We start from the raw sequence: 113,206 nt of genomic DNA on the forward strand, positions 1-113,206 counted from the left end.
GGCGTCCTGGAAGCGGCCGAGCGCGGTGGAGCTCTTGAGGACGACGCCGTAGACGGTGTGCTTCTTGCGGCGTGCCACGAACATGAAGCAGGAGCCCGCCGACGCCGTCGAGCCGGTCTTGATGCCGTACAGGCCCGGGTAGCCGGAGTTGTCGTCGTTGCGGCCGCTGTTCTTGAGCAGGAGGTTGTGGGTGCGCAGCGGGTACTTGCGGCCCTTCAGGGAGGTGATGTCCTTCCTGACGGTTTTGACGATCTTCGCGAATGTCTTGTTCTTCATCGCGTGCCTGGCCAGCTTGAGCTGGTCGGCGGCGGTCGTCAGGTCGCCCTTGGCGGGCTGGCCGTCGAAGGACGCGTAGTGCGTGCGGGTCATGCCCAGCTTCTTGGCGAGGGCGTTCATCTTGTCCTGCGCGCCGAGGAAGCCGCCGGTGCCGCCGTAGGACTCCGCGAGCGCGTAGGCGGCGTCGCTGCCCGACTCGATGAGCATCGCCTCGAGGAGCTGGCGGGCGGTGAGCACGTCGCCGGGGACGAGGTGGCTGTTGCTCGCGCCCCAGCCGTCGACCCAGTCCTTGTACTTCTGCCTGATCGTGATCTTCCTGCTCAGGTCGCCTCGTTTCAGGACGACCATCGCGAGCGCGACCTTGTTCATGCTTCCGACGGGCATCCGCTTGTTCGGGGCGCGCTTCCACAGGACCTTGCCGGTGGTGGCGTCGAAGAGGATCGCCGACGACGCCGTCACGCCCGCCGGGGCCTTGGGCTTCGCGGCGGCCTGGCCCACCGGGACGAGCGTGATCATGGACGCCGCGAGCGCCGTCGCGGTCAGCTTCTTCAGCACTGGATGTCCCTCTCGTCGGATTCGTCCCGGCCGCCGAGACCTTACCGCGATCTTGAGAATTCCGCTCGGGTGTCGGGCGTCCGGATCGGTACGCGGCGGAGCGTCATGGGTGTAAGACTCTGCGTCATGTCTTGGCTTCGGGATCTGGGCGGGACGGCCGCGGCGGCGCTCGCGCTCCTTGGCGCGTGTGCGGGCTGTGAGGGGGCCGGAGGGTCGAGCGCGGGCGGCGCGGGCGGCCTGCCCCGCGCGGCCGACGGGACCGACGTGGCCGCGTGCTTCGACGGGAACTGCGAGATCCGGGTGCGCGGACGGACCACGATCCCGCTGAACGCACGGTTCGGATTCACCAGGTTCTCCTACGATCCCGGCGACTCCACCTGGAGATATGCCTACCGGACGGGCGGCAGGGGCTCCACCCAGATGCGCGGGATCGGGACGAATATCTCGTGGCTCGGCACGTCGCCGTCGCGGATGCTGCGGCTGCGCGTCATCGCACGCGACGGGGACGCGGCGGTCATCTCGCTCGGGTCATGAACATTCGGACGACAGCCGCTTAACTCCGCGTACCCCGGCGAACCGGGCGGTGGGCGTCGGCGTCCTCTGAGGGCCTGGAGCGGCACGTAAACGCGAGCCGCGCGGCGTACGAGGAGGACGGTGTGCGCAAGAACGGCATGCGTAAGAGCGCGGCGCTGGTGACGGCCGTGGGGATCGCCGTAGGGGCGGTCGTGCAAGGCGCTACGGCCGCGGAGGCCGCAAGGCAGCCCGCCAAGGCCGCGGACTTCAACGGGGACGGCAGGGCCGACATCGTCGCGGGCCGTCCCGACCTGACAGTGAAGGGCCGTAAGAAGGCGGGCGGAATCCTCGTCCTGGACGGCGCGCGCCGGCCCGGCGAAGGGTGGCGGACCCTCACCCGGGACACGCCGGGCGTCCCCGACCGGTCGCGGTCGCGTGAGCGGTTCGGCGTGGAACTCGTCAGCGGGGACTTCGACCGCGACGGGTTCGCCGACCTCGCCGTGGGCACGTCGGGCAAGGTCGTCGTCCTGTACGGCTCCAAGAAGGGCCTCACAGGCAAGCGGTCCAAGGAGATCGCCCCAGGCTTCCCCGCACAGCAGCAGGGCCCCGGAAGCGCGCAAGGCACGTCGGACTCTTTGCGGTTCGGCACGGTGATGTCGTCGGGCGACTACAACGGCGACGGCTACGCCGACCTCGCTGTCCGGAGCGACCGGGGTAAGGCGGGCGTCCTCGTCCTTAGGGGTGGCGCGAAGGGCCTGACGACCAAGCGCGCGGTACGGCTCACAGACGGCCGCAAAGGGTTCGGCACGTTCCTCGCCTCCGCCGACGTGACCGGTGACGGCCGCGCCGACCTCGTCGCGTCACAGCCGCCCGCTGAGGGCTCGGGAGCGCAGCGCTTCACGCTGCTGCCCGGCTCGTCGAGCGGCCCGCGCACCGCGACCGCGACGCGCTGGACGACGCCCGCCGACCGCCCCCTGCGCTTCGCCCTGGGCGACCTCGACGGCGACGGCCGCGCCGACCTCGTCCGCACCGAGGCCCCGGACGCCGACGGCCCCACGGGCTTCGCCACCCAGCTGTCCACCGGCAAGTCCTTCGCCGCGCCCAGGGTCACCGAGACGGGCGGCGACGCCCCGGCCTCAGGGGTCTTCGCGGTAGGCGACCTCACCGGAGACGGCCGTGGTGACGTCCTCGCGGGCCTGTGGGCTTTCGCGTCGTACGTCGCGCTGTACCCCGGCACCGCGCAGGGCGTCGGCCCTCGGCTGCGCGTCTACGGCGGCGAGTCCGAAGCCGTTGCCTACGCCGCGCACGCGTCGCTCGTGAACGTCGCAGGGGACTCCCGCGCCGACGCCCTGTTCACCTCGCGCGACGGCTACGGCGGCGCACGCCTCCACCTCCATACGGCGGGGACATCAAGCGTCCGTGTGCTCCGCTCGGCTTCCGGAACCTCCGACGGTTTCACCCTCCTCAGCCACTGATGTGAAGAACGTCCCTGCTGGGCCGCGTGAGTCGGATGTTCTCGCATTAGTCCAGATGTGATCGTGGCCACATTGTGCCGTCCTGGGGGTAGTGACGCGGCTCACTCCACGAGATAGAACGTGTTCTAGCTCGAAAGGAGTGAGGTGCATCACATGAGTGATGAAGGCATGTACAGAGCGCGAAGGCTCCAGGTTTCCCGGCGTGGATTCATTGCTGGAACCGGTTCTATGTTGGGAGCCGCGACGCTGCTCGGAAAGGCGGTTCCGGCCGCCGCCGCGCCGTTGCCCGCGCCCATCGCGCCGGGCTCGCACGTCCCGGTCCTCGTCATCGGCACCGGATACGGCGGCGCGGTCACCGCGCTGCGGCTCGCGCAGGCGGGCATCGACGTCCACATGCTGGAGATGGGCCAGGCGTGGGACACCCCCGGGTCCGACGGCAAGATCTTCGCCAACACCCGCAGCCCCGACGTGCGGTCCTACTGGCTCCGCACCCGCACCAAGCAGCCGCTCAGCAACTTCCTCGGCTTCCCCATCGACAAGGACGTCCCGAAGCACGCGGGCATCCTCGACGCCGAGGACTTCGCGGGCATCACCGTCTACCAGGGCCGCGGCGTCGGCGGCGGCTCGCTCGTCAACGGCGGCATGGCCGTCACCCCGCCGCAGGCCAACTTCTCCGGCATCCTCCCGTCGGTCAACGCCGCCGAGATGTACAACCTGTACTACCCGCGCGCCCGCGCCGGGCTCGGCGTGACCGACATCGACCAGTCGTGGTGGGAGAACGCCGCGGCGTACAAGTACGCGCGGGTGGGCCGCAAGCACGCCGAGCGGTCCAACTTCCCGCACGTGTTCGTCTCGAACGTCTACGACTGGGACTACATGAAGGCCGAAGCGGCCGGAACCGTCCCCAAGTCGGCGCTGAACGCCGAGGTCATCTACGGCAACAACGCCGGCAAGAAGAGCCTCCAGCAGACCTACATCGCCCAGGCCAAGGCGACGAACCGGGTCGCGATCTCCACCCTGCACCGGGTCACCTCGGTGACGCCGCGCGCGGCGGGCGGCTACAACGTCTCCATCGAGGTGCTCAACACCGCAGGTGACGTCACGGCCACCAAGACGGTGAGCGCGGACCGCGTCTTCTTCGCCGCGGGCAGCGTCGGCACCAGCAAGCTGCTGGTGAAGCTGAAGGCGACCGGGGCCCTGCCGAACCTCAACAACGAGATCGGCAAGGGCTGGGGCGACAACGGCAACGTCATGTGCGGCCGGGCGAACCACATGTGGGACGCGACCGGCACCGTCCAGTCGTCCATCCCGACGACCGGCATCGACAACTGGAACGCCGGCGGGGCGTTCGCCGAGGTCGCCCCGCTGCCGACCGGTATCGAGACGTACGCGTCGTTCTACCTGTCGATCACCAACACCCCGCACCGTGCGGAGTTCTCCTGGAACGCCGCCGCCAACAAGGTCGACCTCAGCTGGCAGACCTCCTGGAAGCAGACGTCGATCAACATGGCGAAGACCATCTTCGACAAGATCAACAAGAAGGAGGGGACGATCTACCGGACCGACCTCTTCGGCGTCTACAAGATCTGGCACGACGGCCTCACCTACCACCCCCTCGGTGGAGCCGTCCTCAACAAGGCGACCGACAACTACGGCCGCCTGCACGGCTACAGCGGCCTGTACGTCATGGACGGCGCGCTGATCCCCGGCAACACCAGCGTCAACCCGTTCGTGACGATCACCGCGCTCGCCGAGCGCAACATCGACAACATCCTCGCCAACGAGCTGGCGTGATGACCGTCTGATCCCGCGAAGCCGGCCGCGGGCGCGTGCGGCCGGTATCCCGTCGGGGTCATCGAAGGGCTTCTCGACCCGCCTCATCAGGTGAAGGTTTTATTGAACCGTTACCGGGAAGAGCTTGTTCCATGAACTTCCGACGCGAAGGGAAAGGAACGATGAAAGAGGCAGAGCCCGATCACCGCGTTCCCCATCCCGAAACCGACACCCCCGCACAGCCCGCCCCCGGCACCCCTCCCGCCGACCGCCGCGTCGCCGGAACCCCGGCGGCAGCCCGCCCGGAGAGCCCCTACGAGCCCCGAGCCGAGGCAGCCCCCCAACAGCCCTACGCCCCCGCCCGCCCCGCCGAGCCCCGCTACGACGAGGCGCGCCCCGGCGAGGCCCACTATGACGGGGCCCGTCCCCAGCAGCCTTACGAGGCCGGAGCCCGCCCCGGCGAGGCCCGCTACGACGACGTGGCCCGCCCCGGCGAAGACCGCCGCTACGAGGCGGCCCGCCCGAACGACCCACGCCCCCGCGACGACGACGCCCGCTACGACGAGGCGCGCCCCGGCGAGGCCCGCTATGACGGTCGGTCCCGGTTCGCGGATGAGCCGCGCTACGAGGGCGACTCGCGCCACGACGGCGTGATCGGGGAGCGTTCCGGGCGGTATGAGGCCGTTCGGCCGGAGTTCGACGGCGCGGAGCGCGGACGGCACGAGGCCGCCGCGGCGCGCGTCGAGCAGGCCGGGGACACCCTGCAGCAGAGCGTGGGCCGTCTGTTCCAGCAGGCGAGCGAGGAGATGGCGCGCATGGTCCGCGCCGAGGTGCGCGGCGCCGCCGCCGAGGTGAAGGAGGCCGAGGCCAGGGCCCGCGAGGCCGAGCGCCCCGCGCCCGGCACCGGCCCGACCGCCGCGGCCACCACCGCGGCGCTGGGCGCGGCGGCCATCGTCGTCGCGGTGATCGCGCTGCTCGCGGTCGTCGTCCCGCTGTGGGCCGCCGCCCTGGGCGTCGGCGTGGTGCTCGTCGCCGTCGCCGCGGCGCTGGGCCGCGGCAACAAGGGGGATACCCCGCGCGGCAAGAGCCCCACCCAGAAGGCCGAGGAGTCGCGCCAGATCGAGGCGGCGCGCCACGACCGGCAGTCCGCGCCGACGCGAGAGGACATCCCCGCCCCGCGCTACGCGCACCGCTGACCGCAGCTTCCGCCGAGGCCACCGGAACTCCCGGCCGGCCCGGCGGTGCCAGACCCCTGGGGATGGGGGTTTCCGGCCCGGTCGCCTTCGGGCGGCCGGGCCGGAACGCTGCAGTGCGCCTCAGGAAGGCCGGGGCAGCATGCACATGGCGTCGAGCCCGAGCACGTGGTTGAGCCGCCCGAAGGCGAGCCACGAGCCGATGCTCATGCTCAGCTCCACCACCTCGACCTGCGTGTAGTGGGCCGACATGCGGTCCCAGAACTCGCCGTCCAGGCCGTGGTGGTCGGTGCAGTACCGCTCGGCGTACTCGGCGGCGAGCCTCGTGCGCTCGTCGAACTCGTCGGTGGTGCGCCAGTTCTGCACGGCGTCGAGGAACGAGTCCTCGACCTTCTCCCCGTCGCGTTCGGTGCGCCAGTCAAGGCAGAACACGCACCCGTTGATCTGCGCGACGCGCAGCCTGGCCGCCTCGAACTCGCGCAGGCCGAGGGTCGTGTGCTCATACACCGAGAGGGAGAAGGCCGACGCCGCGGGCCCGATGCCCGGGACGAGCTCACCCCACACGTAGAGGATGGGGTCCTTTCCCTGCGGAATGTCGATGTTCACTCCGGCTTCCTTCCGAGCCTGCCCACCGCGGGCCGCAGCGGGACGTCAAGGGCGTCGTAGAGTCCCGGCTCGTTCGCGACGAGCCAGTCGATCGCGTTCACCAGGCGGCCGACGGCCGTGGCGTTGCCGCCCGCCGACCGGTTGCCGCCCTCGTCGACGGCCTCGACGCTGACCTCGATGTGCGGGCGGCCCTCGATGATGACGCGGTGCGCCCCGTCGCCGGTCGGCGGCGTGGGCCAGTCCGGCGCGCACGACGGGTGGATGCGGGTCACGTGCTCGATGACGATCCTCGGCTCGCCGTCGACGATGCCCTGCACCTCGAAGCGGACCGCGCCCTGCGTGCCAGCCTCGAAGTCGCCCATCAGCTTGGTCGTGACGGTCTGGTCCAGCGCGCGGCGGTCGAGCGTCTCTACGACCTCGTCCAACTCGACGCCCAGCGCGCGGGCGATGAGCCGTACCTGGCCGCCCCAGACCATCGTGGGGACGGTGGGCGCGAGCATGGGCGGCTCGTAGTCGAGCGGCTGGCCCATGCCGACCAGGTAGCGGACCGAGTCCTCCTGGTCGTAGGTGGTGTAGTCGAAGATCTCCTGGCACCTGACGACGTCGACGACCGAGCCGAGCCCGGTCATCAGGATCGGCAGGACGTCGTTGCCCCAGCCGGGGTCGACGCCGGAGACGAAGAGCGACCCGCCGCCTTGCGCGACCGCGGCGAGCACCTGCTCGCGCATCTCGGCGGGGGCGTTGCGCTGGTCGTACAGCGCGTACAGAGACGGGGTGACGACCACCGCGCCGGCCGCGATCGCGCGGCAGATGTCGGCGAGCGCGTCGTCGGGGCGGATGTCCCCGGACGCGGCGTACACGACGGCGCCGGGGCGCGCGGCGAGGACGGCGTCCACGTCGGAGGTCGCGGCGACGCCGAGTTCGCGTTCGAGCCCGCACAGCTCGCCCGCGTCGCGGCCGACCTTATCGGCGCTGTGCACGATCACCGCGCTCAGCTCCAGTTCCGGATTGGCCTCGATGGCCCTGATCGCGGCCCGGCCGACATTGCCGGTGCCCCAGACAATCGTGGAGATCATAGGCGCAGCCTAGCAAGCGTTTGGTTGTGTGAACAGAGTCACAAGCCAGCCGAATGCACCTCCACCAGGCCGGTGATTTCCCCGATGCGCCGCGTAGGGGCGGGTCCTCATCCTTGCGAGAGCCGTATCCCACCCCCCAAGGAGAGACCATGCGCCTGTCGCGTCTGCTGCTCGGTACGGCGGCCGTAGGCATCGCCGCCTCACTCGCCGCCCCTCCCGCGCAAGCCGCGCCCGCCGAGTACGTCGCTCTCGGCGACTCGTACTCGTCGGGCACCGGCGCGGGCTCCTACACCGACGTGCTGTGCACCCGTAGCGCCAACGCCTACCCGGCGAAGTACGCCGCCGCCCGTCCCGGCATAACCTTCCGGTTCGTCGCGTGCGGAGGGGCGACCATCCCGGACGTGGTCGCCAACCAGCTCTCCGCCCTGCGGACCACCACCACGCACGTCACCGTCAGCATCGGAGGCAACGACTCGGGCTTCGCCTCGACCATGCTGTCGTGCCAGTACGGCACCACGCTGTCGTGCCAGCGCGCGCTGAACGAGGGCACCGCGTTCGTGCAGAACCAGCTTCCCGGGAAGCTCGACTCCCTCTACGCGCAGATACGCGCCCGCGCGCCGCAGGCGAAGGTCGTCGTCGTGGGGTACCCGCGCCTGTACAAGCAGGGCGGCCTGTGCCTCGGCGGCCTCAGCGCCACCAAGCGCGACATGATCAACACCGCGGCCGACGGCCTCACCGCGGTCCTCGCCGCGCGCGCCGCGGCCGCGGGCTTCACCTTCGCCGACGCCCGCCCCGGCTTCGCCGGCCACGAGATCTGCACGACCTCCCCCTGGATCGACTCGGGCAACATCCACCCCACCGCGACCGGCCACGCCCAGGGCTACCTCCCCGCCGTCACCACGGCGCTGGGCGGCTGACCCACCCCGCCCCCGCCTGACGGGGCGGGGGCGGTTATTCGTCGGGGAGGGCCGCGGTGAGGGCGGTGGCGCGGGCCTGGGTGCGGGCGGCCTCGGGGGCGCCGGTGCGGGACTGGAGGTCGGCCAGGACGGTGAGGGCGGCGGCCAGGGCGGCGCGGTGGGCGGGCACGCTCGTGGCGATGGACTCGTGGAGGTCGGTGGCGCGGCGCTGGTGCGGAAGGGCCTCGGCGGGCAGGTCGGCGTCGGCGAGATAGCCCGCGAGCCTGCCGAGCGAGCGGGCGAGCGCCCTGCGGTGGTCGGCGGCGTCCGGGTCGAGCAGGGGCTCGAGCAGCTCAAGAGCTTCGGCCTGCGCCCGCGCGGCGGCCTCGGGCAGGCCGAGCCTGGCGCGCAGCACCGCGTCGGTCTCCAGCAGCGTGACGGCCGGGGCGGGCGAGGCGTCGGGGACCTCAAGGAGGTGGATCTCCCACAGCGCCCACGCGCGGGTGTGCAGCAGGTCGGCGGCCTCCAACGCGCCCTCCTCGAGCAGTTCGTCGGCCACCGCGTTCAGCCCGCACACCGCGCCGACGGCGTCCTCGTGCGCGCGCATCGCCTCGATCGTCGGCTCGACGTCGTCGCCGGCGAGGCAGCGTTCGCGCAGCAGCCGCATAAGCTCAGCGCTCGCCTCCGCGTCCTGTCCCGCCTCGACGAGCAGCGCCACCGCGCGCTCCCGCAAGGCGACGGCTTCGCCGGCGTCCCCCACCAGTGACGCAAGATGGCTCGCCACAAGCCCGGTCTGCGCGGCGAAGTAAGGGCCGCCCCGCAACAGGTGCAGCTCCTCGTACGCCTCCAGCGCCTCCCGCGTCACCTCGACGGCCTCGTCCCGCCTGCCCAGCGTCTCGTGGTGCAGCCCGAGTGCGCGCAGCGCCTGCGCGAGGTTGGGCAGGTCCCCGATCTCGCGGTGCAGGTCGACGTCGAACAGCGCGGCGGTGAACGCCTCCTCGGTGTGGCCGAGCTTGGCGAGGTAGATGCCGAGTGAGCGCCACGCGCCGGCGAGCAGCGGCCGGAACCTGTCGGGCTCGTCGCGCGCAAGCTCGCCGTACAGCGCGATCGCACGCCGCATCAGCCCTAGCGCGCGTTCAAGTCCGCCGATGCGCTCGTGGTAGCGGCTCGCGTCATGCAGCGCCACGGCGAGCGCGGTTGCCGCGCGCGGGAAGCCGGGGCGGTTGATCCGCTCAAGGAGGCTGACCGCCCTGTCCATCGCGGTGACGGCGTGCTCGAAGCTCTCCTCGGCTTCGCGGACCTGCCCCAGCAGGCACAGGGCGTCGGCCAGCAGGAGGCCGTAAGACAGGTCCTCCTCGTACAGCTCCTGGTACAGCGCGGAGGACTCCTGCGCCGAGAGCAGGGCAAGGTCGTGCAGGCCGAGCCGGTGCGCGCGCGACCCCCGGTGGTACAGGGCGGGGGCGCGGAGGTCGACGTGCCCTTCGAGGTCGGCGAGCACCTCGACGGCCTCGGCGGCGGCGCTGAACGCCTCGTCCGTCAGCTCCCTGCCCTCAAGGCGGTTGCCCAGGGTGATGAGGGCTTCGGCGAGCGGCCTTCCGGCCTTGGCCCGCGCGGCTTCCACGGCGTCCTGCGCGGCGTCGAGCCCGTCGTCTGCCTCGTCAAGGACGGACAGGTGGTCGCTCAGCAGGCACAGGACGTGGACGAGGCGCGCGTCGTCGCCGAGCTCGCGGAACAGCGCCGCCGCCTCCCGCGCCACCACGACGGCCTGTCCTACGTCTCCGGAGTCGCGCAGAAGGCCGGTCAACCGGAGCAGGGCGAAGGCGAGTTCCCGGTCCGGGCCCGTGGAGGGGCCGCACTCGCCCGCGTCGCGGTAGATGCGCACGAGGTCCTCGGCGGCCCGCAGCGCCTCGGCGTCCGCGCCGACCGCCGCGCACGCCGTCGCGAGGTCCTCGAGATAATCGGCGTACCAGGGGAGGATCTCCCCGTCTTCCGCATAGAGCGCGGCGAAACCGGCGCGGACCGACAGAAGCACCTCGGCTGCCTCTTCCGGACGGTCGAGCGCGGCGAGCCGCGCCGCCACCGTCTGCACGGCCGAGCAGCGCGTCATCCGCCAGTCGCCGTCGACGTCCTCGCGGGCGAGCGCCTGGACCTCGGTCAGCGCCTCGCGGGACGTGGCGAGCGCGCCCTCGAGGTCGTCGGACAGCGCCTGGAGCGTGCTGACGCGGGCGAGGGAAAGCGCGGCCGAGTAACGGTCGCCCACAAGCCTGAACTGCTCGACGCTCTGCCTGACGGCGTCGGCGGCTTCAAGGAACTCGTCGTCGCCGGCGAGCCCGTCGCCCCACAGCCGCAGGCTGCGCGCGTACTCCGGCCGCAGCCCTTCGCGTCCGGCCGCGACGATCGCCGCGAGCCCGCGCGCGACGCGCCTGCTGACGACGGCGGCGTCGGTGTGCCGGTCGGCCTCGGCGAGCAGGGCCATGTAGGCGGCCGCGTCGGCGAGCACGTCGGGCCAGCGCCGCTCGTCCTCGGCGGCCATCGACTCGAGCAGCCGGAACGCCCGCCCGCGCGCCGCGACCGCGGCCTCCAGATCGCCCGAGGCGGCGTAGGCGGCCGCGAGCTCGCGCAGCGCCCCGGCCAGCGGGTCGCCGGGCCCCAGGAGGCCGGTGAGGACGCGCCGCGCGGTGATCTCGCGCGGCCGGTCCCCGGCGCGGGCCAGCCCGGCGGCGAGGTCGCCGAGCCCGCGCACGAGCTCGGCGCGCAGGATCGCCGGGTCGTCGAAGGCCAGTTGCACCGTCGGGTCCGACGGCGGCGGCACCTCCTCGAGCAGCGCCGCGAGCACGGCGGTGGTCCGGGCGTCGAGCCCGCAGAGGACGGCGACGTCGAGGAGGGGATGAGCGGACAGGATGTGCTCCCGGAGGTGTGGGACCCCGGCGGCGTGCGCTCCGGGCGCGACGGCCCGCGCGGGCGGACGCTCCCGCGCCCCGGCCTGCCCCGGGCCACCGCGAAACTATCCGGATCGGCCGAACCCTTCAACCGGAGCGGACGGCGGTCAGGGCGCGCCGCGCGGGTCGGGCATGGGCTCGGGCATCGGGTCGGCGGGCGCGTCGCGGCGCGGCCGCCGGTCGGTCAGCGGCGCGAGGACGAGCGCGCACAGGTCGGCGAGGCCCGCCTCGTCCGGGTGGCCGGCGTCGAGCACGTCGACGGCGAGCAGGGCGAGTTCGTGCGGCGGGAAGTCGCGCCGCAGCGTCTCCCGGACGGCGTCGGCCCCGGCGACCTCGAGCAGCCGCAGGAAGCCGTCGATGAGCGTCAGCAGGTGCTCTTCCGGGGCGAGGCCGCGCGGGTCGAGCAGCCCGCGCCGCACCAGCGAGGTGAGCGCGGACGGCCCGAGCCAAGGGTCGTCGCGCAGGGACAGCAGGAGGGAGGGGCCGTCGGCCAGCGCGTCGACGAGCGTGTCGAGCAGCAGCAGGGCGCGCTCCCGGAACGGGCACGCGCGTACCGCCTCCAGGAGCGCGGACACGTCGTCGCCGTGCGCGGCGAGCCAGCCGCGGATCTCCGCGCGTGCCGCGTCGGCCGGATACCGCTCGGCGACCACGCCGAGCATCCCCGCCGGATCAGCCGCGACGAGCTCCCCGACGCGTCCGCACTCACGGCCCTGCGCGAGCAGTCTTTCGCGCACCTCAGCCGAGCCGAGGGCGGTCAAGGACACCGAGGGCGTATGGGCGACGTCTCTTGTCCCGCCCCTGCGGCCCCTGCCCTGCTCGGGAAGGAGCGGGCCCTGAAGTTCCAGGACGCCGAGGTCGTTGAGCGCGCGCAGGGTGAGCGCCAGATCCCGGTCGAGGGCCGCCCGCCACATGACGCGCTGGTCGTCCTCCACTTCGGCGAGGTCGTAGGGCGCGGTGCAGTACAGCCACACCTTGTCCTGAAGCCTGTGCCCCGGCACCGGCCCCGGCAGCCCGTACAGCGCGGCGAGCATCTCCGGGACGGCGTCGGCGAAGTCGCCGCGCAGCACCGAGCCCGCGCCGCAGAACTCCTCGCCGAGCGCGGTGAAGGCGGTGAAAGCCCGCCGCCACAGGGCGAGCGGGTCGGCGAGCACCGGCGCTGCCTTCGCCACCGCGGACAGCCTTCCGCCATGAACCCGGACGATCCGGGCTTTGCGCGCCCATGCCACGAGAAGCGGCAGATCGCCCGCGTCGCCGCTTCCGTTGCCGTTCTCCAGCAGCCGTACCAGCGCGCGGGCCTCGACCGGAGGGATCTGCCCGCGCGAGGTGAGCGGACGGCCCTCCTGGCCCGCCCATGACGCGAGCGCCGTCATCCGGCGCACGACCGCCGACCGCTCGGCCGCCTCGCGCAGCTCGTCCGGGCCCGGCAGGGCACGCGGGGGAGGCGCGACCGCGCGCCGCAGCGGGGCGGGGGCGCGCTCGGCGAGCCTGATGAGCAGGTCGCGGTCGTGCGGGATGCGCCCGGCCGCCACGCCCGACTTCAGCCGCTCGAGCCCGAGCCTGTCGACCAGGGCGATGCCGTGCCGCGCCGCGGTGAGCTTCCAGTACTTGGTGACGCTGTAGCGCTCCTGGTCGCGCACCGCCTCGCTGAACGCGGGGACCGCGCGGTCGATGGCCCGCTCGGCCTCGGCGAGGTCGCCCGCGCGCGGGTCGCGCAGGCCCACGGCGTCCAGGTACCGCAGGAAGGTGCGCAGCGCCTCGGGCACGCACGCCAGGTCGTCGGGCTCGGCCGCGACGCGCTCGGGCACCCACTCGATCAGGAAGCCGCGCACCTCGGCGGGCCGCCAGAACCCGAGCCGCCCGTCGTGGCATTCGTGCCGGTACTGCAGTGCCGCGTCGATGACGTCCGGTACAAGGCTGACGCCCTGTTCTTCCGCCCATGTCCGACAGCGCCGGACGAGCAGTTCGCGGACGGCACGGTATTCCTCACCCTCTTCGGTGCCGAAACAAGTGCGCATCCCACGAAGCTACAGAGCCGTTTCCGCGTCGTAATGCAACTTTCACGAACTGCGACCGATGATCGCCCCGACCGGGCGGTGAAATGTCGCACATGCCATGACCTGGCAACCCCTAGGCGAATCGGCACGTTCGGCCCGCCGCCGCGCGGGACTGGGTAGGCACCTACCTGACCAAGTGTGGGAAACAGGAGCGTTCCCTGACGGGTGGGGGTCGAGAGGATGGAAGACGCACACGGGGTGCATACCGCGCATGGCGGGAGTAAGGGGTATGACAAGCACGCCGGGCATGATCCAGAACAGTTCCGGCGCAGGTTCTGGGTGAGCGTCGTGCTCGCCGTGCCGTTGGTGCTGGCGAGCGAACTCGCGCAGGAGAGGTTCGGATACCGGATCGACTTCCCCGGGTCCTCCCTCATCGGACCCCTGTTCGGCACAGCGGTCTTCCTATACGGCGGCCGGCCCTTCCTCGCCGGAGCCGTCGCGGAGATACGCGGACGTGCTCCGGGCATGATGCTGCTGATCTCCCTGGCCATCGTGGTCGCCTACGCGGCTTCGCTCGCGAGCCTCGTCGGCTGGTTCGCGATGGACTTCTGGTGGGAGCTCGGCACGCTGATCGCGGTGATGCTGCTCGGGCACTGGCAGGAGATGAAGGCGATCGGCCAGGCGCGCGGCGCGCTGTCGGCCCTCGCGGCGCTGCTGCCCGACGAGGCCGAGGTCGTCGGACCCGACGGGACCGTGCGGGCCGTGCCGTCGGGCGACGTCAGGGTGGGCGACACCGTGCTCGTGCGGCCCGGCGGACGCGTCCCGGCCGACGGCGAGGTCGCCGACGGGGCCGCCGCGATGGACGAGTCGATGATCACCGGCGAGTCGCGGCCCGTGCCGCGCGCGGCTGGCGACCGGGTCGTCGCGGGCACCGTCGCGACGGACTCGGCCCTGCGCGTCAGGGTCACCGCGACGGGCGCGGACACCGCACTGGCCGGGATCTCGCGGCTCGTGGCCCGCGCCCAGGAGTCGCGGGGCAGGGCCCAGGTGCTCGCCGACAGGTTCGCCGCCGCGCTCTTCTACGTCGCCCTGGGGACCGCCGTGGTGACGTTCGCGGCGTGGGCGGTGTTCGGGAACATGGCGGAGGCGGTGGAGCGGACCGTGACCGTCCTGGTCATCGCCTGCCCGCACGCGCTCGGCCTCGCGATCCCCCTCGTCGTCGCGCTCTCCACGGCGGTGGCGGCCAAGGCGGGCATCCTCGTCAAGGACAGGCTCGCCCTTGAGCGGATGCGTACGGTCGACACAGTCCTGTTCGACAAGACGGGCACCCTGACGAAGGGCGAGCACGTCGTCACAGGGGTCGTGACGGACGGGCTCGCCGAGGGACGGGCCCGCGACCTGGCGGCGGGGGTCGAGTCGGAAAGCGAACACCCCCTGGCCAAGGCCCTTGTGCGGGCCGCGCCGTCGCCCGCTTCCGCGACGGGCTTCCGCACCCTCCCCGGCGAGGGCGTCACGGCGGAGATAGACGGCACCGCCTACGCCGTCGGAGGACCCGGCCTGCTCAGACGGACCAAGGCGAGCCTCCCCGAGTCGCTGCAAGGAGCCGTCGAGGGGTGGTCGGACGAGGGCGCGGCGGTCCTGTACCTCGTGGAGGAGGGCCGGGAGCCGAGCGTCAAGGCCGCCTTCGCGTTGCGCGACGAGATCAGGCCGGAAGCACGCGAGGCGGTACGCGCGTTGCGTGCGGAGGGCGTCGGCCAGGTCGTCATGATCACCGGGGACGCGCGGCAGGTGGCCCGCACGGTCGCCGCCGACCTTGGCATCGACGAGGTCTTCGCCGAGGTCGTGCCCGCCGACAAGGACGGCAAGGTCGCCGAGCTCCAGGCGCGCGGCCTCACCGTCGCGATGGTCGGCGACGGCGTCAACGACGCGCCCGCGCTCGCCCGCGCGGACGTGGGCCTGGCGATCGGGGCGGGCACCGACGTGGCGATCGAGTCGGCGGGGGTCGTGCTCGCCTCGTCCGACCCGCGCGCGGTCCCCGGCGTGCTGCGCCTCTCCCGCGCCGCCTACCGCAAGATGGTCCAGAACCTGGCCTGGGCGGCGGGCTACAACATCGTCACCCTTCCGCTCGCGGCGGGCGTCCTGGCCTGGGCGGGGGTGTCGCTCGGCCCGGCGGTGGGCGCGCTGCTGATGTCCGCCTCGACCATCGTCGTCGCGCTGAACGCGCAGCTCCTGCGGCGGGTCGACCTGCGGCCCCGCTGACGGACGGGGGCGCACCGCGACGCGGCGCGCACCCCATGATCGAATGTCGGATAAGGACATTGAGTCGGAAAGGTCCCTCAGGAAAGCGCGATGGCCGACATAGACGAGCAGGGCGAGGAGCCGGACGTCAGGTTCACGTTCGCCAACGAGCGGACGTTCCTCGCCTGGAGCCGCACCGGGCTCGCGCTCGTCGTCGCGGGGCTCGCGATCGCCCAGCTCCTGCCGCCCTTTCCCGGCGTCCCTTGGGGGCGGCATCTGCTCGCGGTGCCGATGATCGTGCTCGGCGGTTCGGTGTCGGTCGCCGGATACCTGGAGTGGGGCCGCAACCAGCGCGCGCTGAGAAGCGGTGAGCCTTTGCCGCCCTCGGCGCTGCCGAAGCTGCTCGCGGGCACGATCACCGCCGTCGCGTTCCTCGCGGCCGTCGTCGTCGCGGTCTCGGCGATCCTGGACGGCTGATGGCCGCCGGGGAGCGCGATCCCGGCCTCGCCGGGGAGCGCACCGAGCTGGCCTGGCTGCGCAGCGCGATCGCGCTCGCGGCGCTCGGCGCGGCCACCGTGCGCGCCGCGCCGCTGCCAGGACTGCTGATCCTGCTCGTCGCGGTGGGGGTCTGGTGGGTCAGCCGGTCGGCGCGCGGGCGGGGGCGGACGCCGGGCGATCCGCGCAGAATGCGCATGATCGCCTTCGCCGGGGCGGCGGTGGCGGTCGCGGCGCTGATGATCGTTCTGTAGGCGGACTGCCATTCCCGTGCCGACTGGCTAGACTGCCCGGCGTGTTGCGCCTGGGGTGTATTGCCGGTTTCGTCCTTTTGCTCGGGTTGAGCGGGGGACCGGCCACGGCCGCGCCCCCCGACCCGCCGAGCCGCGCCGACCTCGTCGCCGAGGCGCTCGCCGAGGACCCGGTCCAGATCACCGACCACGAGGCGCGCGTCCTCGACCCCGCCGCCGCCCGCGCGGCCGTCAAGGCGGCCCTCGACCCGCTCGGCGTGCCGTACTACGTCGTCGTGACGCCGAGGCACATCTTCCTCAAGGAGTTCACCAGGCCCGAGCAGTTCATCCCGATCCTGCACGACAGGCTCCAGAAGGACGGGCTCTACGTCGTCACCGACACCACGGGCAACGGCTTCGCGCGCGTGTACGGCGCTTCGCTGCCCGCCCAGGACGCCTGGCGGGCCACCCGCAAGGAGATGGCCTACGACGCGGGCGTGGTCGAGCACTTCACCCGGTTCGGCGAGATCCTCGCGGACCCGGACCCCAGCGCCCGCATCGCCGCCGCGACGGACGCGCCGGGATACGTCAGCCGCTCCGACAGCAGGGACAGGATCGAGATGACCGCGATGGGCCTGGGCACGCTCGTCGGGGCGGTCCTCGTCGGGATTCCCGTGGCGGTGAGCATGACCGGCAGCCGAAGGAAGGCCGCCTTGGGGGCCAAGACGGTACGGCGGCCGATCCCTCAGCGCGCGAACCCGTCGCGTAAGACGTCCCGCAAGGGCGGGAACAAGGGAGGCCGCAGGTGAACGCCGCGCCTTCGCGCACTTCGCTGCGCCCCGTCGTCGTCATCCCCCTTGTGCTGACGGCCTTGGCCGCCATTGTCCTGGCGTTCCTTCCGCCCACCCGGGCCTCCGCAGACGAGGACGTCCCCGCCTACGCCACCGAGCGCTGGGACAGGATCGCCGAAGGGCTGCGCAAGGACGCCCTGTTCGTTGACCCCGATCTCGCCGACGCGGTGACCGGCCCCATGCGCGTCGCCCTGCGCGAGCGGATGGACGCGGCGGGGGAGAGCCTCCAGACGACCGTGTACTTCATCGCCGTCCCCGTCTCCAGGGAGAGCGAGGTCAAGGGAGACGCCGGGCTTCTGCTCGACGGAGTCCGGGAAAGGCTCGGCGAGAACGGGCTCTACCTGCTGGCGGACGAGGACGGCCACCTGGCCGCCGAGGACTACGGGATACCCCGGGAGTTCCCGTACGAGATCGTCCCCTGGAGGTTGAGGGACGAGGTGGACTACGAGGACCCCTTCGGCAACCTCGTCAGCCGGGTCGGGACCGTCCTGGACAAGGCGGTCACCGCGCCGCCCGGGGAGCCGTCGAGGCCCGACGCGTCGGCCTCGGTCCCGTCGTTCGTCGAGGAGGCGGACGACCACGCGAGGCCCAAGGCGGCCATCTGGGGGCCGTTCTTCGCCGGGCTGCTCCTGTTCGGCCCGCTCCTCGTCCTGCTGTTCTGGGCCCTGTGGGGGGCGTTCCGGGTGATGCGCGCGGCGTCGCGCTCGCCCCGGCAGAACGTGCGCAACCTCCACGCGACCGCCGCCAAGGAGCTGCGCGTGCTCTCCCAGGGCCTTGAGACTGCCGGAGACGGCCCCGGCACGGCCGCCGCGCTGCGCGCCTACGACGCCGCCCTCCTGCTCGTCGACGAGGCGCGGGGGGCCGCGGACAAGGCCGCGGCGGCGCTCGACCTCGTCGGCGTGATCGTGCTGTGCCGCCAGGGCGGGATCGCGCTCGCCGAGGACCTGGCGCGCGGCCCGTCCTTCTGCCAGGTCAACCCGCTGCACGGCATCGCCGTCCGGACCGTGAAGCGGACCGACCGGGGCCACCCGCAGGGCCGGGTCTGCCGCGACTGCGCGGGCCGGTCCAAGGCGCAGATCGCCTCGGTCGTCCTGCGCGTCCCGGACCGGCGCCCCTACTTCGAGGTCGAAGGCCGCTGGCGCGAGGGCTTCGACGGCCGTCCCGACCTCGCCGCACGAGTCCTGGAGTCGCTGGGTGTCCATTAGACAGGCGTTCACTCGACGGTCCGCCGAGCCGTCCCCCGGCGAGCGGGTGGCCGCCGCGCTGGCCCGCTCGCCCCTGTACGTCGATCCGGCCTACGACTCCGCGCTGCCCAAGGAGCGCCGCGCGGAGATCCTGGCGGCGATCGAGAAGGCCCCCATCCCGTTCTGGATCATCCTTGTGCCGCTGGTGGCGGGCGGCGCCTGGGGCGAGCCGGAGGACCTGCTCACGATCGTCCACGACAGGCTGAAGCGCGACGGCGTCTACCTCACGCCGCAGACGTACGGGAACGCGCTGTACGCCCGCCGCTTCGACGGAACCCGGGAGCAGAGAGACGACGCCTTCTACGGCGCACTTCTGGTCGGCCGCCTTGACGAGTACCGCGAGGCAGTACTCGCCGACCGCCTTCTGAAGACGATAGAAGTCATCTCCGCGGGCAACGGAAAAGCCGAGTACGAGAAGGTGACCGCTGACCGTTCCCCGAAGCCCAATGCGGTGGACAGGCTCACGAAGGACGCGACGGAAAGCCTCTCGCCCGTAAGCGTCACCGCACTGGGCGTGGGGGCCGCCGCCGTGGCGGGGCTCGCCCTGTGGCGGTGGAGGCGGACCCGTCTGCCCGGGTCGCATGAGGCGCATCCGCTCGTGCTGTCCAGGGCGACGCTCGCCGCGGCGCGCAACGCCGACGAGAAGGGGCTGCGCAAGCAGGCGGCGGCGTCGGTCGTCGCGTTGGGCGAACTCGTGGAAGCCGCCGAGGTGCCTTCCGACGACGCGCGCGCCCGCGAGCTCATCGCCCACGCCCTCGACGCCTACCAGGCCGCGGGCAAGGTGCTGGACGACGCCGTCGGCATGCCCGACCTCGCCGGCGTGCTCGTCCTTGTGGACTCCGGACGCGACGCCCTCGACGCGGCGGAAGCGCGCGCACGGGGCGGCAGGGAACTCCCGCCCAGCCCCCTGTGCTTCTTCAACCCCCTGCACGGCGACGCCACCGGGAAGGTGACGTGGCGGCGCATAGGCACCCGTGACGCCATCAAGGTCAGGGCGTGCCAAGCGTGCGCCAAGGCGGTCCGCGACCACCGCACCCCCGAGGCCCTGCTGGACACCTCGGGAGACAGGCCGGTGCCTTACTACGCCGCCGACTCGCTGTGGGCGCGCACCGGCTACGGCCAGTTCGGCGACGCCGGTACCGCCGAGGATTCCGGAGACGGCCTTGTGGCCCGCGTTCTGCGCGGAGACCACCGCGCCTGACCCGCTCCCGCCGTGATCTTGCCCTGGCCCGGTGCATAAAGACGGGCCGGGGCGGCTATGGATCACTCACGGTGCGCCTCCGGGGGAGTGGCGGACCGGCACGGGGGAACGCATGGTGCTTCGGCGCGCGCTCGGCGTGGCCGTCGGGCTGCCCGCGAAGGTCGGGCGCATCCCGGTGGACGCCGTCAAGGGGTCGCTCTCGGTGGTGCGCCTGGTCTCGGAGGCCGTGGCCGACCGGGAGGTGCACAGTCCCGCCGACGGGCACCGCCACATCGCCGTCAAGGGCGAGGGCGGGGAGAAGTTCGCGGCGGACCTGGAGACCGCGCTCGGCGTGGTCGAGGGGGTGGAGCGCGCCGAGGTCAACGGCGTCCTCGGCGAGGTCCTCGTGGTCGCCGACGGCGTGGCCGATGACCTGCTCGTCGACGTCGTGGACGAGGTGGAGCGCGAGCACGGCCTCGCCGACGAGCCGCACGCCGGCGCGGCCCACCCGGGCCGGGCGGGCTCGCTCGTGGAGGAGGCAGTCCACGCGGGCGCGAACCTCGCGGGCTGGGGCGTCGCGGTCGTGGCGGCGTCGATGCGGATGAGATTCCTCCCGTCGGCTGTGCCGGCTGTCCTTGGCCTCGCTGACGTGAGTCCGCCTCTGCGCGCGATGCTGGAGCGTACGGTCGGCCGTAAGGCCGCCGACAACTGCTTCTCGGCGGGGCTGCTGGCGAGCCAGGTCCTGGCCGTCCAGCCGGTGGGGCTGATGCTGGCGTTCGCGCGGCGCGCCTCGCACGTCGCTGAACTGCGCGCGCGGCGCGACGTCTGGCACCGCAGGGCGGGCGAGCTGATCCGGCCCGACTCCTACCGGGCGGAGCCCTTGACGCGCGCGCCGCGCCCGGCCCCGCTGCCCGACGGTCCCGTGGAGACCGTGCAGCGCTGGAGCGGGCCCGTGTCGTTCACCGCGTCGGCCGGGGTGTTCGCGTTCACGCGGAACGCCGAACGGGCCGAGGGCGTCGTCGTTGCGGGCGTGCCGAAGGCCGCGCGGCTGGGCCGCGAGGCGTTCTGCGGCCAGCTGTCGCGCGCCCTCGCCGAACGCGACGCGCTCGTCATGGACCCCGCGTCCCTGCGCCGCCTCGACCGCGTCGACCGCGTCCTGCTCGACGCCGCCGCCCTCCGCACCGGCCACATGATCATCGACGAGGTCATCCCCCTCACCCCCACCCCCGACCCGCAACCAGGACGCTCCGCCGACCCCGGTCCACACGGCCCGGAACGCGGTCGATCCGGAGAAGCCGGGCCGCACAGCTCAGAACCCGAACATTCCGCCGAGGCTGGGGCCGTTGATGGGGGCTCGGGTGGGGAGGGGTATGCGCCTGAGGAGCTTTATGCGCGTGCTCACGCCCTTGTGGACCTTTCCCGGCCCCGGTCGGTGGGGCGGGAGGGGGCGTGGCTGCTGAGCCCGCTCAGCCGCGCGTCGCGGCTGTTCGAGGACGACGCCGAGGTCACCGCGCGGCTCGCGGCGCTGCGCGGCAAGGGCGCGCTCGTGCTGCTGCTCGAGCACCGCGACGCGCCCGTCGCGCTGGTCTCCGTGGTGCCCGAGCTGCACCCCACCGCCGAGGCGCTCGTCGTCGCAGCGCGCAAGGCGGGGCTCGTCATCGTCGTCGGCGACGGCAGGGGACTCGACAAGCGCCTGCGGGTCGACGGCCTGCGCGTGGTCCCGCCCGCCGACGCGGTCCGCGCGCTCCAGGCCGAGGACCACGTGGTCGCCCTCGTCTCGCCCGACGACCGGGAGGCGCTGTGGGCCGCCGACGTCGGCATCGGCGTCCTCACCGAGGACGGCCCGCCGCCGTGGGGCGCGGACGTCCTCTGCGGCCCGGGCCTGGAGACCGCATGCCTGCTCCTCGACTGCGTGCCCAAGGCGCACGACAACAGCCGCCGTAGCGCGCGCACGGCCAAGCTCGGGTCACTGACCGCGCTTCTGCTGTCGGCGGCGGGCCCGGCCACGACCGCCGACAAGCGCGCTCAGCTCGCGGTCGACCTCGCCGGCTTCTCCGCGTTCGCGCAGGGCGCGTGGGCGGGGCTCGCGCTCACCCGGATGCCCGCGCCCGTCTCGGTGGACCGGACGCCCTGGTACTCCTGGCCCGTCAAGGAGGTCCTCGACCACCTGAGGACCTCACCGGAAGGGCTCACCGAGGAGGAGGCCGCGCACCGCCGCGCGGGCGAAGGCCACGAGACGCCCCAACGGCACGGCCTTACCCGGCTTGTCCTCGAGGAGTTGGACAACCCGCTCACCCCTGCGCTCGCCCTCGGCGCGGGCGTCTCGGCGGTCGTGGGGTCGGTCACCGACGCGACCCTCATCGGGGTCGTCCTCAGCACCAACGCCGTCATGTCCGGCCTTCAGCGTCTCGGAGCCGACCGTGCTCTGCGCGGTCTGGTGGGCCGCAGCGCCGTCAAGGTACGCATCACCCGTCCCGACGGGGAACACGAGGCGGTAGGCGAGGACCTGGTACCGGGCGACATCATCAGGTTCACCGCTGGCGACTCCGTGCCCGCCGACTGCCGGCTGCTCAGCGCCGACAACGTCGAGATGGACGAGTCGAGCCTGACGGGCGAGTCCCAGCTCGTCGCCAAGGAGGCCGAGCCGAGCTTCTCGCCCCTGGTCGCCGAGCGCAGGTCGATGCTCTACCAGGGCACGGTCGTCGCGGCGGGCGACGCCGTCGGCGTGGTCGTCGCCACGGGGTCGGCGACCGAGGTCGGACGCACGGCTCACCTTGCGGGGGCCATCTACCGAGAGACGGGCGTGGAAAGGCGGCTGCGCGAACTCACCCGCGTAACGCTGCCCGTCTCCCTCGCCGCAGGCATCTCCCTTCTGGGCTCCAACCTTCTGCGCGGCCAGCCGTTCGGCAGGGCGCTCGGCTCTGCCGTCAGCCTCGCCGTCGCCGCCGTCCCCGAAGGGCTGCCGTTCGTTGCGACCGCCGCGGAACTCGCCACAGCGCGCCGCCTCACGCGGCGTGGAGCGCTCGTGCGCAACCCGGCGACCATCGAGGCGCTGGGCCGGGTCGACGTCCTGTGCTTCGACAAGACAGGCACCCTCACCGAGGGAAGGCTGCGGCTGCGCGAGGTCTCCGACGGGGTCGCGTCCGCGCCCGTAGGGGAACTGCCGGACAGGCTGCTCGAGGTCGTCGGCGTCGCGATGCGCGCGGGCCCCGACCTGAACGGCGAGCGCCCTCCGCACCCGACGGACCGGGCGGTCATGTACGCCGTAGACGAACTCGCTCTGAGCGAGCGTATGGAGCCGTGGGAACGCCTCGACGAACTGCCCTTCGAGCCCGCGCGCGGCTACCACGCGGTCCTGGGGTCCTCCCCGCAGGGCCGTTGGCTGAGCGTCAAGGGCGCGCCAGAACTCGTCCTCGACAAGTGCGCCACATGGCAGCGCGACGGCGAGAGCGTCCCCTTCGACGCCGCCGCGCGCGCACAGGTGGCCGACGAGATCGAGGCGTTGGCACGCCGCGGCTTCCGCGTCCTGGCTGTCGCCGACCGTCCCGCGCCGGAGGACGAGTTCGCCGAACTCACCGAAGAGGGCGTGCAAGGGCTCGTCTTCCTGGGCCTGCTCTGCATCGCCGACCCTGTGCGGCCCACCGCCGCGGCCGCCGTCGCCCGCCTGCGCACGGCGGGGGTCGGCATCATCATGATCACCGGCGACCACCCGAGCACCGCCGAGGCGATCGCCGCCGACCTCGGCATCCTCGACGGCCGCGTCATGACCGGCGCGGACCTCGACGAACTCGGCGACGCCGACCTCGCCAAGGCGCTGTCCGACGTGTCGGTCTTCGCCCGGATGACCCCCGCGCAGAAGGCGAGGACCGTCGGGGCGCTGCGGACCATGGGCAAGGTCGTCGCGGTGACCGGAGACGGCGCCAACGACGCGCCCGCGATCCGGCTCGCCGACGTCGGGATCGCGCTCGGCGAGCGCGCCTCGCCCGCCGCGCGCGAGGCCGCCGACGTCGTCATCACCGACAACCGCATCGAGACGATCACCCAGGCGATCGCCGACTGCCGCGCGATGTGGCGCTCGACCCGCGACGCCCTGGCCGTCCTGCTCGGCGGCAACCTCGGCGAGATCGGCTTCACCGTCGGGACCGGCCTGCTGATGGGCGCGAGCCCGCTCAACGTGCGCCAGCTCCTGCTGGTGAACATGCTGACCGACCTGCTCCCGGCGATCGCGCTCGCGGTGCGGCCGCCGCACCGCGTCACCAAGGCCGACCTGCTCGCCGAGGGCCCCGAGCGCTCGCTGGGCGCGGCGCTGACCCACGACATCGCCGTGCGCGGCATCACGACGGCGGCCGCCGCGTTCGCCGCGTTCGTGCTCGGCCACTCGGGCGGCTCGCGGCTCCAGGCGTCCACCACGGGCCTCGTGGCGCTCGTGGCGACCCAGCTGTTCCAGACGATCGCCGCGGGCGGCAGGGACCCGCTGGTGCTCGCCTCGGGGGTGTTCTCGCTGACGGTCCTGGCCGCGGTCGTGCAGATCCCCGGCCTCAGCCACTTCTTCGGCTCGCGCCCGCTCATGCCGCAGTGCTGGCTGATCGCCTACGCCTCGGCCGCCACGGCCGCGGCCCTCGCGTTCGTGCTCACCCGCATCCCGATCCCGGACGCCTCAGCCGGGCTCCCGGCGCGGCTGCGCGAGAGCCTGCCGACGCTGCTGCCCGAGCGGGTCAGGTCGCGGTTCGCCGTCCTCACGACGCTCCTGCAGCCCTGACGGCCGACGCGGGAAGGCCGAAGGCCCCGCCGCCGACGGGGGAGCGTCGGCGGGCGGGGCCTCCGGGGTCTCCGCACGTCAGAAGATCGCCGTCAGAGGACCTTCGACAGGAACGCCCTGGTCCGTTCCTGCTTGGGGTTTGCGAGGACTTCGCGCGGTTTGCCCGACTCCACGACGACGCCGCCGTCCAGGAAGACGAGGGTGTCGGCGACCTCGCGGGCGAAGCCGATCTCGTGCGTGACGACGAGCATCGTCATGCCGTCGGCGGCGAGGTCACGCATGACGTCGAGGACCTCGCCGACGAGTTCGGGGTCGAGCGCCGACGTGGGCTCGTCGAACAGCATCAGCGTGGGCTCCATCGCCAGCGCGCGGGCGATCGCGACGCGCTGCTGCTGGCCGCCGGACAGCTGCGCGGGGTAGGCGTCGCCGCGCGGGCCGAGGCCGACGCGGTCGAGCAGGGCCCGCGCCCGGTCGCGCGCGACGGCCTTGGACTCGCGCCGTACGAGGACGGGCGCTTCCATGATGTTCTCCAGCGCCGTCATGTGCGGGAACAGGTTGAAGCGCTGGAAGACCATGCCTATCTCGCGGCGTTGCGCGGCGATCTCCTTCTCGCGCAGCTCATACACCCTGCCGTTCTTCTCCCGGTAGCCGATGAGGTGGCCGTTCACCTCCAGGCGGCCCGCGTCGATCCGCTCCAGGTGGTTGACGCACCGCAAGAACGTCGACTTGCCGGAGCCGGAAGGGCCGATCACACAGGAGACCTCGCCCTGGCCGACCTCAAGGTCGATCCCGCTGAGCACCTCGTTGTCGCCGTACCGCTTGCGCACGCCGAGCGCGCGCACGATCGGCGCTCTGCGCGCGACGGGGATGTCGACGGTCATCGCTGGACCCCCTTGGAGTAGCGCTTCTCCAGGTACCTCTGGAGCACCGTGGCGATCGTCGTCAGCACCAGGTACCAGACCGAGACGGTGAGCAGCAGCTCCACGATCATCAGGTTGTTGGTGTAGATCCGTACCGCCGACTGGAGCAGCTCGCCGTACTGGATCGCGTAAGCGAGCGAGCTCGTCTTGAGCATGCTGACGAACTGGTTGCCTGTCGGCGGCACGATGACGCGCATCGCCTGCGGCAGGACGACACGCCGCATCGTCTGGGCGCGGGACAGGCCGAGCGCCTGGGACGCTTCGGTCTGTCCCTTGTCGACCGAGTTGATCCCGGCCCGGACGATCTCGGCCATGTACGCGCCCTCGTTGATGCCGAGGCCGAGCAGCGCCGCGACGAACGGCGTCACGAGGTCGTTGGTCGCCCAGGTCCCGAGGCCGGGGATGGACACCGTGTCCACCACGAGCGACAGGTTGTACCAGAGCAGCAGCTGGACCAGCACCGGCGTGCCCCGGAACAGCCACACGTACAGCGCGGAGACCGCGCGGACCTCGCCGAAGCGCGATCCGGCCATCACCGCCGCGCCGACGCCGAGGGCGATGCCGACGGCCTGGGCGAGCACGCTGATGAGCAGCGTGTTCCCCAGGCCCCTGAGCACGTTGTCGGCGGTCAGGAACTGCCGGGTGACCCCGTAGTCGATGTCGGCGTCCAGGAAGGCACGTACGACGAGCACGGCCCCGGCCGCGATGAGCGCGAGGAAGACCCAGCGGCTGTGGTGGCGGACCGGGACCGCCTTGAGCGCCTCGTCTTTCACGTGCCCGCGTTGATCTCGGCCTCGGTGACGGCCCCGGCCGGGATCTCCCACTTGTCGATGAGCGCGCCGTATTCGCCGTTGTCGATGATCGCGGCGAGCGCCTTGCGGATCGCGTCACGGAGCTGGGTGTTGTCCTTGGACACCGCGATGCCGAGCGGGCCGGCCTCGATCTGCTCTCCTACGACCTCGTACACGCCGCCGGACTCGCGGGCGTTGTAGGCGGCGACGGGGTAGTCCTGCAGGCCCGCGACGGCGCGGCCCTGCTTGATCTGGAGCATCGCCTCGGTCTCGCGGTCGAACGACAGGATGTCGATCTTCTTGCCGCCGTCCTTCTCGCACGCGGCGCTCTGCTCCTGCGCGTAGCCCTCCTGGGTGGTCCCGCGCTGCACCGCGATGGTCTTCCCGCAGAGGTCGGCGAGCGACTTCAGGCCCTCGGGGTTGCCCTTCTTGACCAGCATCATGGCCCCGGCCACGTAGTAGTCGACGAAGTCGACGCTGGCCTGGCGCTCCTTGGTGTCCGACATGCCGGAGATGGCGACGTCGAAGCGGCCAGACTTGAGCGACGTGATGAGCCCGTCGAAGGACGCGGACTTGAACTCGAACGTCACGCCGAGCTGCTTGCCGAGGCTGTCGGCGAGCTCCTTGTCGAAGCCGAGCACGGTCTCGCCGTCGGTGTCGTAATACTCCATCGGCGCGTAAGCGATGTCGGAGCCTACGACGATCTTGCCCGCCTTCTGCTGCTTGTCGGGCAGCTCGGTGAACAGCGGGGCGGCCGAGCCCGCCGGGCCCGGCGCGTCGGCCTCCTCCGTGGAGTCGCCGCAGGCGGCGACGGACCCGGCGACGAGGGCGGCGAGCACGGTCGCGCCGAGGAGGCGTCGGGAGAAGAGGTTCATGGTTGGGGCTTCCTTGTGCGAAGAGGGGAGGGTGGGAGGTCTGTTAGCGCGCGTACAGCCCGCGTCTTCCGGTCGTCACCTTGGCGAGGGCGTCAGGCCGGACGGTGACGCCGGTGCCGGGCCCGTCGGGCACCGCGATGTGGCCGTCCTCGAGGACGAACGGCTCGGTCAGGTCCTCGGCGTAGTAGCGGGCGGACGCGGAGGTGTCGCCGGGAAGGACGAAGCCGGGAAGCGCGGCGAGGGCGAGGTTCGCCGCACGGCCCACCCCTGTCTCCAGCATTCCGCCGCACCATACGGGGACGCCGTTGGCCACCGAGAGGTCGTGAATCCGGCGGGCTTCGAGGTAACCGCCCACCCTCGCGGGCTTGATGTTGATCACCCGGCAGGCCCCGAGGGCGAGCGCGGCGGCGGCGTCGCGGGCGGAGGTTATGGACTCGTCGAGGCAGATCGGCGTACGGATCAGCTTGGACAGCTCGGCATGGCCGCGCAGGTCGTCCTCGTCCAGGGGCTGTTCGATGAGCAGAAGGCCGAAGTCGTCAAGCGCGCGCAGGTGCTCGGCGTCGGTGAGGGAGTAGGCGGTGTTCGCGTCCACCTGCAGGAGGAGGTCGTCGCCGAAGGCCGCGCGTACGGCGCGGACGGGCTCGACGTCCCAGCCCGGCTCGATCTTGAGCTTGATCCGCAGGTACCCGTCGGCGAGATAGCCCTCGACGGCCGTGAGCAGTTCGGGAAGGGAGTCCATGATCCCCACCGAGACGCCGGACGGGACGCGCTCCTTGACCGAGCCGAGGTAAGTCGCGAAGGACATGGCGTAGGAGCGCAGTTCCGCGTCGAGCAAGGCCGTCTCCAGTACGGCCTTCGCAAGCCGGTGCCCCTTGACGGCCTCGAGGGCGGGCCCGACCTTCGCCGCCGTGACGCCGTCGCCCAGCGCCGCGACCCTCGGGATCAGATGGTCGCGCAGGACGAGTTCGGCGGAGGCGTTGAACTCCGCGCAGTACAGGGGTTCGGGGTCCCCGGCGAACTCCGCCCAGCCCTCGCCGGTGTCGGTGACGACCCGCAGCAGGAACGTCGAGCGGACGGTGTCGGTGCCGAACGACGTGCGGAAAGCGCCGACCAGGGGGACCTCGATCGCGACGAGTTCGACGTGCTCGATCCTCACGGGGTCTCCTCGGGGGTCGGTTCTGGGGCGGGCTCGGGGGTCAGGTGGTACCAGCCGTCGCGCGAGATCGACACCGCGGTCAGGCCCTCGGCGGCCTGGAACACCTCGCGCACGGCGTGCCGCCACCCCAGCGCGCGGGCCGGGTCGGCGGCGCGGACGGCGAGGATGTCCTCAGGGACGCGGCACCACACCGCGTCGCCTTGACGTGCCACGTACGGCATGCCGTCGGGCGCGAGAGAAGGCTCGGGGGAGGGGCGCGGCGCAGGGTCGGTCGCACGGCCGGGCCGGAAGGCGGCGAGCCGCCAGCGGACGGTGAGCCGGTCGGACTCGTCGCCGGCGTTGAACACGTCGTTCATCGGCCCGTAGAAGTCGGCGGTGTACTCGGGGGCGGTGGCGCCGAGCTTCACCAGGTTGAACCAGGCGTTCCGGCGGATCAGCGGGTCGAACGTCCAGGTGATCGTCGCGGCCCCGCGCTCCATCGCCCAAGCGCGCTGGGCGAGTTTCAGCGCGTACCCGACCCCGCCGCCGGTGCGGTGCGCCCCGGCGATCATCGAGTACACGTCGCGGTCCTCGGGCGGCCCCCAGATGGCGGCGCTCGCGCCGATCATGCTCTGCGGCCCATAGGCGGCATGGACGGCCCCGCCCGCATGCGCGAGGGAGCGCAGGACGTCGGCGGGCAGGGGGTCGGCGCCCGGGGGCGTCTCCCAGACGTCGGCGAGCAGCCGTGCGACGGCGTGCAGCCGCGCCGGGTCCGCGACGGACTCCACGCGCACCCCTGCCGCCCCCGCGGCGGCGTCGGCCTGCCGGTGGGCGAGGTCGCGAGCTGATGGATCGAGCACCGTTCCACTCTCGTCAACCGGACGGCAACCACGCTTCAGCCGATTGGCCAAATGTGACAAAAGTGATTTATCGGATGGGCCAAAAGCCACATACGCTGTGGCACGTGCCCGCCTCGACCCTCGAACACCTGGTGGAAGCCCTGGGCGCGGAGCCGATCAGCCTCGTCACCGCCCCGCGCGGCGCGGCCACCCCCGTGACCGGAACCCTGCTGCACGAGCCTCGCGCGCCCCTACCTCGCATGGACGGGGCGCTGCTCCTTGCCGTCGGCGTGCCGCCGTCGGAGGGCAGGACGCTGCTACCGCGCGCGGTCTCGGCCGGCCTGTCCGGGCTCGTGGTCAAGCGCTACGGCGCGCCCCTGGGCGACCTCGTCAACGCCGCCGACGAGGCGGGCCTCAGCCTTCTGTGCGCCGACGACGAGGTGTCCTGGCAGCAGCTCGACGCGCTGATCAGCTCGGCGCTCACCGCCGTGGCCGCCCCGCGCGGCGGCGGGCCCGCCGGACCCCACGCGGGCGACCTGTTCTCCCTCGCCAACGCCATCGCGGGCGCGGTGGGCGGCGCGACCGCCATCGAGGACCCGTACCAGCGCATCCTCGCCTACTCGACCCTGCGCGGACAGCCGATCGACGAGGAGCGCCGCCAAGGCATCCTCGGCCTGCACGTCCCGTACCTGGAGGAGAACGTCCCGCAGTACCGGGAGCTCGCGCGCACGCACAAGGCACTGAGGTTCCCTTCGGGCTCAGGCGGCCTGCCGAGGCTGGCCGTAGGGGTGCGCGCCGGAGGCGAACTGCTCGGCTCGATCTGGGTGGTGGACGCCGAAGGAGACCTCGGCGAAGACGCCTTCAGGGCGCTTGAAGACGCCGGACGCATAGCCGCCCTGCACCTCCTGCGCGCGAGGACGTCCCACGACCTCGCCCGCCGCCAGCGCGGCGACCTCCTGCACCGCCTGCTCGCCGACCCCGACAGCGCGCCCGTCGTCGCCCCCCAGCTCGGCCTCCCGCTCGACGCCCCCGCCGTCGTGGCGGCCTTCCACATCAACGCCGCGGGCCACGACGAGTCCTGGATCGCGCGCGCCGCACTCCAGCTCATCGACCTTGTGAGCCTGCACTGCGAGGCCCACTTCGGCCGCCACGGATGCGCTCTCCTTGACGGCGTCGTCTACGCCCTCCTACCGGGCGAGGCCAAGCGCGACTTCGTCGCCGACGTAACGGCACGCGCGGAACGGGCCCTCCAACTGCCGGTGAAGGCGGCGCTCGGCTCCGTCGTCCCGCATCTGCGCCGTGCCTCCGACTCACGCCGCGACGCCGATACCGTCCTTCGGGTACTGGCCGGGGGAGACCGCGGGTTCGCCACGATCGAAGAGATCCGCCCGACCGTCACCCTCATGGACATCGGCCACGCCCTCCCGGCCCTGCCCCGGCTCGCCGAGGGCGCGGGACCCGCCATCCGCGCGCACGACGCCGCGCACAAGACCACCTACACCGAGACGTTCCTCGCCTATTTCAACGCCGACGGCGACGTCCGCGCCGCCGCCGAGGCCCTGACCGTCCATCCCAACACCCTGCGCTACCGGCTGTCGCGCGCGGCCGAGCTGTTCTCGCTCGACCTCGCCGACCCCGACACCCGCCTCGTCCTGTGGCTGCAACTGCGGGCCTGCGCTCCTTCCCCAGCGCGCTAGGGCCGCCGACCGGGCGTTCGGCACGCCGGTGAGCCGTGAGTCCCTTGTGATCTTCTGGTGTGGGACGCGTTGTTCGTCCGAAGATTCCCGGTTTTGTGGGGTATCGCGTCCCTTGCCGGGAGTCCCGGCCGGGCGGGGCGTTTGTCCCGGGCCGCCGGGCAGACCGGTATTCCGTGCTCAGGCGCTGGGTGTTTCGTATGACGGATGCTGTTCACGGTCGAAAGGAGACCGGGAACATGGACGGCTGGACCGTGCCGGGCTACACCACCATCGAGACCCTCGGCGAGGGCGCGCACGGGCGCGTCGTCGCCGCGGAGCGCGACCGCGACGGCCGTCGCGTCGCCGTCAAGTACCTCAGCGACCCCGCCCGCCGCGCGGCCTTCGCCACCGAGGCGCGCCACCTGTCCCGCGTGCGCTCCCGTCACGTCGTCCGCCTCCTCGACCACGTCGAGCACGGCGACGGCGCGGCGCTCGTCATGGACCACGCCCCCGGAACGACCCTCAAGTCCCTGCTCGCCGAGACCGGCCCCCTGGCCCCCCAGGCCGCCCTCCTGGTCTTCAGGGGCGCGCTGCGGGCCCTGGAGGCCACCCACCGGGCCGGGATCGTCCACCGCGATCTCAAGCCGGGGAACCTGCTCGTCGGACCCCGGGGCGAGGTGACGCTCATCGACTACGGGATCGCCGTCGCCACCGGCACCGAGACCACCCCGATAGGCACGCCCGCGTACATGCCGCCCGAACAGTGGCAGGCCCTGCCCGCGACCCCGTCATGGGACCTCTACGCCGCCACCGCCGTCTTCTTCGAGTGCCTCACCGGCGCCCGCCCCTACCCAGCGCGCTATATCGCGGAGCTGGCCGCGCAGCACCTGTACAGCCCCGTCCCCGACGCCGACGACGCCCGCCTCCAACCCCTCATCGCCGCGGGCCTCGCCAAGGACCCCGAGGACCGCGCCTGCTCCGCCGCCGCCCTGGTCCGCGCCGTCGACCACCTCGCCCGGCGCGCCTACGGCCTCACCTGGACCCGCCGAGCCCGCCCCCACTTCCTCCCGGCGACCCCCGCGTTCGTCCTCGCCGCGTGACCCGCGTTCCGGGTCTAGCAAGCAAGTACTTACTGGCCTAGGGTGCGGGCATGACGTCTCTTGTCGTGCCCGGCAGGGTTGCGGGGATCGAGGATGTGCTGGCGCGGTACCCCGAGCGGGGACGCGTGTTCGTCGAGGCGCTGAGCTGGGGCGACCCCGTCGCCGACGCCGTCGTGGCCGACCTCGCCGCGCATGGCCGAGGACCCGGGATGCGCCGGATCAGACGGGCGCTCGCCGAGGGGATCGACGCGGTCCCCGACGCGTCCGAGCCGGTGCGGCGGCTGTTCGCCGAGATCGACGCCGAACCGCGCTGGCTCGACCGCGACCTGCTCGACACCGCCTCCCGCGCCTACTGCCGCCACCCCGTCGCCATCCTGACGGCGCTCGGCACCGCCTCACTCGTCGGCAGCTACGTCAACGGCGCGGCGGTCGAACCCCTCGCGCTCACCCGCCGCTTCACCGACCGGGGCGCGGTCCGCGCCTTCGAGACGGCCTCATGGCTTTGGGCCACCGCACGCCCCGGAGGACTCGCCAGATACGCGCCGGGCGTGGCCGCGACGGTAAGGGTCCGCCTCATCCACGCGTTCGTCCGCCACCACATCCTCACCGGGCTCACCGAAGGCGCCTGGGACGCCGCGGAACTCGGCCACCCGATCAACCAGGCCGACTCCGCCTACACCCTCATCGAGTTCAGCCTCATCCCGCTGCGCGTCATGGGCCGCCTCGGCATCCCGCACACCGACCGCGAACGCGCCGCGATCTACCACATGTTCCGCTATGTCGGCCACCTCATGGGCGTCGACGAACGCGTCCTGCCCACGACCGAGCGCGACTTCGTGGAACTCGAGGAGATCTACCACCGCACCGGCGCGCGGCCCAGCGCCTACAGCCGCGAACTCGTCGCCGAACTCCTCGACGTGATCATGCCGGACAACCTCGCGACCCAGGCGGGCCCGCTCGCGCCCGTCATGCGGCGCGCCGCGCGCCCGATGGTGCACGGCCTCGCCCGCGCCTTCGCCGGAGACCGGATCGCCGACCTCCTCGACGTGCGCCGCAACGCCTGGCGGTACCTGCCCGCGCTGCTCGCGCCGCCCGTCCGGCTCGTCAACAGCGTCCAGCGCGCCGTGCCCGGCGAGATGGACCGCAAGCTCCGCCGCGCCCTGGCGTTCGTGGACGCCACGACGACCGCGACCGCCGCCCGGCTCGGCGTCGGCCACGATCTTGTGGACGCCGCACCGGATCACCCGGCGGCGGGCCACCCCGCGGCGGGTCATCCGGTGGGCGGGCCACCCGCCGGTCCCCCGGAGTGACGGTGACGGGGGAGCGGCGTTTGGAGCCGTCAGCTGCCGGCGCTCTGCCTGGCCGCAACGGCGGTGCGCACCTCGTCCATGTCGAGCTCGAGCGCCTTGCCCACGAGCTCCTTCAGCGCGGGCTCGGGCAGGGCGCCGGGCTCCGCGTACAGGATGATCCCGTCACGGGCCACGACGAGCGTCGGGATCGAGGTGATCTGGAACGCCGCGGCGAGCTCGCGCTCGGCCTCGGTGTCGACCTTGCCGAACACCGCGTCGGGGTGTTCTTCGGACACCCGCTCGTAGACCGGGGCGAAGCCGCGGCACGGACCGCACCAGCTCGCCCAGAAGTCGACGAGCACGAGTCCTTCCCGCCCGAAGACCTCCTCAAAGGTCTCCTTGGTCAGATCGACCGTCGCCATCGCCCTCTCCTTCGCTGTCGCCGGGCATACGCCTACGAGAACCACCCGCCCCCCTCCGCTGTTCCCGCAGGGCCACAAAACCCCCGCGAACAGCGCAATTTCCGGCCCCGGTCCGCGCGCGCCGACGCGGTCGGCGGTGCGGGCGGGCGGGCCGCGGCCGGGGCACGGAGGGCCGTAAGGCACCATGAAGGCGTGGTACTCACCAGGAGCGACGTTCCGGCGCGGGGGCCGGCCGCGCGGGAACTGCTGGCCGATCTCGTCGCCGACGGGGACGTGGTGGTCCTCAGCGGGGCGGGCATGTCCACTGAGTCGGGTATTCCCGACTATCGGGGCGAGACCGGGCGGTCGCGGCCGTCGTCGCCGATGACCTTCCAGACGTTCGTCGGGGGCGTGGAGGCGCGGCGCAGGTACTGGGCCCGCTCCCACCTCGGCTGGCGGCACATGCTGCGCGCCGCCCCCAACGACGGGCACCGCGTCGTCGCCGAACTCGAGCGCCGCGGCCTCGTCAGCGGCGTGATCACCCAGAACGTCGACGGGCTGCACCAGGCGGCCGGATCCGGCCGCGTGGTCGAACTGCACGGCGCGCTCGACCGGGTGCTGTGCCTCGGCTGCGGCGAACGCACCCGGCGCGTCGACCTCGACGCGCGGCTGCGCGCCGCGAACCCCGGGTGGGACGCCCGCCCGACCCTGGTCAACCCCGACGGCGACGTGTCCCTCACCGACGCCGAGACAGTCTCCTTCACCGTCGTGGACTGCGCGGCGTGCGGCGGCGTGCTGAAGCCCGACGTCATCTTCTTCGGCGAGACGGTCCCGGCCGGCCGCGTCCGCGAGTGCTACGACCTCGTCTCCGACGCGGGCGCGCTCCTCGTGCTCGGCTCGTCCCTGACCGTCCACTCCGGCCGCCGCTTCGTCAGGCACGCCGCGTCGCACGGCATCCCCGTCCTCATCGTCAACCAGGGCCCGACCCGCTCCGACCCCGACGCCCTCTGCCGCCTCGACGCCCCCCTCGGCCCCACCCTCCTCGCCCTCCTCGAGACGCTCCCGTGAGCGCCGACCCGCCGCCGGGCGCGCCGGGCCCGTCGTCCGGGCGTCCGGCGACCACGTACGAGTTCGCGTTCGCACCGCGTTACCGTCCTCTCCTCGCGCTCATGGGCATCCGTCCCGCCAACAGCCGGGTCACCCTCGACGACCGCGTACTGCGCGCCGTCTTCGGCCGCTGGAAGCTGGAGACCCCGCTTGCCAACGTCGCCTCGGCGACCCCTTCCGGCCCCTACAAGGCATATCGGGCGATCGGCACGCGCCTGTCCTTCGCCGACTCGGGCCTCACCTTCGGCTCGGCCCTCACCGGCGTCTGCGTCTCCTTCCGCACCCCGGTCCGCTGCTTCGGCCCCCGCCCCCACGCCGCCCTCACCGTCACCGTCGCCGCCCCCGAAGCCTTCGCCGCCGACCTCACCACCCGCCTCCCCACCCCCTGACCCCACTCCCCAGAGGACGTATCCCGGGGGGTCGGCGCTCCCGTTCGTATCCCTGGGAATCGGGGGAGATGGGGTGCGTTGTGGGGAACGGGGTGTCTATGCTCCCCGCATGCGGATCGTGACGGTGGGCGGGGACGACGTCGGCTTCTTCGCGGTCGGCCAGGACGCGGTGGGCGTCATCGCGTTCGGGCAGTTCGCCACGGGCGTCGTCGCGGTGGGCCAGGTGGCCACCGGCGTGCTCGCGATCGGGCAGGTGGCGCGCGGGGTCGTCGCGGTCGGCCAGCTGGCCATCGGGATCGTCGCGGTGGGCATGGCCGCCGTCGGCGTGCTGTGGGCGCTGGGCATGGTCGCGGTGTCGGCGTTCGGCGCCCCTGGACTCTCGCTCGGCCTGTTCGGCAGGGCTGACCCGCGAGTGCTGTTCGACCCGCGCAGGGACGGCCTGTTCCTGCGGCCGCTCCCGCAGTGGCGGATCGCCCTCGGCGCCCTCGGCACACTTGTCCTGCTCGGCGCGTGGTGGGCCGCCGTAGGCGCCCACCTGCTCCTCCCGCGCATCGCCCTGTAGCCTCACCCGTCCCCCGCCGCTCCGGGAACGCCCGTGCTGCTCGGCATGCCGTGGGCGGCCGTGGGCACCGCCCTCCTCCTCCCGCGCCGAGCCCTGGGGGTCCGGCCCGTCCGGTGGGTCCGCCTAGGCCGGTGGGGCCGGTCGGGAGAGGGGCTCTTCAGCCGGGGCCGGTCAGTGTGGCGATGAACGCGACGGCGAAGTAGAGCTGGAACATGACGAGGACCGCGCCGATGAGGTTGAGCGGCCAGGGGACCCGGGCGAGCTGGGTCAGCCCGCCGGGGGAGAACCTGCCGAGCGCCCGGGACTCGGACGCCGGTGATTTGGGACGTGCGTTCTTGGCCATCAGCCCGCCAACCTTTCCGGCATGTCGGGAACCAGGGCGAGACCGGCGCGTCGCGCCTTGTCGACGCTGGCGCGCAGTGCCTCCTCGACGGCGCGGGCCTGTTCGGTGAGGCCCTCGATCTCGGCGACGGCGAGTTCGTCGCGGACGGTGCGGGCGAGCAGATCCTGGTAGGCGTCGCCCTTGGCGGCGAGGCGCTGCACGGTCTCCCACTGCGACAGCGCCGCGTCGGCGGCCTTCACCCGCGCGGCGTACGCCTCAAGGGCCTCGATCCGCTCGGTGACCGACGCCGTCGCCAGCCGCAGCACCTCGCGCTGTGGCCCGAGCAGCTCGGCGACCTGTGGGTCGTTCTGGTCGGCTCCGAGGTGCTCGGCGGACAGCCGGTCGAGCTCGAAGACGGTCTGCGCGATCTCCCACACCTGCTGCGGCAGCGTGACGGTGTTGCGGATGTCGTCGAGCAGGCCCTCGGTCTGCACCCGCGAGGCGAGCACGTACGCGACCGCCTTGCGGGCCCGCCCGAGCAGATCGCGGTGCTTGCCGCCCAGTTCCTGCGGCAGCAGGTAGGAGCCGTGGTGGCGACGGGCGAGCCGCCCCGCCGCGCCCTCACCGCACCGGCTCAGCAGGAACGCGAAGACCAGCGGCTGAAGGCACAGCTCGACGGCGAGGGCGAGCCCTGGCCGCAGCGCGAACGCGGCGACGACGAGCGCCTGCGCGCCGAACGCCGCGTTGCGCACGCGCGGTGCGTACACCGTGCCGATGAGGCCGGGCAGGTACGTCCACAGGGGCGTCTGCCACAGCGCGAGCACCGCGTCCATCGGCCGCAGCCCGCCGAGCGGGCGCGGTGGACGCGGCGCGTCGCCGGGGTGCAGCGACGCGGGGTGTTCTTCCAGGACCTCGCGCGTCTTGGGGGGAAGCGCGGGGTCGATGACAGGGCCGGTGAGGGCGTACGGACGGTCCATGACCACCTCCCGATGCGTTTCTACCACCGGGAGGCGATCCTCAGAGAAAGTTGTCCACAGCCTGTTCGGCGGGATTTGTTCGGTTACTGCAGGCTTTTCAGGAAGGCGCGGGTGCGTTCCCTGTCCTTGCCGCCGAGGAACTCGCCCGCGACGAAGTCGGTGACGCCGGTCGCCCGCAGGTCCTCGATCTGGGCGGCGACGGAGTCCTCGTCGCCGACGACGGCGAGGTCGGCGGGCCCCTCGACGCCCTCTCTGTCCATCATCGCCCGGTACGACGGAAGCGTCCCGTAGATCTGGAAGACCTCTCCGGCGCGGACGCGGGCGGTCTCGACGTCGTCGGTGACGCCGACCGGCAGGACGCAGACGACGCGCGGCGCGGGCCGTCCCGCCTCGGCCGCCGCGGCGGTGATGGTCGGCACGATGTGCTCCCGCACGGTCTTCGGCCCGGTCATCCACAGGACGGTGCCGTCGGCCTGCTCGGCGGCGATCCGCAGCATGCGCGGCCCGAGCGCGGCGACCACGACCGGGACCCGCGCGCCGACGCCGACGTCGAGCCCGAACTCGGCCTTGATGGTCTCGCCCTTGAACGACACGCGCTCGCCCGACAGCAGCGGCGTGAGGACCGACAGGTACTCCGTCATGTGCCTCGCCGGACGGGAGAAGTCGTAGCCGTACAGGCCCTCGATGACGATCTGGTGGGAGAGGCCGACGCCGAGCGTCAGCCGTCCGTCGCCGATCGCCAGGGCGGTGGTCAGCGCCTGCTGCGCGAGCGCGGCGGGGTGGCGCGGGTAGGTCGGCACGACCGCCGTGCCGAGTTCGATGCCGGGCACGGCCGAACCCGCCACGGTGAGCGCGGTGAGGGCGTCGATGCCGAAGATGTGGCTGAGCCAGACGGAAGAGAAGCCGTCGTCCGCGGCCTGCCTGACGTCGTCGGTGAAGGTGCGCAGGGCGTCGGGGCCGCCTCTGTCCATGAGCGAGATGCCTATCCGCACGAGAGCCTCCTTGGTCCGTGGGCGGGGTCACTCGGGTCACTCGGATTCTGCACGATCATCCTTCGGCGGCGAACAGCGCGTCGGCCTTTCGTGTGTTGACGACGGACTCGGGCGCGACGCCGCAGCGCACCGCGCGCTCACAGCCGTTGCCGAGCCAATCGAGCTGTCCGGGGGCGTGCGCGTCGGAGTCGATGGAGAACGCGCAGCCCGCCTCCACCGCCAGCCTCAGCAGCCGTTTGGGCGGGTCGAGGCGTTCCGGCCGAGAGTTGATCTCGACGGCGGTGCCGTAGGCCGCGCACGCGTCGAAGACGAGTTCGGGGTCGAACTCCGACTCAGGCCGCAGCCCGCCCCTTCTGCCGCCCGCCTGCACGATCCGTCCTGTGCAGTGCCCGAGGACGTCCACCAACGGGTTGGAGACGGCGGCGACAAGGCGGCGCGTCATGTCCACCCTGTCCATCCGCAGCTTGGAGTGGGCGCTGGCGACGACGACGTCGAGCCGCTCGAGCAGTTCGGGTTCCTGGTCGAGGGACCCGTCGTCGAGGATGTCCACCTCGATCCCGGTGAGGACGCGGAAGGGCGCGAGTTCCTCGTTGAGCTCGGCGACGACGTCGATCTGCCGCCTCAACCGGTCCGCCGAGAGCCCGCGTGCGACCTTCAGCCGGGGCGAGTGGTCGGTGAGCGCGATGTACTCGTGGCCCAGCGCGCGGGCCGTCTCGGCCATCTCGCGGATGGGCGAGCCGCCGTCCGACCAGTCGCTGTGCGTGTGCAGGTCTCCGCGCAGCGCCTTGCGGAGCGCTTCGGCGGCCTCGTCCAGCGGCTGGCCCTCGGTGGCCTCAAGACGCCGCAGATACACGGGCACCTCTCCCGCGACGGCCTCCGCGACGACCTGGGCCGTCACTTTGCCGATCCCGGGAAGCTCCGCAAGGGTGCCGTCGCGTATGCGTCTGTCCAGCTCGTCCTGGCCGAGCCCTTCCACGGTCGCGGCGGCGGTCCGGAAGGCACGGACGCGGTACGTGGGCTCGTGGGCGCGCTCGAGGAGGAACGCGATGCGCCGCAGCGCCTCGACGGGTCCCTCGTGGGAAGCCTGTTCCATACGGGAGTGGTACCCGCCATAAGTAAATGCTTATATGTCGGGATGGAAGAGCTGCTGCACGAGGTGCTCGGCGGGATCTACGGTCCGGGCCTGCGGATCGAGGGCCTGCGCAGGGACGGCGCGGGCGCGTCGCGGCTGACCACCGCCTTCGACGCCGTCACCGGCAGGGGCGAGCGGCACCCGCTGATCCTGCGCCGCGACACGCCGGGCGGCGCGGCCACCGGCAACCCCCTGGACGTCGAGGCCGCCCTGATGCGCGCGGCGGCCGGGGTGGGCGCGCCGAGCCCCGAGGTGGTCGCGGCGGGCGACGACTACATCGTCATGACAAGGATCGAGGGCGAGACGATCCCGCGCAGGATCCTCCGCTCGCCCGAGCTCGCCGCCGCCCGCGCCGGGCTGGCCGCCGAGTGCGGCGAGATCCTCGCCGCGATCCACCGGATTCCCGCCGACAGCGTGCCCGGATTGTCCTCAGAAGATCAGTTCGACCTGTGGGAGCTGATCCTCGACGGCTTCCCCGACCCGTATCCCGCTCTGGAACTCGCCTTGCGCAGGCTTCGGCTGACCCGCCCTGCGCCCTCCGCCACGACGGTCGTGCACGGCGATTTTAGGAACGGCAACCTCATCATCGGCCCCGACGGCGTCAGGGCGGTCCTCGACTGGGAGCTGTCCCACATCGGCGACCCGCTGGAGGACCTCGGCTGGCTGTGCGCCACCCCCTGGCGGTTCGGCTCCCCGCTGCCCGTGGGCGGCTTCGGCGGCTACGACGAGCTCGTCGCGGCCTACGAGCGCGCGTCGGGCGTCAAGGTGGACCGGGAGGCGCTGCGCTGGTGGGAGCTGTACGGCGTGCTGCGCTGGGGCGTCATCTGCGTCGTGCAGACAAGCCGCCACCTGACGGGCGGTGAACGCTCGGTCGAGCTCGCGGCCCTCGGCCGCCGGGTGGCCGAGACCGAGTACGACCTGCTCACCGCCCTGTCAGAGGCTTAAGCGCGCTAGTACGCACGCTGGAACGTGTACACGTCGCCCTTCTCGTAGACCTTGAGGATGCGCTGGGCCGTGCGGCTGATGTGCACCTCGTCGGGCCCGTCGTAGATCCGGCCCGCCCGCGCGTGCCGGTACATGCGGTCGAGCGGCGTGTCCCCGGTCAGGCCCTCGGCCCCGTACACCTGGATCGCGCGGTCGATGACGTTGTGCAGCATCCGCGCGCCCGCGACCTTGATCGCGCCGATCTCGACCCGCGCCTGGCCGCCCGCGTCGATCTCGTGCGCGGCGTGCAGGGTGAGCAGCCGCGCGGCCTGGATCTCGGTGTAGGAGTCGAACACGTGCTGCTGGAGGAGCTGCTTGTCGGCGAGTGGCCCGCCGAACGCGGTGCGCTCGTGCAGCCTGCGGCACATCAGGTCGAACGCGCGCTGCGCCTGGCCGAGCCAGCGCATGCAGTGGAAGATCCGGCCGGGCCCGAGCCTTTCCTGGGCGATGACGAAGCCGTGCCCGCGCGGCCCGAGGAGGTTCTCTTCCGGGACGCGTACGTCGTCGTAGACGACCTCCATGTGCCCGCCGTCAAGGCCGAGCACGGGGGTGTCGCGGATGATCGTGTATCCGGGGGTGTCCGTAGGCACGAGGATCATGCTGAACGACAGGTACGGGCTCGCGTCGGGCTCCGTACGGCACATGACCGTCGTGTAGGCCGCGCGGTCGGCGAGGGTGGTGAACCACTTGCGGCCCCGGATGACCCACTCCCCGTCGACGAGTTCGGCGGTCGTGGTGAGCTGCGTCGGGTCGGAGCTGGACAGGCCAGGCTCGGTCATCGCGAAGGACGGGTAGATGTCCGCCTGCACGAGGGGTGCGAGGAACCTTGCGCGCTGGCTGTCGGCCGCGTACTTGTGCAGCATGAGCGAGTCCTGGAGGGTGAACGTCCCCAGGGCGACCTGGCCGAACTCGCTACGGCCCTGCACCTCGTTGACGTACACGTAGTCAAGGAACGGCAGTCCTCCTCCGCCGATCTCCTTGGGGTGCCCGAGGGCCCACAGCCCTTCGGCCTTGGCCTCCCGCTGGAGGGTGCGGAGCAGGTCGATGTCTCCCGCGTGCAGCGCCTCCTCGGCGGGCTCGACCCGCTCGGTCATGAACGCGTAGACGGCGTCGCGCAGGGGGCGGACGGACGCCGGGATCTCGAAGCTCATGGACTTCGCCCTTCGGTCGACTAGAATCGCATTCTGTCTTGTGAAGGGATGCCGCGCCATGCCCCTGCCGCACGATGTGCCGACCGCCGCGCAACTCGTGGAGTCCGTCCGCGAGTTCCTCGAGCGCGACGTGCTGCCGTCCTCGTCCGGACGGCTTCGGTTCCACACGCTGGTCGCCGCGAACGTCCTCGGGATGGTCGAAAGAGAACTCGCCGAAGGTGCCCGGCACGAAGCCGAGCACAGGGAACGGCTCGCCAGGCTCGGCTACCCCGACGACGCGGCCCTCGCCGCGGCGATCCGCGCGGGCGACCTGGACGACCGTTATGCGGATGTCCACGGGGAACTGCTCGGCGCGGTGCGGGCCAAGCTCGAAGTGGCCCACCCGGGATACGCCGACGCCTGACCGGGAGGGTATAAGTAAGCGGTGACTTATACCGTGGAGGCCGCCTTTCCGACCCCGGACGGCCGCTTCGAGCGCCGTCCCGTGGCCCTGAACGACCCGGGGCCCGAGGACGTGCTGGTACGGCTCGTCGCCTCCGGCGTCTGCCACACCGACCTCGTCACCGCCGCCGACCCCGTCGTGCCGGGCCAGATCCTCGGCCATGAGGGCGCGGGCGTCGTGGAGGCGGTGGGGGAGGCCGTCAGCGGCGTGGAGCCGGGCGACCACGTCGTCCTCAGCTACGCCTGGTGCGGGATGTGCCCCGCCTGCGAGAACGGCAGGATGGCGTACTGCGCGGACTTCCTCCAGCTCAACTACCTCGGCGCAAGGCTCCTCGGCCAGGGATCCTTCGCCACCTTCACCGTGACGACCGAGCGCAACGTCATCCGCGTCCCCGACGACCTCGCGCTCGAGGTCCTCGCCCCGCTGGGGTGCGGCGTCCAGACCGGCGCGGGCGCGGTGCTCAACGTGCTGCGCCCCGAGCCCGGATCGTCCCTCGCCGTCTTCGCCCTCGGCGCGGTCGGCCTGAGCGCGGTGATGGCCGCCCGGATCGCGGGCTGCGAGCGGATCGTGGCGGTCGACCCGAACCCCGCACGCCGCGCGCTCGCCCTCGAGCTCGGCGCGACCGAGGCCGTCGACCCGTCCGACGCCCCGTTCAACGCGATGGACCACGCCGTCGAGTGCGTCGGCTACCCCGACGTCGTCCGTGCGGCGGTCAAGTCCCTGGCGGCCCCCGGCCAATGCGTCACCGTCGGGTTCCAGGGCCGGAAGAACCCCGTCGAGCTCGACCAGCGCCACCTCATGAACGGCAGGGGCATCCGCGGCTCGATCGAGGGCGACGCGATCCCGCAGCGCTTCATCCCCGAGCTGATCGAGCACCACCGCGCGGGCCGCCTGCCGCTCGACCGCCTCGTCACGACCTTCGCCTTCGCCGACATCAACGCCGCCGTCGACGCGGCGCGCTCCGGCCAGGCCGTCAAGCCCGTCCTGATCTTCTGACGGCCTCAGCCGCCCGCAGCGGCCCGCACGCCTAGGAGCCGGCGTCCTCGGCCGTGGCGGCCTGCACCCGGGCCTCTATGCCCGCCTGAGCGGCGCTCATGTGGCCCTCGATGACGATCCGGACGGCTTCCTCGGGGTCGTCGGTGAGGTGCAGCAGGTCGGGGTCGTCGGCGGAGATCAGCCCCTCGGCCTGGAGCGTTCCGGTGATCCAGTCGATGAGCGGCCGCCAGAACTCCACGCCCATGAGCACGATGGGGAACCTGGTGATCTTCCGCGTCTGCACGAGGGTGATCGCCTCGAACAGCTCGTCGAGCGTGCCGAATCCGCCAGGAAGCACCACGAACGCCTGGCTGTACTTGACGAACATCGTCTTTCGGACGAAGAAGTACCGGAAGACCATGCCGACGTCGACGTAGTCGTTCATGCCCTGCTCGAAGGGCAGTTCGATGCCGAGCCCGACGGACGGGCCGCGGCCGTCCGCGCCCTTGTTCGCCGCCTCCATGATCCCGGGGCCGCCCCCGGTGATCACCGCGTAGCCCGCCTCGGCGAGGCGCTCGCCGACCTCGGTGGCGAGCGCGTAGTACGGGCTGCCCGGCCTGATCCGGGCCGAGCCGAAGACGCTGACGGCCCTGCCCAGCTCGGCGAGCAGCCCGAAACCCTCGACGAACTCGGCCTGGATGCGCAGGACCCGCCACGGGTCCTTGTGCAGCCACTCGGCCGAGCCGCGCTCGTCAAGCAGGCGCTGGTCGTGCGTCGTCGTAGGGCGGGCACGGCCCCGCAGCGTCGCGGGACCCTGTCGGTGAGCTGTCTCGTCCATGCGCCTCACCGTAACGCGAACGTGCCCTTGCCCAGCGCCTGAGCCGGCCCGCAGGAGGGGGCGGCGCGGGGCCGGGAAGCGAAGTAAGCTCAATGGACATGGATCTCTCGCAGGACGTCACCTCCCTGGTCAGGGCCCTCGTCGACACGCCGTCGGAGAGCGGGTCGGAGCGTGCGCTCACCGACGCCATCGAGACCGGTCTGCGCGCCCACCCGCACCTCGAGGTCGTCCGCGACGGGGACACCCTCGTGGCCCGCACCCGTCTCGGAAGGGCCGAGCGTGTGGTGCTGGCCGGGCATATCGACACGGTCCCGGCGAACGGGAACCTGCCGTCACGGCTCGACGGCGACACCCTGTGGGGGCTGGGCAGCTGCGACATGAAGGGCGGCCTCGCCGTCCTGCTGCACCTCGCGGCCACCCTTCCCGAACCCACCCGGGACATCACCTTCGTGGCGTATGAGTGCGAAGAGGTCAGCGCCGACCGCAACGGGCTGAAGCGGCTCGCCGAGACCCGTGCCGAGCTGCTGGCCGCCGACTTCGCCGTGCTGATGGAGCCGACCGACGGCGAGGTCGAGGGCGGCTGCCAGGGCACGATCACCGTCGACGTCACCGCGCGCGGGGCCCGCGCGCACACGGCCCGCGCCTGGATGGGCGAGAACGCGATCCACAAGATGAAGCCGCTGCTCGACCTGCTGAACGCCTACGAGCCAAGGCGGCCCGTCGTGGACGGCATCGCCTACCGGGAGGGCCTGAGCGCGGTCTTCGCTTCGGGAGGGATAGCCCGCAACGTAGTCCCGGACGCCTGCACGATCTCGGTCAACTACCGCTACGCGCCCGACAGCGACCTCGCCAAGGCCGAAGCTCACCTACGCGAGCTGTTCGACGGCTACGAGGTGACCGTCGTGGACGCCAGCGAGGCGGCCCGGCCAGGGCTGCACCACCCGGCCGCGCGCGCTTTCGTCCGCTCGGTCACCGACGTCGACCTCGAGCAGGCCGTCGAACTCGGCAAGGTCAGGGCGAAGCTGGGCTGGACCGACGTGTCGCTCTTCTCCGGTCTCGCGGTGCCCGCGGTGAACTTCGGCCCCGGCGACCCGACCCTCGCCCACCACAAGGACGAGCGGGTGTCCCTGTCGTCGGTCGCCTCCTGCGAGAAGCGGCTGCGCTCCTGGCTTTCCGGAGACTGAGATGCGCTGGCGTGCTCTTGCCGGGTTCCTCGCGGTGGCCCTCGTCGCCGCCATCGGCTACGGGGGGTACCGGCTGCTCACCGAGGCGCGCACGGTGTTCCTCGGCGAGGGGTGCCGGATCACCGCGCCGCAGGGCGAGGTGCAGCTCAGCGTCAGCCAGGCCGCCAACGCCGCGACCATCGCGGGCGTCGCGCACCGCAAGGGCCTCCCTCGCCGCGCCGTGGTGATCGCGTACGCGACGGCGGAGCAGGAGTCGCATATCGAGAACCTGTCCTACGGCGACCGCGACTCGGTCGGGATCTTCCAGCAGCGGCCCTCGCAGGGCTGGGGCGACCCCGACCAGCTCCAGGACCCGGTCTACTCCTCGGGCAAGTTCTTCGACGCGCTGGAGAAGGTCGACGGCTACGCCAAGCAGGAGCTGCACGTCGCCGCGCAGGAGGTGCAGCGCAGCTTCGACGGGACCCTGTACGCCCAGCACGAGCCGATGGCCGAGATCCTCGCCGAGGGCTTCACCGGGGACAAGGACGGCGAGGTGACGTGCTGGTACCGCCCCGGCGACGGCGTCAAGGCCGACACCAAGAAGGCGTTCGCCGAACTGCGCCGCACCTACGGCAAGGGCACCAAGGCGCAGGGCGACACGGTGATGGTCGGCTCGGGCAAGGCCGCCGACGGTAGGGCGCTCGCCGTATGGGCGGTCACTCACGCGCGGACCTACGGGTTCACCGAAGTCCGTCACGCGGGCCTCAGGTGGACCGCCAAGACGGGCCACGACGGCTGGTCCAAGGACGACGCCGCGCCTGCGGACCGCGTCCTCATCCGCTGACCTGGCGCGCGCGGCGCGGCAGCATCGCCAGCACGAGCACGACGGCGAAGGCGGCGCCGCCGCAGCCCCACAGAAGGTAGGCCGTCCGCCAAGGGGCGGGAGGCGGCCCGTACGGGTAGAGCGGAAGGACGTCCTCCAGCGGGTTCCACAAGGCGAGGAAGCTCAGGACCAGCAGGAGGGCCGCACCTACCGCCGGCCCGGGGGAGTGTTGTCCCCGACGCCGTAGCCACGTCGTGCAAGCCGCTGCGCACAAGATGGTGACGACGCCCTCAAGCTGGACGAACGGCGTGCGGCCCGCGCCGTCGAGGTCCACGAGCGGCACGAGGGCGAGCCACAGGACGGCGAGCAGAGCGGCGGGCATGAGGCGGGCCGTCGTACGCCACCACAGCGGGCGCGGCAGGGCGTCAACGATGGCCGCGGCGGGCTCGTTGAACAGCTGGGCGGCCGCCGCGCCTACCGTCGCCGCGGCGACCCCCGCGGCGGGCCAAGCCGCCCACGGCCAGCGGTCCACCAGCCATAGCAGGAGCGCCGCCACCGGGCCCGTCGCGACGAGGACGGGCACCGGCAGCGCGCGCACGGCGTGGCGGAGCATCAGCCGACCTGTTCCGGGTGCAGCGTCGCGGGCGACAGCCTGGTCTCCTGCGGCCCGGCGACCATCGCCAGGGTCGTGGTCGCCACCGCCGCGGCCGCGAGGACCGCCGCGCACAGGACGAGCCCGCGAGTACGGGCCGTCCGGTCATGGCACAGGGCGGCGAGCGCGCCCAGCCCGCACAGGCAGAGCGTGTAGGCGAGCCACCAGGAGGGATCGCCCTGGTAGTAGTAGTCGGCTCCGGCCCCGTTGTCACCGCCGTACCAGTGCGTCCAGGGCATGACCGTCCGGACGGTGCGCAAGGGCTCGATGATGCCCTGTCCCGCGATGGTGACGGCGATAAGGCCGACCGCCGCCACGATCGGCGCGCCCGCCCAGCGCAGCCACCGCGCCACTACGACGCCCAGTACCGGCCCGCCGTAGGATGCGACCGCGCCCGCCGCGAGGAGGTAGCCGACGACGTCGCGCGCAGGCAGGGTGTCGTACCACCACGCGTCCGGGGACGGCCGGTTGGCGGCGTACCAGAGCAGCGTGAAGACCGTCCAGACGAGGCCCACAGCGGCCGGAACCAGGCAGGCCAGAAGCAGCGCCGCAGTACGGGTGCGTTCGGGGACAGGAGAGGCGCCGAGGGTGTCGAGGGAGTCCTGGGCCGACCGGGTGAGCCGGGCGGCCACCACGAGGCCGAAGACGCCGAGCGTCATGGCCGGGACGAGCGGCTGGGTGAGCAGGTCGGCCGGGACGGGGTCCTGGAGCGCCGACGCCACCGTGGCCAGGAGCAGCAGCCCCAAGCCGACGAGGAACAGCGGATGACGGGCGTAGCGCCGCGCTTCGAGGAGCGCGAGCGAACGCAGGGGTGAGGCGGTGGACGTGGGCATGGCGTCACCTTTCGGGGGTTCCGAGCATGAGCAGGTAGGCGTCTTCGAGCGTCGGTTCGGCGGGCTCGCCTTCCGGGGGAGGGGCCCCGCCCACGCGGCGGTGCCTTCCCGAGCCGGTGCGCCAGGCCGCCTGCGCGCCGGGGTGGTCCTTCTCGCACAGCCAGACCCTGCCTTCCGCCGTCGCGACGAGTTCGCGGACCGGCCCGTCGAAGCGGACCCCTCCGGCGGCGATGACGACGACGCGGTCGCACAGCGCGGCGACGTCCTCGGTCTGGTGGGTGGCCAGCAGGACTGTCGCGTTCACCGCGATCCTGGACAGCACCGACCGCAGCGCCACCCGCTGCTCGGGGTCGAGGCCGGTCGTGGGCTCGTCGAGGATCAGCAGGGCGGGTTCCCCCAGCAGGGCCTGCGCGAGGGCCGCACGGCGGCGCTGACCGCCCGACAGGGCCCTGATCCTGCGGGTGGCGAGGTCGCCGAGGCCGACGACGTCGAGGACCCGCCTGACCTCCGCGTGCCGCGCGCGGGTCGAGGTCCACTCCTTGAGCACCGCGATGTAGTCCACGAAGCCGAAGACCGTCATCCCGGGCGGGAAGGCGACCTCCTGCGGCAGGTAGCCGAGCCCGCGCCGCACCGCCGTCCGTTCTGCATCGGTGCCGTGCGCGGCGCGGCCGAAGACCGTCACCGTGCCTTCCGACGGCTCCAACGCGGTGGACAGCAGCCTGAGCAGCGTCGTCTTCCCCGCGCCGTTGGGCCCGAGCAGCCCCGTGACGCCGCTGCCGAACTCGAGGTCCACCCCGGCGAGGGCGGTGACGCCGCCGAACCGCTTGGCGACCGATCTCAGGACGACGGTCATCACAGACCTCCGTTGGCGCGGCGGACGCGTGCCGCCAGGACGAGCGCCGCGGCGAGCGCGAGCGCGAGGTACAGGGGCTGGACGCCGGTCTCCACGAGGGTGAGCGGCGTGTCGGTGCGTCCTGACGCGGCCCCGACCGCGCCCGCCCACACCGCGCAGACCGCCGCGCCGGCCGCGCGCGGGTCGACCCACGTGGACGCGGCAAGGACGGTGACCACGAACGCGAGCGCGGGAACGAGCCAGCCGACGGCGAGAAGGAGCGAACCGGGGACGAGCAGCCCTATGGCGACGGCCAACGGCACGCTGGTGGCGGTCACCCCAGCTGCCCGTAGGAGGACGAGCCGGGCCGCCGGATAAGGCGTCGCACGGGTGATCTCGGTAAGCGGGTCCGTGGTGGGCCCGAAGGCGGCGGCCACCCCGACGACCGGGACGAGCGGCGCTATGACGAGGTAGAGGGCGGTCCCCCCTACCGTGTCCGTCATCACCGCCAAGGCCGCGAAGGCGAGGATGACGGCGGTGGCGGCGGTCCAGGCGGTGCTCATGGAACGCGCCGCGCTGAGCACCACGGCGGAGGACTCCCCAAGGCCCATCCTGCGCAGCACGCCTACGGCCCACGGCAGAGGCGGTGCCTCCACGCGGTCCCTTACGTCCTCCCAGACGGCGGCGACCTTGGCCGTCACCTGTGGCGTCACCCTTGAGGTGACCTTCTGACGGCACTCCTCGCATCCCGTGACGTGGCTCTCCAACGAGGCCATAAGGCCCATCGGAAGTACGCCGTCGAGATAGCGGTCGGCCATCGTGTCGTCAAGATGCCAGGCGTTCATCGTGTGCTCCCCGGATTCGCCATCTCCCACCGCAACTGCGCCTTGGCCCTGCGCACCCGTGTCTTGACCGTGCCGTGCGGCAGCCCGAGCAGGGCCGCCGCCTCACGCGTGCTGAGCCCGTCGAGCACGGTCGCCTGGACGACCGCGCGCAGTTCCGGCGACATGCGGGACAGCGCGGTGCCGAGGTCCCCGTGCTCGACGCCGAGCAGTACCGTCTCCTCGGCCGAGGCCGCCCGCGCGGCGGCGAGGTCGAGGCTGTCGTCCGGCACCGGTCGCGGCGCGCGTCCCCCGCGCAGCCGCGACACGAGCCGCCGGATCGCGATCCCCCAGATCCACGCGGCAGGGTCGCCGTCGCCGCGCCATGACCCCGCGCCGCGCCAGACCGCGACGAACGTGTCCTGCAGGACGTCGGAGACGAGGTCCTCGTCGTTGCAGCGGCGCAGCAGCCGCACGAACAGCCAGGTGGCGTGCCGCTCGTAGAGCCGCCGGAGCGCCGCCTCGTCGCCGCGCGCCACCTCGCGCAGGAGGCGGGCGTCCTCGGGGGGTTCGGCTTTCATGTCCAGACTGTCGCACCGCGGTCGGCGAGCGGATTTCGCTGTGATGCACATCACATCGAGCGCGTCGCGGTGTCGGCGGCGGTCAAGGCGCGGCCCGGAAACGGGCGGGCCACGGGCAAGGACCGGCGCGCGGGGCGTCCCGTCGGCGACCGGTGGCGAATACCCAGGAAAAGGGATATTCGCGACAAAGGGGGATGTCATGAAGATGCGGCAGACGATCGGCGCGGGCGCGGCACTCGTACTGGGACTCGGCCTCACCGCGGTGAGCGCCCCGACGGCGTCGGCGGCGCTCGCGGCCGAACCGTTCGGCGACGCGTGCTCGGCGGTGCCGCAGAGCGGCGCGGGCAGCCTCGGCGAGATCGCGAACCAGCCGGTCGCGACGGCGGCGTCGAACCTCCCGTTCCTGTCGACGCTCACCTCGGCGGTCCAGACGGCGGGGCTCACCGACACGCTCAACAACGCCCAGGCGCTCACCGTCTTCGCCCCGACGAACGACGCGTTCGCCGCCATCCCGAAGGAGCAGCTCGACAAGCTCCTCGCCGACAAGGACGCCCTGGCCAAGGTGCTCAAGTACCACGTCGTGGAGGGCGAGAAGACCCCCGACGACCTCCAGAACGCCACCCTCACCACCCTCGACGGCGGCAAGGTCACCACCGACGGCAGCGACTACAACTACACCGTCAACGGCTCCAAGGTCACCTGCGGCGACGTCCCGACGGCCAACGCCACCGTCTACGTCATCGACTCAGTCCTGGTCCCCAACCCCTAACCCACCCCCACCCCGCGCGGCCCACCCCCCCCTGGGCCGCGCCCCCACCCCCTGCCCTCACCCGCGCCCCCACCCCCGGCCCTCACGCCGCGCGCAGATCCCCCACCAGTAGCTCGAAAACGCCCTCCTCGCACAGTGCGGCCTTCTTGTCCCGCGTCACGTCCCTAAGGTCGCCTTCCCAAGGGGTCGCGGTCTCGGGGCCGTAGAGCGGGGCGGCCCACGCCGGAGGACTCGCACAGGTCGCGCCTTTCCCGCGCGGACGCGGACGCGGCGGTCCCCGAGCGCAGGACGAGCGCGGGCAGCGGTCCGCCGTGGTTGAGCGCGCGCCGGGTCGTCGGTGGCGCGCGCCGCGAGCGCGGGGCGAGCGCGCCGAGAGCAGGCGCGGACAGCAGCCCGCCGTGGTTGAGCGCGTGCGGGTCGCCGGTGGCGCGAGCCCCGAGCGCGGGGTCTTCGGTTGTGGGGGCTGGCGGGTTAGGGGGTGGGTTGGAGGAGGCCCTTGAGGGTGGGGGTGCGGCGGGTGGGGGTGAAGCCGAGGAGGGCGGTGGCGAGGGCGTCGTTGCCGGTGAAGGACGCGCCGGAGTCGAGGAGCTCGGCGCCGTCCCACAGGATGAGCATCGCCGAGACGGTGTGGGAGACCTTGTCGGAGTGCATGTCGTAGTGGGCGGCGGCCGGGACCGTGGCGTAGCGGATCCACAGGTCGTGGCCCGTCATGAACACGTCGAGGTCGTACTTGACGGTGAGGCCGAGAAGGTCGGGCTTGTACCTGTCGTCGATGCCGGCGAACGCCTCGTCAAGGGCGATCATCCGTGGGCAGTCCGGCTTGGCCGAGCCGTACAGGGCGTTGGCTGCGGCGAACAGAGGCAGGTGGATGGCTGCGGACTTCTCTCCGCCCGACATGAGCGAGTGCTGGCGGCGCGTCAGCTTCACCTCGTCCTGGCCGGGCACCTTCAGCCGCAGCTCGAACGACCGCCACGACCGGTAGTCGAGCACCGCCGCCAGCGCCTCCTTGGAGGTGGCGCGCGGGTGGGCGGCCCGGTACTCGTGCAGCATCCCGCGCAGCCCGTCGCGCAGCTCCGCGAGCTGCTCCCGCCCCAGCCCCGACGCGTTCAGCAGCGCCGACACCGCGCGCTCGGCGTCGGTGAGCTTCGCCGACGGCACCCAGCGGATGCCGACCGTCGTGCCGTTCGACATCGGCCGCGACCTTGTGTCGGCGTCCATGCCCTCCACGAGGTCGCGGGCGGCGAACACCCGCTCGTAGATCTGCTGTGCGAGCTCCCCGAGCAGTTCGTCTTCCAGCACCCTGCGCTCGCGGTCTTCCAGCAGCAGGCGCTGCTCCTCGGCCCGTTCCCGGACGCGCGCGGCGAACGCGCCGACGGGATGACGGCCGTCGCCGTCGTGGACGCGGACGGAGACGAACGCCTCATGCGCCTCCCACTCGAGCCGGTAGCCCTGGCCGCTGCCGCCCAGCACCCCGTCGAAGCGCTGGAGCGCCTCGGTGAGCTCGCGTCCGGCGCGGCGGCGCGCCTCGACCCCGCTCGCCGCCCCCCGCGTGACCTCCGCCAACGCGCGCAGCAGCGTCCCCGCCTCGTCCGGCAGAAGATCCGCGACGACCTCCTCGGGCTCCCGCTCGGCAAGCAGCCCCGCCATCTCCTCGGCGGCCTGCCCGGCGTCCGGCCAGCGCGCCGGGTGCGGCCACAGGCCGGGGCCGCCCGCGATCCCGAGGACCGGCCGCACCTCGGGCTCGGTGAACGGCGCGACAGCCTGCGCCACCTCGAGCAGCGTCGCCACCGCGCCCACGAGCGCGGCCCTGAGCTGCCCGCACGCCGACTCCGCCGCGATCCTCAGGTCGTGTTCCTTGCGGGCCAGCTCTTCGGCCGCCGCCTTGCGCCGCGCCTCCTCGGCGAGCGCTCTCTCGGCCGCCTCGACCTTGGCGAGGATCTGTTTGAGCGGCGCGTCGAGCGTGGTCTCCAGGGCGGTGAGCCGGTCTTCGAGCTCGGCCTGTGCCTCGGCCCGTTCGGCGAGCAGCCCCGCGTTCTCCGCGACCTCCTCGGCGAGGCCCTCGGCCATCTCCCGCCGCTCCCCGAGCCTGGTCTCCTCCGCGGCGATCTCCGCCCGCTCGGCGGCGACGCGCTCTGCCGCGGCGAGACAGTCGGCGACGGCGCGACGCGTCCGGCGCAGGCCCTCAGGCTCCGTCGGGAGGTTCCGTTCGGCGGCGGCCGAGCGCAGCAGCCGCCGCGCCGACGCCGCCTCGGCCGTGGCGCGTTCGGCCGCCAGCGCGGCCTCGGCGCGGGTGGTGCGCGCGGCCGCCAGCAGCGCCGAAGCCGTGGCCGCCCCGCCCAGCGCGGTGAGGACGCCGCCCAGCGCAGGCAGGCCGCCGCGCGCCTCGGCCAGCCGCGCCAGCCGCTCGCCGAGCCCGGAGAGCACGTCTTCCAGCTTCGCGATCTCCGCCTCGGCCGCGGCGATCAGGGCGTCGTGGGCGGCGAGCCTGCGCGCCCTGCGGGCCGCCCGGTGCGCGGGGCCGATGAACTCCGGCGCGTCCTTGCGGCACACCCCGATCTGGACGCCGTAGGTGAACCCGCCGTCCGCGCCGATCGCGGGCGCGGCGACCTCGGGGGAGATCGCGTCGACCAACGCGATCGACGCCAGCACCGCCCTGAGGGCGGCCGCGCCGGGACCCTCCGGCTCCTCGGGGACGAGGACGTCGGCGAGCGTGGGGCCGTCGGGGCGCTGCCCGGGAGGCAGCGGACGCAGGTAGGCGTCGTTCCCGCCCTCGGCGAGCAGGCCGGGGATCGCCCCGGGGTCTTCCGGCACCCATGCCGTGAGCAGGCCCGCGGCCTCCAGGGCGGCTTCCAGGGACGCGGCGGCGGGGCCGTCGCCGTCGACGTGGTCGGCGAAGCGGACGAGCCGCCACAGCGGTCCGCCCGCACGATCGACGGGCCCGGCGTCCCGCGCCGGATGCCGGGCTGGTGCGTCCTGTGTCTCGGCGGCGATCTGGGCGCGTTCGGCGGCCAGCCGCTCCCGCTCTTCGGCGCGGGTGCGCAGCGCGGCCTTGGCCTCCGCCTGCTCCTCGACGATCGCCGCCCTGCGCGGCTCGGACAGCTCGCCGAACAGCGCGGCGAGGGCGGGGGCCTCGGGGAGTGCGGCTTCGTCCACCGCACGCCGGAGCGCCGCGGCGTCGTCGGGCGTGACGAGCGGCGCGGGGCCCCGGCTCCACCGCTCGGCCCAGGCCCCGAGCGCGGCCCGCGCCTCGGCACGGGCCGTCTCGACCGCGGTTTCTGCGCCCGTACACCTCTCCTGCTCAACGGCGAGCCTTTCGTCGGCCCGCGCGAGCGCCTCCTCGCGGCGTGTCCTTTCGGCGTCGGCCTTCTCCGCGGCTTCCAGCCGTTCGCCCACCTCGCGCAGGTCGTCTTCGCGGACCGCGACGGCCGCCCTGACCGTCGCGAGATCTGCGGCGTCGTGCGCGATCCCGGCGGCGCGCGCCGCGCGCTCCTGCTCCTCGGCGGTCTCGGCGGCCTCGGCCGCGCGCCGCCCGAGGCGTCCGGCGAACTCCTCGGTCTCCCGGTTCAGGTCGGACAGGCGGCGCTCAAGGGTGGCGAGCATCCGCTGCCGGTCGGCGAGGTCCTTGCGGCCCGAGACCGCCCTGTCGCGCAGCTCCCTGAGATTTTCGCGGCTGCGGTACGCCTCGTCGGCTTGCAGCACCGACAACTCGGCCGCCAACGCGGCGTGCCGTTGCGCCGCCTGCTCCCGTTCGGCTACTGCGTCCTGCTCCGCGCTCCCCGCCCGCGCGGCCTCACGTGCCGCGTCACGCAGCTCGGCGGCCCGCGCGACGGCCTGACGCGACGCCTCGGCGGCCCGTTCCACCTGGTGGCCAGCGTGCGCCCGCAGGTAGGCCGCGTAGACGGCGAGGAAGGACGCGACGGCGGAATCGGCCGCCGTGAGGTCGTCGACGAGGCTCTGCACCTCGGCGAGGTTGTCGAAGTCGCGGGCCGCCCTGTCCACCAGCTCCTCCGCGACGGGGCTGAGCCCGGCCGTCAGCGTCGCCGAGACCTTCTCCGGGTCGAGGTCCTTGGCCAGCAGCGGGCGGCGCAGCGCGAGCAGAAGGTCGATGAGCTGGGTGTAACGCTGCCTGCCGAGGCCGAACAGGGCGGCGTCGATCGCGTCGCGGTACTCGGTGGCCGTCGCGAAGCAGCACCGTGGGCCGAGCGCCTCGCGCAGGTGCTTCTCGGTGAGCGGCCGCGCGTCGTGGCTGAGCAGGCCGAAGTCGACGCCGACCCGCCTGTCGGTGACGAAGAAGGACGTCGCGACCTTCGGCCTGTCCTTGTGCGCCCGCAACGCGACGATCAACGTGACGACCCTGGCGTCGCCGACGTCGTCGCCTGGCATCCGATCGGTGAACTCCATCCAGACGAATCCGTATTCGGAGTCCTGTCCGCGATACAGGAGGTTCGACTTCATCGTCCGGTTCTCGCCGCTGAACGGGTCGAGCCTGCGCGCGTCGGTGACGCCGTCGAGCACGAACGGGAACAGCACCTCGAGGGCCTTGGTCTTGCCCGAGCCGTTGTGCCCGCGCAGCACGAGGCGGCCGTCGGCGAAGACGAACTCCTCGTCCACGTAGTCCCAGATGTTGATCAGTCCGGCGCGGGACGGACGGAACCTTGTCATCGCTGCTCCTGTGCGTCGGCGCCGCCGAACAGGCCGAGCTGGCCGTCGTCGGCAGGCAGCGCCTGGGTGATGTTGCGGTAGCGGACCGCCGCGGGAAGCAGCAGCACGCCGCCGGGGACGTGCCGGACCAGCCGCAGGTCGGCGAGGAAGGCGAGGGAGGCGTCGAGCAGACCGAGTGGATCGGCCTGCCACGCGACGGTGAAGGACGCCGCGCCGAACTCGGCGTAGAGCTCCTGGGCCATCTGCTCCAGCCTGTGCCGCTCCACGAGGAACAGCGACGGCGGCGCGGGCGCGGGCGGCGGCTCGGGTGGGGCCTGGGCGAGGCCGGGCACGACGGTGGCCTCCGGGACGGCGGCGTCCACCCGCGCGCGCAGGCTTGCCTGGAGTTCCCCCTCCGACGGCCCTTCCACGCGCGTCAGCATCCTGCCTTCCAACGCGTCGGCGATCGCGCCGAGCAGCAGGCCGGCGAGCCTGGCGACCGCGCCGCGCCCGGGGAACGCGAGGTCGGTGAACCGGCCTGAGCCGTCGATCAGCGCGACGCCCTCGGCCCGGCGCTCGACCACGAGGCCGGTGAGCCGCGCCAGGTTCTCCGCCAGATCCTCCCGACGCAGGACGGCCGCGGTCTCCGGATCGAGGTCGGCGAAGTAGACGACGGGCCGTTCCAGCAGCAGCCGCCGCGCCCGCGCCTCGGCGGGGCCGCGCGGGTCCTCGAGCAGGCCGGCCACGTTCGTCAGATGCTGGAGCGGGCGGGCCGGGCGCAGCAGGGAGGCGCAGATGTCGTGGTCGACGTCGAACAGCGCGTCGCCGTCGGCGGAGCCGGCCCACGCGTCGACCGAGCCGTCGGAGACCGTCAGCGCGTCCCTGTCCAGCAGCCAGCGGACGGCGTCCACGACGGCGGCCTTGTGCGCGGATACCAGTGGGTCGTATCCCAAGCCCTCGGTCGCGTTGGCCAGCGGGGTGAAGGCGCGCACGAGGTCGGTCAGGCTCACCTCGACGCGGGACCGCTGGAACGTGGACAGGATCAGGCACAGGTACGCGAGCCGCCTCCGGTCGAACGGCCTTCCCGTGCGGGAGACGAACACCCGGCCCCGGGTGGGGTCGAGCTCGTCGAGGCGGCGGACGAGCCTGACCTGGCGGGTCGTGGCCGTCAGCGTGTAGCCGCACAGCTCGCGCAGGTCGCGCGCGAGCAGATCCGCCCACGGCAGGACCCGTTCCAGGACCCCCGGCCGAGGGTGCCGCGCGGTGATGAGATCGTGCGTCAGGACGAGCCGGACGGCGGTCTGGTACGCGCCGAGGTCGGCGTCCGCGACGCCATGGGCGGCCCGGTGACGGTGCTCAGACACGGGGCCGCTCCAGGGTCTCGACCTCGAGCGCGAACCCCGGCAGGTGCAGGCTGCCGCCCGGCACCCTGACGACGTCGCCGCGCTCGGCCGGGCGCAGCCGCAGGACCACGATGTCGTCGGAGCCCGACGCCGACTCAAGGCGTCCGGAGATCACGGTCCTTGCCTCGAGGGCCTTGGTGAGCAGCCGCAGCAGCACCCTGGTCTCGTCCTCGTCCAGCGGTCTTCCGACCGGCGCGCGCTCGGCGAGCCCGCGCGCCGCCCCGCGCTCGGCGGCGAACTCCGCGGCCTGCCGCCGCCGCAGCTCGGCGCGCGCCCCGGTGTCCGCCTTGACCGGCTGTGGTGCGCCCGGACCCGCCTGTCTGCCCGTCCGGAAGGGCGTGAGGGCCACCTCGACGCCCGGCGCGTCCCACCACGTCGAGCCGGGGTCGATGCGTTCCTCGTCCTCGTGGGCCGCGCCGAGATGGCGGGCCGAGGTGAGGTTGAAGGCCGCGGTGGCGAGCGCGTGCGCGGCGTCCTCGTCGGGGGTGCGGGCGAGCCACGCCGCGAGGTGCCGCAGCTCGGACGCGCGGTCGACGCCGCTGCGCCCGACCTCGCTCAGCTGGTACAGCATCGCGATCACCGCGGAGACCGCCGTGCGGGTCGCGGCGTGCAGCTCCGCGACGCCCGACCTGCCGTCCGGACCCGGCACGAACCAGCCGCGCAGACCCGCCCAGCGCTGCTCCCAGTCGGCCATGCGCTCGCCCGGCGCGAGCAGCGGCCGGTCGTCGGCGTCGGCCGCCCTTGTGAGCATGGTGACCACGCCGGTCTCCTCGACCTCCCGCACCGCCCGCTCCAACCTCGGCAGATACCGGTCGAGCTCGTCCATGAACTCCCGCATGTGCGCCAGCAGCGCGTTCTTGTACCGCAGGAACTCCTCCGGCGACGCCTCGGTCATGCTGACGATCTCCCCGAGCGTCACATGAAACCGAGCCGACCTCCGCGCCATGTCCTCCATCGCCTCATCAAGCCGACTGAGCCGCGCGAGCACCTTGCGCCCCTCGCCGAGCCGGTTGGCCTGCGCGAGCGCCCGCAGATCGGCGAGCACCTCGGAGAACGCGAGCCGCGACAGGTTCACGTCCCTGACCCGCGCCGCCAGCAGATCCTCCACCAGCGTGTAGGCCCGGTACCCCAGCTCAGAGAACTGGTACACCGACTGACGGTTCCGGTACCGCGCCAGCGACCCCGCCCGCGACACGTCGTCGTGCCGGTGCAGCAGCCCGTCCTCCCACAGCACGTCGAGCCTGTCCCGCAACACCCCCTCCAACGCGGGCACCTCCTCGTGCACCGCCGCGAACTCCCGCAGCACCCCCGCCACTTCTTCCACCCCCACCTGCACCCGGTGCCCCGACCGCAACCGGTCGATGGCCCGCAACACCCACAGATAAGCCCGCGCGTCTTCCCGGCGCGCGAACGCCAGCAACCCCAGCCGATCCCCGACCGCGATCCCGTCCATCCCCCAAGCCCGCACCGAACCCGCCCCCTCATTCAACTCGCCCCAAGTATCACCCCGCCCACCGACAACCCCCGCCACTCATCCACAGCCCAAACCCCCCAAGACCTGCAAAAACCCCGGCAATTCCGGCGCGAACCGCGCCGAATATCTCGCCCTACCTGAGCTGAGGCGAGGGGGTGGGGTGGTAGGTGGGGGAGGTGGTGAAGGGGTGGGTGAGTTTGAGGCGGTGGGGGAGGGTGTGGAGCCAGGTGCGGGCGTGGGTGAGGGGGTGGGTCGGGTAGAGGGGGTCCCAGGGGTCTTCGTCGGAGGGGAGGTAGGGGAGGGCCGTGGTGAGGGTGGGGTCGTAGGGGTGGGGCGGGGGTGGGGGTGTGGTGGCCGAGGTGCGGGGGTCGGGCGGGGGCGGGGCGGGGATGACGTGGCGGACGTGGACGGCCCGGGTGGCGCGCAGGAACCAGATGGACAGGCCGTAGGAGATGACGGGCAGGGCCGGGTGGATCGTCTTGTAGAGCTGGGCCAGGCCCGTGATGGAGCCGACGGTGACGGGGTCGGCGGAGATCAGGCAGCCGGTGGCGGCGTGGTCGCGGGCGAGGGCGCGGCGGGCGGCGTCGAGGTCGTCGAGCCAGTGGGGGTCGTCGGGGGGCTCCAGGTCGGTCTCGAGGGTGGTGCGGCCGCCCGTGGACTCGTCGAGCGCGCTTCCGTCGGGTAGGGCGGTCCAGCCTGACGTGTCGAGGACGGCGGCGGGCGGCAGCGGGAAGCGCAGCACTGACACGTCGGTGACGGCCCCGTGCGCGCCCGCGACGACCTCACCCGGGACGCCGACGCGCAGGACCCGCCGCAGCGTCGCGACCGCGGTCCGGCTGACGCGTTCGGAGTGCTCGTGCAGGTCCTCGGGTTCCAGCGCGTAGCCCTGCGGGGTGCGCCGCCAGCCGAGCGCGGTGAGTGCGTCGCCGTCGGCGGGGGTGAGCCGCCAGTGCGCCGACGTGCTGTGCGCGTCGGACAGGTGTCCGGCCACGTGGTGGACGCTCCGCCGGAACGTCAGGTGCCTTCCGCCGGGGACCCGAAGGGCCACCTCCGCGCCCGGACGCGCCGCGCGCAGCACCTCGCCGAGAACCGTCGCGTAGTCGTCCCAGTCCTCATCCATGCCACGACCTTCGGAACCCGGCGTCCGCGCTGTCAACGCCGCACCACGGGTGATCCACCCCGGTTGACGCGCTGACCAGCGCCGGAGCGGCAGACCTCCGTCCGGAACCGGACAGACGTGACGTCACGCGAGGCGTCCTCGGCGGTGACTGAGGGTAAGTCCTGGGGATAAGGGGCGCTTCGGGGGAGGCGCGGGGGAGGAGCCCTCATGGACGTCGAGGTGAAGACAGCCCTGGGCAAGGTGCGGGGCGTAAGAACGGAAGGTTGCTGCGAGTTCCTGGGCATCCCGTACGCCGAGCCGCCTGTCGGGGAGCTGCGTTACGCGGCCCCCAAGCGCGCGGCCCCCTGGGAGGGCGTCCTGGACGGCACGAGGTTCAGCCCGTCGCCCCCGCAGATGCCCGACGTGTCAGTGCCGCCGCCGCCCGAGGGCGTCCCCGCGCAGGAGTACCTGACGGTCAACGTCTGGACGCCCGACCCGGGAGCGACGCGGCTGCCCGTCCTCGTGTGGATCTACGGCGGCGGCTTCATCGCGGGGACCAGCGCTGACCCGTCCTTCGACTGCGCACGCCTGGCCAGGGACGGCGGCGGCGTCACGGTCTCGATGAACTACCGGGTGGGGGTCGAGGGGTTCGCCCGCCTGGAGGGGGCCGTAGGCAACCGCGCGCTCCTCGACATCGTCTGCGCGCTCGAGTGGGTCCACGAGAACATCTCGGCTTTCGGCGGCGATCCCGGCCAGATCACCCTGTGGGGCCAGTCGGCGGGAGCGGGGACCACGATGGCCGTGGCGGTCATGCCGGCCGCCGAGGGGCTGTTCCACCGGATCATCGCGGGCAGCGTGCCGAACACGTGCTTCGCTCCGGACCTCGCGGAACGGGTGACGGGCGAGATCGCGCGCGAGGCGGGCCGCGCCCCCACAGCCGCCGACTTCTCTCGGGCCGACCCGGACGACCTCGTCCGCGCGCTCGACGCCGTCGCCAAGAGAGCCAGTCAGTACGCCGAACGTTGGGGCCCCGCGTTCTACGGCCCGGTCCTGGGCCCGGTGGTGGACGGCGAGGACCTGCCCGTCGACCCTTGGACGGCCCTCGCGGGCGGCGCACTCGGCAGGGTTCCCCTCCTGCTCGGCCACACCCGCGACGAGTTCCGTCTCTTCCTGGCAAGACAGGGCGAACTAGGAGAGATCACCGAGAAGCAGACGAAGGAGCTGATCCACGCTCTAGCCCCCGGAACCGCCGCCGCCTACGAACGGAACTCCCCGGGCGCGACAACCGAGGAGATCTACGGCGAGGTCTACAGCGACTGGCTCTTCCGGATGCCGACGTACACGCTGGCGAGGCTGCACGCCGGTGAGACGCACCTGTACGAGCTCGACTTCACCGTGCCCGTCCACCACGGCGCGCTCGGCGCGCCGCACTGCAGCGACCTGCCCCTGGTCTTCGGCGTGTTCGACCGTGGCCTCGGCACCGAGCTGTACGCGGACTCCCCGTCCCCTGAGGCGATCGCGCTCGGCGACGCGATGCGCCAGCGGTGGATCGACTTCGTCCGCTGGGGCGACCCCGGCTGGGAGCCCTTCACCGGCGAGGACGGCCCCACAAGGCTGCTGGCCATCGGCTCGCGCACGGCCCCTTACCCGCGCGCGGGCTCGGCGGGCATCTGGGCCGACCACGTCTGGGGCCCGGCTACCTGACGCCCTCGGCGGCCGCCGCGCGGCGGCGTGCGATGCGGCGGGCGGCGGCCCACCTGCTGAGGCCGCCGCCGGTGAACGTGCCGAGCGCGCCGCCGAGCCCGATGGCGGCGGTGACGACGAGCAGCGCGGCGGCCTGCCCGACGGCCTCGGCCCTGCCCTGGGAGTAGGCGACGAAGGTCGCGTAGATCTGCGGGGTCGGCAGGATCGACCCGGCGATGGCGGGCAGCAGGATCGACCGCGCCGGGACCCTGGTGAGCGGCGCGGCGAGCGAGGCGATGAGCCCGAGGACGGCCGCGGCGGCGAAGGTCGCGAATCCGGCGCGCATCCCGAGCCCGAGTTCCGCCCCGGTCTGGATGAGGCCGGCGGTGATGGCCGCGGCGATCGCGAACCCGAAGACGCGGGTCGGCGCGCTGAGCATCATGCAGCAGCCGAACGCGGCGAACGCCCACAGCGGCAGCGCGGCGATGGGCGGGAGCTTGGTCGCCGAGGTGCTGGCGAAGTCGTCGGCGAGGCTCGGCGCGAGCAGCGCGACGGCGAGCAGCGCGGTGAAGATCGCGACGGTGGTCATCGCGATGGAGACCGTACGGTCGGCGGCGAGGGAGCGGAAACCGTTGACGGCGTCCTGGGAGACCGACACGACGGTGAGCACGGGCAGCAGGATCGCGAGGTTGGCCGCGAGCATGCTCGCCACCTCGCGCGGCGCGGCGAGGCCCGCGCTGACGAGCCCGACGGCGAGCAGCCCGAGCACCGCCGCGACGATCGCCATGACGAAGAAGTACGGCGTCCCTGCCTTGCTGAGCGTGGCGGTGAGGACCGCCCAGACGACGAACGCGCCCATCGCGAGGATCGCCGCCCAGGGCGTCCCGCCGATGACGAGGCTGAGCATCGCCATGACGAGGCAGCCGCCGAGCAGCGACGTCCACAGCGGCCTTCCGCCCTTGCCCGCGAGGATGTCGTCAAGCTCGGACTCGACTTCGGGGACGGACAGTCTGCCCCGGATCGTCCGGTCGGCGAGCTGGGAGAGCCGGGTGAGGTTGCCGAGGTTCCACCCGTCGTCCACGGGCAGTGTGGTGAACATCGTGAGGGGCCTTGCCCCGGGCGGCGCGTACTGGGCGTGGACGCTGCGTCCGGCGATGTCGACCTGGACGTGGTCCATGCCCCACGCGGCGGCCATGGCGACGAGGTTGTCGCGGATCGAGCCGGTCTCGGCGCCCGCGACGAACAGGCCGCGCCCGAGCCTGAGCATGACCCGCAGCGCCCGGGTGGCGGTCGGCTCGTCCACGGTCCGCGCGGGCGGGAGCTCGGCGGTGCCGTAGTCGCCGCCGTGGAGCTTGTCGGCGGTGGTCTGCTCGTCCTCGGCGAAGTCCCGTTCGCGCTGCCTGTCCCGTTCGCTGCGCTCGCGGTAGCGGTGCAGGATTCCCAGCTGCATGGTCACGCCTCCGTGCGGTGTGCGGTGACCGGAGCCTTGCCGTGTTCCGGCGGGGAGAAGCCCAACCGCGGGTACATGTTCCGGCCGCTGTGGCCGCTTTCACGGGGTGTGAACGCGCTCACCGAGCGTTGTGCTCGCTTTCACGGTGTTCGTCGGCGATCACCATGGGTGACGGATTTGTCGGCCCACCCGGGTAGCCGCGAGGTTTCGGAGTTCTCACCGGCCCCTCCCGCAAGACGGGTCAGTGCGCACTTTTGGCCCGTCGCCGAACCGTCTCAAAGCGTGACCGCCCGCCCCGGAACCCCCGCGCAGTCGGCGTTATGGCGGTTGACCTGCGCTTTCACCCCCCTTCTCCCGGTCCATGATCACCCGGTTAACCTCTTGGAGATATTTGACATTTGATATGAGATATCTACAGAATCCGGGGTGTCAGTCGAGGAGTTGAGGTGAGGGGCGTGACGGTGGCGCAGGAAGAGCGCGACGGGCTCGTTGAGGCCGGGTGGCTGCTTGAGGCGGTCGCTTCGGTGTTCCGGGCCGTCGGGTTCGGCGAGGGCGCGGCCGCGGTCGTGGCGGAGTCGCTCGTGGAGGCCGACCTGAGGGGGGTCTCCTCGCACGGGGCCATGCTCGTGCCGATGTACGTGGACAGGGTCCTTGCCGGATCGGTGTCCCGCAAGGAGGCCGCCGAGGTCGTCGTCGACCTCGGGGCGGTCGCGGTGCTCGACGCCGGCGACGCGCTCGGCCAGTTGACGTCGGACCAGGCGATGGCGCTCGCGGTCGACAAGGCCAAGAAGCACGGCGTCGGCGTGGTGGCCGTCAGGCGCGCGTTCCACTTCGGTGGAGCGTTCCGCTACGTGCAATACGCGGCGGCGCACGGCTGCGTAGGGATCGCCGCCGCGAACACACGGCCGCTCATGCCCGCCCCGGGCGGCGCGCGTCCGGTCGTCGGCAACAACCCGATCGCGGTCGGCGTGCCGAGCCGGGACGGCCACCCCGTCGTCCTCGACATGGCGCTGTCCGAGGCCGCGCTCGGCAAGATCCGCATCGCCGCCTCCGAGGGCCGCGCGATCCCCGCGACATGGGCCACCGACGAGCAGGGCGCGCCCACCACCGACCCGGACGCCGCGCTGAAGGGCATGCTGCTGCCCGCCGCCGGCCACAAGGGCTTCGGCCTCGCGCTCATCGTGGACGTCCTCACCGGCGTCCTGTCCGGCGGCGCGTCCGGCAGCAAGGTCAAGGGCCTGTACGCCGACGTGTCAGTCCCGAACGACTGCGCGCACTTCTTCCTCGCCCTCGACGTCGCGGCCTTCGGCGACGCCGACGGTTTCGCCGAGCGCCTCGCCGCGCTCGCCGCCGAGATCACCGGCTCGCCCACCGCCCCGGGCGTCGAGCGGCTCTACCTGCCGGGCCAGATCGAGGCCGAGCGCAGCGACGCCGCCGCCGCGCGCGGGGTCCGCGTCGAGGCGAGCGTGCTCAAGGCGCTGCGCGAGACGGCCGCCAAGGTCGGCGCGGAACTCCCGGAGGCGCGGCGATGATCCGGACCTCCTTCGACGCGACCGGCGAGGTCGTGGTCATCACCGGCGGCGCGAACGGCATCGGCGCGGGCCTCGCGCGCGGGATCGCCGCGCGCGGCGGCACGGCCGTCGTCTTCGACGTCGCCGCCGGGCTCGACCTCCCCGGGGTCGAGCACGTCAAGGTCGACGTCTCCGACCGCGCGGCCGTGTTCGCCGCCGTCGAAGGCGTCATCGCCAGGCACGGCCACGTCGACGGGCTCGTCGCGGGCGCCGCGATCCAGCCCCGCACGAGGGTCGCCGAGATGCCGTCGGACGAGTGGGCCCGCACCCTGGGCGTCAACCTCGACGGCGTCGTGTGGTCGTGCCAGGCGGTCCTCCCGTCGATGGTGGCGCGGCGTTCCGGCTCGATCGTGATGTTCACGTCGGGGCTGGCGCACATGGGCCGCGCCGAGGCGTCGGCGTACGCCGCGAGCAAGGGCGCGCTCATCCCCTTCGCGAAGTCCCTGGCCGCCGAGGTCGCCGAGCACCGCGTTCGCGTGAACGTGCTCGCCCCGGGGGTCATCGACACGCCCCAGTTCCAGGCCGCCAACCCCGAGGGCGGCGAACGCGAGCACTGGGCGAAGACGACCGGCATCGGCACCCCCGAGGACGTCGTCGGCCCGCTGCTCTTCCTGCTGTCGGACGCCGCGACCATGACCGGCTCCCAGCTCAGCCGCGACCGCGCGTACCCCAAGGAGTGACATGTCCGACCCTTCCGCGAAGGAGAACCTGCCCGTCGCGATCGTGGGCGGCGGCCCGGTCGGCCTCATCACCGCTCTCGGCCTCGTCCACCACGGCGTCCCCGTCGTCGTCTTCGAGGAGGACGACAGCCTGTCCCTGGACACCAAGGCGGGCACCGTCCTGACCAGGACCCTCGAGGTCCTGCACCGCTACGACGCGCTCGACCCCGTCCTGCGCGCGTCCCTGCGGATCGACGAGATCGGCGAGATCGACCGGGTGACCAACGAGCCGACCCTGAGCGTGCGTACGGGCGAGCTCACCGAGGACACAAGGTTCCCGTTCGTCATCAACATCCCCCAGCACCACCTTGAGCCGGTCCTCCGTGACGCGTTCGAGGCCAAGGCCCCCGGCGCGCTGCGGATGGCGCACCGGCTGGAGAAGTTCGTGCAGGCCGACGACCATGTCGAGCTGCACCTGAACGGCCCCGAGGGCGCGACCACCTTCAAGGCCCGCTACCTGCTCGGCTGCGACGGCGGCCACTCCACGATCAGGGGCCAGCTCGGCATCACCGTCGAGGGCAAGACCCTCGAAGAGCGCTACATGCTCGTGGACATCAAGGCCGACCTCGACGTCGCCAACCCCCGCGACTACCCCTACCTCGCCTACTTCTCCGACCCGGAGGAGTGGATGATCCTGGTCCGCCAGCCGCACTGCTGGCGGTTCCTGTACCCGCTGCCCAAGGACGCCGAAGAGCCGACCGTAGAAGAGCTGCGGGAGAAGACCCGTAGGTTCATCGGCGAGGTAGACGACATCGAGGTCATCGGTACCAACGTCTACAAGGTGCACCACCGCGTCGCCCGCAAGTGGCGCGACGGAAGGGTGTTCCTGCTCGGCGACGCCGCCCACCTCATCACCCCGATGTGGGCGCTCGGCCTCAACACCGGCGTGCTCGACGCGTCCAACCTGCCGTGGCGTCTTGCGTGGGTGCTGCGCGGCTGGGCCGACCCGAAGGTCCTCGACGGCTACGAGGTCGAGCAGGCCCCGATCGCCGTCAAGGGCTCGGGGCAGATGGCCGAGGCGGCCCGCCAGTACATGGCCCGCGAGGGCGCGGCGCTCGACGCGATGACCGACGGGAACTGGGGCAACGCCTTCACCCGCGCGATGCTCGGCGTCACCCTCGACGTCGACGGCACCGGCGAGTGGTCGATGTTCAAGACCGGCGACGCCCCCCTGCCCGTCCGGGCGGGCGACCGCGCGCCCGACCTGCCGGTCTTCGGGCCTGACGGCGGCGGCGTCCACCTGCACGACCTGACGAAGGACTCCTTCGTCGCCCTGTACTTCACCGACACGCGGCGCGGACCCGTCATCCCGGCGCAGGACAGCCCGGCGCTGCGGCGGTTCGCCGTCTCGCGCTGGGACGCGCCGCACGACTCGGGACTGCGCGACCGCGCCCTGTTCGACCCGGCCGAACGCCTGCGCCGCCGCTTCGGCGTCCCGGCCGACACCCTCGTCCTGCTGCGCCCCGACGCGCACGTCGCGGCGGTCCTGCCGTTCGACCCGAGGTCGGACGAGGACGTCGCGGCCGCCGTCTACGCGCGGATCACCGGACGCGCCCCCGCCCCCTTCGAGGAGAACGCATGAGCGAGAACACCTCAGGACTCGTCGGCCCCGACGGCGAGCCCGTCGTCCCCGGCCTCGTCGGCCCCGACGGAAAGCCCCTGGCGCACGACAACACCCATGTCGTCGGCCCCGACGGCGAGCCGGTCTCGCTGGGGAGCGTCGGCCAGAACATCGTCCTGGAGAACGAGTTCGTCCGGGTGTGGGAGATCGACCTGAGCCCGGGCCAGAAGCAGCCGTGGCACCAGCACCTTAACCCCTACCTCGTGGTCGCGATCGAGGCCGCCGACAACCGGATCGACGCCCTGCTCGGCGGCGACCCCCGCCTGGTGCACGAGCCCGCGGGCGGCGTCATCTACCGCGAGCCCGGCGAGGTCCACATGCTCACCAACCGCGGCGACACCCGCTACGTCAGCCGCCTCATCGAGTTGAAGTTCCTGGGAGAGAACCGTGGCTGAGCCGATCCGTCCGAAGCGTCCCGAGGGCATCTCCGAGCACGAGTGGGCGGAGAACCTTTCCGAGCCGGCCAACTACGGCGGCGAGGCCCCCGAGCGCTCGCGCGAGCAGGACGTGACGACGCCGTCCGGCGAGGTCATGGGCAGGTTCCGCGAGATCCTGCTGCAGACCCAGGACCTCGACTGGCTCGACAAGACCCTCGAGGGACTGTCGCACAAGCCGCTGTGGCGCAACGACGACACCGGCGCGTCGATCTCGCTCGTGCGGTTCAAGAAGGGCTCAGGCATTCCGTCGCGGCACTCGCACGCCTCGAACCAATTCATGTTCTGCCTTTCCGGCAAATACACGTATGTCCCGACAGGTCTGACCCTCACGCCCGGCTCCTTCTACTGGAACCCCAAGGGCAGCCTGCACGGCCCCACCCACGCCGACGAGGACACCGTCCTGCTGGAGATCTACGACGGGCCGCACTACCCGACCCAGCCCGAGTGGTACAGCAGCGCGGAAGACGCCCGCTGAGCAGGGCTTTCCCTGTCTTAAAGAGGAGAAGAGAAATGCCGAAGCAGGAAGTCGTCAGCGCCGAGCTCGCCGTGCCGAACGGCCATTTCGCCCAGGCGACAGTCGCGAAGGCGGCGGGCAGGTTCGTGTTCATTTCCGGAATGACCGCACGTAACGCCGAGGGCGGCGTGACCGGCGTCGGCGACGTCACCGCGCAGACCCACCAGGTCTGCCAGAACCTGAAGGCCGCCGTCGAGGCTGCGGGCGGCACCCTTGACGACATCGCCCGCGTCGACGTCTACGTCCGCAACATGGAGGACTTCCAGGCCATCCACGCCGTCCGCCGCCAGTACTTCACCGGCGTCGCGCCCGCGTCCACGATGGTCGAGGTCTCCAAGTTCGTGAACAAGGACTACCTCATCGAGATCAACGCCATCGCCGTGGTGGAGGACCGATGAGGTACGGAGCCGCCCTTGTCGACGGCGTCCGCCGCACCGTCGTCGTCGTGGGGGAGGAGGCCGCGGTCCTGCCGTCCGGCGCGCCCACGCCCGACGACGCGGTCCGCGACGCCGCCGCCCTGGAGGCCGTCCGCGACGCCGCGCAGGACGCCCCCCGCGTCCCGCTCGCCGGACTCGACCTCCGCGCCCCGCTCGAGCGCTTCAACCGGGACATCCTGTGCACCGGCTGGAACTACTGGGAGCACTTCGAGGAGTCGCAGGGCAAGCGCGAGGGGCAGGACCCCAAGGAGCGTCCGAAGCACCCGACGTTCTTCACCAAGGGCCCGGACACCGTCATCGGCCCCTTCGACGGCATCGCGTTCGACCCGGACATCTCCGCCAAGTGGGACTACGAGGCCGAGGTCGCGATCGTCATCGGCAAGACCGGAAGGTCGATCCCCGAAGACAAGGCGCTGGATCACGTCGGCGGTTACCTCATCGCCAACGACGTCTCCCAACGCGACCTCCAGCGCGCGCACGGCGGCCAGTGGCTCAAGGGCAAGAGCATCGACGCCACCATGCCGCTCGGCCCGTGGATCACCACCCCCGACGAGATCGCCGACCCGCACGACCTCGCGATCACCTTCGACCTCAACGGCGTCCGCCTCCAGGACTCCACGACGAAGCTGACCGCGTTCTCCTTCGCCCGCGTCATCGCCGAGCTGAGCTGGGGCATGACGCTGCGCGCCGGGGACGTCGTGCTGACCGGCACCCCGCACGGCATCGGCAACGCCCGCGAGCCGCAGATCTTCCTGGCCGAAGGCGACGAGCTCGTCACGCGCGTCGCGGGCCTCGGCGAGCTGCGCAACCGCATGGTCCGCACCCGCCTCGCCTGACCCGTACCCCACCCGTAAGCGAAGAAGGAGACCACGCCCCTCATGGCCGGCATCGACCTGCACACCCACCTCGCGCCAGTCCTCACCGACGCCGACGTCGCGGCCCTGCCCGGCGTCGAACGCGACGGCGGCAGGCTCGTCGTGGACGGGTCGCGGGTGGGCATGCCCCGGCTCTACCAGCCCGAGGCGCTCACCGTGTGGCTCGCCGAGCGCGGCCTCGACGCGGGCGCGGTCTCCGCTCCGCCGCCGTTCTTCCGCCAGCACCTCGGCCCCGACGACGCCGCCGTCTGGGTCAAGGCGGTCAACGACGGCGTCCTGAGGGCCGTCGAGGGCCGTCCGAGCCTGCTGCCGATGGCCTACCTCCCGCTCGACCAGCCCGAGGCGGCGGCCGCCGAACTGACGCGGCTGCTCGCCGAAGGCGCGGACTGGGCGGGCTTCGCGGCCTCGGCGGGCGGCGGATCGGTGAGCCTCGCCGCGTCACGGCTCGACCCCCTCTGGGAGCTCCTGGCCGCCGACGGCCGCCCGCTGCTCCTGCACCCCGGATCCAGCCCCGACTCAAGGCTCGACGAGTTCTACCTGGCCAACCTCCTCGGCAACCCCTACGAGACCGGCGTCGCCGTCGCGCAACTGCTCTTCGGCGACGTCCCCGGCCGCTTCCCCGGCCTGCGCTTCCTGCTCGTGCACTGCGGCGGCGTCGTCGCCTCGGTGCTCGGCCGCTGGCAGCGCGGCGTCGACACCGAACGGCCCGGCCTCCCCGCCCTGCAGGCCCCCCTCACCGAGGCGCTCGGCGCGTTCTACGCCGACTGCCTCGCCCACGACCCCGCCGTCGTCGACCTCGCGGTCGCGCGCTTCGGCGGTGACCGGATCGTCCTCGGCAGCGACTGGCCGTTCCCGATGGGCAGCGACGACCCCGCGTCGCTCGTCGCCCACCTCGACGGGGACCTCGTGCGCCGGATCAGCGAAGAGAACGCCCGGACTCTGCTGTCCTCCCCCCACAGAGTGAAGGAAGAACGATGAAGCTCACCTCTACCGCCCGGCTCGCGGGCATCGCCGGAGTCCTGCTGCTGGCCGTCACCGCGTGCGGCGGCGGCGCGGAGGACGGCGACTCCGGCGCCGCCCTGGAGAAGGTCAACTACCTCACCTCGTTCAACACCTTCGGGCGCGACGCCTACGTGTACGTCGCGCAGGAGAAGGGCTACTTCAAGGAGGCCGGACTCGACGTCGACGTCAAGCCCGGCTCGGGCACCGTCGACGTCATGAAGCTGCTGGCCAGCGGACGCGCCGACTTCGGCCCCGGCGACTTCACCGCCGCCTCCATCACCATCGCCAAGGAGTCCCTGCCGGTCACCGCCGTCGCGATGGTCCACCAGAAGACCATGGCCGGCATCGTCTCCCTCGAGGGCAACGGGATCAGCAAGCCCAAGGACCTCGAAGGCAAGTCGATCGCCGACCAGTCGGGCTCCACCAACCAGGTGACCTTCCCCGTCTACGCCAAGGCCGCGGGGATCGACGCGGACAAGGTGAAGTTCGTGTCCTCCACCCCGCCCGCGCTGCCGCAGCTCCTCGCCGGCGGCAAGGTCGACGCGATCGGCCAGTTCATGGTCGGCGCGCCGCTCGTGGAGAAGGCAGCCAAGAACAAGAAGGCGGTCCTGCTGCCTTACGGCGACTTCCTTCCCGAGCTGTACGGCAACGCGCTCATGACCTCCACCAAGCTCGCCAACGACAAGCCCGAGCTCGTCGAGAAGTTCACCGGCGCGCTGCTCAAGGGCCTCCAGTACTCCATCGACAACCCCGAGGAGACCGGAGAGATCCTTAAGAAGTTCCAGCCCACCCAGGACGCCGCCATCGCCGCCGCCGAGACCGCGGCCATGAAGGAGTACGTCCTGCCCCAGGGCGCGACCCTCGGCGCCGTGGACGAGGCCGCCGTCAAGGCCAACATCAAGATCCTCACCGAGGCGGGCGCGATCCCGTCAGGTGTGACCCCCGACCAGCTCGTCGACTTCGACGTCGCGGTCCAGGCGGACAGGTAGTCCCACGCGGGACAGGTAGGAGACCGCAGATGATCGAGCTCAGGCACGTGTCACAGATCTTCCAGACCCGCGAGGGCCGCGTCCACGCGCTGGACGACGTCAGCCTCACCGTGGAGCGCAACGAGTTCGTCACCCTCGTGGGGCGTTCCGGCTGCGGCAAGTCCACGCTGTTGCGGATGGTCGCGGGCCTGCAGAAGCCGACGTCCGGGACGGTGACGGTCGGCGGCAGGCCCGTCGACAAGCCCCGGCAGGACGTCAGCTTCATGTTCCAGAAGGCGGCCCTGCTGCCCTGGCGCACGGTGCTGGACAACGTGATGCTGCCGGTGGAGATCCTCAAGCTCGACAAGGAGACCCACCGCAGGCGGGCGCACGAACTCCTCGAACTCACCGGCCTCGCCGGATTCGAGAAGCGCCTCCCGCACGAGCTCTCGGGCGGCATGCAGCAGCGCGTCTCGCTGTGCCGCTCGCTCATCCAGAACCCGGACGTCCTGCTCATGGACGAGCCGTTCTCCGCCCTCGACGCCCTCACCCGCGAGGAGCTCTCGGTCGAGCTCCAGCGGATCAAGATGGAGCAGGAGACGACGATCGTGTTCGTCACCCACTCCATCGAGGAAGCCGTCCTGCTTGCCGACCGGGTCGTGGTCCTCAGCCCGCGACCCGGCCGGCTCCGCAAGATCATCGACGTGGACATCCCGCGTCCCCGCACGCTCGGGCACAACGCCTACGCCGACCGCGTCACGTCGGTGAGCGCCGAGCTGCACGAACTGCTCATGCCCGAGCCCGCCGGAGGCCGCTGATGACCGCACAGACCCTGAGCAAGGGCCACCGCAAGAAGGCGCGGGTGAACCCCCGCGACCTCGCGATGGCGTGGAGCATGCCGGTCCTCGGCGTCATCGGGACGGTCCTGGTGTGGTGGGCGGCGACCGTCGTGTTCGCCATCGACCCGTTCCTCGTCCCGTCGCCGGTCGACGTGCTCGAATCGTTCACCACCCAGCCCGGCTACCTCATGGAGCAGTTCTGGGTGACCCTCCTGGAGACCGTCCAGGGCTTCGCGCTCGCCGTCCTGGTCGGCGTCCCGATCGCGGTGCTGATCGCGATGTCGAAGATCGTCGAGCAGGTCCTTTACCCGCTGCTCCTCATCGTCAACGCCGTCCCGAAGGTCGCGATCGCCCCGATCCTCGTGGTCTGGATGGGCTTCGGGCAGATGCCGAAGATCGTCATGGTCTTCCTGCTATGCTTCTTCCCCATTGTGATCTCCACCGCCACGGGACTGAAGAACACCCCGGCCGAGCTGGTCGACCTGGTGAAGTCCCTCGGCTCGAGCCACCTCCAGGCGTTCTTCAAGGTGCGGTTCCCCAACGCGATGCCCCATGTCATGGTCGGTCTGAAGACCGCCACCTCCCTCGCCGTCATCGGCGCGGTCATCGCCGAGTTCGTCGGCGCCGACGCCGGCCTCGGGTTCGTCATCGTGCAGTCCGGCGCGAGCGCCGACACCGCCCTGGCCTTCGCCTCGATGGCGATGCTCGGCGTCATGAGCGTCGTGCTGTTCTACGTGCTCAGCGGCCTGGAGAAGATCCTGCTCCCGTGGGCCGAGGACAACAGGTGAGCGGCAGTCCCCTGCGCGGGCCCTCGGCGCTGACCCCGAGCAGGGGGCGCACCCTCGCCGACACCGCGGCGTCCGAGGTGCACCGGATGATCCTCGCCGGGGAGCTCCCGGCCGGGTCCCCGCTGCGGCTCAACGACCTCGCCGCGCTGCTGGAGATGAGCCCGATGCCCGTCCGGGACGCCATGCGGCGTCTTGAGGCGCTCGGCCTCGTCGAGATCATCCCGCACAAGGGCGCACGGGTCCGCGAGCTCACCGAGGACGACCTGCGCGACACCTACGAGGTCAGGATCGAGCTCGAGTCCCTGGCCACCGCGCGGGCCGCGCTGATCATCACGCCAGAGGCCGTCGAGCGGGCCGCCGAGGCGCTGGCCAGCCACGAACAGCTCCTGCTCGCCGGTGACGTCGACAACGCGCGCCGCGCCCACACCGACTTCCACTTCGCCATCTACCGGGCGTCGGGGTCGCTGTGGCTGCCCCGCGCGATCGAACCGGTGTGGCAGAACAGCGAGCGGTACAGGTTCGCCACCGCCGACGCCGAACGGCGGCGGCTCAGCCACCTGGAACACCAGGCGATCCTCGACGCGTGCGCCGCGCACGACGCCGACGCCGCGGCGGCCGCCCTGCGCTCCCACCTGGAGAGCACGATGCACCGCATCCTCGCCGCGATGTCCGCGCGCGGCTGACCCGACCCCGCCCCGCCGACCACCCCTGACCGCGCTGTACTCTCCAAATATTTGTAGAAGTACAAGTAACGATTCCACCGGGGGTGGTCGGTGCCGTCCTCACCCGAGAAGGTCCGCGTAGGCAGGGAACGTGCTGGCGCCGATCAGGACAAGCGGCGCAAAGCGCTGATCCTGGTCACCTGCTGCATGTCCCTGCTGATCGTCAGCCTCGACAACACCGTGCTGAACGTGGCGCTGCCGTCGATCAGGGCCGAGTTCGACGCGTCGGTCACCGGGCTGCAGTGGGCCATCGACGCCTACACGCTCGTCCTCGCGGTGCTGCTGATGCCGTCCGGGGCGCTCGCCGACAGGTTCGGACGCCGCCGCGTCTTCCGCGTCGGACTCGTCATCTTCACCGTCGCGTCACTGCTGTGCAGCCTCGCGCCCGGACTCGGCTGGCTCATCGCCGCCCGCGCGCTCCAGGCCGTCGGCGGGTCGATGCTCAACCCCGTCGCGATGGCGATCATCACCAACACCTTCACCGACCCGCGCGAACGCGGCCGCGCGATCGGCATCTGGGGCGGCGTCGTCGGCATCAGCATGGCCGCCGGACCCCTCGTCGGCGGCGGACTCGTCGAGATGGCGAGCTGGCGGGCGATCTTCTGGCTCAACGTGCCCGTCGGCCTCGTCGCGCTCTACCTGGCCACCCGGCACATCCCGGAGTCCAAGGCGGCCCGCGCGCGGCGGTTCGACCCCGTCGGGCAGCTCCTCGTCGCGCTGCTGTTCGGGTCGGTCGCGTACGGGATCATCGAAGGGCCGCTGCACGGGCTCGCCAGCCCCGTCGTCATCGGGTCGGCGGCGATCGCGGTGCTCAGCCTCGGCGGGCTGCTCTGGTACGAGCCGCGCCGCGACGAACCCTTCATCGACCTGCGCTTCTTCCGCAGCCCGCCCTTCACCGGGGCCGCCCTCATCGCGATCTGCGCGTGCGCGTCCCTCGGCGGGTTCATGTTCGTCAACACCCTCTACCTCCAGGAAGTCCGCGGCTTCAGCGCGCTGGAGGCCGGCCTGTTCATGCTGCCGATGGCGTTGATGACCCTCATCTTCGCCCCCGTCTCCGGCCGCCTCGTCGGCGGCCACGGCCCGCGCCTTCCCCTGTTCGTCGCGAGCGTCTGCTTCACCCTCACCGGCCTCCTCCTGGCCCTCACCACATCCCCCGCCGGCGTCCCCATCTGGGCCCTCCTGGGCGGCTTCCTCCTCTTCGGCATCGGCTTCGGCACCGTCAACTCACCCATCACCGACGCCGCCGTCTCCGGCATGCCCCGCGAACAAGCAGGCGTAGCCGGCGCCCTGGCCTCCACCAGCCGCCAGGTAGGCACCGCCATCGGCGTAGCCATAATCGGCTCAGTAGTAGCCCAAGCCCACCTCACCCCCACCACCTTCGCCACCGCCCAACGCACCACCTACTGGATCATCACCACCCTCGGCCTAGCCATCCTCCTAATAACCACAACCACCACCCCCACCCGCCGCCCCACCCCCACCTCCCCGCCCCAAGCCCCCGCGCCCATCGAACCCCAGCACCGTAAGCCCCAGCGCCCATAAGCCCCCAAACCCCCAAGCCCCCCACCCATGAACCCCAGCCCCCCCAAGCCCCCACCCCCCTAGCCCCACCCCCATCGGCCCCCCCGCGCCCACAGCCCGCGCGCCGACAACCCGCTCATACACAGGAGCCCACGCCCCAACAGGCCCCGCGCCCCCAGGCACACGCCGCTAGGCCCCGCGCCCACAAGCCGCGCGCCGACAACCCGCGCATGCACAAGAGCCCGTGCGCCAACAAGCCCCACGCCCGCAGGCACACACCCACAGGGCCCGTAGGCCCGCGCACCCGTAACCCCCGCGCCCACAAGCCCGCGCACCCATGCCCACGCGCGCCCAAGCCGCACGCCCACAAGAAGCCCGCGCCCCAACAGGCCCCGCGCCCCCCGGCCCCGCGCCGACAGGCTGCGTGCCCGCGAGAAGCCCGCGCGTCGACAAGTCCCGCGCCCGCAGGCACGCGCCGCTGGCCCCGCGCCGACAAGCTGCGCGCTGGCAAGGAGCCCACGCGTCGACAGGTCCCGCGCCTGCGGGCGCGGGCCTATAGAGCCCGGGCGTGTAAGTGCCGGGTGCTCGACCCCGTGCGCGGGGAGGGGGCGTTCCGGGCTAGCGTGACGCCGTGACCGATGCCTCTATGCCGAACGCCGAGCGCGATGCGGACGGCCCTGCCCGTGACGCCGAGGGCGGCGAGGAGGCGTCAGGGCCCGGGATCGCGGCTGGGGAAGACGAGGCGGTCAGGGTTTGGCGGGGTCTGCGAAGTCTTGTGCTCGAGAGGGGGGATCGGCGGCGTGAGGTGTGCGAGGTCCTCGGGGTGAGCTTCGCCATGGCCAAGGCGTTGCGAACCGTCGCGGAAGAGGGAGAGCTGAGCATAAGCCTCCTCGCGACACGACTCCTCACGGACGCCCCCTACACCTCCCTTCTCGTCGACGGCCTCGTCAAGCGCGGCTTCGTTACCCGGACGCCCGACCCGTCCGACCGCCGCCGCAAACTAGTCCGCCCCACCGCCGACGGCCTACGCGCCGCAGCCACCGCCGCCGCGATCCTCGACACCCCACCCCCCGCCCTCCGCGACCTCCCCCCTTCCGACCTCGCAACCCTCTCCAACCTCCTAACCCACCTAAACACCCCCTAACCCCCCGCCCTCTTCCCACCCTCCCCACCCCGCGCCCCCGCCCTTCCCTCACCCCCCTTCCCCAGCCCCGCGCCCCGTCCTCCCCGCCCTGGGCCCCCGCCCGCCCCAGCCCCCGCCCTCGCCCGCACGTCCTTCTGCGCACGCGGACCGCCCTGGCCGCCCGCGCCGCGGCAGCCCGCACCGCGACGGCCCCGGCCGGGGCTCGCCCGCAATCTGGCCGCCCCGACCAGGCTTCCCCACACCCCACTCTCCCCACACCCCACTCTCCCCACACCCCACTCTCCCCGCACCCCACCGTCGCCAGCACGCCCCTTCTACGCGCGCGACCCCCCGACCCCCCGGCCGCGCCGGCCAGGCTTCCCCGAGCCCCGACCCCCCGGCCCGCTCTTTCCCGAGCCCCGGACCCCAGCTCGCCCTTCCCCATGCCCCGGACTCCGGCTCGCTCTTCCCCGCGCGACTTCCGGCCCGGCTTGCCGCGCCTTGGCCTCCCCGGCCCAGACTGCCCGCAGCGACCGCGACTTCGCGCGCTGCGGCATCCCACTTGACCTTGTGCCGCGCAGCATCCGGATCGGCCACCCGATGACGTCGGAGACCCCGACCAACGCCACCCGCCCACACTTCCCCGACCCTGCCTCCCCGGCCCGGCCCCGGCTTCCCCGGGCGCGGGTCTGACAAGGCCCTGCCCTAGCCCGACCCGCCCGGCATCCGGATCGGCCACGGCGGCCCCGATCGACGCCACCCGCCCACGCTTCCCGACCCTGCCCTCCCCGCGCCCCGGCCTGCCCGGCCCTGGCTTCCCCAGGCCCGGGCCTGGCAGGGGACGGCCCTAGCCCTGCCCAGCCCCGGGGCCTCGCCTGCCCGGGTCTGACCTCCCACGGGCCTGGCCGGCCTGCCCGGCCCGCGTTGCTCCGCGCGCTGCGGTATCCCACTTGACCTTGTGCCGTGCGGCGTCCGGATGGGCCATGCGATGAGGTCGGAGATCCCGATCGACGCCGCCCGCCCACGCTTCCCCGGCCCTGCCCTCCCCGGCCCACGGCTTCCCCTGGTCTGCCCGGGCACTGCCCTCACCTGCCCAGTCCTCACTTGCCCGGCCCTGTCCGCCCTGGCCTGCCCGGCCCTGACCTCCCTGGCCCCGGGCCTGCCCGGCCCCAGGCTTCCCCGGGCCCGGACCTGCCTGGCCCTGCCCTAGCCCCTGCCCCGCCAGGGGCCTAACCTGCCTGCGCCCCGGACGGCCCGGCCCGCCTTGCACCCTGCGGCATCCCACTAGATCTTGTGCCGTGCGGCGTCCGGATGGGCCATGCGATGAGGTCGGAGATCCCGATCGACGCCGCCCGCCCACGCTTTCCCGGCCGTGCCCTCCCCGGCCCACGGCTTCCCCGGGCCCGGCCCTGCCCTGCCCGGGTCCTGGCCTCCCCGGGGTCTGGTCTGCCCGTGCCCCGGACTGCCCGGCCGGCGTTGCCTCGCGCGCTCACCTGCCGGGGCACGACCCGGCCTGGTGGAGAAGGGACTGTCGGGGGCCAGGGCGTGGCGACGGTTTGGCCCGTGTGTTGAAGGAGCTGCCGGGAGTTGCCGGGAGCCTGGGTGCGTGTCTGGTCGGGTCGTGTGCTGATGGCTTTGGCGGGAGTCAGGGTGCGCCGGTACGGCGCGGGTGTCGAAGGCTCTGCCGGGAGCCTGGGCGCGTTCGGTCGGTTCTTGTGTTGGAGGCTTTGCCGGGGTGCCGGGGTGCCGGGAGGCCGGGAGGCTGGGAGGCTGGGTGTGGGGTTGGTTGGGTTGGGTGGTGGTGGGGCTGTTGGGGGGAGGGTGGGTGGGCTTGGGTGGGGGTGGGGGTGGGGGTCAGGGGAGGTGGGTCCAGGGGTAGGCGGGGGCTTGGCAGGGGAAGGCTGCCTCGCCGAGGGAGAGGGGGTGGGAGGTGTTGATCGTGATGGTTTGGGGGGTGTTGGTGGAGTGTTCGTGGGGGGTGGGGTGGGGGGCGTGGGTGTGTCCGCTTGGGTGGAGGGACAGTGAGCCCTGGGTGATGCCGGAGGGGTGGGGGGCCGGGTGGTCGCCGTAGTAGAACGTCACCTCGTCCGAGTCGACGTTGGAGTGGTAGTAGGGCATGGGGGTCGGTTGCGGGTGGGAGTCGGGCTTGCGGGGTGTGGAGTTGCCGATGATGAAGCCTGTGCTCTCGAAGACCAGGTGGGTGGGCGGCGGCCGGTCCACCCGCCCGGTGGAGGGTTCGAAGTCGGCGATGTTGAGCGTGTACGGGTACAGGCAGCCGTCCCAGGCGACGACGTCGAAGGGGTGATGTGGCAGCAGGTAGGAGGTGCCGTCCAGGCCGTGCGGGCTCCGGTGCTTCACCAGCAGTTCGACCGGGCCCGGCTCCTCGATGAGCAGCGGCGACGTCGGGGCGCGCAGGTCTCGTTCGCAGTAGGGAGCGTCTTCCAGGAACTGCCCCGACTGCGTCAGGTATCGCCGCGCCGGGGCGATGTGCCCGGAGGACTCGACGCAGTACAGCCGGACCGGCTGCCCGCCCTCGGGGACCCAGCGGTGCGCGGTGCCGCGCGGGACGATCACGTAGTCGCCCTGACGGAACGGGAGCGCCCCGAACACCGTCTCCAGCGTGCCGGAGCCGGACTCCACGTAGCAGCACTCGTCGCCGACGGCGTCCCGGAACAGCGGTGACGGGCTGCCCGCGACCGCGTAGCAGATCCTGACGTCGGCGTTGACGAGCAGGACACGCCGGCCGGTGACGGCGTCGGCCTCCCGCCAGTCGTCGGAGCCGAACAGCTCGTGCGGACGCAGGTGCCGCGGCAGCAGCGGCAGGTTCGGGCGGGTCGGCCCACCAGGCGGCGTCCAGGGCCGCGCGTCGGAGAGCGCGGAGGGAATGCCCCGGTGGTACAGCAGCGAGGAGTCGCCGGAGAAGCCCTCCTCGCCCATCAGCTCCTCGTAGTAGAGGCCGCCCCGCGTGTGCCTCTTCGGCGGGACGTCCCCCACGCTGCGGTAGTGGGCCACGACCTCGCCTCCCCCCGATCGCTCCGCTCTCGGCCTTGCCCTCACTGTATGCGACACACCTGTGACGCAGATCACTCAGGGTGTGGGCCGCCGCGCGGGAGACCGCTCTTCAAGTCCGCTCAACCCAGGGACCCGACGCCTGCGGCCCCGGCTTCGCCGACTCCGCCCGGTGCCCGGTTCCCCCGGAGGCCGGACGCCTGAGCTCCCGTTCCGCCGAAGCGCCAGGCCCCGGATCGGTGCACAGGTGGTAGAAGCGCCACAGGTCGTGCTCGATGTCGGCCACCGTCGAGCCCTGAGGGAACCCCGCGCTCAGCGCGTACTCGTGCACGATCGACGGCCGCAGCACCGTGCCCGCCTCGACCTTGGCCTCCTCGGCCCGGGTCGCGGGCAGGCAGTGCAGGGTGCTGAACCCGTAGTTCAGCCGTTCCAGCAGGTCGCCGGGCGCGCTGTAGGACTCCGCGACGCGCTCGTCGCCGACCAGCACCGAGCCGCCCGGCTTGAGCAGCGCCCGGACCTGCCGCAGCACCCCCACCGGATCGGCCATGTCGTGCAGCGCCTCGAAGACGCAGACGAGGTCGTAGCGGTCCTCCTCGGCCTCGAAGGCCGCGGCGTCCGCGCAGGCGAAGGCGACCCTGCCGGACAGGCCGCGCTCTGCCGCGTTGCCCTTCGCCTCCTCCACCGACGCCTGGTCGAGGTCGACGCCCTGGACGAACGCCTCGGGGAACGCCTCGGCGAGCGCGATCGTGGACCAGCCTGTGCCGCACCCGAGGTCGAGCACACGGCCGCCAGGACGGGACAGCCGCTCGGCCACGCCGGGCAGCGCGCCCACCCACCGCCCGACGGACGTGAGGTACATCGGACGGTTCAGCCCGCCGATGCCGTGCCGGGTGCCCGCGCCGTACGCGGAGAACGGGACGCCGCCGCCGTTCCGGTAGGCGTCGGCGACCTCCGGCAGCGCCCAGGCGATCGAGGCGAACAGCTCGGGCAGCGCGCCCAGGTAGAACGGGCTGTCCTCGTCCAGCAGGACCTCGCGGGCCTCCTCCGGCAGCGCGAACGCGCGCAGGTAGGGATCGCCCCCGGGATCCTCGCCGGCGACCTTCAGCCAGCCCGCCACGCCCTGCTGTTCCAGCCACTCGCGCGCGTATCTGGGGTGGACGCCGGTCTCGTCGGCGAGCCCGTTCGCGTCGAGCGGGCCCTCCTCCAGCGCGCGGTACAGCCCGAGCCGCCGCCCGAGCCACATGTTGAGCAGTTCAAGCCCCACCACGGTGTCGCCGACCACCCGGTCGACGAGCTCCTCTACCTCGGCCATCGAAGCCCCCTCCTCGATTCACGTTTCCGGCCCGCCGCGTGCCGCCGGACCGCCGCCCCGTTCGGGACCTGCCCAGATCATCGCCGGTTTCACAACACCCCGCCGGACGGCCTGTGGATAACTTTTTCGAGCGGATTCCGCCCGCGCGCGGCACGTTGCCCGTGCCGCCGCGGGCGTTCACGGCATGGCTCGTGAACAGGGAGAATCCCCCTGAACAACACATAACTCAGGAAAGAGGGCATGCGCTGTGGGGATGACGGTGACGGTGTTCTGCGCGTCGAGCACGAGGATCGACGGCAAGCACGTGGAGGTCGCCCGCGAGGTGGGCGCGGAGCTGGCGAGGCGCGGCCACACCCTCGTGACGGGCGGGGGAGTCCAGTCGTGCATGGGCTCGGTCGCCGAGGCGGCCCGCCTGGGCGGCGCGCGGACGGTCGGGGTGGTGCCGGAGGGCATGCCCGCCGCCCAGGAGGTGGCCGACGGCGACAACGACGAACTCGTCATCGTTCCCGACATGCGCGCCCGCAAGGCCGAGATGGACCGCCGCGCCGACGGCTTCCTCGTGCTGCCCGGCGGCATCGGCACCCTTGAGGAGCTGCTGGAGATCTGGGTCGCGCGCAGCCTCGGCTTCCACGCCAAGCCGATCGTGATCCTCGACCCGCACGGCGTCTACGGCCCGCTGCACGACCTCATGGACCACCTGCTGGAGGAGGGGTTCAACCGGCCGGCGGCGGCCGAGGCGGTCCGGTTCTGCGGCGACGTCGGCGAGGCGCTCGACCACCTGGAGGCCGAGCACGGGCGCAGGGCCGAGGAGCTGCTGGAGTTCTGAGTCCCGTCGGACGCCGGAAACCGCGCGTTCAACCCCGTCGACCAGGCTCCGGGTGATCAATCCGAGACGTCAAGTCCGACTGGGGGTAGTGACCATGAGTGTTTCCCGCCGCGGTTTTGTGGCAGGGGGCGCGGTGTCCATCGCGCTCGCCGGGAGCCTCGACTCCGTCTTCGCGACGTCGGCGGGCGCGGCCCCGGGCGTCCAGGGGTACGGGCCGCTCCTGCCCGACCCCGAGGGCGTCCTTGACCTGCCCAAGGGCTTCGAGTACAAGATCCTGTCGACGCAGGGAGACCCGCTGCCCGGCGGCGGCGTCGTCCCCGGCAAGCACGACGGGAGCGCGACGTTCCCCGGACGCCGCCACGACGACCTGAGGCTCGTCCGCAACCACGAGCAGGGAGGCAGCGGCACCAAGGCGGTCGCCCGCCCCGAGTGGACGTACGACCCGGCTGCCTTCGGCGGGACCACGACCCTGCACCTGAACCGGCACAACGACGTCATCGACCAGTACGTCAGCCTCGCCGGAACCGCGACGAACTGCGCGGGCGGCGTCACCCCGTGGGGCACCTGGCTGACGTGTGAGGAGACCGAGGGCTTCGGCGGCCAGACCAAGACCCACGGCTGGGTCTTCGAGGTCGACCCCACGGGCCGCAAGACCGTCGCCGAGCCCATCGAGCCGCTCGGCCGCTTCGCCCACGAGGCGGTGTGCGTTGACCCGCGCGACGACACCCTCTACCTGACCGAGGACGCCAGCGGCCCCTTCGGCCTCTTCTACCGGTTCCGTCCCGAGGCCCGGCGCGGCGGCTACCACTCCTACCGCAAGGGCGGCGTCCTGCAGGCGATGAAGGTGCCCGACGTCCCCGACCTCTCGGCGGTCACCGAGGCCGGGACCGTGCTGCGCGGCGTCCGCTGGGTCGACGTGCCCGACCCGTCGGCCAAGGTCACCTCGACCCGCAGGCAGTTCGACGACATCACCCGCGCGCAGAAGCTGGAGGGCGCGTGGTGGGGACGCGACCGCGCCTACTTCGTCGCCTCCTACGCGCGCAAGTCCTCGGGCTCAGTGGGCGAGCACGCGGGACAGGTGTGGAGCTACGACCCCAAGCGCGCCACCCTGAAGCTGGAACTCGTCTTCGCGCTCGGCGGAAGGTTCGACTCTCCGGACAACATCACCGTCTCCCCCTATGGTGGCGGCGTCATCCTCGCCGAGGACGGCGACGGAGAGCAGTACCTCGTGGGCACTACCGCCAAGGGCGACCCGTTCGCGCTGGCCCGTAACGCCCTCAACGACGTCGAGTTCACCGGCGTCACCTTCTCCCCGGACGGCCGCACCCTCTTCTGCAACCGCCAGGACGGCCCCGGGACGACCTTCGCGATCACCGGCCCCTGGCAGCGGCTCGACCGCCACCACGGCCACGGCCACGGCCACGGCCACGGGCACGGCCACGACCACGGCCGCTAGCGCGCTAGGCCAGCGCCCGCTTCCCGAGCGCAGGGGGGCGGGCGCCCTTGATCGCGGCGACCATGTCGAGAACCTGCCGCAGCTCGCCGGGGTCGACGTCGGCCTCGACCGCGCTCACGCCGAGGAAGGCGTAGACGGCGGCGGCCGCCAGGGGCCCGCTGCCCGTCCCGGACAGCCGCACGAGGACGGGCCCGCGGGCGAGGAGCGCGCGGACCTCCTCGGCCGACGGGTCCGCGCCCGCGTCGATCAGCGCCGCGGGGTCTCCCGGGCCGGTTGTCCACAGCACGTGCTCCTGCATGCTCCAGAGCATGGCACGATCGGGGGACGACGCCGATCGGAGGGGACCCGATGCCCGCAGTGCTCCTGCTCGCCGCGCTCGCGGTGGTGGCCGCGACGGTCTTCCTCGCGCTCGGGCGCGGGGGCGCCCTGGTCGAGCCCGCCGACGACGCCCCGGGCAGTTCGCTGCCGGACGACCGGCTGCCGCGCTCGGCGGACGCCGTGCTGCTGCGCCTGCCCAAGAGCCCGTGGGGCTACAACGTCGCGGTCACCGACGACGCCGTCGGCAAGCTCGCCCGCGCGCTTTCGGTGCGCGAGGAGCAGGTGGCGCGTCTCGAGCGTGAGCTGAGGACGCTCCGCGCGGCCCCGCCCGAGCCTGAGCGGGCCGAGGGGGAGCCGCACAAGACCGATCTGACGGACTTCGGCGGGGGCGCGGGGAGCACCGCCCTGGAGCCCTGGGAGGTCTACGAGACCTCGCAGGATACTTCCGGAGGCACGGGCCGGTGGGAGAGTCAGGAGGAGCCGTGGAACAGCCAGGACAAGCAGGAGTGGCGCTGGGAGGAGGGCCCGCGCAAGCCGTTACAGCATGCGCCTGGGCGGCTTCCACGCCCGAGTACGTGGCCTACCACGACCAGGAATGGGGCCGTCCGGTCACCGACGACGTCGGGCTGTACGAGCGCCTGTCCCTCGAGGCGTTCCAGTCGGGCCTGTCCTGGATCACGATCCTGCGCAAGCGCGAAGGGTTCCGCCGCGCCTTCGACGGCTTCGACCCGGTGGCGGTCGCCGCCTACACCGAGCAGGACGTGGCCCGGCTCATGGCGGACGCGTCGATCGTCCGGAACCGGAGCAAGATCGAGGCCGCGATCGCCAACGCGCGGGCGGCCCTCGATCTTTCCGACGGGCTTTCCCGGCTCGTGTGGGGCTTCGCCGATCCCGACGCGCCCGCGCCGCGGACCCCCGCCGACGTCCCCGCCATGACCGAGGGGTCGAAGAACCTCGCCAAAGCCTTGAAGAAAGCCGGATTCCGCTTTGTCGGTCCGACCACCGCCTACGCCCTCATGCAGGCATGCGGCCTGGTCAACGACCATCTCGCGGGCTGTCCCGCGAGACCGTTCTCCGGTCCGGGAGCGATCTCGCCCCTCTGATCGTTACCACTTCGCGCCCGGAACACGGGATAATGTCAACTACTGAAAGACGCGGAGCTGGAGCGGCCCGGGCCTCCCAAGGCCCGAACGGCCTCTGGGCCGGGAAGGAAGGGGATGCACGCATGGCGGCGATGAAGCCGCGGACAGGTGACGGTCCGCTCGAAGTTACCAAGGAGGGGCGCGGCATCGTCATGCGCGTGCCGCTGGAGGGCGGCGGCCGGCTCGTGGTGGAGCTGACCCCCGACGAGGCCAAGGAGCTGGGCGACGCGCTCGGCGCCGTCGTCGGCTAGTCCGGCTGCCCGACCTGCCTGAGCGGTCCCGGCCGCGTCCCCCCTCTGGGCCGCCCGGGACCCTTTTGTTTTCACCGGGATGATCTTCCCTATCGTCAGTCTTCTCGCTGGAGGAACGCCTTGCCCGTCCTGACCGGTGTCCGCGCCGTCGAGGGTCCGCTGTCCCAGGTGCCCGGCGCGCAGGTGCTCGCCGTTCCGCAGGGCGTCGATCCCGGATTCGACACCGGGTTCGTGCCCGCCGAGCTGCTGGAGTTCCGCGAGGCCAAGGGCGAGGCCGGAGAGATCGTCTCGGTCCCGGTCCAGGTCGAGGGCGTCTACCGCGAACTGCTGCTGTACGGGATCGGCAAGGGCACCCCGGCCGACCTGCGCAAGACGGGGGCCGCGCTCGCCGCCCGCGCCAAGGGCAAGGACGTGCTCGCCGTCATCCCGCCCGAGGGCGATCTCGCCGCCTTCACCGAGGCCGTTCTGCTCGCCGGGTACGACTACCAGCTCAAGACCGGCGACCAGAAGAAGCCCGCCGGGGAGATCGTCCTGGTCGGCGCCGAGCCGTCCCAGCGCGGCGCGGTCTACGCGCGCGCGGCGGCGCTCGCCCGCGACCTCACCAACACCCCCTCCAACGAGAAGGGCCCGTCCTGGCTCGCCGAGCAGGCCCGTACCGTCGCCGAAGGCAAGGGCCTCGGCGTGCGGGTGTGGGATGAGGACGAGCTGAAGGCGCAGGGCTTCGGCGGCCTCCTGGCGGTCGGCTCCGGCTCGCCCCGTCCGCCCCGCCTCATCCAGCTGTCCTACGAGCCCGAGGACGCGACCCGGCACATCGTGCTGATCGGCAAGGGCATCACGTTCGACACCGGCGGCATCTCGATCAAGCCCGCCGCCGGGATGACCACCATGAAGACCGACATGGCGGGCGGCGCGGTCGTCATCGGCGTCATGTCCGCGCTGCGCGACCTCGGCGTGCGGGTCAAGGTCACCGGGCTCGTCGCGGCCGCCGAGAACATGCCGTCCGGCTCGGCGATGCGCCCGTCCGACGTGATCAGCCACTACGGCGGCCTCACCTCGGAGGTCCTGAACACCGACGCCGAGGGCCGCCTCGTGCTGGCCGACGCGCTCGCCTACGCCGACGCCGAACTCGCCCCCGACGCCGTCGTCGACATCGCCACGCTCACCGGCGCGGCCAAGGTCGCGCTCGGCCTGAAGCACGGCGCGCTGTTCGCCACCGACGAGCCCCTCGCCGCCGAGCTGGAGGCCGCCGCGAAGTCGGCCGACGAGCCGCTGTGGCGGATGCCGCTCGTCGACGACTACCGGCCCGCGATCGTCTCGGACGTCGCGGACGTGGCCAACATCGAAAAGCGCGGATTCGGCGGCGGCTCGATCATGGCGGCGCTGTTCCTCGAGAAGTTCGCCGGGTCGCGCCCGTGGGCCCACCTCGACGTCGCGGGCCCGGCCCGCGCGGGCTCGTCGGCCACCGCCTACGGCGTCCGGCTGTTCCTCGACTGGTTGACCGCCTGACGGACAACACCCGGAAAGGCCCGGCAAGACCCGAGAAGCCCCGGATCACGGTGATCCGGGGCTTCAGGCGTCCTTCGGGGGAGCTTTGCGCACTACGCGGCGCTTCTTCGGCAGCCCGACGCGCCGGTCCTCGAACGGCACGTCGGTCCGCTTGCGCACCTCGCGGATCACGTCGTCGGCCTTGACGGTCCAGCCGGGCAGCGTGGCGACGTTCCAGCGCAGCACCGCGACGCCCGGCATGCCCTGGGTCTTGACCCGCAGGATCTCCGCGCCCGACGTGTGCGCGGCGTGGGAGCTGTCGGCCACGGGCAGGAACGCGAGCTGGTGCGAGACGCCGCGCCCGGTCATGACGCCCTGGGTCCACGCGCACACCGACGCGACCTCATGCCACGGCAGCACCCGGTCGCGGCTCCGGGGCATCGGCCACCTCGCGGGCACCCGCACGCCCCCGTCCTCAAGGACGAGCAGCGGACGGCGGCCGAGCAGATGCCCGAGCAGCACGAGCAGCACGGCCCCGAAGGCGACGATCCCGGTGCCGCCGAGCACGAGGAACACCACCCCGCCCGGGCTCGCGGGGTCGGCGAGCCCGCCGACGACGAACAGGACGGAGCAGGCGAGCAGGATGACCACGCCGATGACCTGCCCGGAGCCCTGGAAGGAGGGGCGGAGCCTTACCTCGACGTCCTGGCCCGCGCGCGGGGGAGTGTCAGCCACGGTTCTTCTGCGCAATCAGCAGGCCGTTCCCGACCGGGAGCAGCAGGGGGATGAGGGAGTCGTCCTCGGCGATCAGCCGGGCGGTGGTCTCCACGCCCTCGGCGTCGGCGGTGTCGGAGGTGGGGCGCAGCGCGTCGTCGAACACGACGACCCCGCCCGGCCGCAGCAGCCGCAGGGCGGCGGCCAGGTAGTCGGGGTACTCGCGCCGGACGGCGTCACAGAAGACGAGGTCGTAGGCGGCGTCGGTGAGGCGTGGAAGGACGTCGAGGGCGCGTCCGCTGATCATGCGGGTGCGTCCCGCGGCGAATCCTGCGTCGGAATAGGCCATCTTGGCCAGCCGCTGGTTCTCCGGCTCGACGTCGACGCTGGTGAGGACGCCCTGGGGGTGCATCCCGCGCAGCAGCCAGATCCCCGACACCCCGCACCCGGAGCCGATCTCCACGACGGTCCGCGCGTTGACGAGCGACGCCAGAAGGCGCAGCGCCGCCCCGCAGCCGGGGCCGATGGGGTCGGCGGAGAACTCCTCGCCGAGCCGTCTGGCCTCGCGCAGCGGCTCATCCTCCGGGGACAACCACTCCCCGTAGGTCTGCACCTCGTTGATGGCCGCCTCCATGCCCTCACATCGACTCCGCGCTGAAGACGATAGCGCCGTCGGGGAACGAAGGCGCGTTCCGATGCGTTCTAAAAATCACCGGTCCGAGGGAGCACGGTTCCTTGGCGAAGCAGCGGAAAGGGTGATCTGAGACACCATGGCGGTCTCAGCTATTCCATATCACGGCGCAGCGGGGAGGGACGTCGGCCGGGAGAACGCTCCCGCCGCCGAGTGGTCTCCGCCCTCATGGGAGCAGGTCGTCAAGGACCATTCCCTACGCGTCTACCGGCTCGCGTACCGGCTCACCGGCAACCAGCACGACGCCGAGGACCTCACCCAGGAGGTCTTCGTCCGCGTCTTCCGTTCCCTGGCGAACTACACGCCGGGCACGTTCGAGGGCTGGCTGCACCGGATCACCACGAACCTCTTCCTCGACCAGGCGCGGCGCAAGCAGCGCATCAGGTTCGAGGGTCTCGCCGAGGACGCCGCCGACAGGCTGGCCGGACGCGAGAAGTCCCCCGCCCAGGTGTACGAGGACACCAACTTCGACGACGACGTGCAGGCGGCGCTCGACGCGCTGTCGCCGGACTACCGGGCCGCCGTCGTGCTCTGCGACATCGAGGGCCTGTCGTACGAGGAGATCGCGGCGACGCTCGGGGTCAAGATCGGCACCGTGCGCAGCCGTATCCACCGGGGCCGCGCCCAGCTGCGCGCCGCCCTCGCCCACCGCGCTCCCGCAGAGAAGAAGGGGTCCACTCTGTGAGCTGCCTCGGGGAACGTCTGACCGCGCTGGTCGACGGGGAACTCGACCACGACGAGCGCGACCGGGCGCAGGCGCACCTCGTGCTGTGCGCCGCGTGCCGCGGCGAGGTCGAGGCGTTGCGCGCCGTGAAGCGCCGTCTCGGCGCGCTGGGCGGCGCGGCGCCGAGCACCGATCTCATGATCGGCCTGTACAACCTGGGCAGGGCCCCCGCGGCCCCCGTCCCCGCGCCGGACTTCTTCCAGGCGCTGATGATGACGAACCAGGCCGAGATGCCCGACCGCTACCGCAGGCCGCGCGACACACGTCCGGCCCGCAGCCCCGGCGTCTTCGCCGGACAGAGCTCCTTCACCGCCCCCCGGCGGCGCATCCCGCGCGCGCGCTCGTTCGTCGTGGGCGCCGCCACGCTCGCGGCACTCGGCGCGGGCACGGCCTCCAGCGTCGCCCCCACCGCGGCCCGCGTGCCGAACGTCACTCCTTCTTTCACCCAGCAGGTCTCCGGTGGCAACGGCCTCACCCAGGTCCGGCTGCCGAGGCGTCTCGACGAGGCCAAGCGCTAGTACGGTTTAGGGTGCCTTACGGCAAACACACGGTCGGTCGGCGACCATGAAACCGTACATCTCAGGCTCGTCGAGGAGTGGGTCATGACGGACGACAAGGGGTCGCACGAGGCTGCGGAGGAGACTCCGGCCGAACCGGTGTTCTCTCCGCCGGACTCGCCCGCAGCCCCGTCCGACAAGCTTGTGGTCTCCCGCGCGGCCGCCGCCGCCAACGCGCCCCAGCCGACGATGGTCGACGGGTTCGCCGCGCAGGGCCAGCAGAGCCAGCAGGCCCAGGAGTCACCCTGGGCCTCGGGCGCGCAGCGGCTGCCGGAGTCCGCGCCGCCGCCCCCGCGCTACCAGGACGCGCCCCCGCCCTACCAGGACGCCCCTCCGCCTTACGGCGACCCGCGTCCGGGCTTCGCCCCCGCAAGGCAGGGCGCGTACTGGCCGGGCACCCAGCCCGCCGCGCCGCCGCAGCCGCTCATTCCCGGCATGCAGCCGCCGCCCCCGCCGCCTCCCGGCGGTCAGGGCGGTGTCCCCGGCGGTCCGGGCGCGCCCAACTGGGCGCCGGTGCCGCCGCCCGCGGCAGCGCCGCGCCGCACGCCGGGCGTCGGGGTCTTCGCGATCGGCGCGCTGATCATCGCCCTGGTGGCCGGGGCCGTCGGCGCGGGCGTCGCGGTGGTGGCCACCGACGACGCCCCGTCCACCACGCCGATCTCGATCGGCGGGGGCGGCGGAAGCGCGGGCCAGCAGGCGCGCGACCCGCAGTCCGTGGCGGGCATCGCGCAGAAGGTGCTGCCCAGCGTCGTGACGATCAAGGTCAGCCTCGGCAACGGCGAGGGCGGCTCGGGCACCGGGTTCATCGTCAAGGGCGGCTACATCATCACCAACAACCACGTCGTGGAGGCCGGGGGCGGCGGGACCCCGTCCATCAACGTGGTGTTCAGCGACGACAAGGAGGTCGCCGCGACCGTCGTCGGAACGTCCGCGGAGAACGACGTCGCGGTCCTGAAGACCCAGGGCCAGCACGACCTTCCCGCGCTGGAACTCGGCGACTCCGACGCGCTCGCCCCCGGCGACCCGGTGATCGCGATCGGCTCGCCGCTCGGCCTCACCGGCTCGGTCACCACCGGGATCATCTCCGCCAAGGACCGCGTCGTGCCCACCGGCGACGAGAACGGCTCCGACGGCGGCATGATCACCGCCCTGCAGACCGACGCGGCCATCAACCCGGGCAACTCCGGCGGCCCGCTGGTGAACGCCGCCGACGGCAAGGTCATCGGCATGAACACCGCGATCGCCAGCCTCAGCCAGGGCAGCGGCGAGAGCGGCAGCATCGGCCTCGGCTTCGCCATCCCGATCAACAAGGTGAGCAAGGTCGCCGACGCGCTCATCGAGGGCAAGACCGTCAAGAAGACGATGATCGGCATCAGCATGAACACCCAGTACCAGGGTGACGGCGTGCAGATCCTGGACAGCGCCCAGGGCATCGTCAAGGGCGGCCCCGCCGACCAGGCCGGCCTCAAGCCGGGCGACCTGATCCTCAAGGTCGACGACAGGCCCGTGACGTCCACCGACGCGCTCGTGGCGATCATCTCCTCGCACGCGCCCGGCGACGCCGTCACGGTGACGTACCGGCGCGGCGGCCAGGAGTCGACGGTCAAGGTCACGCTCGGCCAGGGCTGACATCGGGTCGCGGGCCCTGTCCTCAGGGCGGTGCGGCGCGGATACTCTAGGGGGGCCGGGAGCACATCCCGGCCCCCCGCGGCATGGAGGCGCAGTTGTTCGATGTGGGTCTGGCCGAGGCGGCGGTCCTCGGTGTCATCGCCTTGGTGATCTTCGGTGACAAGCTGCCCACCTACGCGCAGCAGGCAGGGCGCGCGCTGCGGCAGCTGCGGCAGATGGCGCAGTCGGCGCAGAACGACCTCAAGGAGGGCCTCGGCCCCGAGTTCCGCGACTTCGACCCGCGCGACCTCAACCCCAAGAGCTTCGTGCGCAAGCACCTGTTCGAGGGCGAGAACGACCCCCTCGGCCTGAAGGACCTCGACCGGGAGCTCAACGACTCGCCCTACGCCTCGGCGTCCGAGCGCAAGCTCGGGGCCGACGAGCGGCCGCCGTTCGACGCCGAGGCCACCTGAGCGCCCCACAGACGACAAGACCGCCCGTCCTGCACAGGACGGGCGGTCTTTTTGACGGAGGGGTCAGCGCCCGGCGGGCGAGACGCTGAGCTGGCGGCCGAGCAGGCCGCGGCTGCGCCCGGCCAGCGACTCGGCGATCCGGCGCAGCTCGGCCGCGGCCGGGGCGTCGGGGTCGGACAGGACGAGCGGCTTGCCCGCGTCGCCGCCCTCGCGCAGGCGCACGTCGAGCGGCACCTGGCCGAGCAGCGGGACCCGCGCGCCGAGCGTCTTGGTGAGCTCGTCGGCGACGGTCTGGCCGCCGCCCTCGCCGAAGACGTTCTGGCGCTCGCCGCAGTGGTCGCACACCAGGTACGACATGTTCTCGATGACGCCCGCGACCTGCTGGTGGGTCTGCGCGGCGATCGCGCCGGCCCGCTCGGCCACCTCGGCGGCGGCCTGCTGCGGGGTGGTGACGACGAGGATCTCGGCGTTCGGCAGCAGCTGCGCGACGGAGATCGCGATGTCGCCGGTGCCGGGCGGCAGGTCCATCAGCAGGATGTCGAGATCGCCCCAGTACACGTCGGCGAGGAACTGCTGGAGCGCGCGGTGCAGCATCGGGCCGCGCCACACGACGGGCTGGTTGCCGGGGGTGAACATGCCGACGGAGATCACCTTCACGTCATGCGCCGACGGCGGCATGATCATGTCCTCGACCTTGGTCGGGCGGTCGTCCACGCCGAGCATGCGCGGCACGGAGTGGCCATAGATGTCGGCGTCCACGACGCCGACCTTGCGGCCCATCGCGGCGAAGGCCGCCGCGAGGTTCACCGTCACCGAGGACTTGCCCACGCCGCCCTTGCCGCTGGCGACCGCGTACACCTTGGTCAGCGAGCTCGGCTTGGCGAACGGGATCTCCTTGGCGGGCGTGCCGCCGCGCAGCGTGGTCTGCAGCTCCTTGCGCTGCTCGTCGCTCATCACGTCGAGTTCGACCCGGACGGACGTCGCACCGATCCGCGTGACGGCGTCGGTCACGTCCTTGGTGATCCGGTCGCGCATGGGGCAGCCCGCGACCGTCAGGTAGACGCCGACGGTGACCGCGCCGTCCTCGGCGATCTCGATGTTCTTCACCATGCCGAGCTCGGTGATCGGACGTCGGATCTCCGGGTCCTGGACCGTGGCGAGGACCGCGGTCACCTGTTCGGTCGTCAAAGGGGAGGCCATGCGTCCATGGTATGGAACGCGGGGAGTGCGGGCGAACGCGGGGCGTGCCGACCGTGTCGCAACCGCAACCGAACAGCCACTTTCCGGAACGGTCCGCCGCCTACCATCGCTTGCGTGACAGACGTGAGCACACTCCCCGGCTCGACGATCACCACCAGAGAACTCACCGTATGGCGCACCCTGCTGCGCGCCCAGGTCCACATCTCACGGCACCTGCACCACGATCTCGTGGCCGAACATGATCTCGCGCTCGGCTCCTACGACGTCCTCCAGCACCTCGCCGAGCAGCCCGACGGACGGCTGCGGATGAACGACCTCGCCGACCGGGTCCTGCTGTCGCGCAGCGGCCTCACCCGTCTGGTCGACCGGCTCCAGCGCGACGGCCTGGTGCGCCGCGAGTCGTGCACCAGCGACGCCCGCGGCCTGTTCGCGGTGATCACCCTCGCTGGCCGCGACCGGCTGCACCGCGCGACGATCACCCACCACAGGGGTGTGCGCGAACTCCTCCTCGGCCGCCTCGACACCGCCGAGATGGCCCAGTTCGAGATGATCCTCCGCAAGCTCGCGCCGGACTACCCGGTGGCGTTGTCGGCCTGACGGTCCTCGGCCCGCATCTCCCTGATCAGCTGCTGGAGCTCGGAGCGGATGAAGTCGCGGGTGGCCACTTCGCCGAGGCCGAGGCGCAGCCCCGCGATCTCCCTCGACAGGTACTCGGTGTCGGCCATCGTGCGTTCCGCCTGCGCCCTGTCCTGCTCGCCCTGCACCCTGTCCCGGTCGTCCTGGCGGTTCTGCGCGAGCAGGATCAGGGGGGCCGCGTAGGACGCCTGGAGTGACAGCATCAGGGTCAGGAAGATGAACGGGTACGGGTCGAACCGCCACGAACTCGGCATCACGATGTTCCACGAGATCCACACCGCGACGAAGACCGTCATGTAGACGAGGAACTTCGCGGTCCCCAGGAACCGCGCGATCCGCTCGGCGGCCACCCCGAAAGCCTCGGGGTCGTAGCGCGGCGCGCGCACCCTGCGGGTGTCGCGCGGCTGGTCGAGGCGGAAACGTGGCGTGGTCACGGTCGGCTCCGGGAGTCGTCGGCGGCTTCCTCGTCGTCCATGAGCGATTCACGCCAGTCGTCGGGAAGCAGATGGTCGAGCACGTCGTCGATGGTCACCGCGCCGAGCATGTGGCCGTCCTCGTCCACGACGGCCGCCGAGACGAGGTTGTAGGTGGCCAGGTGCCCGGAGACCGCGGCGAGCGGCATCGTGGGCCGCAGCGGCGACAGCGCCCGGTCGACGATCCCGCCGACCATGGTCGAGGGAGGGTCGCGCAGCAGCCGCTGGAAGTGGACCGTGCCGAGATAGCGGCCGGTCGGGGTCTCGGTCGGCGGCCTGACCACGTACACCTGGGCGGCGAGCGCGGGGTTCAGGTCGGGGTTGCGGATCTGCGCGAGCGCCTCGGCGACCGTCGCGTCCGGCGGGAGGATCACCGCCTCGGTCGTCATCAGGCCACCGGCGGTGTTGTCGGCGTACTCCATCAGCCGCCTGACGGGTTCTGCCTCCTCGGGCTCCATCAGCTCAAGGAGCCGCTCCCGCTGCTCGACGGGCAGCTCGCCGAGGAGGTCGGCGGCGTCGTCGGGGCCCATGGCCTCGAGGACGTCGGCGGCGCGGTCGGCGTCGAGGCTGCCGAGGATCTCCACCTGGTCGTCCTCGGGCAGCTCCTCGAGGACGTCGGCGAGGCGCTCGTCGTCCAGCGCGGCGGCGACCTCGCGGCGGCGCTTGGCGGGCAGTTCGTGCATGACGTTGGCGAGGTCGGCGGGCTTCATCCGCTCGAACGCGGTGATCAGCTGGACCGCGCCCTGCTGCTCGGCGGGCACCTCGAGGCCGCTGACCTCCTCCCAGTCGAACACCAGCGTCTCGGCGCGGACCCTGCGCGAGCCCTTCTCCCGCCGAACCGCGACCTTGGTGATCTCCCAGTCGCGGGTGCGCATCGGCTCCATCGCCAGGTCGACAAGCAGGTAGTCGACGCCCTCCGCGCCGACCCGCCGGTCGAGCATCTCGGCGATCGCCAGCGTCTCGGCGGGCCGCTGGGCGAACCTGCGCATGTTCAGCTTGCCGTTGAAGATGACGGCCTTGGCGTCGAAGGTGGTCACCCGGGTGATCGGCAGGAAGACCGGACGGCCGGGCAGCACGTCAACGACGAGCCCGAGCACCCGCGGCCGCTCCAGCGGCCGCAACGCGACGACGACGTCGCGCACGCGTCCGACCTGGTCGCCGATCGGGTCGAAGACGCCGATGCCCGCGAGCCGGGCGAGGTACACCCTGGAGGGCCCCGAGTTCATGACTGTGGTGCTACCCACGGAACGGGACCGCGATCACCGGTCGGCCCTGCGACCTCGGCCACCCACCATGAACGGGCGGGCCGTCTTGTTGGTCGCGGGGGTAGGCACGGTACGGACGGCGGGGGAGTCGGCGTAGGAGCCGGGCAGCTCCGGGTAGCCGCCGTTCGGGGTGAGCCGCATCAGATAGGACTCACGCGCCCAGAACGAAGGACCGTGGTCGGGCGCGGCGTTCAACCGGGCCTTGAACAGGTGCGGCATCAGCTCCTCCCACTCCTGCGACCCACGCTCGACCTCCGCGACGTCGGCCGTCCACGTGATCAGGCGGCCGCCCTTGTCCTTGCTGCGCACGGACACCTCCGCCGAGGTGGCTTCCGGGAGACCTGGAAGAGGCTGCTCTCCCTCGCCGCCCGTGAGCACGTACGCCGCGCCGTTCAACCACACGTACCAGGCCGGACGCGGCCGCTCCGAAGGCAGCCCGACCCAGACGAGTGACGACTTCTTCATCGCCTCGTCCAGCGTTGCCTCGGCGTCCACCGGAGTCTCCGTCATACGACCCATCATGGCGGAGACCGGACCCCAGGGAGTACGGGCGGGCGGGCGGGTCGGTAGCCTCCGGCACATGCAGCGATCGCGACGCACCACACTGGCCGTCCCCGGGAGCAACCCGCGCTTCATCGACAAGGCGCGCGGACTGGCCGCCGACGAGATCTTCCTCGACCTGGAGGACGCCGTCGCGCCCGACGCCAAGGCCGAGGCGCGCAAGCTCGTCGTAGCGGCGCTGCGTGACGGCGGCTGGGGAGACAAGGTAAGGGTCGTCCGGGTGAACGCGCTCGACACCGAGTGGACGTACCGCGACGTCATCGAGGTCGTGGAAGGCGCGGGCGACGCGCTCGACTGCGTCATGCTGCCCAAGGTGACCCGCCCCGCGGACGTGCAGTGGCTCGACACCCTGCTCACCCAGATAGAGCGGGCGAACGGCCTCGAACCCGGACGCATCGGCATCGAGGCCCAGATCGAGGACGCGCGCGGCCTCATCGACGTCGACGCCATCGCCGCGTCCTCGCCCCGCCTGGAGACCCTCGTGTTCGGGCCCGGCGACTTCATGGCGTCGCTCAACATGAAGACCCTCGTCGTCGGCGAGCAGCCGCCCGGATACACCGAGGGCGACGCCTACCACTACATCTACATGCGCATCCTCATGGCGTGCCGCGCGTTCGGCCTCCAGGCCATCGACGGGCCCTACTTCAACGTCCGCGACACCGATGCCTTCACCAGGGCCGCACGCCGCACCGCCGCGCTCGGCTACGACGGCAAGTGGGTGCTGCACCCGTCGCAGATCGAGGCGGGCAACGAGGTCTTCTCCCCGGCCCAGGACGACTACGACCACGCCGAGCTGATCCTCGAGGCGTACGACTACTACACGACCGTCGAGAAGCGCGGCGCGGCGATGCTCGGCGACGAGATGATCGACGAGGCGTCGCGGAAGATGGCGCTCGTCGTCGCGGCCAAGGGCAGGGCGGCCGGGCTCGTCCGGACGAAGGCGTTCGAGCGTCCCGGGACCTGATCATCGGGGAGTGCCGCGGGCCGGTTACGCTGCTGGGATGGAGCCACCCGAGGACGCGCCGCCCCCGGAACGCGAGGACAAGCCAGCCGCCCCCGAGGCCACGTCCTGGGCCCCGGTGGACCCCGGCCCGTCCTTCGCCCCGCCGGAGCCGCAGGCGTCCTGGCCCGCCGAGCACACCTACCCGCTGCACCCGCAGCAGGCCCCGCCCCCTGCCCAGGGCCCCGGCTACCGGCTCCCCGCCGTGCCCCCGAGCCCCGGCTACCGCCTCCCCAACGAGCCGGTCCCCTACCCGCCCCCACCGGGCCCGCCAGGCCCCTACGGGCCCCCTCCCACAACCGGCCAGTACCCGTCTCCTCCAGGACCGGAGGCAACGGGCCCGTACGCACCCCCTCAGGGCGAGGCCGCGAACGATCCGTATGCGCCCCCTCCCGGCGCGACGGGTTCCTACGCGCCTCCGCCCACGACCGGCCCCTACGCGCCCCCTCAGGGCGAGGCCGCGAACGGTCCGTACGCGGCTCCTCCCGGCGCGACGGGTTCCTACGGAACCCCTCCCGCGACTTCCTACGGGCCTCCTCAGAGCCAGACCGCGACGGGTCCATACGGGCCGGGACCCTACGCGTCGGCTCAGGGAGCAAGTGCGACGGGTCCTTACGGGTCTCCGCCCGCGACGGGGCCCTACGCGTCGGCTCCGGGACAAGGGGCGACCGGCTCGTACGCGGTTGGTCCGGCTCCGGCTTCGGGTCCGTATGCGACGGGTCCGTACGCGTCGCCGTATTCGGGGCAGGGCGCGGGTGGGGCTTACGCGCAACCAGGTCAGTACGCGACCGGGGCCTATGCGGTGCCCGGGTACGGGCCGGGGTATCTGGTGCCGGGCGTGCATGTGCCCGGGCAGGCCGGGCCCTGGCTCGTCGGGCCGGAGCCGGGGGTGCCGTTCCACCGGATGGACCGGACCCGGCTGCACCGCTGGTGGCGGCCGCTCGTCGGGACGCTGACGCTCGGGGTCGGGCTCTTCGTCGTGTCCGTCATCGTGCTCGTCGTCTGGACCGTCGCGCGGTGGCTCATCACCGGCGAGGAGCCGGTGCTCACCGAGGACGGCACAGGGCTGTTCGGCGGGACGGTCGCCGACCTCGCCGGGCAACTCGCGCTCATCGCCGTCTGGCTGCCGCTCGTGTTCTTCGTCGTCTGGGGGATCGCCAGAAGGCCCCCGGGGACCGTCGTGTCCGTGCTCGGCCGGATGCGCTGGAAGTGGCTCGGCGTCTGCGCGCTGGTCGCCGTGGGATACGTCGTCATCTCCTACGGGCTGCTCGTCCTGGTCACCGCGCTGTTCGGCGACGACGAGCCGTCGCAGGGCGCGGGGTTCCCGGGCTGGGCGGCCGTCGTCGCGCCGCTCGTCGTGGTGCTGCTGCTCGTTCCGTTCCAGGCGACCGCCGAGGAGTTCGTCTTCCGCGGCTGGCTCCTGCAGGCGATCGGCGGCTGCACGCTGGCCCGTCCCGACGGTACCTACCGCAACGGGTTCACCCGCGCGCTGGGCAAGGTCTTCAGTACGCCGTGGCCCGCGATCGTCATCACCAGCGCGGTCTTCGTCGCGGGGCACGGCTACACCGGCTGGGCGATGGTCGACATCGGCCTGTGGGCGGTGGCCTGCGCCTGGCTCGCGGTCAAGACCGGCGGCCTGGAAGCGCCGATCGCCCTGCACGTGCTCAACAACCTCGTGGCCTTCGCCGTCCCCATCTTCGCGGGCGAACTGGAAGGCGCGCTCGACCAGGGCGGGGCCCCGGCCTACATCCTGCTGGCCGACCTTCCGCCGCTGCTCTTCTACGTGGCGGTCGTGCTGTGGCTGCGCCGCCGCATGAACGAGGCGGTGCGCACCCCCGGCGAGCCGCCCGAGCCGAAACCGCTCGCGGCGGTCACGGGCCCGGACGGCTTCCGCGTCGAGGAGTCCTGACCCGGAGGGTCAGCGGCGCTCGTCGGGCCGGTCGCCCACGCCGAAGACCTGGGTCCAGTCGCCCGCGGGCTGCTGCGGCTGCCCGTAGGGCTGCTGCGGAGGAACCTGCGGGCCCGGCTGCCCGTACTGCGGCTGCTGGGGCTGGCCGTACTGCCCCGGCGCGCCCTGCGGAGGCTGCTGCCCGTACGGCGGCTGCGGGGCCTGCTGGCCGAACTGCTGCCCGAACGCGTGCTGCGGCTGGCCGTACTGCGGCTGCTGCTGCGGCAGACCCTGCGGGGGCTGCCCCGGCTGCCCCGGCTGCCCCGGCTGGCCAAGCTGTCCCGGCTGGCCGAAGGCGGGCTGCTGCGGCGGGACGCCCGCGAACTGGGCGTGCCACTGCTGGAGGCCCTGGACCTTCAGCGCGAACTGCGGGTCCTTGGCGCCGAGGTAGTTCACCGGGGCCCAGGCCCGCCGCTTCGTGCCGTCGGCGAGGCGCAGCGTGACGCGGTCGGCGAACCAGAACTTGCCCGCCTCGATGGCGGCGACCTCGTGCCAGGCGTAGGTCCTGGTCTGCCAGCCGTCCATGGTGATGCCCTGCGGCGTCAGCGTGAGCCCGTACTTCGCGAACTGGAAGTAGTAGAAGACGAAGACCGCCGCGAGGATCAGGAAGACGACGCCGCTACCGGACGCGGAGACGGTGAACTGGAGCAGGCCGATGATGACGTAGGCACCGGCAAGGAAGAGGTAGATCTGGCGTTGTCTCGGTTCCTGCCGGAACTCCAGACGCTGCATCGGCGGTGCCCCCTCGGGTGGAACTGTCAGGTGGGCGTCTGATTTTACCCGCCTATGACTCCCCAGAGCAGGAGTGCCGCTTTCAGACCGTCGGTGAGCGGCAGGTCGTCGAGCCCGGTGAGCGGGACCCAGCGGACGTCCGAGGCGTCGTCTCCGGCCCGCGCCTCTCCGGACAGCACCCGCGCGCTGTAGTCGTGGACGTCATAAGGGCCGATCTGCACCGATCCGAGCAGCGCGCCGGGTTCCACGGACAAGGCGGTCTCCTCGGCCACCTCCCTGACGACGGCGTCGCGGTCGGACTCGCCGGGTTCGACCCGTCCGCCGGGTATCGACCACAGGCCCTCGCCGGGCGGGTTGGCCCGCCGGACGAGCAGCAGGTCGCCGTCCCGCACGATCACCGCCCCCACACATCGCATACGCCCCAGTAAAAGACTTTCCGGACTCAATAGGCAATCGCCCTTGACTTGCCGCCGCCGAACGGCGACCGTGAGTAGTCGTGGGCTCCGAACGCTTCTGTCCCCGCTGCGGCGGAACGGCGGTCCCGCCCGGCGAGGGCGGCGACTGGAACTGCGTGCTGCACGGGCCCGTGCTGCCGCTCGCCCCGCCCGTCCCGCCGAGCGCGGAAGGTCTCGCCGAGGCGCGCCGCGACGCCCAGGTGCCGCTCTGGCTGCCGTGGCCGTTGCCGTCGGGCTGGCTCGTCACCGGCTTCGTGAAGGCCGGAGACGAACGCTCAGGCGTCCGCGCGGCGGGGGTGGCGCTGTCCGGTCCCGGCCTGGCCGCGGGCCCCGCGGACATGCTCCTGGTCTCCGAGGAGGTCGGCGTGGGCCTCGGGGCCTACTACGCGGGCCTCAGCGGGCCTGATCCGGGCCCGGCGGTCGACGACGGGCCTCCGGACGCCAAAGTGGCGGCCGAGGGCCGTCCCGTGCCGCTCTGGGCCGTCCAGGCCCCCGCCGACCGTGCGGTCTACGCGGGCGAGGCGCTGGGCCGCTGGCTGTGGGCCGTGCTGTGGCCCGCCGAGGCGGGCGTCATGATCCTCGACCGACTCCAGCTCACCGATCTTCGCGAGCCGGGCATGGACCTCGACCTCCCCTACGGCGCGCCCTGCCCCCGGCTTGCCCCCCAGAAAGACGACGCGGAGGGCGGCTGACGGGCGGGCGGCCTCCCGTAGACCGTGCGTTTCCGGGCGAAGGGGGGATAGGCTTCCGCCGTGACTGCGCGCATTGAATCTGTGGTGACCAGTGGCCCGGTGACCGTCGACGACGAGGTCCTGACCGTCGAGGCCAACACGTGGATCGTCGGGGACGACGAGGCGGTGATCGTCATCGACCCGGCCAACGACGCCGAGGCCGTGCTCAAGGCGGTCGACGGGCGCGAGGTCATGGCAGTGGTCTGCACCAACGGGCGCGACAACATCCTGTCCACCGTGCTCGAGGTCTCCGCCGACGAGGAGCGCGGCGACGCCCCGATCATGCTGCACCGCGCCGACCGCCCGCTGTGGCGCACCTACTTCCGCAAGCTCGCGCAGGAGACCGAGGACGACGACCTGCGCTCGCTGGAGCCGGACCAGTACCTGGAGGAGGGCGGCGCGTTCGAGATCGCCGACGTCCAGCTCGAGGTCCTGCACACGCCGGGCTTCACCGGCGGAAGCATCTCCCTGTACGGCGAGGGCGAGTCGGTCCTGTTCACCGGCGGCACCCTGTGGCGCGGCCGTCCCGGCGTGTACGGCGAGGAATACCCCGAGCTGCACACCCAGCTGAACTCCATCAGCGCCCAGTTCGGCCAGCTTCCGCGCGACACCCGCGTGCTGCCCGGCCAGGGCGCGGAGACCGCCGTCGGCGAGGAGGCCGACCGCTGGGAGTCCTGGTACGAGCTGTCGCGCACCGACGCGGACTCCGACGAGTCCTGACGGGTGGAGCAGCTCGGCCTGGAGGGCATGCCGCGTCGGCTCTACCCGTGTACGCCGTCGCGGCTGAACACCTGGCTCGACTGTCCGCGCCGGTACCGGATGACCTACCTGGACCGGCCGCAGCCGCCCAAGGGCCCGCCCTGGGCGCACAACAGCGTCGGCGCGGCGGTGCACAACGCGCTCGCCGCCTACTGGCGGCTTCCGCTCGCCGAACGCACGCCGGAGGCGGCCGGGACGCTGCTGACGCGCGGCTGGCTCACCGACGGGTTCCGCGACGCCGCGCAGGCGCAGGAGTGGCGTGAGCGGGCGAAGTCGATGGTCGAGGAGTACGCCTCGGGGCTCGACCCGGCGCAGGAGCCGGCCGGGGTCGAGCGGACGGTCGCCACGCGCACCGAGGTGATCGCGGTCTCCGGCCGGATCGACAGGCTCGACCACCGGGGCGCTGCCCTGGCCGTCGTGGACTACAAGACAGGACGCCGCCCGCTCGCCGCCGAGGACGCGCGCGGCTCCCTGGCCCTCGCCCTGTACGCGATCGCCGCCTCACGGGTCCTGCGGCGGCCCTGCCGGACGGTCGAGCTCCACCACCTGCCCACGGGAACCGTCGCGGCGTGGGACCACACCGAGGAGTCCTTGGGACGGCACCTTCGCCGCGCCGAGCAGGTCGCCACCGAGTGCGCCGAAGCCGACGAGGCGTACAAGACCCGTATCCCGGCGCAGCGCAGGTCGTCGGAGAGCGGGGTCGAGCACGCCAGATACGACGAGGTCTTCCCGCCGAGCCCAGGGCCGCTGTGCGGATGGTGCGACTACGCGAGGCACTGCCCCGAGGGACAGGCCGCCGCTCCCCGCAAGGAGCCCTGGGCGGCACTGGCGGACGCCCCCGCAGGCCGTTAGGCGGGCGTCAGGGTACGGGTGGGCCAGCGGCGCGGGTCGCGCAGGCCGATCAGCCCCTTGGACATGTCGTAGCCCTCGGCCTCCAGATTGCGCCGCGTCCGCTCGAGCATGTCCCTGGTCGGCTTCATGAACGCGTAGTCGTGCACGCTCTCGGGGATCGAGTTCACCGCGAGCCGGAACGAGCGCAGCGCGGCAGTCACCAGGGGCTGGGGGACCTCGGGGAGCGTCCCGTACATCTCACGCGCCCACCTGGGCAGGGAGTAGTAGCACAGCGCGCCGAACGGGAAGTAGGCGGGCTTTCCGGCCGACAGGAACCTCAGGTTCTCCGGCAGGTTCGGCCACACGAGGAACTTGACGGTCTCCAGCGCCTCGCGGGTCGCCCGCAGCTGCGGCCGCATCTCCCGGAAGTAGTCCTCCATCGCCTTGACGCTGCCGGGGACGTCCTCGGCGTGCAGGCCCACGTGCTCGGCGGTGTACCGCTGCTCGTCGAGGTACCGGTCGGCCATGGCGTCGGTGAGGGGCAGCCCGGCCCGTCGGGCGGTCTCCAGGTAGGAGTACACCTCCGCGCAGTGCACCCACAGCAGGAGTTCTGGCTGGTCGAGCCGCTCCTTCTTGCCGGTGTCGTGGTTGAGGATGCGCAGGCTGCGGTGGATGCCGCGGACCCGCGCCGCGAGCGTCTCGATCTCCTGCGGGCTGCCGAACGTAGCGACCCCGACGAAGTCGGCCGTGCGCTGGAGCCTCCCGAAGGGGTCCTCCTGGAAGTTGCTGTTCTGCCACACACCCCACATCGCCATGGGATGCAGCGCCTGGAGCATAAGACTCCGCACCCCGCCCACCCACATCGACCGGTCGATGTGCACCCGCCACGTCACGCTCTCCGGAGCCGCCACCGAAGCCGCCATCCCCACCTCCACGAGACAAAGTCACGTAAGTGTATCGTTACGACCCCCAGCGCGACAGAGCGCGATGCGACAAATGGGGCTTAGTGTCGCTCGGCGGAGTTCCAGAAGTCGGTGAGGGCGTGGGCGGTGGTTTCGGGGGCCTCCCAGGCGGGGGAGTGTGCTGCGCCGGGGATCACGACGCGGACCGCGTCGAGTCTGTCGGCCATCGCGGCCTGTACGCGCGGGTCCCAGGCGTCGTCGTCCTCGCCGAACAGGACCATGATCGGCAGGTCGGCGTCGTCGCAGACCTTGCACAGGTCCTCGACCTTGTCGGGCGCGGTCAGCAGCTCCCCGGCCATCTCGATCAGGCCGCGCGGGCAGGTGCGCAGCGACCTGTCGCGCAGGAACGAGATCACCGGGCCCGGCCGGCCCGCCGCGACGGCGTCGGGGCCGAGCTTGATGTCCCAGATGTCGGCCATGCCGAGCACCTTCAGCGCCTCACGCAGCGTGTGCGCGCGCTCGGCCGACTGCCCGGCGATCGCGCCGGGCCCCGACGACATCAGCGTGAACGACGCGACGGCCGTCGGATCGGCCAGGACGGCCTCACGGGTGACGAGCCCGCCGAAGGAGTGCCCCACGAGGTGGACGGGCTCGGGGCCGAGCTTGTCGGCGAGCGCCCGGATGTCGGCGGAAAGGGCGGAAAGCCGGTAGTTATCCGGCTCGTCCGGGGTGCCGGCCGTCTCGTACTGGCCGCGCATATCGACGGCGACGACCCGGCGGCCCGCCCGCGTCAGGGTCTGCAGGACGCCGAGGAAGTCCTCCTTGCTGCCGGTGTATCCGGGCACAAGGAGCGCGGGTTGCCGTTCCGGCTCGCCTATGGGCACGGCCTCGAGCACGGCGAACTCGCCACGCGCCGTCCGCAGGGTCGTACGGCGCACGACGGGGGGCAGGTCCAGAAACCGGGGCGTACTCACGGTGATTCAACCTACCAACCGGGCGGCGCGTTGCGTGTCCCCGAAGGGGAAGGGCTTGGCCTCCGGCACGCGCGCCGCCCTCACCGGGGCGTCACAGAAAGCCAAGAATCCGCCTGATCCCGCAAAAAAGGGATCAAGCGGATTCCGATGTTCGCCGGCCGGCCGGTCAGCCGTGGCCGGACTTTCAGCTGTTCTCCGACACCGTGCCCTCGGCGGCCGGACGACGGGTCCGCGTGCGGCGGCGGCGCGGCCGCTTGGCCTCGGCCGACTCGTTGCGGACCGGCTCGATCGCCTCGGACTTGGACTCCGGGGCCGCGACCGCCTCGGCGGCCGGAGCCGCCGCGGAGTCCGCCGACGCGCCCCGACGGGTGCGCGTGCGGGTCCTGGTGCGCTCGCGGCGCGGCCGCGGCTCACGCTCGGCCTTGACCTTGGGGGTGCGCGACCTGCCGGTCTCGCCGATGTCCTCGAGCGCCTCGGCGTTCAGACCCTCGCGCTCGCGCTGGTCCTTGGGGAGGGTGCCCTTGACGGACTTGGCGATCGACAGCGCCTCGTACAGGTGGTCGGACGTGGAGTACGTCTCCTGCGGGTCGGCGAAGTCGAGCCCGAGCGCCTTGTTGATCAGCTTCCAGCGCTGGAGGTCGTTCCAGTCCACCAGCGTGACCGCGATGCCCTCCTTGCCGGCCCGGCCGGTGCGGCCGATCCGGTGGACGTGGGTCTTCTCGTCCTCGGGGCACTCGTAGTTGACCACGTGGGTGACGTCGTCGATGTCGAGGCCGCGCGCCGCCACGTCGGTGGCGATGAGCACGTCGATCTTGCCGTGCCGGAACGCGCGCAGCGCACGTTCGCGCTGGCCCTGGCCGAGGTCGCCGTGCACGGCGGCGACGGCGAAGCCGCGCTGTGCCATGTCGGCGGCGAGCCTGTCGCAGGTGCGCTTGGTCTGGCAGAACACCATGGTCAGGCCACGGCCGTCGGCCTGCAGGAGGCGCGCGAGCACCTCGGGCTTGTCCATCTGGTGCGCCTGCCACACGAACTGCCGCACCTTGGGCTGCGCCTCGGACTCGGCGTGCGCCTCGGCCCTGACGTTCGTCGGACGGGTCAGGTACTTGCGCGACAGGGTCATGATCTCGCCCGGCATGGTCGCCGAGAAGAGCATGGTCTGGCGCTGCTCGGGCACCTTGGCGACGATCCGCTCGATGTCGGGCAGGAAGCCCAGGTCGAGCATGCGGTCGGCCTCGTCGAGCACGAGCACCGAGACCTGCGACAGGTCGAGGTGGCGCTGCTTGATCAGGTCGAGCATCCGGCCCGGCGTGCCGACGACGACGTCGACGCCGTCGCGCAGCGCCTCGATCTGCGGCTCGTAGGCACGGCCGCCGTACACCGACAGCACGCGCGAGCCGAGCTTGCCGCCCGCCAGCGTGAGGTCGTCGTGCACCTGGATGGCCAGCTCCCGGGTCGGTACCACGACGAGGCCCTGGGGGGCCTTGCCGCCGTGGGTGATCCGCTGGAGCAGCGGGATGCCGAACGCGAACGTCTTGCCCGTGCCGGTTCGCGCCTGGCCGATGATGTCCTGGCCCTCGAGCGCGATGGGCAGCGCGAGGGACTGGATCGGGAAGGGTGTGGTGATGCCCTCGGTCGCGAGGGCGTCGGCTATCTCGGGGATGACCCCGAGTTCGGTGAAGGTAGTCAGGGCTTCCAGCCTCCGTAGTAGGACGGCGGTCAAACACCCCGGAAGCACCGTGGGAGCGCGGCGCTGCAAAGGCCTTGGTTTCCGGCCGCGCGCTCGCGCGGGAGGGACCTGCCGTCGGTCTTCGTTTCGGCGTGGACCGCGTACGCGGGGTGGAGCCGACTCGCGGACTGTCGTTCCGGGGACTTGATTTCCGGGACTGTCCATGACGCTGAATCGGCGGGGCGCGCGGTCACACTCTGCAACACAGTGTACCTCTTGCCCCGCACTCCCCGCCATAGCAGAAAATCGCGTTGTCAGGACGGGGATTCGAGCCTCAACTAGCCCCTTGACCGGCGGGAAGGCCCGAGATGATCATCTCGGTGAGCAGCGCGAAGCTTTCCTCGGTCTTCTGCGGCAGTCCGAAGCCGCCCGAGGACTCGAGGACCGCGAACCCGTGGACCGCCGCGCGGACGCAGCGTGTCGCGTGGACGGCGTCCTCGCCCTCGAGGCCGCGTGAGCGCATCGCGGCGAAGAACACGTTCACCAGGCGTGCGGCGGCCTCGGCGATGGCGGGTTCCGGCTGCTGGATCATCGCGGCGTACCTGTGCGGGTTCTCTAGGACGTACTGACGGTAGGCGGCCATGAGCGCCCTGATCCCGTCGTCTCCCGAGCGGCCGAGCAGGACCTCGGTACCGCGCTCGGTCATCTCGTCCATGACGCGGACGGAGATCAGGACGCGCAGTTCCGCGAGGTTGCGCACGTGCTTGTACAGGGACGGGGTGGCGACGCCCGCCCGTCCCGCCACGGCCGCCAGGGTGAGCGCCGCGGGACCCTCCTCGTCGAGGAGGGCCATGGCGACGTCGACGACGGCGGCCGCGGACAGGCCGGCCCTAGGCAAGGGCGTGGGCCTTCAGGAAGCCCAGGACCGCCGCGTTGGTCTCGGCCGGGTGCTGGGCGTGCGGGTAGTGGCCTGAGCCTTCGATCATGACGGCCTCGCCGCGCGGCAGGATCCGGGCGAGGTCCTCGGCCTCGCCGCGCGGGCTGGTGAAGTCGGGGTCCATGGTGCCCATGATGACCAAGGCGGGGACGGCGACGCGAGGCAGGGCCGCGCCGGACTCGGCCGCGGAGGACGTCATCATCGCCGCGAAGGCCGCCATCCTCCCCGGTTCTGCCATCTTGGCCGTAAGCGCGCTCATCTGCGCCTCGTAGTCGGCGGGGCGGACGCCGGGGTAGGCGTGGTCGAGGTAGCGCCGCCACACCCGGACGCTGCGCAGCAGGGTGGCTCCCAGGATGAGGGTCATGCCCTTGACGAAGCGCCAGGAGACGTCGCGCAGGCGCATCGAGGGGGTGCGGGTGCCGGGGCCGATCTGGACGATCGCGGTGATCTCCTCGGGCCCTTCGACGGCGGCGAGGGCCGCGGAGCCCGCCGAGAAGGAGTGGCCGACGAGGATCGCGGGCCCGCCCAGGTGGCGGATGAGGGCAAGGAGGTCGGCGGCGGTGTCGGCGCGGGTATGGCTGGCGAATCCGGTGTCGGACTCTCCGTGCCCGCGCAGGTCCACTGACGCGACCCGGTAACCGGCCCCGAGCAGGGCGGCGCTGAGGTAGCGGAAGGCTTGTCGCCTGTCTCCGATGCCGTGGCTGAGCACGACAAGGGGCCCTTCTCCGGCGACCTCGTAGGAGATCCGTCCGCCTTCGACGTTCAGGTACTCGGTCATGCCCGCCTCCTTGGCTAATGTCTATAGCCATAAAGCTAAGCTGCTTAGCCAAGGGCGTCAACCCCCATCTAGGCCACACCGGTTCCGGATTTTCTGGACAATGGTCCCCGGCAAGATCCCTACACCCCCATCCGAGGACGACCATGAGCTGGCAGGCGCCCGGTTACGACGAGATCCGCGAACTGGGCAGCGGCGCCCACGGGCGGGTCGTTCTCGCGGTCGACAAGATGACCGGGGCATACCGGGCGATCAAGTACGTCACGCAGCGGCCCGAGCAGCTCAAGGCGGAGGCCGACATCCTCGCCTCGATCGAGGACCCCAACGTCGCCGAGGTCCACCAGGTCCTCGACGGGCCCGGCGAGGAGGCCGCGATCGTCATGGAGGCGGTCGAGGGCCACAGCCTGCGGGCCGTCCTGGACAAGCACGGCGCGCTCGAGCCCGTGGCGGCCCTGTACGTCCTCAAGGGCTCCCTGCTGGGCCTGGGGGCCGCGCACGCGGCGGGGATCGTCCACCGGGACTACAAGCCCGCCAACGTCATCGTGGGGCCGGACGGGGCAAGCAAGCTCGTCGACTTCGGGATCGCCGTCCCCGACGGGGAGACAGGACGCGCGGGAACCCCCTCCTACATGGCCCCCGAGCAGTGGACCGGCGGCCCGGCCTCGCCTGCGACCGACGTGTACGCCGCGACCTGCGTCTTCTTCGAGTGCATCGCGGGGATGAAGCCGTTCGACGCCTTCGACCTCGGCGACCTCCAGCAGCAGCACCAGAACAACGCCCCGCCCGTCGAGCGGGTGCCGCAGTACCTGCGCGAGCTCACCGTGCGCGGCCTCGCCAAGTTCCCCGCGCAGCGGCCCGTGGACGCCTTCGCGTTCGTCAAGCAGGTCGAGAAGGTCGCCCGCAAGGCGTACGGACGGCACTGGGAGCGGCGCGGCGCGGCGGCGCTCGCCACCGCGTCGGGGTTCGCCGGGGGGCTCGTCCTCGCCGCCCGCGTCGGGACGGCGACCGCCCGTCCGACGACCTTCGCCAGCCAGATCGGCAGCCGTGGCCTGCTCGGCAGGATCGGGGTCGTGCAGGCGTCGATCGTCACCGCCGCCGCGGTGATCGCGGGGGCCGCCGGGTTCATGGTGTATTCGGCGTCCGGCGAGGAGCCCGCACCCGAGCCCGAGCAGACGCTCGTGCAGGCGGGACCCCCGGTCAAGGCCAAGGTGGCGGTCGAGTTCGTCAAGGAGGACACCCCGACCGAACGGGTCACCGTGCCGACGGTCGTGGGGATCGCCGACCCGATCGTCGCCGAGAAGGTCAACGCGACGCTGCGCGAGCCGGTGGACCGCCACCTGGCCGAGGCGAGACCCCAGCGCGACGGCCAGGACGTCCTGGTCGTCGCGGCGAAGGTCGGCCTCCAGACCGAGGACCTGCTGTCGGTCGCCTACGAGTACACGATCGAGCCCGCCGACACCGCGGCGGGCAACTGGGCGAAGAACTTCTGGACCCGTTTCTCGGCCACCGTCGACCTGCGCAGCGGCGCGGCGATCGGGGCGCGGCAGATGTTCCCTGCGACGTCGCTGCCCGGCCTCAGCCAGAAGCTCACCGCGGCCGCCGACAAGCAGACCGCCGCCTGCTTCGCCGAAGCGCCCCTGCGCCTTGAGCAGGCGACCCTTGACGACGTGCTGCGGCCCGTCCTGCAGAGCAGGGGGATCAGGGCAGACCTGTACCTCGGCACCGAGGAGCACTCCCAGGCGTGCCGAGTGGTGTCGGTCAGGCTGTCCTACAAGGCCGTGGAGAACCTGATGACGCCCTGGGTGCGCGCCGCCGTCGTCCGCCGCTGACGCGGACTGCCCGCCCCCGGCCGGGGGCGGGCGGAGGTCAGGCGGGGTCGGTGGGGCGCGGGAAGCCGGAGATGCCGCGCCAGGCGAGCCGCGCGATCACGTTCTCGGCGGTCTCCTTGGGGATCGCCTTCTGCTGCGACAGCCAGTAGCGCGCGCTGACCTCGGCCATGCCGACGAGGCCGATGCCCAGCAGGTACGCCTCGTCGACCGACGCGCGGGTGTCCTCCTGGATCACCTTGGCGATCATCTCGGCGCACTTGTGGTTGGCGCGTTCTACCCGCGCGCGCACCTGGGCGACGTTGCGCAGGTCGGACTCGAACACCAGGCGGTAGGCTTCGCCGTCGCCCGCGACGAAGTCGTAGAACGCCTGCATGCTGGCCTGTACGCGCATCTTGTTGTCGGTGGTGGAGGCGAGCGCGTCGCGCACGGTCGTCACCAGGGCCTCGGCGTGCTCGTCGAGCAGCGCCAGGTAAAGCTCGAGCTTGCCGGGGAAGTGCTGGTAGAGCACGGGCTTGCTCACTCCGGCGCGCTCCGCGATCTCGTCCATCGCCGCGGCGTGGTATCCCTGCGCCACGAAGACCTCCTGGGCGGCGCCGAGCAGCTGCCGCCTGCGGGCCATCCGCGGCAGCCGGGTGCCCCGGGGTCGGGCGTCCGGAGTTGCGGTCACGACCATGCTCCTCTTGGTACTGGAACAAACTTGAGCGGCCCTGGGTGTGCCGCTGCCCAATCCCATCATCCTACGCGCCGGTAACCTTGCTGGTCACCTATCTGCAATGCTCGCGATGGTCTCCTGTGTCCCAGTGCCGTGCGCACTCCGCACGTCCCCCGAGCGACCCGGCCGCCAAAGCGTCAGGCCGAACGGTACTCGTCCTCGTCGATACCGACCTCCCTGCGCTGCTCATAGGAGTCGGCGGGGTCGGCCTCCATGGGGACCGGCTCCTCGAGCTCCTCCTCGTCCTGCCGTGCTTCGTCCTGGAGTTCGACCGCCTCGTCCTCGGGCGTCGCGTCGAAGATCTTCGGTTCCGGCATCGGTCCTCCTGCGTCGCTGACGGTCATCTCGCAAGCTCCCGGAGTGAGGGCTCTATGGCTTCACCGTACGTCGGAACCGCGCGGACCACGTCGGCCAGGGCCGCCACCGGCAGCTCCGCCCTGATGGCCAGGGCGATCTCGGCCATCCAGTCCGGCGCTCCCGGCCCCACGGCGGCCGCTCCGGCCAGCACCCCGCGCCTGGCGTCGGCGTACAGTTCCACCCTTCCCACCACACCCGGGGACAATGCCGCCCGAACCGTGGCGGAAAGATCGCGTCCCGCCGTCGTCAGGGCCTCCGACGGGGCCGCGCCGGCCGCCCACACCGGAGGACTCGTCTGGACGGTCCTGGGCAGCGCCCGGTAGTCGGCGGTGCGCTCCATGCCGAGCAGGTTGTCCAGGACGACCCGGGACTGCTCGAGTGAGGCGTGCCGGTGCCCGGTGACGCTGCCCGCCGCCCACACGCCCTCCAGGACCCGGCAGCGCTCGTCGGCCTCAAGGGTGGTCGCCCCGAGGTGCTCGAGGCCCAGGCCGGTCGCACGGGGCCGTCTGCCGGCCGCCAGCAGCAGCCGGTCGGCGTACAGGTCGGTGCCGTCCGACAGCAGCAGCCGCACCCCGAGGTCGGTCAGCTCGGCCTGCGCGGGCCGGACGTCGGTGCGCACCCGCACCCCCGTGCGGCGAAGGATCTCGGCCAAGAGCTCCCCGGTGAAGGGGGCCTCGCGCGGCAGGAGCCGTGGCTCGTCGGTCACCAGGGTGACGTGGCTGCCGTAGGTGGCGTAGATCTGAGCCAGCTCACAGCCTTCCGGGTCGTCGCCGAGCACCACCAGACGACGGGGGACGCCGAAGCCGCCCAGCGCCTCGGCCGTGGTCCAGGTGGGCACGTCGAGCAGGCCAGGCACGACCGGCAGCAGCGGTTCGCTGCCGGTGGCGATCACCAGGTCGCGGCAGCCGTGCGCGGCGGCGTCCTCCGGCCCGAAGACCTTCACCAGGCCCGGTCCGGCGATCTGGCCGATGCCCTCAAGGACCGTCACGCCGGCCGGCATGCGCGGCGGATGGCCCGCGAGGTCCCGCAGCGCCACCGCCTGCCGCCAGGCGTCGCCCCGCTCGGCCGCCTGCTGGAGCGCCGCGCAGCGCTCACGGATGCGGTCGCCGCCGACGGCGCGGCACTCCACGAGGCCGACCGCGCGGCCCGCGTCGGCAAGCCCGGCGGCGATGCGGGAGCCGGAGGTGCCGCCGCCGAGCACGATCACGTCGAAGTCCATGCCGCAATGGTGGCGGAGCGTGACGGCTCGTGCGCGGGTTTTCCACAACAGCGGGTGTGTTCGCGCGGTCGCTCAGCCCTGCACCAGCGGCGCGAGGAGATCGCCCATCTCGGCGACCCTGACCAGGACGTCTTCCGCGGTGAAAGGCAGGGGCTCGCCCTTCTCCACCTCCTCCCAGGTGAGCGGAGTGGAGACGCGCGGTTCCGGCGCGGCGCGCAGCGAGTAGGGCGCGACCGTCGTCTTTGCCGGGTTGTTCTGTGACCAGTCCACGAACACCTTGCCTCCGCGCAGGCTCTTGTCCATCCGGCTGACCACGTACTTCGGGTGCTCCTTGGCGAGGCGTTCGGCCGCCCGCTTCGCGTACGCGCTTGTGTCGTCCACCTGCCTGTCCTTCACGGGGACGTACAGGTGCAGGCCCTTCTTGCCGCTGTTCTTCGGATAAGCGTCCAGGCCGTCTTCGGCGAGGACGTCGCGCAGTAGGAGGCCGACCTCGCAGCAGGCCGAGAACGTCGCGGGCTCGCCAGGGTCGAGGTCGAAGACCATCAGGTCGGTCCTGCGGCCGATCCGCCACTGCGGGACGTGCAGTTCGAGCGCGGCGAGGTTCGCGCACCACACGAGCGTCGCCAGGTCGTCGATGACCACGAACTCGACGGACTCGTTGCGGCCGCCCGGCGTCTGCACAGTCTCGGTCCGCACCCACTCGGGGGTGCCTCGCGGCGCGTTCTTCTCGAAGAAGCGCAGGCCGTCCACGCCCTCGGGGAAACGCAGCCGGGTGGCGACCCTGTCGCGCAGATGGGGGAGCAGGACAGGGGCGATCCGCGTGTAGTAGTCGATCACCTCGCCTTTGGTGAAGTGCGGGTAGAGCGGCTTGTCGAGGTTCGACAAAGACAGCTTCCTGCCTTCGATGGTGACCTGGACCTTGTTCTGGGCGTCACTCACGGATGACCTCTCCGGGGCTCTTGTCCGAGCGCAGGCCGCGCCAGGACGGGTGGCGCAGGCGCCCGTCGGGCGTCCACTCGGTGAAGGCGACCTCCCCGACCAGCAGAGGCTCGACCCAGTGGGCGTCCTTGGCGACCGTGCGAGGTATCTCCCCGTGGCACGGGGACGTGGAGCGCTCCAGGGGCTTGAGCAGCAGGGCGAGTTCGTCAAGGAAGTCGTCAGAGAAGCCGGTGCCTACGTGCCCGGCGAAGCGCAGTTCCCCGTCGATGTGCACGCCGCACAGCAGGGAGCCGACCGCGCCGAACCTGCGGCCCTGCCCGGGACGCCATCCGACGATGACGACCTCCTGCGTCCGCAGGTTCTTGATCTTGATCCAGGCCGAGCTGCGGCGTCCGGGGGTGTAGCGCGAGTCGAGCCGCTTGGCCACGAGCCCCTCGAGGCTCTCCTCGGCCGTGTAGGCGAGCAGCTCGTCCACCTGCTCACGGTCCTCGGCGAGCAGGTGCGGAGGGACCTCCACGGGCCCCGCGGCGAGCTCCAGGTCCTCGAGGGCGGCGCGCCGCAGCCGGTAGGGGACGTCGAGGAGCGACCGGTCGTCGAGGCGCAGGAGGTCGAACACGACGTAGCGCACCGGCACGGCCCGGACCAGGGCCGCGGTGGGCGCGCGCACGTGCATCCGGCGTTGCAGGCGGGCGAAGGAGGGCTTGCCGCCCTCGAAGGCGACGATCTCGCCGTCGAGGACCGCGTCGTGCCCTGGCAGGAGGTCGGCGAGCGCGCCGAGCTCCGGATACGAGGCGGTGATCGGGGTGCCCCGGCGGCCGAAGATCAGGGCCCGGCCGCCCTCGACACGGCTGATGGCGCGCACGCCGTCCCACTTGAGCTCCAGGGCCCAGTGGTCGAGGTCGTCGGGCATCTCCCCGGGGGTGGCCAGCATGGGCTCCAGCACATCCACGGGGATGTTCGTACCCAACTGCCCGAATCGAACGCCTTACTGTGGGTAGGTGCCCGTTATGCGGAGTATCTGGAAGGGCGCCATCTCCTTCGGGCTGGTCACCATCCCGGTGAAGCTGTATTCGGCAACCGAGCAGCGTGACGTCGCCTTCCACCAGGTGCACCGCCAGGACGGCGGCCGGATCAAGTACAAGCGGGTCTGCCAGATAGACGGCGAAGAGGTGCCGTATGCGGACATCGCCAAAGGCTTCGAGCTGCCTTCCGGCGAGATGGTCGTGCTGACGGACGAGGACTTCAAGGACCTCCCCCTGACGACGTCGCGGCGCATCGACGTCCTCCAGTTCACCCCCATCGACCAGGTGGACCCGATCTACTTCAACAAGAGCTACTACCTGGAACCCGACGGCCTGGGCGCGAAGCCGTACGTGCTGTTGAGGGACGCGCTCGAAGGGTCGGGACAGGTCGCCGTCGTCAAGGTGGCGCTGCGTTCCCGCGAGGCCCTGGCGACCCTGCGCGTGCGTGACGGCGTGTTCGTCCTGGAGACGATGCTGTGGCCCGACGAGGTGCGCGCGGCGGAGTTCCCCTTCAAGGAGGAGGACATCGAGGTACGGCCGCAGGAGCTGAAGATGGCGTCGTCGCTGATCGACTCGATGCAGGCCGATTTCGACCCCTCGGAGTACAAGGACGCCTACCGCGAGGCGTTGCAGGCCGTGATCGACGCCAAGGCCGAGGGGCGCGAGGTCGTCCAGCCTGAGGCCCCGTCGGAGGAGCCCGCGGCCACCGATCTGCTCGCCGCCCTGCGCGCGAGCGTCGAGGCGGCGAAGAAGAGCCGCACGGAGGGCGGGACGAAGACGGCGGCCAAGAAGCCTTCTACGCAGAAGCCCGCGACGCGTAAGCCGCCCCGCCGCAAGTCCGCGTAAGGGCTTGTCATCCCGGGGCCGTCGTTACGCCGGGTTCGTCATGTCGAGGCCGAGGCGCTCGCCGACCTCGCGGAGCATCAGCTCGAAGAAGGGCTCGGGGTCGGTGAGCGCGAAGTCGAGGTGGCCGAACACCTCGAGGCTCACCGCGCCGTGCAGGCGCACCCAGCACTGCAGGAAGACGAGGATGCAGCCGAGCGGCAGGTCGAGGCCGAGCCTGTCGCGGTAGGCGGCGAGCTGTTCGCGCACGTCATCGTCGATCTCGGCGTCGGCGGGCACCGGGAACGGCAGCTTGGCCCACAGCTCCTGGAACAGCTCGAGGAACGTGAGGCCGAAGCGGCGGCCGCACTCGGAGGCGAAGTCCTCCTGCTCCTCCTGGCCGAACCCGGGCAGCGGCGTGCCGAACAGCAGCGCGTACTCGCGCCGGTGGTCGTGCGCCCAGGTGCGGAACTCGCGGCACGCCGCCCGGAACTTGGCGGCCATGTCGTGTTCCGGGGCCGCGTGCAGGCCGCTGTGCAGCGCGTCGGTCAGGTCGTTGAACAGATCGCCCACCACATGCCGCAGCAGCTGGCCGTGGCTCGGGAAGTAGCGGTAGAGCGCCGGCGCGGTCATGCCCATCTCCCGCGCTATGGCACGCAGCGTGACGGCTTCGCTACCTTCCTGCACGAGCAGTCGTCGGGCGGTCTCGGTGATCTCCATGATCGTGGCGGCCCGGACGCGCTCCCGCCTGCCGAGATTCATCTTTCTTCCGCTCCCTGTGGCCTGGATCGCACTTGACCGTACCTCAGGGAGCTGCGATGTTAACACCGTATGCGCCGTTAACGGCGTTAGCAAACGTGACTAGTGGTCGCGAAAGTAGAGGGGATTAGCAGGATGTTCGAGACCTGGGGGCGGCTGCTCTACCGGCGCCGCAAGCCCATCCTCTGGCTCTCCCTAGCCGTCGTCCTGTTCTTCGGGGGATGGGGAACCGGAGTCTTCGGGGGACTGACCACCGCAGGCGGCTTTGACACGCCGAGCAGTGAGAGCCACAAGGCGGCGACCCTGCTTGAGGACACGTTCGGGCGCGCGGAGCCCGACATCGTCGTGCTCTACGAGGGAGCTCCCGCAGACGTCGCCACCGAAGCCGCCGTAACGCTCTCCCTGGACAAGCTGCCCAAGGACAAGGTCGCTTCGGTCGCCACCTACTGGAGCACCGGATCGCCGCAGTTCGTCAGCGAAGACAAGAACTCCACTTACGCCGTCATCACCCTGTCGGGACAGACCCCGCAGGAGAGGACCGACCAGTACACCGCGCTAGAACCCCTCCTCCGCGAGGCCGGAGGG

At 72.2% G+C, this 113,206-nt stretch carries 106 protein-coding genes (2 of these 106 running past the window's edge); 57 read left to right on the forward strand and 49 right to left on the reverse strand.

From position 1 onward, the window contains the following. Window positions 1-831, reverse strand: partial view of a D-alanyl-D-alanine carboxypeptidase family protein gene (locus R9X44_RS02960; RefSeq protein ID WP_319812366.1) — the 5' portion only. The gene continues 78 nt to the left of window position 1, outside the view; the window shows 831 of its 909 coding nt (coding positions 1-831); the start codon lies at window positions 829-831; its stop codon lies beyond the left edge, outside the window. A gap of 126 nt (window positions 832-957) precedes the next feature. On the opposite strand from R9X44_RS02960, the gene R9X44_RS02965 reads away from it, so the two are divergent. The 4 genes from R9X44_RS02965 (at window position 958) to R9X44_RS02980 (ending at window position 5,788) form a co-directional block, all read left to right on the forward strand. Next, window positions 958-1,365, forward strand: a complete 408-nt coding sequence (locus tag R9X44_RS02965; RefSeq protein ID WP_319812367.1) for a hypothetical protein — start codon at window positions 958-960, stop codon at window positions 1,363-1,365. Between the two features lie 122 nt (window positions 1,366-1,487). Beyond that, the gene (locus tag R9X44_RS02970; protein WP_319812368.1) at window positions 1,488-2,819 is read left to right on the forward strand and encodes a VCBS repeat-containing protein; all 1,332 of its coding nucleotides are present in this window, start codon (window positions 1,488-1,490) and stop codon (window positions 2,817-2,819) included. Window positions 2,820-3,047: 228 nt separating this feature from the next. After that, complete coding sequence (locus tag R9X44_RS02975; RefSeq protein WP_319812369.1) at window positions 3,048-4,613, forward strand: GMC oxidoreductase; 1,566 nt, start codon at window positions 3,048-3,050, stop codon at window positions 4,611-4,613. Between the two features lie 161 nt (window positions 4,614-4,774). Next, window positions 4,775-5,788 carry a phage holin family protein gene (locus R9X44_RS02980; protein ID WP_319812370.1) on the forward strand — a complete coding sequence of 338 codons (1,014 nt, stop codon included), beginning with the start codon at window positions 4,775-4,777 and terminating at the stop codon, window positions 5,786-5,788. Window positions 5,789-5,908: 120 nt separating this feature from the next. Here the strand turns inward: R9X44_RS02980 and R9X44_RS02985 are convergent, their stop codons facing one another. Beyond that, window positions 5,909-6,391, reverse strand: coding sequence for a carboxymuconolactone decarboxylase family protein (locus tag R9X44_RS02985; protein ID WP_319812371.1), 483 nt, complete (start codon window positions 6,389-6,391; stop codon window positions 5,909-5,911). After that, window positions 6,388-7,467 carry a dihydrodipicolinate reductase gene (locus R9X44_RS02990; RefSeq protein ID WP_319812372.1) on the reverse strand — a complete coding sequence of 360 codons (1,080 nt, stop codon included), beginning with the start codon at window positions 7,465-7,467 and terminating at the stop codon, window positions 6,388-6,390. Before R9X44_RS02990 ends, R9X44_RS02985 begins: the two co-directional genes overlap by 4 nt. Before the next feature lie 149 nt (window positions 7,468-7,616). Between R9X44_RS02990 and R9X44_RS02995 the strand changes: the two genes are divergently transcribed. Then, on the forward strand, window positions 7,617-8,384 hold the full coding sequence (locus tag R9X44_RS02995; RefSeq protein WP_319812373.1) for an SGNH/GDSL hydrolase family protein: 768 nt from the start codon (window positions 7,617-7,619) through the stop codon (window positions 8,382-8,384). A gap of 34 nt (window positions 8,385-8,418) precedes the next feature. Here R9X44_RS02995 and R9X44_RS03000 read toward each other — a convergent pair whose 3' ends face one another. Both R9X44_RS03000 and R9X44_RS03005 read right to left on the reverse strand, forming a co-directional pair. Continuing rightward, on the reverse strand, window positions 8,419-11,199 hold the full coding sequence (locus R9X44_RS03000) for a hypothetical protein (RefSeq protein ID WP_319812374.1): 2,781 nt from the start codon (window positions 11,197-11,199) through the stop codon (window positions 8,419-8,421). Window positions 11,200-11,409: 210 nt separating this feature from the next. Further along, window positions 11,410-13,317: a hypothetical protein gene (locus tag R9X44_RS03005; RefSeq protein WP_319812375.1), complete on the reverse strand. Its 1,908-nt coding sequence runs from the start codon at window positions 13,315-13,317 to the stop codon at window positions 11,410-11,412. A 219-nt stretch (window positions 13,318-13,536) separates the two neighbouring features. Here R9X44_RS03005 and R9X44_RS03010 point away from each other — a divergent pair, with 219 nt between their 5' ends. From R9X44_RS03010 to R9X44_RS03040, 7 genes are all read left to right on the forward strand, one after another. Then, window positions 13,537-15,555 carry a heavy metal translocating P-type ATPase gene (locus R9X44_RS03010; protein ID WP_319812376.1) on the forward strand — a complete coding sequence of 673 codons (2,019 nt, stop codon included), beginning with the start codon at window positions 13,537-13,539 and terminating at the stop codon, window positions 15,553-15,555. 90 nt (window positions 15,556-15,645) lie between these two features. Continuing rightward, window positions 15,646-16,011, forward strand: coding sequence for a YidH family protein (locus tag R9X44_RS03015; protein ID WP_319812377.1), 366 nt, complete (start codon window positions 15,646-15,648; stop codon window positions 16,009-16,011). After that, entirely contained in the window at window positions 16,011-16,283 is a 273-nt protein-coding gene (locus R9X44_RS03020; RefSeq protein WP_319812378.1) for a DUF202 domain-containing protein, read from the forward strand. Before R9X44_RS03015 ends, R9X44_RS03020 begins: the two co-directional genes overlap by 1 nt. A 41-nt stretch (window positions 16,284-16,324) precedes the next feature. Beyond that, the gene (locus R9X44_RS03025; RefSeq protein ID WP_319812379.1) at window positions 16,325-17,068 is read left to right on the forward strand and encodes a hypothetical protein; all 744 of its coding nucleotides are present in this window, start codon (window positions 16,325-16,327) and stop codon (window positions 17,066-17,068) included. Then, window positions 17,065-18,315, forward strand: a complete 1,251-nt coding sequence (locus R9X44_RS03030; RefSeq protein ID WP_319812380.1) for a hypothetical protein — start codon at window positions 17,065-17,067, stop codon at window positions 18,313-18,315. The genes R9X44_RS03025 and R9X44_RS03030 overlap by 4 nt, the downstream gene beginning before the upstream one ends. Further along, on the forward strand, window positions 18,305-19,555 hold the full coding sequence (locus tag R9X44_RS03035; protein WP_319812381.1) for a hypothetical protein: 1,251 nt from the start codon (window positions 18,305-18,307) through the stop codon (window positions 19,553-19,555). Before R9X44_RS03030 ends, R9X44_RS03035 begins: the two co-directional genes overlap by 11 nt. 112 nt (window positions 19,556-19,667) lie before the next feature. Then, a complete protein-coding gene (locus R9X44_RS03040) occupies window positions 19,668-24,293 on the forward strand; it encodes an HAD-IC family P-type ATPase (RefSeq protein WP_319812382.1) in 4,626 nt (1,541 codons plus the stop codon). A 92-nt stretch (window positions 24,294-24,385) separates the two neighbouring features. On the opposite strand, the gene R9X44_RS03045 is transcribed toward R9X44_RS03040, so the two are convergent. The 5 genes from R9X44_RS03045 to R9X44_RS03065 are packed head-to-tail and all read right to left on the reverse strand — an operon-like array spanning window position 24,386 to window position 28,874. After that, window positions 24,386-25,174 carry an amino acid ABC transporter ATP-binding protein gene (locus R9X44_RS03045; RefSeq protein ID WP_319812383.1) on the reverse strand — a complete coding sequence of 263 codons (789 nt, stop codon included), beginning with the start codon at window positions 25,172-25,174 and terminating at the stop codon, window positions 24,386-24,388. Then, window positions 25,171-25,986 carry an amino acid ABC transporter permease gene (locus R9X44_RS03050; RefSeq protein WP_319812384.1) on the reverse strand — a complete coding sequence of 272 codons (816 nt, stop codon included), beginning with the start codon at window positions 25,984-25,986 and terminating at the stop codon, window positions 25,171-25,173. The genes R9X44_RS03045 and R9X44_RS03050 overlap by 4 nt, the downstream gene beginning before the upstream one ends. Next, window positions 25,983-26,879, reverse strand: coding sequence for an ABC transporter substrate-binding protein (locus tag R9X44_RS03055; protein ID WP_319812385.1), 897 nt, complete (start codon window positions 26,877-26,879; stop codon window positions 25,983-25,985). The genes R9X44_RS03050 and R9X44_RS03055 overlap by 4 nt, the downstream gene beginning before the upstream one ends. A gap of 43 nt (window positions 26,880-26,922) precedes the next feature. After that, window positions 26,923-28,035 carry an o-succinylbenzoate synthase gene (gene menC / locus R9X44_RS03060; RefSeq protein ID WP_319812386.1) on the reverse strand — a complete coding sequence of 371 codons (1,113 nt, stop codon included), beginning with the start codon at window positions 28,033-28,035 and terminating at the stop codon, window positions 26,923-26,925. After that, window positions 28,032-28,874 (reverse strand): hypothetical protein, encoded by an 843-nt coding sequence (locus R9X44_RS03065; protein ID WP_319812387.1) that lies wholly within the window; start codon window positions 28,872-28,874, stop codon window positions 28,032-28,034. The genes menC and R9X44_RS03065 overlap by 4 nt, the downstream gene beginning before the upstream one ends. 104 nt (window positions 28,875-28,978) lie before the next feature. Here R9X44_RS03065 and R9X44_RS03070 point away from each other — a divergent pair, with 104 nt between their 5' ends. From R9X44_RS03070 to R9X44_RS03080, 3 genes are all read left to right on the forward strand, one after another. Next, window positions 28,979-30,550, forward strand: a complete 1,572-nt coding sequence (locus R9X44_RS03070) for a helix-turn-helix domain-containing protein (protein ID WP_319812388.1) — start codon at window positions 28,979-28,981, stop codon at window positions 30,548-30,550. 236 nt (window positions 30,551-30,786) lie between these two features. Further along, complete coding sequence (locus R9X44_RS03075; protein WP_319812389.1) at window positions 30,787-31,629, forward strand: serine/threonine-protein kinase; 843 nt, start codon at window positions 30,787-30,789, stop codon at window positions 31,627-31,629. Between the two features lie 50 nt (window positions 31,630-31,679). Next, a complete protein-coding gene (locus tag R9X44_RS03080; protein WP_319812390.1) occupies window positions 31,680-32,939 on the forward strand; it encodes an oxygenase MpaB family protein in 1,260 nt (419 codons plus the stop codon). Window positions 32,940-32,968: 29 nt separating this feature from the next. Here R9X44_RS03080 and R9X44_RS03085 read toward each other — a convergent pair whose 3' ends face one another. Further along, entirely contained in the window at window positions 32,969-33,340 is a 372-nt protein-coding gene (locus R9X44_RS03085; RefSeq protein WP_319812391.1) for a thioredoxin family protein, read from the reverse strand. Between the two features lie 192 nt (window positions 33,341-33,532). Between R9X44_RS03085 and R9X44_RS03090 the strand changes: the two genes are divergently transcribed. The 3 genes from R9X44_RS03090 to R9X44_RS03100 all read left to right on the forward strand — a co-directional run bounded on the left by R9X44_RS03090 (window position 33,533) and on the right by R9X44_RS03100 (window position 35,377). Then, window positions 33,533-34,387: an NAD-dependent protein deacetylase gene (locus tag R9X44_RS03090; protein ID WP_319812392.1), complete on the forward strand. Its 855-nt coding sequence runs from the start codon at window positions 33,533-33,535 to the stop codon at window positions 34,385-34,387. Further along, on the forward strand, window positions 34,384-34,815 hold the full coding sequence (locus tag R9X44_RS03095) for a hypothetical protein (protein WP_319812393.1): 432 nt from the start codon (window positions 34,384-34,386) through the stop codon (window positions 34,813-34,815). Before R9X44_RS03090 ends, R9X44_RS03095 begins: the two co-directional genes overlap by 4 nt. A gap of 109 nt (window positions 34,816-34,924) precedes the next feature. Further along, on the forward strand, window positions 34,925-35,377 hold the full coding sequence (locus R9X44_RS03100) for a hypothetical protein (protein ID WP_319812394.1): 453 nt from the start codon (window positions 34,925-34,927) through the stop codon (window positions 35,375-35,377). A 157-nt stretch (window positions 35,378-35,534) separates the two neighbouring features. On the opposite strand, the gene R9X44_RS03105 is transcribed toward R9X44_RS03100, so the two are convergent. From R9X44_RS03105 to R9X44_RS03120, 4 genes are all read right to left on the reverse strand, one after another. Continuing rightward, complete coding sequence (locus tag R9X44_RS03105; protein WP_319812395.1) at window positions 35,535-35,720, reverse strand: hypothetical protein; 186 nt, start codon at window positions 35,718-35,720, stop codon at window positions 35,535-35,537. Further along, the gene (locus R9X44_RS03110) at window positions 35,720-36,676 is read right to left on the reverse strand and encodes a hypothetical protein (protein ID WP_319812396.1); all 957 of its coding nucleotides are present in this window, start codon (window positions 36,674-36,676) and stop codon (window positions 35,720-35,722) included. Before R9X44_RS03110 ends, R9X44_RS03105 begins: the two co-directional genes overlap by 1 nt. A gap of 83 nt (window positions 36,677-36,759) precedes the next feature. Then, entirely contained in the window at window positions 36,760-37,668 is a 909-nt protein-coding gene (locus R9X44_RS03115; RefSeq protein ID WP_319812397.1) for an LLM class F420-dependent oxidoreductase, read from the reverse strand. Window positions 37,669-37,723: 55 nt separating this feature from the next. Further along, a complete protein-coding gene (locus tag R9X44_RS03120; protein WP_319812398.1) occupies window positions 37,724-38,761 on the reverse strand; it encodes a PHP domain-containing protein in 1,038 nt (345 codons plus the stop codon). A gap of 42 nt (window positions 38,762-38,803) precedes the next feature. Between R9X44_RS03120 and R9X44_RS03125 the strand changes: the two genes are divergently transcribed. Then, window positions 38,804-39,745 carry a phosphotransferase family protein gene (locus R9X44_RS03125; protein WP_319812399.1) on the forward strand — a complete coding sequence of 314 codons (942 nt, stop codon included), beginning with the start codon at window positions 38,804-38,806 and terminating at the stop codon, window positions 39,743-39,745. Window positions 39,746-39,750: 5 nt separating this feature from the next. Here the strand turns inward: R9X44_RS03125 and R9X44_RS03130 are convergent, their stop codons facing one another. Further along, on the reverse strand, window positions 39,751-40,935 hold the full coding sequence (locus R9X44_RS03130) for an acyl-CoA dehydrogenase family protein (protein ID WP_319812400.1): 1,185 nt from the start codon (window positions 40,933-40,935) through the stop codon (window positions 39,751-39,753). A gap of 58 nt (window positions 40,936-40,993) precedes the next feature. Here R9X44_RS03130 and R9X44_RS03135 point away from each other — a divergent pair, with 58 nt between their 5' ends. After that, on the forward strand, window positions 40,994-41,338 hold the full coding sequence (locus R9X44_RS03135; RefSeq protein ID WP_319812401.1) for a DUF6285 domain-containing protein: 345 nt from the start codon (window positions 40,994-40,996) through the stop codon (window positions 41,336-41,338). Window positions 41,339-41,359: 21 nt separating this feature from the next. Next, window positions 41,360-42,373 (forward strand): NAD(P)-dependent alcohol dehydrogenase, encoded by a 1,014-nt coding sequence (locus R9X44_RS03140; RefSeq protein ID WP_319812402.1) that lies wholly within the window; start codon window positions 41,360-41,362, stop codon window positions 42,371-42,373. A gap of 31 nt (window positions 42,374-42,404) precedes the next feature. Here R9X44_RS03140 and R9X44_RS03145 read toward each other — a convergent pair whose 3' ends face one another. Further along, window positions 42,405-43,190, reverse strand: coding sequence for a TIGR00730 family Rossman fold protein (locus R9X44_RS03145; RefSeq protein WP_319812403.1), 786 nt, complete (start codon window positions 43,188-43,190; stop codon window positions 42,405-42,407). A gap of 92 nt (window positions 43,191-43,282) precedes the next feature. Here R9X44_RS03145 and dapE point away from each other — a divergent pair, with 92 nt between their 5' ends. Next, window positions 43,283-44,374 (forward strand): succinyl-diaminopimelate desuccinylase, encoded by a 1,092-nt coding sequence (gene dapE / locus R9X44_RS03150; protein ID WP_319812404.1) that lies wholly within the window; start codon window positions 43,283-43,285, stop codon window positions 44,372-44,374. Window position 44,375: 1 nt separating this feature from the next. Then, window positions 44,376-45,197 (forward strand): hypothetical protein, encoded by an 822-nt coding sequence (locus R9X44_RS03155; protein ID WP_319812405.1) that lies wholly within the window; start codon window positions 44,376-44,378, stop codon window positions 45,195-45,197. Here R9X44_RS03155 and R9X44_RS03160 read toward each other — a convergent pair. Genes R9X44_RS03160 through R9X44_RS03180 form a run of 5 tightly spaced genes read right to left on the reverse strand, consistent with a single transcriptional unit; the run spans window position 45,187 to window position 48,895 of the window. Then, entirely contained in the window at window positions 45,187-45,789 is a 603-nt protein-coding gene (locus R9X44_RS03160; protein WP_319812406.1) for a hypothetical protein, read from the reverse strand. The two genes, R9X44_RS03155 and R9X44_RS03160, sit on opposite strands and share 11 nt — an antisense overlap. Beyond that, window positions 45,789-46,661 (reverse strand): hypothetical protein, encoded by an 873-nt coding sequence (locus R9X44_RS03165; protein WP_319812407.1) that lies wholly within the window; start codon window positions 46,659-46,661, stop codon window positions 45,789-45,791. The genes R9X44_RS03160 and R9X44_RS03165 overlap by 1 nt, the downstream gene beginning before the upstream one ends. Window positions 46,662-46,665: 4 nt before the next feature. Beyond that, a complete protein-coding gene (locus R9X44_RS03170; RefSeq protein WP_319812408.1) occupies window positions 46,666-47,514 on the reverse strand; it encodes an ATP-binding cassette domain-containing protein in 849 nt (282 codons plus the stop codon). Beyond that, entirely contained in the window at window positions 47,514-48,338 is an 825-nt protein-coding gene (locus tag R9X44_RS03175) for a zf-HC2 domain-containing protein (RefSeq protein ID WP_319812409.1), read from the reverse strand. The genes R9X44_RS03170 and R9X44_RS03175 overlap by 1 nt, the downstream gene beginning before the upstream one ends. After that, window positions 48,335-48,895 (reverse strand): RNA polymerase sigma factor, encoded by a 561-nt coding sequence (locus R9X44_RS03180; RefSeq protein WP_319812410.1) that lies wholly within the window; start codon window positions 48,893-48,895, stop codon window positions 48,335-48,337. The genes R9X44_RS03175 and R9X44_RS03180 overlap by 4 nt, the downstream gene beginning before the upstream one ends. A gap of 199 nt (window positions 48,896-49,094) precedes the next feature. Here R9X44_RS03180 and R9X44_RS03185 point away from each other — a divergent pair, with 199 nt between their 5' ends. Beyond that, complete coding sequence (locus tag R9X44_RS03185; protein ID WP_319812411.1) at window positions 49,095-49,664, forward strand: fasciclin domain-containing protein; 570 nt, start codon at window positions 49,095-49,097, stop codon at window positions 49,662-49,664. Window positions 49,665-50,135: 471 nt separating this feature from the next. On the opposite strand, the gene R9X44_RS03190 is transcribed toward R9X44_RS03185, so the two are convergent. From R9X44_RS03190 to R9X44_RS03205, 4 genes are all read right to left on the reverse strand, one after another. Continuing rightward, complete coding sequence (locus R9X44_RS03190; RefSeq protein WP_319812412.1) at window positions 50,136-54,326, reverse strand: SbcC/MukB-like Walker B domain-containing protein; 4,191 nt, start codon at window positions 54,324-54,326, stop codon at window positions 50,136-50,138. Further along, window positions 54,323-55,669, reverse strand: a complete 1,347-nt coding sequence (locus R9X44_RS03195; RefSeq protein ID WP_319812413.1) for a DUF2398 family protein — start codon at window positions 55,667-55,669, stop codon at window positions 54,323-54,325. Before R9X44_RS03195 ends, R9X44_RS03190 begins: the two co-directional genes overlap by 4 nt. Next, complete coding sequence (locus R9X44_RS03200) at window positions 55,662-57,161, reverse strand: TIGR02677 family protein (RefSeq protein ID WP_319812414.1); 1,500 nt, start codon at window positions 57,159-57,161, stop codon at window positions 55,662-55,664. Before R9X44_RS03200 ends, R9X44_RS03195 begins: the two co-directional genes overlap by 8 nt. A gap of 154 nt (window positions 57,162-57,315) precedes the next feature. Further along, complete coding sequence (locus tag R9X44_RS03205) at window positions 57,316-58,302, reverse strand: TY-Chap domain-containing protein (protein WP_319812415.1); 987 nt, start codon at window positions 58,300-58,302, stop codon at window positions 57,316-57,318. Between the two features lie 207 nt (window positions 58,303-58,509). Here R9X44_RS03205 and R9X44_RS03210 point away from each other — a divergent pair, with 207 nt between their 5' ends. Beyond that, window positions 58,510-59,985 (forward strand): carboxylesterase/lipase family protein, encoded by a 1,476-nt coding sequence (locus R9X44_RS03210; protein ID WP_319812416.1) that lies wholly within the window; start codon window positions 58,510-58,512, stop codon window positions 59,983-59,985. Here R9X44_RS03210 and R9X44_RS03215 read toward each other — a convergent pair. Further along, a complete protein-coding gene (locus tag R9X44_RS03215; protein WP_319812417.1) occupies window positions 59,978-61,414 on the reverse strand; it encodes a threonine/serine ThrE exporter family protein in 1,437 nt (478 codons plus the stop codon). The genes R9X44_RS03210 and R9X44_RS03215 overlap by 8 nt on opposite strands. A 455-nt stretch (window positions 61,415-61,869) precedes the next feature. Between R9X44_RS03215 and R9X44_RS03220 the strand changes: the two genes are divergently transcribed. The 14 genes from R9X44_RS03220 (at window position 61,870) to R9X44_RS03285 (ending at window position 74,572) form a co-directional block, all read left to right on the forward strand. Continuing rightward, window positions 61,870-62,946, forward strand: a complete 1,077-nt coding sequence (locus tag R9X44_RS03220; protein ID WP_319812418.1) for an Ldh family oxidoreductase — start codon at window positions 61,870-61,872, stop codon at window positions 62,944-62,946. Continuing rightward, the gene (locus tag R9X44_RS03225; protein WP_319812419.1) at window positions 62,943-63,665 is read left to right on the forward strand and encodes an SDR family oxidoreductase; all 723 of its coding nucleotides are present in this window, start codon (window positions 62,943-62,945) and stop codon (window positions 63,663-63,665) included. The genes R9X44_RS03220 and R9X44_RS03225 overlap by 4 nt, the downstream gene beginning before the upstream one ends. A gap of 1 nt (window position 63,666) precedes the next feature. Further along, entirely contained in the window at window positions 63,667-65,286 is a 1,620-nt protein-coding gene (locus tag R9X44_RS03230) for an FAD-dependent monooxygenase (protein ID WP_319812420.1), read from the forward strand. Beyond that, complete coding sequence (locus R9X44_RS03235) at window positions 65,283-65,720, forward strand: hypothetical protein (protein ID WP_319812421.1); 438 nt, start codon at window positions 65,283-65,285, stop codon at window positions 65,718-65,720. The genes R9X44_RS03230 and R9X44_RS03235 overlap by 4 nt, the downstream gene beginning before the upstream one ends. Further along, window positions 65,713-66,237: a cupin domain-containing protein gene (locus R9X44_RS03240; protein WP_319812422.1), complete on the forward strand. Its 525-nt coding sequence runs from the start codon at window positions 65,713-65,715 to the stop codon at window positions 66,235-66,237. Before R9X44_RS03235 ends, R9X44_RS03240 begins: the two co-directional genes overlap by 8 nt. Before the next feature lie 35 nt (window positions 66,238-66,272). Then, window positions 66,273-66,674, forward strand: coding sequence for a RidA family protein (locus tag R9X44_RS03245; protein ID WP_319812423.1), 402 nt, complete (start codon window positions 66,273-66,275; stop codon window positions 66,672-66,674). Further along, entirely contained in the window at window positions 66,671-67,549 is an 879-nt protein-coding gene (locus R9X44_RS03250) for a fumarylacetoacetate hydrolase family protein (protein ID WP_319812424.1), read from the forward strand. Before R9X44_RS03245 ends, R9X44_RS03250 begins: the two co-directional genes overlap by 4 nt. Before the next feature lie 42 nt (window positions 67,550-67,591). Beyond that, on the forward strand, window positions 67,592-68,566 hold the full coding sequence (locus R9X44_RS03255) for an amidohydrolase family protein (protein WP_319812425.1): 975 nt from the start codon (window positions 67,592-67,594) through the stop codon (window positions 68,564-68,566). After that, complete coding sequence (locus R9X44_RS03260; protein ID WP_319812426.1) at window positions 68,563-69,579, forward strand: ABC transporter substrate-binding protein; 1,017 nt, start codon at window positions 68,563-68,565, stop codon at window positions 69,577-69,579. Before R9X44_RS03255 ends, R9X44_RS03260 begins: the two co-directional genes overlap by 4 nt. 29 nt (window positions 69,580-69,608) lie before the next feature. Continuing rightward, the gene (locus R9X44_RS03265) at window positions 69,609-70,376 is read left to right on the forward strand and encodes an ABC transporter ATP-binding protein (protein WP_319812427.1); all 768 of its coding nucleotides are present in this window, start codon (window positions 69,609-69,611) and stop codon (window positions 70,374-70,376) included. After that, window positions 70,376-71,185: an ABC transporter permease gene (locus R9X44_RS03270; protein WP_319812428.1), complete on the forward strand. Its 810-nt coding sequence runs from the start codon at window positions 70,376-70,378 to the stop codon at window positions 71,183-71,185. Before R9X44_RS03265 ends, R9X44_RS03270 begins: the two co-directional genes overlap by 1 nt. After that, window positions 71,182-71,868 carry a GntR family transcriptional regulator gene (locus R9X44_RS03275; protein ID WP_319812429.1) on the forward strand — a complete coding sequence of 229 codons (687 nt, stop codon included), beginning with the start codon at window positions 71,182-71,184 and terminating at the stop codon, window positions 71,866-71,868. The genes R9X44_RS03270 and R9X44_RS03275 overlap by 4 nt, the downstream gene beginning before the upstream one ends. A gap of 90 nt (window positions 71,869-71,958) precedes the next feature. Further along, window positions 71,959-73,449, forward strand: coding sequence for an MFS transporter (locus R9X44_RS03280; protein ID WP_319812430.1), 1,491 nt, complete (start codon window positions 71,959-71,961; stop codon window positions 73,447-73,449). Between the two features lie 610 nt (window positions 73,450-74,059). Next, entirely contained in the window at window positions 74,060-74,572 is a 513-nt protein-coding gene (locus R9X44_RS03285; protein WP_319812431.1) for a MarR family winged helix-turn-helix transcriptional regulator, read from the forward strand. Between the two features lie 1,833 nt (window positions 74,573-76,405). Here the strand turns inward: R9X44_RS03285 and R9X44_RS03290 are convergent. Together R9X44_RS03290 and R9X44_RS03295 are read right to left on the reverse strand one after the other, a co-directional pair. After that, entirely contained in the window at window positions 76,406-77,563 is a 1,158-nt protein-coding gene (locus R9X44_RS03290) for a homogentisate 1,2-dioxygenase (protein ID WP_319812432.1), read from the reverse strand. 109 nt (window positions 77,564-77,672) lie between these two features. Then, the gene (locus R9X44_RS03295; RefSeq protein WP_319812433.1) at window positions 77,673-78,872 is read right to left on the reverse strand and encodes a class I SAM-dependent methyltransferase; all 1,200 of its coding nucleotides are present in this window, start codon (window positions 78,870-78,872) and stop codon (window positions 77,673-77,675) included. 253 nt (window positions 78,873-79,125) lie between these two features. Here R9X44_RS03295 and R9X44_RS03300 point away from each other — a divergent pair, with 253 nt between their 5' ends. Together R9X44_RS03300 and R9X44_RS03305 are read left to right on the forward strand one after the other, a co-directional pair. Next, window positions 79,126-79,698 (forward strand): TIGR00730 family Rossman fold protein, encoded by a 573-nt coding sequence (locus tag R9X44_RS03300; protein ID WP_319812434.1) that lies wholly within the window; start codon window positions 79,126-79,128, stop codon window positions 79,696-79,698. Window positions 79,699-79,792: 94 nt separating this feature from the next. Next, on the forward strand, window positions 79,793-81,154 hold the full coding sequence (locus R9X44_RS03305; RefSeq protein WP_319812435.1) for an alkaline phosphatase PhoX: 1,362 nt from the start codon (window positions 79,793-79,795) through the stop codon (window positions 81,152-81,154). Between the two features lie 4 nt (window positions 81,155-81,158). Here the strand turns inward: R9X44_RS03305 and R9X44_RS03310 are convergent, their stop codons facing one another. Then, a complete protein-coding gene (locus R9X44_RS03310; protein ID WP_319812436.1) occupies window positions 81,159-81,452 on the reverse strand; it encodes a hypothetical protein in 294 nt (97 codons plus the stop codon). A 532-nt stretch (window positions 81,453-81,984) separates the two neighbouring features. On the opposite strand from R9X44_RS03310, the gene R9X44_RS03315 reads away from it, so the two are divergent. The 3 genes from R9X44_RS03315 (at window position 81,985) to R9X44_RS03325 (ending at window position 84,371) form a co-directional block, all read left to right on the forward strand. After that, window positions 81,985-82,575, forward strand: a complete 591-nt coding sequence (locus R9X44_RS03315; protein WP_319812784.1) for a DNA-3-methyladenine glycosylase I — start codon at window positions 81,985-81,987, stop codon at window positions 82,573-82,575. Between the two features lie 122 nt (window positions 82,576-82,697). Continuing rightward, window positions 82,698-82,865 (forward strand): DUF3117 domain-containing protein, encoded by a 168-nt coding sequence (locus R9X44_RS03320; protein ID WP_319812437.1) that lies wholly within the window; start codon window positions 82,698-82,700, stop codon window positions 82,863-82,865. A gap of 120 nt (window positions 82,866-82,985) precedes the next feature. Then, complete coding sequence (locus tag R9X44_RS03325; protein WP_319812438.1) at window positions 82,986-84,371, forward strand: leucyl aminopeptidase family protein; 1,386 nt, start codon at window positions 82,986-82,988, stop codon at window positions 84,369-84,371. 63 nt (window positions 84,372-84,434) lie between these two features. On the opposite strand, the gene R9X44_RS03330 is transcribed toward R9X44_RS03325, so the two are convergent. After that, window positions 84,435-85,085: a hypothetical protein gene (locus R9X44_RS03330; RefSeq protein WP_319812439.1), complete on the reverse strand. Its 651-nt coding sequence runs from the start codon at window positions 85,083-85,085 to the stop codon at window positions 84,435-84,437. Further along, window positions 85,078-85,698, reverse strand: coding sequence for an O-methyltransferase (locus tag R9X44_RS03335; protein WP_319812440.1), 621 nt, complete (start codon window positions 85,696-85,698; stop codon window positions 85,078-85,080). The genes R9X44_RS03330 and R9X44_RS03335 overlap by 8 nt, the downstream gene beginning before the upstream one ends. A gap of 136 nt (window positions 85,699-85,834) precedes the next feature. Here R9X44_RS03335 and sigE point away from each other — a divergent pair, with 136 nt between their 5' ends. The 4 genes from sigE (at window position 85,835) to R9X44_RS03355 (ending at window position 89,117) form a co-directional block, all read left to right on the forward strand. Continuing rightward, entirely contained in the window at window positions 85,835-86,440 is a 606-nt protein-coding gene (gene sigE / locus R9X44_RS03340) for an RNA polymerase sigma factor SigE (protein WP_319812441.1), read from the forward strand. Beyond that, window positions 86,437-86,997 (forward strand): zf-HC2 domain-containing protein, encoded by a 561-nt coding sequence (locus R9X44_RS03345; RefSeq protein ID WP_319812442.1) that lies wholly within the window; start codon window positions 86,437-86,439, stop codon window positions 86,995-86,997. The genes sigE and R9X44_RS03345 overlap by 4 nt, the downstream gene beginning before the upstream one ends. An 84-nt stretch (window positions 86,998-87,081) precedes the next feature. Further along, window positions 87,082-88,665: a S1C family serine protease gene (locus R9X44_RS03350; RefSeq protein WP_319812443.1), complete on the forward strand. Its 1,584-nt coding sequence runs from the start codon at window positions 87,082-87,084 to the stop codon at window positions 88,663-88,665. Between the two features lie 83 nt (window positions 88,666-88,748). Continuing rightward, entirely contained in the window at window positions 88,749-89,117 is a 369-nt protein-coding gene (locus R9X44_RS03355) for a sec-independent translocase (protein WP_319812444.1), read from the forward strand. A 63-nt stretch (window positions 89,118-89,180) separates the two neighbouring features. On the opposite strand, the gene R9X44_RS03360 is transcribed toward R9X44_RS03355, so the two are convergent. After that, window positions 89,181-90,317 (reverse strand): Mrp/NBP35 family ATP-binding protein, encoded by a 1,137-nt coding sequence (locus R9X44_RS03360; RefSeq protein WP_319812445.1) that lies wholly within the window; start codon window positions 90,315-90,317, stop codon window positions 89,181-89,183. Between the two features lie 114 nt (window positions 90,318-90,431). Between R9X44_RS03360 and R9X44_RS03365 the strand changes: the two genes are divergently transcribed. After that, complete coding sequence (locus tag R9X44_RS03365) at window positions 90,432-90,914, forward strand: MarR family winged helix-turn-helix transcriptional regulator (RefSeq protein WP_319812446.1); 483 nt, start codon at window positions 90,432-90,434, stop codon at window positions 90,912-90,914. Here the strand turns inward: R9X44_RS03365 and R9X44_RS03370 are convergent. From R9X44_RS03370 to R9X44_RS03380, 3 genes are read right to left on the reverse strand one after another with little or no spacing between them, the layout of a single operon-like run. Further along, complete coding sequence (locus R9X44_RS03370; protein ID WP_319812447.1) at window positions 90,890-91,387, reverse strand: DUF1003 domain-containing protein; 498 nt, start codon at window positions 91,385-91,387, stop codon at window positions 90,890-90,892. The genes R9X44_RS03365 and R9X44_RS03370 overlap by 25 nt on opposite strands. Beyond that, window positions 91,384-92,652, reverse strand: a complete 1,269-nt coding sequence (locus R9X44_RS03375; RefSeq protein ID WP_319812448.1) for a magnesium transporter MgtE N-terminal domain-containing protein — start codon at window positions 92,650-92,652, stop codon at window positions 91,384-91,386. Before R9X44_RS03375 ends, R9X44_RS03370 begins: the two co-directional genes overlap by 4 nt. 33 nt (window positions 92,653-92,685) lie before the next feature. Beyond that, complete coding sequence (locus tag R9X44_RS03380) at window positions 92,686-93,201, reverse strand: hypothetical protein (protein WP_319812449.1); 516 nt, start codon at window positions 93,199-93,201, stop codon at window positions 92,686-92,688. 70 nt (window positions 93,202-93,271) lie between these two features. On the opposite strand from R9X44_RS03380, the gene R9X44_RS03385 reads away from it, so the two are divergent. Continuing rightward, complete coding sequence (locus tag R9X44_RS03385) at window positions 93,272-94,216, forward strand: CoA ester lyase (protein WP_319812450.1); 945 nt, start codon at window positions 93,272-93,274, stop codon at window positions 94,214-94,216. Window positions 94,217-94,253: 37 nt separating this feature from the next. Beyond that, on the forward strand, window positions 94,254-96,161 hold the full coding sequence (locus tag R9X44_RS03390) for a CPBP family intramembrane glutamic endopeptidase (RefSeq protein ID WP_319812451.1): 1,908 nt from the start codon (window positions 94,254-94,256) through the stop codon (window positions 96,159-96,161). A gap of 9 nt (window positions 96,162-96,170) precedes the next feature. Here the strand turns inward: R9X44_RS03390 and R9X44_RS03395 are convergent, their stop codons facing one another. Together R9X44_RS03395 and R9X44_RS03400 are read right to left on the reverse strand one after the other, a co-directional pair. Beyond that, window positions 96,171-96,932: a hypothetical protein gene (locus tag R9X44_RS03395; protein WP_319812452.1), complete on the reverse strand. Its 762-nt coding sequence runs from the start codon at window positions 96,930-96,932 to the stop codon at window positions 96,171-96,173. Between the two features lie 44 nt (window positions 96,933-96,976). Next, window positions 96,977-97,348: an NUDIX hydrolase gene (locus R9X44_RS03400; protein WP_319812453.1), complete on the reverse strand. Its 372-nt coding sequence runs from the start codon at window positions 97,346-97,348 to the stop codon at window positions 96,977-96,979. Between the two features lie 80 nt (window positions 97,349-97,428). Here R9X44_RS03400 and R9X44_RS03405 point away from each other — a divergent pair, with 80 nt between their 5' ends. The 3 genes from R9X44_RS03405 to R9X44_RS03415 are packed head-to-tail and all read left to right on the forward strand — an operon-like array spanning window position 97,429 to window position 99,729. Beyond that, window positions 97,429-98,079: a DUF6758 family protein gene (locus R9X44_RS03405; protein WP_319812454.1), complete on the forward strand. Its 651-nt coding sequence runs from the start codon at window positions 97,429-97,431 to the stop codon at window positions 98,077-98,079. Between the two features lie 60 nt (window positions 98,080-98,139). Beyond that, window positions 98,140-98,838, forward strand: a complete 699-nt coding sequence (locus tag R9X44_RS03410; protein ID WP_319812455.1) for an MBL fold metallo-hydrolase — start codon at window positions 98,140-98,142, stop codon at window positions 98,836-98,838. Window positions 98,839-98,841: 3 nt separating this feature from the next. Further along, the gene (locus R9X44_RS03415; protein WP_319812456.1) at window positions 98,842-99,729 is read left to right on the forward strand and encodes a PD-(D/E)XK nuclease family protein; all 888 of its coding nucleotides are present in this window, start codon (window positions 98,842-98,844) and stop codon (window positions 99,727-99,729) included. On the opposite strand, the gene R9X44_RS03420 is transcribed toward R9X44_RS03415, so the two are convergent. The 5 genes from R9X44_RS03420 to R9X44_RS03440 all read right to left on the reverse strand — a co-directional run bounded on the left by R9X44_RS03420 (window position 99,726) and on the right by R9X44_RS03440 (window position 104,965). Continuing rightward, entirely contained in the window at window positions 99,726-100,631 is a 906-nt protein-coding gene (locus R9X44_RS03420; RefSeq protein WP_319812457.1) for an oxygenase MpaB family protein, read from the reverse strand. The two genes, R9X44_RS03415 and R9X44_RS03420, sit on opposite strands and share 4 nt — an antisense overlap. An 80-nt stretch (window positions 100,632-100,711) precedes the next feature. Then, complete coding sequence (locus R9X44_RS03425) at window positions 100,712-101,584, reverse strand: alpha/beta hydrolase (protein WP_319812458.1); 873 nt, start codon at window positions 101,582-101,584, stop codon at window positions 100,712-100,714. A 184-nt stretch (window positions 101,585-101,768) separates the two neighbouring features. Next, window positions 101,769-103,244: a DEAD/DEAH box helicase gene (locus R9X44_RS03430; protein ID WP_413774906.1), complete on the reverse strand. Its 1,476-nt coding sequence runs from the start codon at window positions 103,242-103,244 to the stop codon at window positions 101,769-101,771. Between the two features lie 340 nt (window positions 103,245-103,584). Continuing rightward, a complete protein-coding gene (locus R9X44_RS03435) occupies window positions 103,585-104,148 on the reverse strand; it encodes a TetR-like C-terminal domain-containing protein (RefSeq protein ID WP_319812460.1) in 564 nt (187 codons plus the stop codon). Then, window positions 104,141-104,965, reverse strand: coding sequence for an alpha/beta hydrolase (locus R9X44_RS03440; RefSeq protein ID WP_319812461.1), 825 nt, complete (start codon window positions 104,963-104,965; stop codon window positions 104,141-104,143). The genes R9X44_RS03435 and R9X44_RS03440 overlap by 8 nt, the downstream gene beginning before the upstream one ends. A gap of 143 nt (window positions 104,966-105,108) precedes the next feature. Between R9X44_RS03440 and R9X44_RS03445 the strand changes: the two genes are divergently transcribed. Further along, the gene (locus R9X44_RS03445; RefSeq protein WP_319812462.1) at window positions 105,109-106,791 is read left to right on the forward strand and encodes a serine/threonine-protein kinase; all 1,683 of its coding nucleotides are present in this window, start codon (window positions 105,109-105,111) and stop codon (window positions 106,789-106,791) included. A gap of 37 nt (window positions 106,792-106,828) precedes the next feature. Here R9X44_RS03445 and R9X44_RS03450 read toward each other — a convergent pair whose 3' ends face one another. From R9X44_RS03450 to ligD (R9X44_RS03470), 5 genes are all read right to left on the reverse strand, one after another. Beyond that, window positions 106,829-107,458: a TetR/AcrR family transcriptional regulator gene (locus tag R9X44_RS03450; protein ID WP_319812463.1), complete on the reverse strand. Its 630-nt coding sequence runs from the start codon at window positions 107,456-107,458 to the stop codon at window positions 106,829-106,831. A 182-nt stretch (window positions 107,459-107,640) separates the two neighbouring features. Then, window positions 107,641-107,820 (reverse strand): hypothetical protein, encoded by a 180-nt coding sequence (locus tag R9X44_RS03455; RefSeq protein WP_319812464.1) that lies wholly within the window; start codon window positions 107,818-107,820, stop codon window positions 107,641-107,643. A gap of 23 nt (window positions 107,821-107,843) precedes the next feature. Beyond that, the gene (locus R9X44_RS03460; RefSeq protein ID WP_319812465.1) at window positions 107,844-109,079 is read right to left on the reverse strand and encodes an FAD-dependent oxidoreductase; all 1,236 of its coding nucleotides are present in this window, start codon (window positions 109,077-109,079) and stop codon (window positions 107,844-107,846) included. A 72-nt stretch (window positions 109,080-109,151) separates the two neighbouring features. After that, window positions 109,152-110,018, reverse strand: coding sequence for a non-homologous end-joining DNA ligase (ligD, locus tag R9X44_RS03465; RefSeq protein WP_319812466.1), 867 nt, complete (start codon window positions 110,016-110,018; stop codon window positions 109,152-109,154). After that, window positions 110,011-110,967, reverse strand: a complete 957-nt coding sequence (gene ligD, locus R9X44_RS03470; RefSeq protein WP_319812467.1) for a non-homologous end-joining DNA ligase — start codon at window positions 110,965-110,967, stop codon at window positions 110,011-110,013. Before ligD (R9X44_RS03470) ends, ligD (R9X44_RS03465) begins: the two co-directional genes overlap by 8 nt. Before the next feature lie 58 nt (window positions 110,968-111,025). Between ligD (R9X44_RS03470) and R9X44_RS03475 the strand changes: the two genes are divergently transcribed. Beyond that, entirely contained in the window at window positions 111,026-111,886 is an 861-nt protein-coding gene (locus R9X44_RS03475) for a Ku protein (RefSeq protein WP_319812468.1), read from the forward strand. A 24-nt stretch (window positions 111,887-111,910) separates the two neighbouring features. On the opposite strand, the gene R9X44_RS03480 is transcribed toward R9X44_RS03475, so the two are convergent. Continuing rightward, window positions 111,911-112,624, reverse strand: coding sequence for a TetR/AcrR family transcriptional regulator (locus R9X44_RS03480; RefSeq protein ID WP_319812469.1), 714 nt, complete (start codon window positions 112,622-112,624; stop codon window positions 111,911-111,913). Between the two features lie 132 nt (window positions 112,625-112,756). Between R9X44_RS03480 and R9X44_RS03485 the strand changes: the two genes are divergently transcribed. Next, on the forward strand, window positions 112,757-113,206 hold the beginning of the coding sequence (locus tag R9X44_RS03485; protein ID WP_319812470.1) for an MMPL family transporter. Its footprint extends 1,677 nt past the window's final position; only the first 450 of its 2,127 coding nucleotides appear in the window; its start codon is at window positions 112,757-112,759; the stop codon falls past the right edge of the window.

It is taken from the genome of Actinocorallia sp. A-T 12471, from assembly GCF_033875155.1.
Lineage (GTDB): Bacteria > Actinomycetota > Actinomycetes > Streptosporangiales > Streptosporangiaceae > Actinocorallia.

Bases quoted from the DNA above. Each gene is read 5' to 3' on its own strand.
- R9X44_RS02965 (WP_319812367.1), top strand. From the start codon at position 958: ATGTCTTGGCTTCGGGATCTGGGCGGGACGGCCGCGGCGGCGCTCGCG.
- R9X44_RS02975 (WP_319812369.1), top strand. From the start codon at position 3,048: ATGTTGGGAGCCGCGACGCTGCTCGGAAAGGCGGTTCCGGCCGCCGCC.
- R9X44_RS02980 (WP_319812370.1), top strand. From the start codon at position 4,775: ATGAAAGAGGCAGAGCCCGATCACCGCGTTCCCCATCCCGAAACCGAC.
- R9X44_RS02990 (WP_319812372.1), bottom strand. From the start codon at position 7,467: ATGATCTCCACGATTGTCTGGGGCACCGGCAATGTCGGCCGGGCCGCG.
- R9X44_RS02995 (WP_319812373.1), top strand. From the start codon at position 7,617: ATGCGCCTGTCGCGTCTGCTGCTCGGTACGGCGGCCGTAGGCATCGCC.
- R9X44_RS03005 (WP_319812375.1), bottom strand. From the start codon at position 13,317: ATGCGCACTTGTTTCGGCACCGAAGAGGGTGAGGAATACCGTGCCGTC.
- R9X44_RS03010 (WP_319812376.1), top strand. From the start codon at position 13,537: ATGGAAGACGCACACGGGGTGCATACCGCGCATGGCGGGAGTAAGGGG.
- R9X44_RS03015 (WP_319812377.1), top strand. From the start codon at position 15,646: ATGGCCGACATAGACGAGCAGGGCGAGGAGCCGGACGTCAGGTTCACG.
- R9X44_RS03020 (WP_319812378.1), top strand. From the start codon at position 16,011: ATGGCCGCCGGGGAGCGCGATCCCGGCCTCGCCGGGGAGCGCACCGAG.
- R9X44_RS03040 (WP_319812382.1), top strand. From the start codon at position 19,668: ATGGTGCTTCGGCGCGCGCTCGGCGTGGCCGTCGGGCTGCCCGCGAAG.
- R9X44_RS03045 (WP_319812383.1), bottom strand. From the start codon at position 25,174: ATGACCGTCGACATCCCCGTCGCGCGCAGAGCGCCGATCGTGCGCGCG.
- R9X44_RS03055 (WP_319812385.1), bottom strand. From the start codon at position 26,879: ATGAACCTCTTCTCCCGACGCCTCCTCGGCGCGACCGTGCTCGCCGCC.
- R9X44_RS03075 (WP_319812389.1), top strand. From the start codon at position 30,787: ATGGACGGCTGGACCGTGCCGGGCTACACCACCATCGAGACCCTCGGC.
- R9X44_RS03080 (WP_319812390.1), top strand. From the start codon at position 31,680: ATGACGTCTCTTGTCGTGCCCGGCAGGGTTGCGGGGATCGAGGATGTG.
- R9X44_RS03085 (WP_319812391.1), bottom strand. From the start codon at position 33,340: ATGGCGACGGTCGATCTGACCAAGGAGACCTTTGAGGAGGTCTTCGGG.
- R9X44_RS03100 (WP_319812394.1), top strand. From the start codon at position 34,925: ATGCGGATCGTGACGGTGGGCGGGGACGACGTCGGCTTCTTCGCGGTC.
- R9X44_RS03105 (WP_319812395.1), bottom strand. From the start codon at position 35,720: ATGGCCAAGAACGCACGTCCCAAATCACCGGCGTCCGAGTCCCGGGCG.
- R9X44_RS03110 (WP_319812396.1), bottom strand. From the start codon at position 36,676: ATGGACCGTCCGTACGCCCTCACCGGCCCTGTCATCGACCCCGCGCTT.
- R9X44_RS03120 (WP_319812398.1), bottom strand. From the start codon at position 38,761: ATGGAACAGGCTTCCCACGAGGGACCCGTCGAGGCGCTGCGGCGCATC.
- R9X44_RS03125 (WP_319812399.1), top strand. From the start codon at position 38,804: ATGGAAGAGCTGCTGCACGAGGTGCTCGGCGGGATCTACGGTCCGGGC.
- R9X44_RS03130 (WP_319812400.1), bottom strand. From the start codon at position 40,935: ATGAGCTTCGAGATCCCGGCGTCCGTCCGCCCCCTGCGCGACGCCGTC.
- R9X44_RS03135 (WP_319812401.1), top strand. From the start codon at position 40,994: ATGCCCCTGCCGCACGATGTGCCGACCGCCGCGCAACTCGTGGAGTCC.
- R9X44_RS03145 (WP_319812403.1), bottom strand. From the start codon at position 43,190: ATGGACGAGACAGCTCACCGACAGGGTCCCGCGACGCTGCGGGGCCGT.
- dapE (WP_319812404.1), top strand. From the start codon at position 43,283: ATGGACATGGATCTCTCGCAGGACGTCACCTCCCTGGTCAGGGCCCTC.
- R9X44_RS03155 (WP_319812405.1), top strand. From the start codon at position 44,376: ATGCGCTGGCGTGCTCTTGCCGGGTTCCTCGCGGTGGCCCTCGTCGCC.
- R9X44_RS03160 (WP_319812406.1), bottom strand. From the start codon at position 45,789: ATGCTCCGCCACGCCGTGCGCGCGCTGCCGGTGCCCGTCCTCGTCGCG.
- R9X44_RS03165 (WP_319812407.1), bottom strand. From the start codon at position 46,661: ATGCCCACGTCCACCGCCTCACCCCTGCGTTCGCTCGCGCTCCTCGAA.
- R9X44_RS03170 (WP_319812408.1), bottom strand. From the start codon at position 47,514: ATGACCGTCGTCCTGAGATCGGTCGCCAAGCGGTTCGGCGGCGTCACC.
- R9X44_RS03175 (WP_319812409.1), bottom strand. From the start codon at position 48,338: ATGAACGCCTGGCATCTTGACGACACGATGGCCGACCGCTATCTCGAC.
- R9X44_RS03180 (WP_319812410.1), bottom strand. From the start codon at position 48,895: ATGAAAGCCGAACCCCCCGAGGACGCCCGCCTCCTGCGCGAGGTGGCG.
- R9X44_RS03185 (WP_319812411.1), top strand. From the start codon at position 49,095: ATGAAGATGCGGCAGACGATCGGCGCGGGCGCGGCACTCGTACTGGGA.
- R9X44_RS03190 (WP_319812412.1), bottom strand. From the start codon at position 54,326: ATGACAAGGTTCCGTCCGTCCCGCGCCGGACTGATCAACATCTGGGAC.
- R9X44_RS03200 (WP_319812414.1), bottom strand. From the start codon at position 57,161: ATGGACGGGATCGCGGTCGGGGATCGGCTGGGGTTGCTGGCGTTCGCG.
- R9X44_RS03205 (WP_319812415.1), bottom strand. From the start codon at position 58,302: ATGGATGAGGACTGGGACGACTACGCGACGGTTCTCGGCGAGGTGCTG.
- R9X44_RS03210 (WP_319812416.1), top strand. From the start codon at position 58,510: ATGGACGTCGAGGTGAAGACAGCCCTGGGCAAGGTGCGGGGCGTAAGA.
- R9X44_RS03215 (WP_319812417.1), bottom strand. From the start codon at position 61,414: ATGCAGCTGGGAATCCTGCACCGCTACCGCGAGCGCAGCGAACGGGAC.
- R9X44_RS03225 (WP_319812419.1), top strand. From the start codon at position 62,943: ATGATCCGGACCTCCTTCGACGCGACCGGCGAGGTCGTGGTCATCACC.
- R9X44_RS03230 (WP_319812420.1), top strand. From the start codon at position 63,667: ATGTCCGACCCTTCCGCGAAGGAGAACCTGCCCGTCGCGATCGTGGGC.
- R9X44_RS03235 (WP_319812421.1), top strand. From the start codon at position 65,283: ATGAGCGAGAACACCTCAGGACTCGTCGGCCCCGACGGCGAGCCCGTC.
- R9X44_RS03245 (WP_319812423.1), top strand. From the start codon at position 66,273: ATGCCGAAGCAGGAAGTCGTCAGCGCCGAGCTCGCCGTGCCGAACGGC.
- R9X44_RS03250 (WP_319812424.1), top strand. From the start codon at position 66,671: ATGAGGTACGGAGCCGCCCTTGTCGACGGCGTCCGCCGCACCGTCGTC.
- R9X44_RS03255 (WP_319812425.1), top strand. From the start codon at position 67,592: ATGGCCGGCATCGACCTGCACACCCACCTCGCGCCAGTCCTCACCGAC.
- R9X44_RS03260 (WP_319812426.1), top strand. From the start codon at position 68,563: ATGAAGCTCACCTCTACCGCCCGGCTCGCGGGCATCGCCGGAGTCCTG.
- R9X44_RS03265 (WP_319812427.1), top strand. From the start codon at position 69,609: ATGATCGAGCTCAGGCACGTGTCACAGATCTTCCAGACCCGCGAGGGC.
- R9X44_RS03270 (WP_319812428.1), top strand. From the start codon at position 70,376: ATGACCGCACAGACCCTGAGCAAGGGCCACCGCAAGAAGGCGCGGGTG.
- R9X44_RS03295 (WP_319812433.1), bottom strand. From the start codon at position 78,872: ATGGCCGAGGTAGAGGAGCTCGTCGACCGGGTGGTCGGCGACACCGTG.
- R9X44_RS03300 (WP_319812434.1), top strand. From the start codon at position 79,126: ATGACGGTGACGGTGTTCTGCGCGTCGAGCACGAGGATCGACGGCAAG.
- R9X44_RS03305 (WP_319812435.1), top strand. From the start codon at position 79,793: ATGAGTGTTTCCCGCCGCGGTTTTGTGGCAGGGGGCGCGGTGTCCATC.
- R9X44_RS03310 (WP_319812436.1), bottom strand. From the start codon at position 81,452: ATGCAGGAGCACGTGCTGTGGACAACCGGCCCGGGAGACCCCGCGGCG.
- R9X44_RS03320 (WP_319812437.1), top strand. From the start codon at position 82,698: ATGGCGGCGATGAAGCCGCGGACAGGTGACGGTCCGCTCGAAGTTACC.
- R9X44_RS03335 (WP_319812440.1), bottom strand. From the start codon at position 85,698: ATGGAGGCGGCCATCAACGAGGTGCAGACCTACGGGGAGTGGTTGTCC.
- sigE (WP_319812441.1), top strand. From the start codon at position 85,835: ATGGCGGTCTCAGCTATTCCATATCACGGCGCAGCGGGGAGGGACGTC.
- R9X44_RS03350 (WP_319812443.1), top strand. From the start codon at position 87,082: ATGACGGACGACAAGGGGTCGCACGAGGCTGCGGAGGAGACTCCGGCC.
- R9X44_RS03355 (WP_319812444.1), top strand. From the start codon at position 88,749: ATGGAGGCGCAGTTGTTCGATGTGGGTCTGGCCGAGGCGGCGGTCCTC.
- R9X44_RS03360 (WP_319812445.1), bottom strand. From the start codon at position 90,317: ATGGCCTCCCCTTTGACGACCGAACAGGTGACCGCGGTCCTCGCCACG.
- R9X44_RS03375 (WP_319812448.1), bottom strand. From the start codon at position 92,652: ATGAACTCGGGGCCCTCCAGGGTGTACCTCGCCCGGCTCGCGGGCATC.
- R9X44_RS03380 (WP_319812449.1), bottom strand. From the start codon at position 93,201: ATGACGGAGACTCCGGTGGACGCCGAGGCAACGCTGGACGAGGCGATG.
- R9X44_RS03385 (WP_319812450.1), top strand. From the start codon at position 93,272: ATGCAGCGATCGCGACGCACCACACTGGCCGTCCCCGGGAGCAACCCG.
- R9X44_RS03390 (WP_319812451.1), top strand. From the start codon at position 94,254: ATGGAGCCACCCGAGGACGCGCCGCCCCCGGAACGCGAGGACAAGCCA.
- R9X44_RS03395 (WP_319812452.1), bottom strand. From the start codon at position 96,932: ATGCAGCGTCTGGAGTTCCGGCAGGAACCGAGACAACGCCAGATCTAC.
- R9X44_RS03400 (WP_319812453.1), bottom strand. From the start codon at position 97,348: ATGCGATGTGTGGGGGCGGTGATCGTGCGGGACGGCGACCTGCTGCTC.
- R9X44_RS03420 (WP_319812457.1), bottom strand. From the start codon at position 100,631: ATGGCGGCTTCGGTGGCGGCTCCGGAGAGCGTGACGTGGCGGGTGCAC.
- R9X44_RS03440 (WP_319812461.1), bottom strand. From the start codon at position 104,965: ATGACCGAGTACCTGAACGTCGAAGGCGGACGGATCTCCTACGAGGTC.
- R9X44_RS03445 (WP_319812462.1), top strand. From the start codon at position 105,109: ATGAGCTGGCAGGCGCCCGGTTACGACGAGATCCGCGAACTGGGCAGC.
- R9X44_RS03455 (WP_319812464.1), bottom strand. From the start codon at position 107,820: ATGCCGGAACCGAAGATCTTCGACGCGACGCCCGAGGACGAGGCGGTC.
- R9X44_RS03460 (WP_319812465.1), bottom strand. From the start codon at position 109,079: ATGGACTTCGACGTGATCGTGCTCGGCGGCGGCACCTCCGGCTCCCGC.
- R9X44_RS03475 (WP_319812468.1), top strand. From the start codon at position 111,026: ATGCGGAGTATCTGGAAGGGCGCCATCTCCTTCGGGCTGGTCACCATC.
- R9X44_RS03480 (WP_319812469.1), bottom strand. From the start codon at position 112,624: ATGAATCTCGGCAGGCGGGAGCGCGTCCGGGCCGCCACGATCATGGAG.